The 113715-nt window shown below is 63.0% G+C and carries 103 protein-coding genes, 1 tRNA gene and 7 pseudogenes (2 of these 111 running past the window's edge); 48 read left to right on the forward strand and 63 right to left on the reverse strand.

Going from position 1 to position 113715, the window contains the following annotated elements; translation table 11 throughout:
• Both X728_RS144845 and X728_RS144840 read right to left on the reverse strand, forming a co-directional pair.
• Positions 1-60 carry the start of a lipopolysaccharide biosynthesis protein gene (locus tag X728_RS144845; protein ID WP_023832424.1) on the reverse strand. 1389 nt of this gene lie to the left of the window's left edge, so only the first 60 of its 1449 coding nucleotides appear in the window; the start codon lies at positions 58-60; its stop codon lies off the left edge, out of view.
• Positions 57-1514, reverse strand: coding sequence for a DUF4214 domain-containing protein (locus tag X728_RS144840; RefSeq protein ID WP_050589953.1), 1458 nt, complete (start codon positions 1512-1514; stop codon positions 57-59). The genes X728_RS144845 and X728_RS144840 overlap by 4 nt, the downstream gene beginning before the upstream one ends.
• 408 nt (positions 1515-1922) lie before the next feature.
• On the opposite strand from X728_RS144840, the gene X728_RS144835 reads away from it, so the two are divergent.
• Positions 1923-3080, forward strand: a complete 1158-nt coding sequence (locus X728_RS144835) for a glycosyltransferase family 1 protein (RefSeq protein ID WP_023832427.1) — start codon at positions 1923-1925, stop codon at positions 3078-3080.
• Here the strand turns inward: X728_RS144835 and X728_RS144830 are convergent.
• On the reverse strand, positions 3077-3331 hold the full coding sequence (locus tag X728_RS144830; protein WP_023832428.1) for a hypothetical protein: 255 nt from the start codon (positions 3329-3331) through the stop codon (positions 3077-3079). The genes X728_RS144835 and X728_RS144830 overlap by 4 nt on opposite strands.
• A gap of 366 nt (positions 3332-3697) precedes the next feature.
• On the opposite strand from X728_RS144830, the pseudogene X728_RS1000000167940 reads away from it, so the two are divergent.
• From X728_RS1000000167940 to X728_RS144825, 4 genes and pseudogenes are all read left to right on the forward strand, one after another.
• Positions 3698-4709 (forward strand): annotated as a pseudogene (locus X728_RS1000000167940) (hypothetical protein); the annotation flags it as partial.
• A 2-nt stretch (positions 4710-4711) separates the two neighbouring features.
• Positions 4712-5508: pseudogene (locus X728_RS0135840) on the forward strand (phosphomannomutase/phosphoglucomutase); the annotation flags it as partial.
• Between the two features lie 2 nt (positions 5509-5510).
• Positions 5511-6210 (forward strand): annotated as a pseudogene (locus X728_RS01000000167070) (phosphomannomutase/phosphoglucomutase); the annotation flags it as partial.
• An 11-nt stretch (positions 6211-6221) separates the two neighbouring features.
• Positions 6222-8459 carry a mannose-1-phosphate guanylyltransferase/mannose-6-phosphate isomerase gene (locus X728_RS144825; RefSeq protein ID WP_023832433.1) on the forward strand — a complete coding sequence of 746 codons (2238 nt, stop codon included), beginning with the start codon at positions 6222-6224 and terminating at the stop codon, positions 8457-8459.
• 73 nt (positions 8460-8532) lie between these two features.
• Here X728_RS144825 and betB read toward each other — a convergent pair whose 3' ends face one another.
• The 5 genes and pseudogenes from betB to betI all read right to left on the reverse strand — a co-directional run bounded on the left by betB (position 8533) and on the right by betI (position 14834).
• Positions 8533-9996: a betaine-aldehyde dehydrogenase gene (gene betB, locus X728_RS144820; RefSeq protein WP_023805737.1), complete on the reverse strand. Its 1464-nt coding sequence runs from the start codon at positions 9994-9996 to the stop codon at positions 8533-8535.
• A 51-nt stretch (positions 9997-10047) separates the two neighbouring features.
• The gene (gene betA, locus X728_RS144815; protein ID WP_023832434.1) at positions 10048-11700 is read right to left on the reverse strand and encodes a choline dehydrogenase; all 1653 of its coding nucleotides are present in this window, start codon (positions 11698-11700) and stop codon (positions 10048-10050) included.
• A 3-nt stretch (positions 11701-11703) separates the two neighbouring features.
• A pseudogene (locus X728_RS01000000167075) lies at positions 11704-12709 on the reverse strand (threonine/serine dehydratase).
• On the reverse strand, positions 12706-14232 hold the full coding sequence (betC, locus tag X728_RS144810; protein WP_081732467.1) for a choline-sulfatase: 1527 nt from the start codon (positions 14230-14232) through the stop codon (positions 12706-12708). Before betC ends, X728_RS01000000167075 begins: the two are co-directional and overlap by 4 nt.
• Before the next feature lie 11 nt (positions 14233-14243).
• Entirely contained in the window at positions 14244-14834 is a 591-nt protein-coding gene (gene betI, locus X728_RS144805; protein WP_023742680.1) for a transcriptional regulator BetI, read from the reverse strand.
• Between the two features lie 189 nt (positions 14835-15023).
• Between betI and X728_RS144800 the strand changes: the two genes are divergently transcribed.
• A complete protein-coding gene (locus X728_RS144800) occupies positions 15024-16190 on the forward strand; it encodes an acetyl-CoA acetyltransferase (RefSeq protein ID WP_023832436.1) in 1167 nt (388 codons plus the stop codon).
• 28 nt (positions 16191-16218) lie between these two features.
• Positions 16219-17223, forward strand: coding sequence for an asparaginase (locus X728_RS144795; RefSeq protein WP_023832437.1), 1005 nt, complete (start codon positions 16219-16221; stop codon positions 17221-17223).
• Here the strand turns inward: X728_RS144795 and X728_RS144790 are convergent.
• Positions 17216-18571 (reverse strand): TIGR03808 family TAT-translocated repetitive protein, encoded by a 1356-nt coding sequence (locus X728_RS144790; protein WP_023832438.1) that lies wholly within the window; start codon positions 18569-18571, stop codon positions 17216-17218. The genes X728_RS144795 and X728_RS144790 overlap by 8 nt on opposite strands.
• Positions 18572-18703: 132 nt before the next feature.
• Between X728_RS144790 and greA the strand changes: the two genes are divergently transcribed.
• Positions 18704-19177 (forward strand): transcription elongation factor GreA, encoded by a 474-nt coding sequence (greA, locus tag X728_RS144785; RefSeq protein WP_023731010.1) that lies wholly within the window; start codon positions 18704-18706, stop codon positions 19175-19177.
• Between the two features lie 7 nt (positions 19178-19184).
• On the opposite strand, the gene X728_RS144780 is transcribed toward greA, so the two are convergent.
• The 3 genes from X728_RS144780 to X728_RS144770 all read right to left on the reverse strand — a co-directional run bounded on the left by X728_RS144780 (position 19185) and on the right by X728_RS144770 (position 23045).
• Positions 19185-19421: an AbrB/MazE/SpoVT family DNA-binding domain-containing protein gene (locus X728_RS144780; RefSeq protein WP_023670750.1), complete on the reverse strand. Its 237-nt coding sequence runs from the start codon at positions 19419-19421 to the stop codon at positions 19185-19187.
• Between the two features lie 64 nt (positions 19422-19485).
• Positions 19486-21606 (reverse strand): methylmalonyl-CoA mutase, encoded by a 2121-nt coding sequence (gene scpA, locus X728_RS144775; protein WP_023832439.1) that lies wholly within the window; start codon positions 21604-21606, stop codon positions 19486-19488.
• A complete protein-coding gene (locus X728_RS144770; RefSeq protein ID WP_023832440.1) occupies positions 21603-23045 on the reverse strand; it encodes a methylmalonyl-CoA mutase subunit beta in 1443 nt (480 codons plus the stop codon). Before X728_RS144770 ends, scpA begins: the two co-directional genes overlap by 4 nt.
• Positions 23046-23394: 349 nt before the next feature.
• Here X728_RS144770 and X728_RS144765 point away from each other — a divergent pair, with 349 nt between their 5' ends.
• The gene (locus X728_RS144765) at positions 23395-24945 is read left to right on the forward strand and encodes a helicase HerA-like C-terminal domain-containing protein (RefSeq protein WP_023832441.1); all 1551 of its coding nucleotides are present in this window, start codon (positions 23395-23397) and stop codon (positions 24943-24945) included.
• Positions 24946-25016: 71 nt separating this feature from the next.
• The gene (locus X728_RS144760; RefSeq protein WP_023702211.1) at positions 25017-25886 is read left to right on the forward strand and encodes an aldose 1-epimerase; all 870 of its coding nucleotides are present in this window, start codon (positions 25017-25019) and stop codon (positions 25884-25886) included.
• A 4-nt stretch (positions 25887-25890) separates the two neighbouring features.
• Here the strand turns inward: X728_RS144760 and X728_RS144755 are convergent, their stop codons facing one another.
• The 9 genes from X728_RS144755 to X728_RS144720 form a co-directional block, all read right to left on the reverse strand.
• Complete coding sequence (locus tag X728_RS144755) at positions 25891-26367, reverse strand: DUF4189 domain-containing protein (protein ID WP_023687219.1); 477 nt, start codon at positions 26365-26367, stop codon at positions 25891-25893.
• The gene (locus X728_RS144750; RefSeq protein WP_023727661.1) at positions 26364-27059 is read right to left on the reverse strand and encodes a hypothetical protein; all 696 of its coding nucleotides are present in this window, start codon (positions 27057-27059) and stop codon (positions 26364-26366) included. Before X728_RS144750 ends, X728_RS144755 begins: the two co-directional genes overlap by 4 nt.
• Positions 27060-27072: 13 nt before the next feature.
• Complete coding sequence (locus X728_RS144745) at positions 27073-27648, reverse strand: invasion associated locus B family protein (RefSeq protein WP_023670757.1); 576 nt, start codon at positions 27646-27648, stop codon at positions 27073-27075.
• A gap of 9 nt (positions 27649-27657) precedes the next feature.
• The gene (locus X728_RS144740; RefSeq protein ID WP_023832442.1) at positions 27658-32235 is read right to left on the reverse strand and encodes a YadA-like family protein; all 4578 of its coding nucleotides are present in this window, start codon (positions 32233-32235) and stop codon (positions 27658-27660) included.
• Between the two features lies 1 nt (position 32236).
• Positions 32237-32656 (reverse strand): hypothetical protein, encoded by a 420-nt coding sequence (locus tag X728_RS144735; protein ID WP_023805726.1) that lies wholly within the window; start codon positions 32654-32656, stop codon positions 32237-32239.
• 233 nt (positions 32657-32889) lie between these two features.
• Positions 32890-33825 (reverse strand): AraC family transcriptional regulator, encoded by a 936-nt coding sequence (locus tag X728_RS01000000167080; protein WP_306413643.1) that lies wholly within the window; start codon positions 33823-33825, stop codon positions 32890-32892.
• Between the two features lie 809 nt (positions 33826-34634).
• Positions 34635-34835: a hypothetical protein gene (locus X728_RS144730; protein WP_023684556.1), complete on the reverse strand. Its 201-nt coding sequence runs from the start codon at positions 34833-34835 to the stop codon at positions 34635-34637.
• Between the two features lie 289 nt (positions 34836-35124).
• A complete protein-coding gene (locus X728_RS144725; protein WP_023832443.1) occupies positions 35125-35934 on the reverse strand; it encodes a L,D-transpeptidase in 810 nt (269 codons plus the stop codon).
• A 174-nt stretch (positions 35935-36108) separates the two neighbouring features.
• Positions 36109-36771, reverse strand: coding sequence for a haloacid dehalogenase type II (locus X728_RS144720; protein ID WP_023702205.1), 663 nt, complete (start codon positions 36769-36771; stop codon positions 36109-36111).
• 167 nt (positions 36772-36938) lie between these two features.
• Here X728_RS144720 and X728_RS144715 point away from each other — a divergent pair, with 167 nt between their 5' ends.
• From X728_RS144715 to X728_RS144700, 4 genes are all read left to right on the forward strand, one after another.
• A complete protein-coding gene (locus tag X728_RS144715) occupies positions 36939-37817 on the forward strand; it encodes a branched-chain amino acid aminotransferase (RefSeq protein ID WP_023709817.1) in 879 nt (292 codons plus the stop codon).
• 105 nt (positions 37818-37922) lie between these two features.
• Complete coding sequence (locus X728_RS144710; RefSeq protein WP_023673687.1) at positions 37923-38525, forward strand: superoxide dismutase; 603 nt, start codon at positions 37923-37925, stop codon at positions 38523-38525.
• Positions 38526-38684: 159 nt separating this feature from the next.
• On the forward strand, positions 38685-39122 hold the full coding sequence (locus tag X728_RS144705) for a cytochrome c (RefSeq protein WP_023684552.1): 438 nt from the start codon (positions 38685-38687) through the stop codon (positions 39120-39122).
• Between the two features lie 9 nt (positions 39123-39131).
• The gene (locus X728_RS144700; protein WP_023747500.1) at positions 39132-40082 is read left to right on the forward strand and encodes a cytochrome c; all 951 of its coding nucleotides are present in this window, start codon (positions 39132-39134) and stop codon (positions 40080-40082) included.
• A 20-nt stretch (positions 40083-40102) separates the two neighbouring features.
• Here the strand turns inward: X728_RS144700 and X728_RS144695 are convergent, their stop codons facing one another.
• The 3 genes from X728_RS144695 to X728_RS144685 all read right to left on the reverse strand — a co-directional run bounded on the left by X728_RS144695 (position 40103) and on the right by X728_RS144685 (position 43409).
• The gene (locus X728_RS144695) at positions 40103-40492 is read right to left on the reverse strand and encodes an SET domain-containing protein-lysine N-methyltransferase (protein ID WP_023673684.1); all 390 of its coding nucleotides are present in this window, start codon (positions 40490-40492) and stop codon (positions 40103-40105) included.
• 146 nt (positions 40493-40638) lie between these two features.
• On the reverse strand, positions 40639-41265 hold the full coding sequence (locus X728_RS144690; RefSeq protein WP_023692796.1) for a LysE family translocator: 627 nt from the start codon (positions 41263-41265) through the stop codon (positions 40639-40641).
• Positions 41262-43409, reverse strand: a complete 2148-nt coding sequence (locus X728_RS144685; RefSeq protein ID WP_023747499.1) for a S9 family peptidase — start codon at positions 43407-43409, stop codon at positions 41262-41264. The genes X728_RS144690 and X728_RS144685 overlap by 4 nt, the downstream gene beginning before the upstream one ends.
• Positions 43410-43523: 114 nt before the next feature.
• Here X728_RS144685 and X728_RS144680 point away from each other — a divergent pair, with 114 nt between their 5' ends.
• Entirely contained in the window at positions 43524-43898 is a 375-nt protein-coding gene (locus X728_RS144680; RefSeq protein ID WP_023747498.1) for a hypothetical protein, read from the forward strand.
• 412 nt (positions 43899-44310) lie between these two features.
• Positions 44311-44736, forward strand: coding sequence for a MucR family transcriptional regulator (locus tag X728_RS144675; protein WP_023673680.1), 426 nt, complete (start codon positions 44311-44313; stop codon positions 44734-44736).
• A gap of 127 nt (positions 44737-44863) precedes the next feature.
• Here the strand turns inward: X728_RS144675 and X728_RS144670 are convergent, their stop codons facing one another.
• Together X728_RS144670 and X728_RS144665 are read right to left on the reverse strand one after the other, a co-directional pair.
• A complete protein-coding gene (locus X728_RS144670) occupies positions 44864-45292 on the reverse strand; it encodes a SufE family protein (protein WP_023673679.1) in 429 nt (142 codons plus the stop codon).
• A 116-nt stretch (positions 45293-45408) separates the two neighbouring features.
• The gene (locus tag X728_RS144665; RefSeq protein ID WP_023684546.1) at positions 45409-45777 is read right to left on the reverse strand and encodes a DUF5330 domain-containing protein; all 369 of its coding nucleotides are present in this window, start codon (positions 45775-45777) and stop codon (positions 45409-45411) included.
• Between the two features lie 532 nt (positions 45778-46309).
• Here X728_RS144665 and X728_RS144660 point away from each other — a divergent pair.
• From X728_RS144660 to X728_RS144650, 3 genes are all read left to right on the forward strand, one after another.
• Positions 46310-48055, forward strand: coding sequence for a PAS domain-containing sensor histidine kinase (locus X728_RS144660; RefSeq protein ID WP_023832444.1), 1746 nt, complete (start codon positions 46310-46312; stop codon positions 48053-48055).
• Positions 48030-48818 (forward strand): peptidoglycan-binding protein, encoded by a 789-nt coding sequence (locus X728_RS144655; RefSeq protein ID WP_023727647.1) that lies wholly within the window; start codon positions 48030-48032, stop codon positions 48816-48818. The genes X728_RS144660 and X728_RS144655 overlap by 26 nt, the downstream gene beginning before the upstream one ends.
• A gap of 73 nt (positions 48819-48891) precedes the next feature.
• Positions 48892-49239, forward strand: coding sequence for a DUF1491 family protein (locus X728_RS144650; RefSeq protein ID WP_023698568.1), 348 nt, complete (start codon positions 48892-48894; stop codon positions 49237-49239).
• On the opposite strand, the gene X728_RS144645 is transcribed toward X728_RS144650, so the two are convergent.
• The 4 genes from X728_RS144645 to X728_RS144630 all read right to left on the reverse strand — a co-directional run bounded on the left by X728_RS144645 (position 49226) and on the right by X728_RS144630 (position 53991).
• Positions 49226-50236 carry a DUF2336 domain-containing protein gene (locus X728_RS144645; protein WP_023708427.1) on the reverse strand — a complete coding sequence of 337 codons (1011 nt, stop codon included), beginning with the start codon at positions 50234-50236 and terminating at the stop codon, positions 49226-49228. The two genes, X728_RS144650 and X728_RS144645, sit on opposite strands and share 14 nt — an antisense overlap.
• Positions 50237-50632: 396 nt before the next feature.
• On the reverse strand, positions 50633-51181 hold the full coding sequence (locus X728_RS144640) for a DUF1254 domain-containing protein (RefSeq protein WP_023743730.1): 549 nt from the start codon (positions 51179-51181) through the stop codon (positions 50633-50635).
• A complete protein-coding gene (locus X728_RS144635) occupies positions 51174-51758 on the reverse strand; it encodes a DUF1214 domain-containing protein (RefSeq protein WP_023732033.1) in 585 nt (194 codons plus the stop codon). Before X728_RS144635 ends, X728_RS144640 begins: the two co-directional genes overlap by 8 nt.
• Positions 51759-51831: 73 nt before the next feature.
• A complete protein-coding gene (locus X728_RS144630; RefSeq protein ID WP_023684539.1) occupies positions 51832-53991 on the reverse strand; it encodes a penicillin-binding protein 1A in 2160 nt (719 codons plus the stop codon).
• A 127-nt stretch (positions 53992-54118) separates the two neighbouring features.
• Here X728_RS144630 and X728_RS1000000171775 point away from each other — a divergent pair, with 127 nt between their 5' ends.
• Together X728_RS1000000171775 and X728_RS144625 are read left to right on the forward strand one after the other, a co-directional pair.
• A complete protein-coding gene (locus X728_RS1000000171775; protein WP_023727644.1) occupies positions 54119-54424 on the forward strand; it encodes a glycine cleavage T C-terminal barrel domain-containing protein in 306 nt (101 codons plus the stop codon).
• Positions 54406-55959 carry a trimethylamine methyltransferase family protein gene (locus X728_RS144625; protein ID WP_023732032.1) on the forward strand — a complete coding sequence of 518 codons (1554 nt, stop codon included), beginning with the start codon at positions 54406-54408 and terminating at the stop codon, positions 55957-55959. Before X728_RS1000000171775 ends, X728_RS144625 begins: the two co-directional genes overlap by 19 nt.
• 12 nt (positions 55960-55971) lie before the next feature.
• Here the strand turns inward: X728_RS144625 and X728_RS1000000171095 are convergent, their stop codons facing one another.
• The 3 genes from X728_RS1000000171095 to X728_RS144615 all read right to left on the reverse strand — a co-directional run bounded on the left by X728_RS1000000171095 (position 55972) and on the right by X728_RS144615 (position 58325).
• Positions 55972-56136: a hypothetical protein gene (locus tag X728_RS1000000171095; protein WP_023687237.1), complete on the reverse strand. Its 165-nt coding sequence runs from the start codon at positions 56134-56136 to the stop codon at positions 55972-55974.
• A gap of 133 nt (positions 56137-56269) precedes the next feature.
• Complete coding sequence (gene groL / locus X728_RS144620) at positions 56270-57898, reverse strand: chaperonin GroEL (protein ID WP_023687238.1); 1629 nt, start codon at positions 57896-57898, stop codon at positions 56270-56272.
• Positions 57899-57962: 64 nt separating this feature from the next.
• Complete coding sequence (locus X728_RS144615; protein WP_023698577.1) at positions 57963-58325, reverse strand: co-chaperone GroES; 363 nt, start codon at positions 58323-58325, stop codon at positions 57963-57965.
• A 248-nt stretch (positions 58326-58573) separates the two neighbouring features.
• Here X728_RS144615 and X728_RS144610 point away from each other — a divergent pair, with 248 nt between their 5' ends.
• Positions 58574-58846: a hypothetical protein gene (locus X728_RS144610; protein ID WP_023698578.1), complete on the forward strand. Its 273-nt coding sequence runs from the start codon at positions 58574-58576 to the stop codon at positions 58844-58846.
• Positions 58843-59109, forward strand: coding sequence for a DUF1488 domain-containing protein (locus X728_RS144605; RefSeq protein WP_023698579.1), 267 nt, complete (start codon positions 58843-58845; stop codon positions 59107-59109). The genes X728_RS144610 and X728_RS144605 overlap by 4 nt, the downstream gene beginning before the upstream one ends.
• 42 nt (positions 59110-59151) lie before the next feature.
• On the opposite strand, the gene X728_RS144600 is transcribed toward X728_RS144605, so the two are convergent.
• Entirely contained in the window at positions 59152-59343 is a 192-nt protein-coding gene (locus X728_RS144600) for a hypothetical protein (protein WP_023670171.1), read from the reverse strand.
• A 7-nt stretch (positions 59344-59350) separates the two neighbouring features.
• Positions 59351-59560: a hypothetical protein gene (locus X728_RS144595; protein WP_023698580.1), complete on the reverse strand. Its 210-nt coding sequence runs from the start codon at positions 59558-59560 to the stop codon at positions 59351-59353.
• A gap of 217 nt (positions 59561-59777) precedes the next feature.
• On the opposite strand from X728_RS144595, the gene X728_RS144590 reads away from it, so the two are divergent.
• On the forward strand, positions 59778-60185 hold the full coding sequence (locus X728_RS144590; RefSeq protein ID WP_023670173.1) for a DUF3168 domain-containing protein: 408 nt from the start codon (positions 59778-59780) through the stop codon (positions 60183-60185).
• A gap of 6 nt (positions 60186-60191) precedes the next feature.
• Here the strand turns inward: X728_RS144590 and X728_RS144585 are convergent, their stop codons facing one another.
• Complete coding sequence (locus X728_RS144585) at positions 60192-60578, reverse strand: ester cyclase (protein WP_023684533.1); 387 nt, start codon at positions 60576-60578, stop codon at positions 60192-60194.
• A gap of 279 nt (positions 60579-60857) precedes the next feature.
• On the opposite strand from X728_RS144585, the gene X728_RS144580 reads away from it, so the two are divergent.
• The 8 genes from X728_RS144580 to X728_RS144545 all read left to right on the forward strand — a co-directional run bounded on the left by X728_RS144580 (position 60858) and on the right by X728_RS144545 (position 68025).
• On the forward strand, positions 60858-61118 hold the full coding sequence (locus tag X728_RS144580; RefSeq protein WP_023670174.1) for a hypothetical protein: 261 nt from the start codon (positions 60858-60860) through the stop codon (positions 61116-61118).
• 82 nt (positions 61119-61200) lie between these two features.
• Complete coding sequence (locus X728_RS144575; RefSeq protein WP_023670175.1) at positions 61201-61866, forward strand: response regulator transcription factor; 666 nt, start codon at positions 61201-61203, stop codon at positions 61864-61866.
• Positions 61850-63268 (forward strand): ATP-binding protein, encoded by a 1419-nt coding sequence (locus X728_RS144570; RefSeq protein WP_023747490.1) that lies wholly within the window; start codon positions 61850-61852, stop codon positions 63266-63268. The genes X728_RS144575 and X728_RS144570 overlap by 17 nt, the downstream gene beginning before the upstream one ends.
• Positions 63269-63442: 174 nt before the next feature.
• Positions 63443-63886, forward strand: coding sequence for a hypothetical protein (locus X728_RS144565; RefSeq protein ID WP_023687241.1), 444 nt, complete (start codon positions 63443-63445; stop codon positions 63884-63886).
• Positions 63887-63971: 85 nt separating this feature from the next.
• The gene (gene ccmI, locus X728_RS144560) at positions 63972-65126 is read left to right on the forward strand and encodes a c-type cytochrome biogenesis protein CcmI (RefSeq protein ID WP_023754802.1); all 1155 of its coding nucleotides are present in this window, start codon (positions 63972-63974) and stop codon (positions 65124-65126) included.
• Positions 65127-65129: 3 nt separating this feature from the next.
• Positions 65130-65573: a cytochrome c maturation protein CcmE gene (ccmE, locus tag X728_RS144555; RefSeq protein WP_023705431.1), complete on the forward strand. Its 444-nt coding sequence runs from the start codon at positions 65130-65132 to the stop codon at positions 65571-65573.
• A complete protein-coding gene (locus X728_RS144550) occupies positions 65573-67564 on the forward strand; it encodes a heme lyase CcmF/NrfE family subunit (RefSeq protein ID WP_023752742.1) in 1992 nt (663 codons plus the stop codon). Before ccmE ends, X728_RS144550 begins: the two co-directional genes overlap by 1 nt.
• Positions 67561-68025, forward strand: a complete 465-nt coding sequence (locus tag X728_RS144545; protein WP_023832445.1) for a cytochrome c-type biogenesis protein — start codon at positions 67561-67563, stop codon at positions 68023-68025. The genes X728_RS144550 and X728_RS144545 overlap by 4 nt, the downstream gene beginning before the upstream one ends.
• Here X728_RS144545 and X728_RS01000000167085 read toward each other — a convergent pair.
• Positions 68022-68323, reverse strand: a pseudogene (locus tag X728_RS01000000167085) (type II toxin-antitoxin system RelE/ParE family toxin). The gene X728_RS144545 and the pseudogene X728_RS01000000167085 sit on opposite strands and share 4 nt — an antisense overlap.
• Positions 68320-68589 carry a CopG family ribbon-helix-helix protein gene (locus X728_RS144540; protein WP_023684527.1) on the reverse strand — a complete coding sequence of 90 codons (270 nt, stop codon included), beginning with the start codon at positions 68587-68589 and terminating at the stop codon, positions 68320-68322. The pseudogene X728_RS01000000167085 and the gene X728_RS144540 overlap by 4 nt, the downstream one beginning before the upstream one ends.
• Positions 68590-68780: 191 nt before the next feature.
• On the opposite strand from X728_RS144540, the gene X728_RS144535 reads away from it, so the two are divergent.
• From X728_RS144535 to X728_RS144515, 5 genes are all read left to right on the forward strand, one after another.
• Positions 68781-70334, forward strand: coding sequence for a Do family serine endopeptidase (locus tag X728_RS144535; RefSeq protein WP_023752740.1), 1554 nt, complete (start codon positions 68781-68783; stop codon positions 70332-70334).
• A 254-nt stretch (positions 70335-70588) separates the two neighbouring features.
• Positions 70589-71263, forward strand: coding sequence for a response regulator transcription factor (locus X728_RS144530; RefSeq protein ID WP_023670185.1), 675 nt, complete (start codon positions 70589-70591; stop codon positions 71261-71263).
• 107 nt (positions 71264-71370) lie between these two features.
• On the forward strand, positions 71371-72846 hold the full coding sequence (locus tag X728_RS144525) for a HAMP domain-containing sensor histidine kinase (RefSeq protein ID WP_023832446.1): 1476 nt from the start codon (positions 71371-71373) through the stop codon (positions 72844-72846).
• Positions 72846-75812, forward strand: a complete 2967-nt coding sequence (locus tag X728_RS144520) for a bifunctional [glutamine synthetase] adenylyltransferase/[glutamine synthetase]-adenylyl-L-tyrosine phosphorylase (protein ID WP_031195752.1) — start codon at positions 72846-72848, stop codon at positions 75810-75812. Before X728_RS144525 ends, X728_RS144520 begins: the two co-directional genes overlap by 1 nt.
• A 64-nt stretch (positions 75813-75876) precedes the next feature.
• A complete protein-coding gene (locus X728_RS144515) occupies positions 75877-76350 on the forward strand; it encodes a hypothetical protein (RefSeq protein WP_023702181.1) in 474 nt (157 codons plus the stop codon).
• A gap of 104 nt (positions 76351-76454) precedes the next feature.
• On the opposite strand, the gene X728_RS144510 is transcribed toward X728_RS144515, so the two are convergent.
• Positions 76455-78776: a PAS domain-containing sensor histidine kinase gene (locus tag X728_RS144510; protein WP_023702180.1), complete on the reverse strand. Its 2322-nt coding sequence runs from the start codon at positions 78774-78776 to the stop codon at positions 76455-76457.
• Between the two features lie 310 nt (positions 78777-79086).
• Positions 79087-81726, reverse strand: coding sequence for an aminopeptidase N (gene pepN / locus X728_RS144505; protein WP_023832448.1), 2640 nt, complete (start codon positions 81724-81726; stop codon positions 79087-79089).
• A gap of 421 nt (positions 81727-82147) precedes the next feature.
• On the opposite strand from pepN, the gene X728_RS144495 reads away from it, so the two are divergent.
• Complete coding sequence (locus X728_RS144495; RefSeq protein ID WP_245266205.1) at positions 82148-83050, forward strand: DMT family transporter; 903 nt, start codon at positions 82148-82150, stop codon at positions 83048-83050.
• A 19-nt stretch (positions 83051-83069) separates the two neighbouring features.
• Here X728_RS144495 and X728_RS144490 read toward each other — a convergent pair whose 3' ends face one another.
• From X728_RS144490 to X728_RS144480, 3 genes are all read right to left on the reverse strand, one after another.
• The gene (locus X728_RS144490; RefSeq protein WP_023747484.1) at positions 83070-83882 is read right to left on the reverse strand and encodes a helix-turn-helix transcriptional regulator; all 813 of its coding nucleotides are present in this window, start codon (positions 83880-83882) and stop codon (positions 83070-83072) included.
• Between the two features lie 224 nt (positions 83883-84106).
• Complete coding sequence (locus tag X728_RS144485; RefSeq protein ID WP_023832451.1) at positions 84107-84985, reverse strand: uracil-DNA glycosylase; 879 nt, start codon at positions 84983-84985, stop codon at positions 84107-84109.
• A gap of 141 nt (positions 84986-85126) precedes the next feature.
• On the reverse strand, positions 85127-85681 hold the full coding sequence (locus X728_RS144480) for a hypothetical protein (protein ID WP_023698594.1): 555 nt from the start codon (positions 85679-85681) through the stop codon (positions 85127-85129).
• Positions 85682-85983: 302 nt separating this feature from the next.
• Between X728_RS144480 and X728_RS144475 the strand changes: the two genes are divergently transcribed.
• A complete protein-coding gene (locus X728_RS144475; protein ID WP_023692823.1) occupies positions 85984-87663 on the forward strand; it encodes an electron transfer flavoprotein-ubiquinone oxidoreductase in 1680 nt (559 codons plus the stop codon).
• A gap of 142 nt (positions 87664-87805) precedes the next feature.
• Positions 87806-88405, forward strand: coding sequence for a DUF922 domain-containing protein (locus X728_RS144470; protein WP_023692824.1), 600 nt, complete (start codon positions 87806-87808; stop codon positions 88403-88405).
• 25 nt (positions 88406-88430) lie between these two features.
• On the opposite strand, the gene X728_RS144465 is transcribed toward X728_RS144470, so the two are convergent.
• The 3 genes from X728_RS144465 to X728_RS144455 form a co-directional block, all read right to left on the reverse strand.
• Entirely contained in the window at positions 88431-89444 is a 1014-nt protein-coding gene (locus X728_RS144465; RefSeq protein ID WP_032898061.1) for an endonuclease/exonuclease/phosphatase family protein, read from the reverse strand.
• A gap of 140 nt (positions 89445-89584) precedes the next feature.
• Positions 89585-91045, reverse strand: a complete 1461-nt coding sequence (locus tag X728_RS144460) for an AMP nucleosidase (protein WP_245266201.1) — start codon at positions 91043-91045, stop codon at positions 89585-89587.
• 277 nt (positions 91046-91322) lie between these two features.
• Positions 91323-91517 carry a hypothetical protein gene (locus tag X728_RS144455; RefSeq protein WP_023670200.1) on the reverse strand — a complete coding sequence of 65 codons (195 nt, stop codon included), beginning with the start codon at positions 91515-91517 and terminating at the stop codon, positions 91323-91325.
• A 51-nt stretch (positions 91518-91568) separates the two neighbouring features.
• Here X728_RS144455 and X728_RS1000000170495 point away from each other — a divergent pair, with 51 nt between their 5' ends.
• On the forward strand, positions 91569-91799 hold the full coding sequence (locus tag X728_RS1000000170495; protein ID WP_155924019.1) for a hypothetical protein: 231 nt from the start codon (positions 91569-91571) through the stop codon (positions 91797-91799).
• A gap of 136 nt (positions 91800-91935) precedes the next feature.
• On the opposite strand, the gene X728_RS144450 is transcribed toward X728_RS1000000170495, so the two are convergent.
• A complete protein-coding gene (locus X728_RS144450) occupies positions 91936-92277 on the reverse strand; it encodes a DUF2147 domain-containing protein (protein ID WP_023687258.1) in 342 nt (113 codons plus the stop codon).
• A 437-nt stretch (positions 92278-92714) separates the two neighbouring features.
• On the opposite strand from X728_RS144450, the gene X728_RS144445 reads away from it, so the two are divergent.
• Both X728_RS144445 and X728_RS144440 read left to right on the forward strand, forming a co-directional pair.
• Complete coding sequence (locus X728_RS144445; protein ID WP_006199745.1) at positions 92715-92981, forward strand: sel1 repeat family protein; 267 nt, start codon at positions 92715-92717, stop codon at positions 92979-92981.
• A gap of 372 nt (positions 92982-93353) precedes the next feature.
• Positions 93354-94475, forward strand: coding sequence for an ABC transporter substrate-binding protein (locus tag X728_RS144440; RefSeq protein ID WP_023832455.1), 1122 nt, complete (start codon positions 93354-93356; stop codon positions 94473-94475).
• 61 nt (positions 94476-94536) lie between these two features.
• On the opposite strand, the gene X728_RS144435 is transcribed toward X728_RS144440, so the two are convergent.
• The 10 genes from X728_RS144435 to X728_RS144390 form a co-directional block, all read right to left on the reverse strand.
• Positions 94537-96498, reverse strand: coding sequence for an acetyl/propionyl/methylcrotonyl-CoA carboxylase subunit alpha (locus tag X728_RS144435; protein WP_023832456.1), 1962 nt, complete (start codon positions 96496-96498; stop codon positions 94537-94539).
• A gap of 49 nt (positions 96499-96547) precedes the next feature.
• Entirely contained in the window at positions 96548-96925 is a 378-nt protein-coding gene (locus tag X728_RS144430; protein ID WP_023684512.1) for a hypothetical protein, read from the reverse strand.
• A 45-nt stretch (positions 96926-96970) separates the two neighbouring features.
• Positions 96971-97345 carry a hypothetical protein gene (locus tag X728_RS144425; RefSeq protein WP_023832457.1) on the reverse strand — a complete coding sequence of 125 codons (375 nt, stop codon included), beginning with the start codon at positions 97343-97345 and terminating at the stop codon, positions 96971-96973.
• A gap of 120 nt (positions 97346-97465) precedes the next feature.
• A complete protein-coding gene (locus X728_RS144420) occupies positions 97466-97996 on the reverse strand; it encodes an O-acetyl-ADP-ribose deacetylase (protein WP_023832458.1) in 531 nt (176 codons plus the stop codon).
• A 2-nt stretch (positions 97997-97998) separates the two neighbouring features.
• Positions 97999-99606 carry a carboxyl transferase domain-containing protein gene (locus X728_RS144415; RefSeq protein ID WP_023832459.1) on the reverse strand — a complete coding sequence of 536 codons (1608 nt, stop codon included), beginning with the start codon at positions 99604-99606 and terminating at the stop codon, positions 97999-98001.
• 8 nt (positions 99607-99614) lie between these two features.
• Positions 99615-100439 (reverse strand): DUF1444 family protein, encoded by an 825-nt coding sequence (locus tag X728_RS1000000169330; RefSeq protein WP_196815099.1) that lies wholly within the window; start codon positions 100437-100439, stop codon positions 99615-99617.
• 107 nt (positions 100440-100546) lie between these two features.
• Positions 100547-101710: an isovaleryl-CoA dehydrogenase gene (locus X728_RS144405; protein WP_023687268.1), complete on the reverse strand. Its 1164-nt coding sequence runs from the start codon at positions 101708-101710 to the stop codon at positions 100547-100549.
• Entirely contained in the window at positions 101679-102323 is a 645-nt protein-coding gene (locus X728_RS144400) for a TetR/AcrR family transcriptional regulator (protein ID WP_023692832.1), read from the reverse strand. The genes X728_RS144405 and X728_RS144400 overlap by 32 nt, the downstream gene beginning before the upstream one ends.
• A gap of 69 nt (positions 102324-102392) precedes the next feature.
• The gene (locus X728_RS144395; RefSeq protein ID WP_023832461.1) at positions 102393-102677 is read right to left on the reverse strand and encodes an acylphosphatase; all 285 of its coding nucleotides are present in this window, start codon (positions 102675-102677) and stop codon (positions 102393-102395) included.
• Positions 102678-102833: 156 nt separating this feature from the next.
• Positions 102834-103946 (reverse strand): pyridoxal phosphate-dependent aminotransferase, encoded by a 1113-nt coding sequence (locus X728_RS144390; protein WP_023832462.1) that lies wholly within the window; start codon positions 103944-103946, stop codon positions 102834-102836.
• On the opposite strand from X728_RS144390, the gene X728_RS144385 reads away from it, so the two are divergent.
• Positions 103945-104127 carry a hypothetical protein gene (locus X728_RS144385; protein WP_023832463.1) on the forward strand — a complete coding sequence of 61 codons (183 nt, stop codon included), beginning with the start codon at positions 103945-103947 and terminating at the stop codon, positions 104125-104127. The two genes, X728_RS144390 and X728_RS144385, sit on opposite strands and share 2 nt — an antisense overlap.
• A 76-nt stretch (positions 104128-104203) precedes the next feature.
• Here X728_RS144385 and X728_RS0135860 read toward each other — a convergent pair whose 3' ends face one another.
• The 4 genes and pseudogenes from X728_RS0135860 to X728_RS144375 all read right to left on the reverse strand — a co-directional run bounded on the left by X728_RS0135860 (position 104204) and on the right by X728_RS144375 (position 106269).
• Positions 104204-105337, reverse strand: coding sequence for a porin (locus X728_RS0135860; RefSeq protein WP_023832464.1), 1134 nt, complete (start codon positions 105335-105337; stop codon positions 104204-104206).
• A gap of 2 nt (positions 105338-105339) precedes the next feature.
• A pseudogene (locus X728_RS1000000169335) lies at positions 105340-105543 on the reverse strand (porin); the annotation flags it as partial.
• A 122-nt stretch (positions 105544-105665) separates the two neighbouring features.
• A complete protein-coding gene (locus X728_RS144380; RefSeq protein WP_023832465.1) occupies positions 105666-105908 on the reverse strand; it encodes a GIY-YIG nuclease family protein in 243 nt (80 codons plus the stop codon).
• Between the two features lie 270 nt (positions 105909-106178).
• Positions 106179-106269, reverse strand: a tRNA-Ser gene (locus tag X728_RS144375).
• Positions 106270-106757: 488 nt separating this feature from the next.
• Here X728_RS144375 and X728_RS0135875 point away from each other — a divergent pair.
• Together X728_RS0135875 and X728_RS144365 are read left to right on the forward strand one after the other, a co-directional pair.
• Positions 106758-107843: pseudogene (locus X728_RS0135875) on the forward strand (porin); the annotation flags it as partial.
• A 240-nt stretch (positions 107844-108083) separates the two neighbouring features.
• Positions 108084-109160 (forward strand): site-specific integrase, encoded by a 1077-nt coding sequence (locus X728_RS144365; RefSeq protein ID WP_023832468.1) that lies wholly within the window; start codon positions 108084-108086, stop codon positions 109158-109160.
• Positions 109161-109219: 59 nt separating this feature from the next.
• On the opposite strand, the gene X728_RS144360 is transcribed toward X728_RS144365, so the two are convergent.
• A complete protein-coding gene (locus tag X728_RS144360) occupies positions 109220-110122 on the reverse strand; it encodes an alpha/beta hydrolase (RefSeq protein ID WP_023832469.1) in 903 nt (300 codons plus the stop codon).
• Positions 110123-110397: 275 nt separating this feature from the next.
• Entirely contained in the window at positions 110398-112431 is a 2034-nt protein-coding gene (locus X728_RS144355; RefSeq protein ID WP_023832470.1) for a lytic transglycosylase domain-containing protein, read from the reverse strand.
• 278 nt (positions 112432-112709) lie between these two features.
• Between X728_RS144355 and dapA the strand changes: the two genes are divergently transcribed.
• Positions 112710-113591: a 4-hydroxy-tetrahydrodipicolinate synthase gene (dapA, locus tag X728_RS144350; protein ID WP_023832471.1), complete on the forward strand. Its 882-nt coding sequence runs from the start codon at positions 112710-112712 to the stop codon at positions 113589-113591.
• Between the two features lie 25 nt (positions 113592-113616).
• Positions 113617-113715, forward strand: the start of a protein-coding gene (gene smpB, locus X728_RS144345) for an SsrA-binding protein SmpB (RefSeq protein ID WP_023687280.1). It continues 381 nt past the right edge of the window; the window shows 99 of its 480 coding nt (coding positions 1-99); its start codon is at positions 113617-113619; its stop codon lies beyond the right edge, outside the window.

Genomic DNA, 113715 nt, shown 5'->3' on the forward strand with positions numbered 1-113715 from the left:
CCAAGTTTCCGCAGCCGCCCAGAACGCACCACTTGCGACCTGCCTGCCAAATACACTCACTTAACCGCCTGCTGATTGACGAATAAACATGGATGTTTGGAGCGAAACTCATAGGAATTTACCAATTCAGCTATAACGTCCTGGCGAGTTAATTTATTAATACTGAGCTTACCCAGATAAGAATCAAGACCGTTGCTGTCTGGCTCACGACCAAGGAGCACCCCGTATAGGAACGTTACATATTTCGCGTTTCCAAGGCCAGCCGGCAGCTTTGCTGTTCTGAATTCGGCCGAATTCAATATCAGCAGGAGTGTCGACGAGATGGACGGGTCCGTTTTCAAGGCGACGACCTGGTTCCACTGCTCGATCGGCGATGGCATGCGATGCAGAAGCAAGCAGTATGCATACGCAACCCGGTTTGCCGGGTCCGTGGAGGACTTATCGATCGTATCAATGGAACACGGGTGAATTGCGCGCAGAGGTCCGGGTGAAGGATCCGATGCCTGCTCACTAAGTACTGGGCGGGTTGCTGCCACTGTTTGCGAAACCAAATCCGACTTGCCGTCCGCAATGAACTTCTTTACCGCCTCGTATGCTGGTTTTTCTCCACTGGGTGTCCATAACCCGCCGCCACGTTTTTCCAGGCGGACGAGGCCCATAAAAGCCTCATAACTTGGCGCCCAATACGTCTCATCGATGAGTTCGTAAACGTGGGCAGCCTCCAGGTCATAGGAAGACTGATATTTGCGCAGGAGATTCATCGTTTCGAGCAGACCTTCGGCCTGCTGGCGTTCTCCACGTTGGCTGCCTCCGCTATAATTGAACTCGGTCAACCAGATTGGTTTGCCGAACGTCGCCAGGAATTTGAATGCCTCCTCGGGATCACCCTCATAGAGATGCCAAACCGCAATATCCCATCTTATGCCGTCTTGCCGCATGCGCGTGAATGCCGCGCGATGGCCCCAGCCTGCGCTCCCCATCGCTTTCCTTATGGTCGGGTCGACCGCGATGGTGGCGTCTGAAAGACCGCGCAGCACCGCGCTCACCTTCACCCAGCGTGGGCTGAAATAGTCTGAATTTTCCATGCCACTGGCCGGTCCCCAGGCACAGCTGTACTGCACCCCGTTGTCCTTTATCTCGCAGGGCAACAGGATGGCATAGTTCTCCATCTCGTTGCCGAGCTCCCAGACCCGAATGTCGTCCTTGAAGCGAGATACAAGTGTCGATGCAAGTCGATAGGCTTGTGCGTAAAGTTCATCGACAGTGCTGTGGTCGAGATCCAACTCGGGTGTGATCACTGGCAGTATCTCTACACCGCGCGCCCTCCCAGCTTTGATCAGTGCGGCAAGTCTGGCTGCGCTGTCGACGTTGGAAATGTTGACACGGTAGGACCTCATCCCGAGGTCGCGGACGTACTCGAGCTGCTTTTCGATGGATATACCGGGGTAAGCATTGAACGGATGACCGTTCACGCCCCAAAGGAAGTCCGCAGCGGACGCACTGGTGGTGATCATCAGGCACGATAGGCATATCCAAAGACATCTGGTCGCCGCGGCAATGTGGCCGACGGCTCCAGGTCCCGACGACTTGGTCGCGGCCCGCATTAGCCCAAACTTGCCTGGACGTCGCCAGATATCATGCCTTCACTCCATTGCCAGATCTGTCACTGATGCATCAAAGGGACCCTTTGACGCCGGTCGCGGGTCGGGCGGCATCTTAGCATTGGCGAGCCGGCGCGAACCCCACACATTGGGCGTAGCTGTCAGCCTTTGGACACGCCCTTTGGATGAGAACGGCCGGAAGCAGTCCTTTGCGCCAGTTAAGTCGCAAGGCCAGGATGACCTCGGCTTTTCCGTCATGCAAAGTCGGATAGACCGAGAGCTTATCCTGCGCCGCTATCCCGCGCCCGAACGTGACTGATGATGACGCGAAATTGGACGATAAACGGCCGTTTCCTGGCGCAACCGACGACAGGCGTTCAAAGGTATGCACGCGAGATCATTTCGGCGCTGGACAGCTTGCTCGCCGGTCGAGGTCCATTGGCAAGAGATCTGAAGGTTGAGTTGCTGGCCCCGCCCGGTGCACATGACCTCTTGGACCTTTCCGCGATCAACGTCCGGACACTCGGCAGCTTTGGGGGCCATGCCTGGGAACAAGCCGTCCTTCCGGCTCGTCTTGGTGGCGGCCTGCTTAGCCTATGCAACACAGGCCCTTTGAGTGTGCGCAGACACATACTGTGCATTCACGATGTCAACACGCGAATATGCCCACAGAGCTATTCGCTGCCGTTTCGACTGCTTTACCGCACACTGATACCTGCCTTGGGTAAGACTGCACTGAAGATAACCACGGTCTCGCAGTACTCTGCCGGCGAGTTGATGAGGCATGGCGTGTCTTCAGCGTCCAAGATCGAAGTCATCGGGAACGGGCACGAACATTCGCTTCGCTGGGTGCCTCGTCATTCAGATCGCACCCGGTCTGTCGCCGGACTAAGGACGATTGTTGTGCTCGGCAGTTCGATTCCGCACAAGAATATAGGTCTGATACTTGGCCTGCAGGATAGGCTTGGTTCGGCGGGGCTGCAGGTGGCGGTCGTCGGCGCCTCTGCCTCCCGTGTCTTCAGCAGGATCGACTACAAGAGCGCGCCAAACGTGGTCTGGCTGGGAAGAACGTCTGACGCGGAACTGGCTGCACTTTTGCAGGACTCTTTGTGCCTGGCGTTCCCGTCGCTTGTTGAGGGCTTTGGATTGCCGCCGCTCGAAGCCATGTCTCTTGGATGTCCGGTTGTCATGTCCGACCGTGCAAGCCTCCCGGAAATCGGAGGAGATGCCGTGCTTTACGCTGCCCCTGATAATGCCGATGCTTGGTTCGACTGTTTTATGCGGCTGCAACAGAACGAGGGTCTCAGACGCGATCTGTCTTCGCGCGGCCGGGCGAGAGCGGCTCGATTCAGCTGGACGGCATCGGCTCAACGGTATCTCGAACTGATGGCTTGTGCAGATGGGGTTCCAGAAGTGGCGGCGTGCCGCCTGAAGACATTCAACGCCTTGCATCTCGACAGTTCGGAATCGCGGATCTAATTGACGCGCAACGGACCGTCACAGACAGTTACGGCGCAATCGATCTTGGCTGCGACGACAGGTCTGCGCTTGTCGTCGTATACTTGGACAGCCAGCGCGCTCTTCACACCATGATGCCATTCGTCTTGCGCTATGGCCACGAGCATCCTGATGGCGTCGGCCTGCGCCTCGGCAATGCTGCGGTATTCGGTACCTTCTGTATCGGGTGAGCGTGTTTTGCCGTCCTGGATGTCGAAAAAAAACACGGGCATTGATTGTCCCAACGTATGAAACTGTGGCGTCAAAAAATGGTTGCTGGCGAAAGCCGTTGGGCTGTGCTGGTGTAGCTCTTAGGTCAATTTCCTGGCACGCGATAGCAACCGCAGGTGGGAACCAAAACGGAGCGGTGCACAACATGGCTAGAGTTCGATCACAAGTTATAGCCCAGCGCTACAATTCGTTATCTATCGTTCCAGAACACGGAAGCCGCTGTGGAATTCGCCCCAACGATGCCGGTTGGGCGATCCACACCACCCTTTTGGGAGGCCTGATCGTCAGACGCTCTGAGTAGCCGGGGCTTGTGTGATATTGTCGCCGCGTGACCGCTATCCGTTTCCAGCCATTTGGAGTTTCCAGTTTTGAGCCTCAGGATCATTGGCGACGCCCGGCCCAACAGTTTCGAATTCGAAACCGAAGCACTGATCAAGGCGTCCGGCTTTCGCGAATATGATGCGCGCTGGTGGTTCGGCCATCCCGGCTCCGCGCAACTGCCGGAACTCAACCTGATCGGTGTCCAGGCGCTGGGCATGGGGCTGGGCACCTTGATCCGCCGTCTTGGCGCCGGGCCCGACATCGTCACCGGGCATGATTTCCGTTCCTATTCGCNCTGGGCACCTTGATCCGCCGTCTTGGCGCCGGGCCCGACATCGTCACCGGGCATGATTTCCGTTCCTATTCGCTTGCCATCAAGCTGGCGCTGGTTTCCGGCCTGATGGCTGCGGGCGCAAAGGTGAAAGACATTGGCCTGGCGCTGTCGCCCATGGCCTATTTCGCCCAGTTCGCGCTCGACGCGCCTTCCGTCGCCATGGTCACGGCATCGCACAACGAGAATGGCTGGACCGGAGTCAAGATGGGTGCGGCGAGGCCGCTCACCTTCGGACCGGAGGAGATGAGCGCCCTGAAACAGATCGTGCTGTCGGGCGATTTCGATCTCGCCGGCGGCGGTTGCTACGAATTCGTCTCCGGTTTTCGCGAGACCTATCTCGACGACCTGACCCAGGACAAGCGCATCGCGCGCAAGATCAGGGTTGTGGCGGCTTGCGGCAACGGCACTGCCGGCGCCTTCGCGCCNCCTATCTCGACGACCTGACCCAGGACAAGCGCATCGCGCGCAAGATCAGGGTTGTGGCGGCTTGCGGCAACGGCACTGCCGGCGCCTTCGCGCCACAGGCGCTGGAGCGCATCGGTTGCGAGGTGATCCGGCTCGATGTCGAGCTCGACCACAGTTTTCCCCGCTATAACCCCAACCCCGAAGACATGCAGATGCTGCACGCCATCCGCGACAAGGTGCTGGAGACCGGCGCCGATGTCGGGCTGGGCTTCGACGGCGACGGCGACCGTTGCGGCGTGGTCGACAATGAGGGCAACGAGANGATTTCGATCTCGCCGGCGGCGGTTGCTACGAATTCGTCTCCGGTTTTCGCGAGACCTATCTCGACGATCTGGTGAGCGACAAGCGCATCGCGCGAAAGCTGAAAGTCGTGGCCGCTTGCGGCAACGGCACTGCCGGCGCCTTCGCGCCACAGGCGCTGGAGCGCATCGGCTGCGAGGTGATCCCGCTCGATGTCGAGCTCGACCACAGTTTTCCGCGCTATAACCCGAACCCGGAAGACATGCAGATGCTGCATGCCATCAGGGACAAAGTGCTGGAAACAGGTGCCGATGTCGGGCTGGGCTTCGACGGCGACGGCGACCGTTGCGGCGTGGTCGACAATGAGGGCAACGAGANTGCCGATGTCGGGCTGGGCTTCGACGGCGACGGCGACCGTTGCGGCGTGGTCGACAATGAGGGCAACGAGATTTTTGCCGACAAGGTCGGCGTCATGCTCGCGCGGGACATATCAACCCAATACCCCGGCTCGACCTTCGTCGTCGATGTCAAGTCGACCGGCCTGTTCAACACCGACAGCGTCTTGCGCGCCAACGGCGCGAAGACAGATTACTGGAAGACCGGCCATTCCTACATCAAGCGCCGGGTCGCCGAACTGGGCGCCGTTGCCGGCTTCGAGAAGTCGGGCCATTTCTTCTTCAATCCGCCGATCGGCCGCGGCTATGATGACGGTCTCATCACCGCGACCGCCATTTGTGAGATGCTCGACCGCAACCCCACAAGTTCGATGGCCGATCTCTATCGCGCGCTGCCGCTGACCTTCGGCACGCCGACCATGTCNCGGCGCCGATGTCGGGCTGGGCTTCGACGGCGACGGCGACCGTTGCGGCGTGGTCGACAATGAGGGCAACGAGATCTTCGCCGACAAGGTCGGCGTCATGCTGGCGCGTGACATCTCCAGCCAGCATTCCAGCTCGACTTTCGTCGTCGACGTCAAGTCGACCGGCCTGTTCCACACCGACAGCGTCCTGCGCGCCAATGGCGCGGTCACCGATTACTGGAAGACCGGCCATTCCTACATCAAGCGCCGCGTCGCCGAGCTTGGCGCCGTCGCCGGATTCGAGAAGTCGGGCCATTTTTTCTTCAATCCGCCGATCGGCCGCGGCTATGATGACGGNCCGATGACGTGAAATACGGCGTGGTCGATCGGGTGGTGGCGGACTTCCAGGCGATGCAGCGCGCCGGCAAGGCTTTTGCCGGCCAGAAGATCGCCGACCTGATCACCGTCAACGGCGTGCGCATCGTGGCCGAAGATGGCACCTGGGGCCTGGTACGGGCGTCGTCGAACAAGCCGGAGCTTGTCGTGGTTGTCGAAAGCCCGGTATCGTCCGACCGCCGCCGGCAGNGTCGTCGAACAAGCCGGAGCTTGTCGTGGTTGTCGAAAGCCCGGTATCGTCCGACCGCCGCCGGCAGATGTTCGAGGCGGTCGACGCCGTGCTGCGCCGCAGCCCCGAAGTCGGCGCTTACAACCAGACGTTCTGATTGGACCTTTCATGAGCGAGCGCATCGTCAGTTTTGTCATGAGCGGCGGTGTCGGTTCGCGGCTGTGGCCGCTGTCGCGCGAGGACAACCCGAAACAGTTCCACGATCTTTCCGGCGACGGCTCGATGCTGGCCAAGACACTGCGCCGGCTGACGGCGCGGCCGGAGGGCGAAACGCCGATCTTCCTGATCGCCGCCGAGCGCCATGCCGAGCGCGTGCATGCCGACCTTGCCGGCCTCGACCTCGCCGGCGGTGGCCCGCTGTTCGAGCCGACCGGGCGCAACACGGCTGCCGTCGTGGCGCTGGCCGCGCTGCGCACATTGTCGGAGTTCGGCGACAGCCTGGTGCTGGTGGTGCCGTCAGACCATGAAATCGCCACGCCCAAGCAGTTCTGGCAGAGCGTCGAGGCGGGCAGCCAGGCAGCGCTTGCCGGCCGTCTGGTGGTGTTCGGCATCAAGCCGACGCAGCCCGAGACCGGCTATGGCTATATCGAAGTCGCAGCCGAAAGCGCTGGCGTCTTCGACGTGTCGCGCTTCGTCGAAAAGCCCGACCTCGCCATCGCGCAGAGCTATCTCAGGGCGGGCACCTTCTACTGGAACACCGGCATTTTCCTGTTTCGCGCCGGCGCCATGCGCGATGCATTTGCGGCCTTCCAGCCCGACATCTGGCAGGCCACCGAAGCGGCCTACAAGGCAGCGACTTCGGATCTGTCCGGCCTCTATATGCCGCTCGACCTCTACGCCGCCATCCCGTCGAACTCGATCGACTACGCCATCATGGAGCGGGCCAAGGACATCGTCATGGTGCCGGCCGGCTTTCGCTGGAACGACCTCGGCTCCTGGCAGTCGCTGCTCGATGTCGGCCCTGCTGATGCCAATGGCAATGTCGTCGTCGGCGATGTTGTCGCCATCGATTGCGAGAACTCCTACATCAGAAGCGACGGCCGGCTTTTGTCGGCTATCGGCATGAAGGACGTCGCGATCGTCTCGACGGCGGACGCCACCTTCGTCGCACCGGTCAGCCACAGCCAGCACGTCAAGAAGATCGTCGAGCAGCTGGAGAAATCGGGACGGCTGGAAACCAGGTTTACGCCGGCACACGACCGCGTCATCGAGAGCGGCGCCTGGCGTCGGCGCGTGCATCACTGGCTGTTCGAGGAGACCTTGCCGCTGTGGTCAACTTCAGGCGTCGATGAGCGTCATGGCGGCTTCCACGAGGCGCTGGGTTTCGATGGCAATCCGCTGTTGAAGCCCAAGCGTATGCGCACGACGGCCAGACAGGTCTATGCCTTTGCGGTCGCCAGGGCGCGCGGCTGGGACGGTCCGGCGGACCGGTTGATTAGCCACGGCATCGCCTTCATGGCCGGCAAGGGCCGCACCGACAGAGGCGGCTGGGTGCGCACGCTCAATGTCGACGGCTCCGTCGCCGACCCAACCGAGGATGCCTACGACCATTCCTGCGTGCTGCTGGCGCTGGCGCATGCGCATATGTGCGGCAATCCGGATGCGCTGCGGCTGGGCCAGGAGACCTTCGTGTTCCTCGACGCGCATCTCGAGGACAGCCGCATGACCGGCTTCCTCGAGACGTCGGACGGCGAGGGCGAGCGGCGCTCCAACCCGCATATGCATCTGCTCGAGGCCTTCCTCGCCTGGTATGAGGCGACCGGCGACCGCACCTATCTGCGCCGCGCCGCGCGCATCATCGACCTTTTCCGTAGTCATTTCTTCGATGCCGAGAGCTGGACGCTGGGCGAATATTTCGACGCCGGGTGGAAGCCGACCGCCGGCGAGAAGGGCACATGGACCGAGCCCGGCCATCATTTCGAATGGGCCTCGCTGCTCACCGATTTCGTCGCCCGCAGCGGCCAGGGCGAGTTGAGCAATTTTGCCCGCAAGCTCTACGCCTCGGCCATCGCCAACGGCCTCAACCGCGCCACCGGCCTTGCCTACGGTGCGGTCTCCCGGCAGGGCCTGCCGCTCGACCTCGTATCGCGCAGCTGGCCGCAGGCGGAAGCGATCAAGGCGGCGATTGCGCTGGATGGCTCGGGCGGTCCCGACCTCAAGCCCGAAATCGAGGCGCGCGTCGGCCGGCTATTCCGCTGGCACATCGACCCGGCGCCGCTCGGCCTGTGGATCGACCGCATCGACGAACGCGGCCGCTCCTTGGCATCGGACGTGCCGGCCAGCATCTTCTATCATCTGGTCTGCGCGCTGACGCAGTATCTTGATGGGACAGCGCAGAAGGGGTGAGGTTGTTGAGAGGCCGGTGCGAGGCACCCCCCTCTGCCGTGCAGGGCAGAGGGGGGTGCCTCGCGCCAACCCCTCAATACGGGCTCGCTACATCCCCGGTCTCGACATACACCGCCTTCAGCTGCGAATAGAGCGCTAAAGCCGCCAGCGAGTTCTCGCGCCCAATGCCGGATTGCTTCACCCCGCCAAACGGAATTTCCACCGGCGTCAGATTATAGGCGTTTATCCAGCAGGTGCCGGCCTGCAGTTCGGCGATCACCCTATGAGCGCGCTGCAGGTCGCGGGTGAAGACGCCGGCGGCGAGGCCGAATTCGGTGTCGTTGGCGCGGTCGATCACCTCGTCCTCGCCGTCGAACTTCAGCACGCTCATCACCGGCCCGAAAATCTCCTCGCGCGCAATGCGCATCGTATCGGTGACACCGGTGAACACCGTCGGCTCGACAAAGAAGCCGCCATCGAAACCTTGCAGCGACGGCACGTTGCCACCGCAGGCGAGCGTTGCTCCATCCTGCCTGCCGGCCGCGATGTAGGAAACGACCTTCTCCTGCTGCGCCTTGTTGACCAGCGGCCCCATCTGCGTCTCAGGATCGAGCGGATCGCCGATGCGGATCTTTTTCGTCCGCTCGACCAGCCGGTCGACGAAGCGGTCATGGATGCCGCTCTGCACGAAGACGCGCGTGCCGTTGGAGCAGATCTGCCCGGTCGAATAGAAATTGCCGAGCATGGCGCCGCCGACGGCGTTTTCGAGATCGGCATCGTCGAACACGATCAGCGGCGACTTGCCGCCGAGCTCCATGGTAGCGTGCTTCATCTTCGAACCGGCGAGCGACAGCACCTTGCGGCCGGTCGGCACCGAGCCGGTCACCGAAACCTTGGCAACGACATCATGGCCGACGAGGCCGGCGCCGACTTCGCCATAGCCTTGCACGACGTTGAACAGCCCGTCGGGCAGGCCCGCCTCTGAGTAGATCTCGGCCAGCGCCAGCGCCGACAGCGGCGTGTTCTCCGAAGGCTTGAATACCATGGCGTTGCCCATGGCGAGCGCCGGGGCGGATTTCCAGCCGGCGATCTGGATCGGATAGTTCCAGGCGCCGATGCCGACGCACACACCGAGCGCCTCGCGGCGCGTATAGGCAAAAGGTCCACCAAGATCGATCGCCTCGCCGTTGAAGGCGGCAACCGCGCCGCCGAAATATTCGAGGCAGTCGGCGGCCGATAGTGCATCCGCCACCAGCGTCTCCTGGATCGCTTTGCCGGTGTCGAGCGTCTCGATCCGCGCCAGATCGGCGTTGCGCGCGCGCAAAATGTCGGCGGCGCGGCGCAGGATGCGGCCACGCTCAACCGGCTTCATCCGCGCCCAGGCCGGTTGTGCGGCCCGCGCGGCTTCGATGGCGAGCTCCAGCACGTTCGGAGTCGCCGAATGCAAAGTGGCGATGACCTCACCGGTCGCCGGATAGATCACCGGCAGCGGCGCGCCGCCTTCGTCCTCGATGTAGCGGCCGTTGACATAGTGCGATGCCGTTGGCTGGGCGCGCATGCTGTTCTCCAGATGTATTCGCTATTGCGGAGCAGTCCGCCGGACAGTGCCCTATCGATCCGCCACCTGCCAGCGCGGATTGATCCAGGGTTCCTGGTTGGACGGCGCCAGTGGCGTGCGGCCGAGAATGTGGTCGGAGGCCTTCTCGCCGGTCATGATCGACGGCGCGTTGAGGTTGCCGTTGGTCACCCGCGGGAAGATCGAGGAGTCGGCGACGCGCAGGCCGTCGACGCCGATTACCCGGCACTCCGGATCGACCACGCTCATGATGTCGTCGGCGCGGCCCATCTTGCAGGTGCCGCACGGGTGGTAGGCACTCTCGGCATGATCGCGGATGAAGGCGTCGAGATCCTCGTCCGACTGGACGTGCGAACCCGGCGAGATTTCCTTGCCGCGAAAGCCGTCAAAAGCCTTCTGGCGGAAGATCTCGCGGGTCAGCCGGATGCAGTGGCGGAACTCGGTCCAGTCGTCTGGATGCGACATGTAGTTGAAGCGGATGACCGGCGTCGCTTTCGGGTCGGGAGAGCGCAGCGTCACCGAACCGCGCGACTTCGACCGCATCGGCCCGACATGCGCCTGGAAGCCATGCGCCTTCGCCGCCGCCTTGCCGTCATAGCGCACCGCCGCCGGGATGAAGTGGTACTGGATATCGGGGTAGTCGACACCGGCCTGCGAGCGTACGAAGGCCGCGGCCTCGAAATGGTTGGTGGCGCCGAGGCCGGTCTTGAAGAACAGCCACTGCGCCCCGATCAGCGTCTTGGAGAATGGGTTGAGAACCGAATTCAGCGTGATCGGCTGGGTCGATTCCTGCTGGATGTAGAGCTCCATATGATCCTGCAGATTGCGGCCGACACCGGGCCGGTCGGCCACGACCTGGATGCCGTTCTCCTTGAGATGCGCGGCCGGGCCGATACCGGATAGCATCAGGATCTTGGGCGAATTGATCGATGATGCGGCAACGATCACCTCACGTCGCGCCTTAACGACCTGAATCTGTTTGTGAGCTTCGATCTCGACGCCGACAGCGCGCTGATTCTCGATGATCACACGACGGGCGAAGCCTTTGATCACGCTGACATTTTGCCGCTTGAGCGCCGGCTTCAGATAGGCTGATGCGGCCGACCAGCGGCGGCCGCCGCGTATGGTCTGCTCCATCGGCCCGAAGCCTTCCTGCTTCGAACCATTGTAGTCGTCGGTCAGTTCGAACCCGGCTTGGCGGCCGGCCTCGACAAAGGCGCCGTAGAGCGGATTCTTGCGCGGGCCACGCTGGACGTGCAGCGGGCCGCCGTGGCCGCGCCAGCCGTCCTCGCCCCCGTCACTGTCCTCCATGCGCTTGAAATAGGGCAGCACGTCGGCGAAGCCCCAGCCGGCCGCCCCCTGTTCGGCCCAGTGGTCGAAGTCGCGTGCGTGGCCCCTGACATAGACCATGCCGTTGATCGAGGACGAGCCGCCGATCACCTTGCCGCGTGGCGTCGCCAGCACGCGGCCGCCGAGATGCGGCTCTGGTTCGCTGGCAAAGCCCCAGTCGTAAAGGCTCATGTTGAGCGGGATCGACAGCGCCGACGGCATCTGGATCAGCGGCCCGATATCGGTGCCGCCGAACTCGATGACGATCACCGAATGCTTGCCGTCTTCCGACAGCCGGTAGGCCATGGCCGAGCCGGCCGAGCCGGAGCCGATGATGACGAAGTCTGCTTCAAGCATGGTTCACATGCGCCCATCGTTCATATGCGAAATAAAATCGGCGAGCGAGACATTGCCGCCGGTAGCCATGACCAGGACCGTTTTACCCGTCACATCCACCTTGCCGCCGAGCAGCGCCGCCAGAGAGGCGGCGCCTGACGGCTCGAGCACCAGCTTCATCCGCTCGAAGGCGATCTTCATCGCTCGCCTAACCGATTGGTCGTCGACGGTGATGCCGCGCACGCCAGCGGTCTTGACCGCCGCGAACGGCGCGTCGCCCGGCCGCCGCGACATCAGCCCGGTCGCAAATCGATTTCGGCGCGATCGGCATGGTCTCGATGGCGCCATGCGCTAGCGATGCACCCATGCCGTTGAAGCCTTCCGGCTCGACGCCGATGATCTCGGTTGCCGGCGACAGATAGTGGAAGGCGAGCGACATGCCGCCGATCAGTCCGCCGCCGCCGACCGAGCAGAACAGAAGGTCGGCACTGGCGTCCTTTGCCTCGAGTTGTTCGAGCGCTTCGAGCCCGGCGCCGGCCTGGCCGGCAACGATCTCCGGATCGTCGAATGGATGCAGCAACGCCAGCCCTTCGGTCTCGGCAATCTCGCGGGCCTTGGCGGCTGCGACCTCTTCACGGGCGCGCTCGCCATGATCGGTCAGCACGACGCGCGCGCCATAGCCTGCAGTGGCATCGCGCTTGGCGGCCGGCGCGTCGATCGGCATGACGATGGTGACGGGAATGCCGAGCGTCTGGCCGGCGGCTGCCAACCCTTGCGCGAAATTGCCGGAGGAGTAGGCGACGACGCCTTTTATGGCCTCATCCGGCGACAGCCGCTTCAACCGCCAATAGGCGCCGCGCACCTTGAACGATCCCGCCCATTGCAGCGATTCCGGTTTGATGAAGACGCGGGCCGCACCCGTCTCCTTGGCCAAGGCTGTCGATTCCAGCAAAGGCGTGATCTGCGTCGCCTTCGACGTCACGGCATAGGCCTGTCTGAGGTGCTCGAGGGAGGGGACAATTGTCATCATTCGCCTCGCGGAAAGCGTTTCTGTTCCTCGAGATTGTCGAGGTTCATGTGGTTGCGCATGTAGCGTTCCGACGCCTTCTGCAGTGGCTGGAACTCCCAGGGGTAATGCGTGCCGTTGCGCAGCGCGGGATAAACCACCCAGCGCCGCGCCTGGCTGACGCGCACCGCGGCATCGAATGCCGCCATGTCCCAGCGCGCTCGCACGGCTCCCGTGAAGGCCGCCACCAGATCGGCATGCGCCGGATCGGTGGCACGATTGGTGCGTTCTTGCGGATCGGCTTCGAGATCGAACAGAAGCGGCGGGTCGATCTCGCAATGGATGAATTTGTAGCGGCCGTCGCGGATCGCCACCAACGGCGCGTTGGAGCCCTCGGCGGCATATTCCATCAGCACCGGCGCGGTGCGCTGTCCGCCATCAAGCAACGGCAGCAGCGACTGGCCATCGGTCCACGGTGCGATCGCGGAGATGTCGATGCCGGCGAGATCGCACAGCGTCGGCGTCACGTCGAGGTTGGAGACCGGCGCCTCGATCAGCCCTGCAGGAATGCCTTTGCCGGCGATCATCAAAGGTACTCGCGCCGAGCCCTCGAAAAAATTCATCTTGAACCACAGGCCGCGCTCGCCAAGCATGTCGCCATGGTCGGAGCAGAACAGGATGATGGTGTCGTCCAGCATGCGCGTTCGCTCCAGCACTGACATCAACTCGCCGACCTTGTCGTCGAGATAGGAGATGTTGGCGTAGTAGCCGCGCCGCGAGCGGCGGATCTGCTCCGGCGTGATGTTGAAACTGTCGTAGTCGCTGGCCCGGTAAAGCCGTTGCGAATGCGGGTCCTGATGGGCATAGGGGATGAATCCCACCTCCGGCTCAAGCGCCGGACAGTCTTTATAGAATTCCCAATATTGCCGCCGTGCGACATAGGGGTCGTGCGGGTGGGTGAAGGAAACCGTCAGGCACCAGGGCCGGCTGGCCTCGTCCTCGGAGGTGCGGGCAAGATCGTAGAGTTTTTGCACCGCGTGGAAGGCGACCTCGTCGTCATACTCCATCTGGTTGGTGATCTCGGCAACGCCGGCGCCGGTGACCGAGCCCAGATTGTGATACCACCAGTCGATGCGCTCGCCGGGCTTGCGGTAATCCGGCGTCCAGCCGAAATCGGCGGGATAGATGTCGGTGGTCAGCCGCTCCTCGAAACCGTGCAACTGGTCCGGCCCGACGAAATGCATCTTGCCCGACAGGCAGGTGTAGTAGCCGGCGCTGCGCAGATGATGCGCATAGGTCGGGATCGAGGAAGCGAATTCGGCGGCGTTGTCATAGACCTGGGTGCGCGACGGCAATTGCCCGCTCATGAAAGCGGCGCGGCCCGGCGCGCAAAGCGGCGAGGCCGTGTAGTTGTTGCCGAAGCGCGCCGAGCGTGCGGCCAGCGCCTTGAGATGCGGCACATGCAGGAAGTCCGCCGGCCCGTCCGCAAACAGCGTGCCGTTGAGCTGATCGACCATGACGATCAGGATGTTGGGTCGCCTTGATATCTCTGAGGCTGTCACTGTGTCTGTCGCCCGCCGAGTTTGATTTCGAGATAATCTTCGACCAGCGCGATCGCGGTTTGAGCATCCGGCACGCCGTCCTTCAGCGCGCGCCTGATGTACAGCCCGTCGATCATCGCCGCGACCGCTTCCGCCGCGCGGTCGGCCTCGTTGCGCGGCAGTATGCCGGTCAGTCCGCTCATCAGGTTCGAGTGCAGCCGCCGCGCATAGACCCTGAGCAGCCGGCGCAGGGCCGATGATTTCTGTGCCTCGACATAAAAGGCGAGCCAGGCCGCGATGGTTTCCGGCCGGAACTGGATGTCGGAGAAGTTGACGGCGACCACCGCCGAGACGCGTTCGCGCGGCGAGCCGGCGGATTGCAGGGCGCGCCGCATGTCGATGGTCAGTTCGGCCAGTATGTGCCGCATCGTCGCCAGCAGCAGTTCGTCCTTGGCGCCGAAATAGTGGTGGGCAAGGGCCGACGACACGCCCGCCCGTCCGGCGATCTCCGACATGGTCACATCAAGCGAGCCGCGCTCGCCGATCGCCGAGATCGTCGCGTCGATGAGCGCCTTGCGGCGCAACGGTTCCATTCCGACTTTCGGCATTGGGGAGATCCAGATCAAAACCGAGATTATTTTTTATTGACGGATCAATCAATAAAAAACTCGCGCTCGGATCAACCGATCGTGTCGCTCTGGCCCATCCCTTGGACTGGAAAACGGTTCACTGTTGAACAATATTAGAGGCTGATGCCGCGCTATGACATGTTAGGCTTGCGGCGAACGGAGGTTGCCATGACCGCATGCATCGTCGGCTGGGCGCATTCGCGCTTCGGCAAGCTTGAAGCCGAGACGCTCGAGGGCCTGATCACAAAGGTCGCGGTCGACGCGCTCGACCATGCCGGCATTGGCCCGGACGAGGTCGACGAGATCGTGCTCGGCCATTTCAACGCCGGCTTCTCCCCTCAGGATTTTACCGCCAGCCTGGTGCTGCAGGCCGATGACCGGCTGCGCTTCAAGCCGGCGACGCGGGTCGAGAACGCCTGCGCCACGGGTTCGGCAGCGGTCCGCCAAGGCATCCGCGCCATCGACGCCAATGCCGCCCGCATCGTGCTGGTGGTCGGTGCCGAGCAGATGACGACGACCCCCGGCCCCGAGATCGGCAAGAACCTGCTCAAGGCTTCCTATCTGCCGGAGGAGGGCGACACGCCGGCCGGTTTTGCCGGCGTCTTCGGCAAGATCGCGCAGGCCTATTTCCAGCGTTATGGCGACCAGTCGGACGCGCTGGCGATGATCGCCGCCAAGAACCACAAGAACGGCGTCGACAATCCGTACGCGCAGATGCGCAAGGATTTCGGTTACGAATTCTGCCGCCAGGAAAGCGAGAAGAACCCCTTCGTCGCCGGTCCGCTGAAGCGCACCGATTGCTCCCTGGTTTCCGACGGTGCTGCCGCCCTTGTGCTGACCGACACCTCGACGGCGTTGAAGATGCGCCGCGCCGTCGCCTTCCGCGCCAACGAGCATGTCCAGGATTTCCTGCCGATGTCGAAGCGTGACATCCTGTCCTTCGAAGGCTGCGAGCAGGCCTGGAACCAGGCTTTGAAGAAGGCCGGCGTGACGCTCGACGACCTCTCCTTCGTCGAGACGCATGACTGCTTCACCATTGCCGAGCTGATCGAATATGAGGCGATGGGCCTAGCCAAGCCGGGCGAGGGCGGCAGGCTGGCGCTGGACGGCACGACTGCAAAAGACGGCAGGCTGCCGGTCAATCCTTCGGGCGGGCTGAAGGCCAAGGGCCATCCGATCGGCGCCACCGGTGTGTCGATGCATGTGCTGACCGCCATGCAGTTGACCGGCGAAGCAGGCGGCATCCAGGTGCCGGACGCAAAGCTTGGCGGCATCTTCAACATGGGTGGCGCTGCCGTCGCCAACTACGTTTCCATCCTCGACCGGATCAGGTAGAAGCGGCCCGTATTTTTGGGGCGTGGTGATGACAAATCCGGTTCTGGTCGAAGTCTTGCGCGGCGCGATCGTCGAGAGCGCCCATCGCGGCGCTGTCGCAATCTTTGACGGTGACGGCAAGCCTGTCCTGGAGATCGGCGATACGGCGCGGCCGGTGTTTCCGCGCTCGGCGGTCAAGGCGATCCAGGCGCTGCCGCTGGTCGAAACGGGTGCTGCCGATGCGTACGGCTTGGGCGACCGCGAACTGGCGCTGGCCTGCGCTTCGCATTCGGGCGAACCCGCGCATGTCGAACTGGCGCAGGCGATGCTGGCCAAGGCCGGGCTCGACAAGTCGGCGCTGGAATGCGGCGCCCATTGGCCGTCGAGCCACGACGCGACGATCGCACTGGCCCGCACAGGCGTCTCGCCGAACGCGCTGCACAACAATTGCTCCGGCAAGCATTCCGGCTTTCTCTGCACCTGCGTGCACTCTGGAATTGCCCATCAGGGCTACGTCAAGGCCAGCCATGGTTTGCAGGAGATGGTGCGCGACGCCATGCAGGCGGTGACCGGCGCTGCCCACGATGCGGATCACCGGGCAACCGATGGCTGCTCGATCCCCACCTATGCCGTGCCGCTGAAAAGTCTTGCCCTTGGCTTTGCCCGCATGGCTACGGGCAGGAGCTTTGGCTCTGAGCGTGCCAAGGCGGCCAAACGCCTGCTGTCGGCCTGCATGGCCGAGCCTTTCCTGGTCGCCGGCACCGGCAAGGCCGATGTGGCGCTGATGCAGGCCGCGCCCGGCCGCATCTTCGTCAAGACGGGCGCCGAGGGCGTCTATTGCGCCGCCGTCCCGGAGCTTGGCCTCGGGATCGCGCTAAAATGTGATGACGGCGCCGGCCGCGCCGCCGAGGTGATGATTGCTGCTGTGCTGGCAAAACTTCTCAGCGCCGACGGCGCACTGGCGGCGAACCTTCTGGAGCGGGCCAATCCGCCGATCGAAAGCCGCATCGGCGCCAAGGTTGGCTCGCTGCGGCCGACGACGGCGCTCAGCTGACCCTGTTTCGCTCGACCGTCAGATGCGCATAGCCGCTATCGCTTGACCGCGCGAGGTCGCCGGTCGCCGGTTCGGCCCAGCGCTGGCCGATGATGGCGCCGTTCCTGGCGCCGTCGATGACGTTGTCGGAAATGATGGCGTTTCCAGCGCCTTCGACCACAGTGACGGCGATGCCGGTTCCGGCCTGACGGATGATGTTTCCCGTCGCCACAACATTGCGCATATAGGCGCCCCAGCCGATCTGCATGCCGTAGAGCGGCGCGTTCTCGATGACATTGCCCGAGACGGTGGTGTCGGCCTCGACGCTGATACCGACGCCGAAGCCCGGCGCGTCGGCGGGGTAGGGGCCGGTGGTCGAGAGGTTGCGCACGATGTTGTTCGAGCAGACACCCATACGGCCGCCGTCGTTGAAATTGACGATCGAGATGCCGTTAGCGGCACCATCGACGATGTTGTTGCCGATGATGGCGCCTTCGAAGGAGAATTCGGAATAGAGCGCCGTTTCGCCCGACCGCGAGCAGGTGTTGCCGGTCATCTGCAGATTGCTGGAACTGTTGGCGCGGATCGCCGAGAAGGCGCAGTCCGAGACGATGTTGCCGGTGACCGAGACATTGCCGGCACGGAAGGCGTTGATGCCATTGCCGTTCTGCCCGGTGCCGCCGCCGCGCGCGCCGATCCGCTGCACGCGGTTGCCGCTGACGATCGTGCCGTCCTCGGCCTGCTGCCAGCGATGCACAAGAATGCCGCCATTGCCACAGTCGGATACGGTGTTGTCGGATATCGCCAGGCCAGCGGCCTCGACGGAGTAGATGCCGGCGTCCGCAGCCCCCGAAATCTCGGACCGCTCGATGCGGCCCGACGCATGCTCCAGCGCCAGCCCATGCTTGCCGCTGCCGGTGATCGTGCAATTGTCGATGACGAGATGGGCGACGCGGCGCAGGTCGAGCAGGCCTTGCGCATCGTCGGCCAACCCGCCGTTGGCGCCGTCGAAGACCAATGCGGTGAACTCTATATGCTCGGCCTGTTCGGCCGTCAGCAAATAGCCATTGCCGCCATAGAGGATGCGCGAGGCGCCCGGCACGCCCGAAAGCCTGACGCGGGCGGGCAGGGTCAGGTTGGACACGACATAGGTGCCCGGCGGCAGGAACACCGGCGCATTGCGCTGGCTTGCCTCGGCTAGCATCCTGGCGAAGGCCCTGCTCTGGTCGTCCGGTGCGTCCGGCTCCACGCCAAGCTCGGCGGCATTGATCGAGCCAAGCGCTGCCGTCTTCGCCAAGGCGTTGTCCAGCGAAACGCCGAGCACCGCAAAGCCGACAGTCCCCTTGAGAAGCGTTCGTCTGTTCAATATCGGCACAGATCCCTGCGATGAAATGGTTCTTCGCAGGAATTGGGCCAGCCGCATAGGTCTCCGCTCGGCGATAGTCCGACCGGGTCCGCCAAGTGGCTTGTACAGTCGCCGAAGCGGGCCTAAGTTTATCCGATGAGCAGGGCTTTCACCCGCGAGGAAGACAGCGAAAACGCCATTGCCGGCATCGGCGAGCGGCCGATCAGCCAACACCGCAATCTGGTGACGGAGCGCGGCCTGGCGATGATCGAGGACAATCTGGCCGATCTGCGCGACATCTTGGCGAAAGCCGAGCGAAAAGCCGATCGCGAGCGCATTGCCGTTGTCTCGCGCGACCTGCGCTACTGGACAGCGCGCCGCGAAAGCGCCGAGCTTTCCGTGCCGGAACCGGGCAGCGATCAGGTGCGCTTCGGCATGGGTGTCACGCTGGAAGGCGATGACGACAAGAAAGTGCACTGGAAGATAGTCGGCGAGGACGAGGCCGACCCCTCAAAGGGCAGCATCTCACATGTCTCGCCAATGGCCGTGGCGCTGTTCGGCAAGAAGGTCGGCGACGTCGCAAGCGTCAACGGCAAGGAATGGGAAATCGTCAAGCTGTCGGACGCCTGACGCCAGCTCACCCTATTTGCACAGCCAGCTTTCGCAACGCGGGCTCATACTTGTCCATGACATCGCGAGCAGCACGCATTTGCCGTTCGACGTCGTCACACGGCACCGGCCTTAGGATGATGCCGTCGTCGGTTTCGATGATCTGGAGTTCATCGCCCACTTGCAGGCCCAAGCTGTCGAGCGTTTCCCGCGGCAGGATTACAACGCCCGATCCGTCCTCAAGTCCGTGAATGATGGTGTTCATAGCTATACCATAGGTTGCGCCCGATATTGTAACGCAACTTTGATAGGCAGTGCAACTGTTTCAATCAGCTCGCCAGCAGCCGGTCCAGCAACCGATCCGCAGCCTCTGGAATAACCGTGCCTGGCGGGAAGATCTCCGCGGCGCCAGCTTCCAGCACCGCGTCATAGTCCTGCGGCGGGATGACGCCGCCGGCGACGATCAGCATGTCGGCGTGTCCGAGTTTCTTCAGCGCATCACGCAATTCGGGGATCAGTGTCAGGTGCCCCGCCGCCAGCGACGAGGCGCCGATGATATGGACGTCCTGCGCCACCGCCAGCCTGGCGATCTCCTCGGGTGTCTGGAACATCGCGCCGACCGTCACGTCGAAGCCGAGATCGGCGAAGGCCGTGGCGATCACCTTCTGGCCACGGTCGTGGCCGTCCTGTCCCATCTTTGCGACCAGGATGCGCGGCTTGCCGCCGGACTTCTTCTCGAAAGCTTCGAGCTTCTCCAGCAATCGGTTGACCGTCAGATTGTCGCCAAGCGCATTGCGATAAACGCCGGAGATCGTTTGCACCGAGGCGACGTGACGGCCAAACACCTTTTCGAGCGCCAGCGAGATCTCGCCGACCGTGGCATTGGCGCGCGCGGCGCGGATGGCAAATTCCAGCAGGTTTTCGTTACCCTGCGCAGCGCGGGTCAGCGCATCGAGCGCGCTCTCGACCGCGCCGACATTGCGCGTGCCTTTCAGGTTCTGCAGCTTCGACAATTGCCGGGCCTTGACCCCGGCATTGTCGATCTTCAGCACGTCGACGTCGATGTCGTTCTCGGGGCGATGCGCGTTTACGCCAACCAGTATCTGCTCGCCGGAATCGATACGCGCCTGCGTGCGCGCCGCCGCTTCCTCGATGCGCAGTTTTGGAATGCCCTGTTCCGTTGCCGCCGCCATGCCGCCAAGCGCCTCGACCTCTTCGATATGGGCGAGCGCACGCGCCGCCAGATCGTGCGTCAGCCGTTCGATATAGGCCGAGCCGCCCCACGGATCGATGATGCGGGTGGTGCCGGATTCCTTCTGCAGGATCAACTGCGTGTTGCGGGCGATGCGCGCCGAGTGGTCGGTCGGCAGCGCCATCGCCTCGTCGAAGGAGTTGGTGTGCAGCGACTGGGTATGTCCCTGCGTCGCCGCCATCGCCTCGATCATGGTGCGGGTGATGTTGTTGTAGGGGTCCTGCGCCGTCAGCGACCAGCCGGAGGTCTGGCAATGGGTGCGCAGCGACAGCGAGCGTTCGTCGTTCGGTGCAAAATTCTTCTGCATCAGGGTCGCCCACAACAGGCGCGCCGCGCGGAGCTTGGCGATCTCCATGAAGAAGTTCATGCCGATCGCCCAGAAGAAGGAAAGCCGCGGGGCGAAACGGTCGATGTCGAGCCCGGCGGCGACGCCGGCGCGGGCATATTCGATGCCGTCGGCGATGGTGTAGGCGAGCTCCAGGTCCGCGGTCGCGCCGGCCTCCTGCATGTGATAGCCGGAGATCGAGATCGAATTGAACTTCGGCATGTGCTGGGAGGTATAGGAGAAGATGTCAGACACGATCCGCATCGAGGGCTTCGGCGGATAGATGTAGGTGTTGCGGACCATGAACTCCTTCAGAATGTCGTTCTGAATGGTGCCGGCGAGATCCTTCTGAGCAACGCCCTGTTCTTCGGCCGCGACGATATAGAGCGCCATGATCGGCAGCACCGCGCCGTTCATGGTCATCGACACCGTCATCTCGCCCAGCGGAATGCCGTCGAACAATTGCCGCATGTCGAGGATGGAATCGATGGCCACGCCCGCCATGCCGACATCGCCTGATACGCGCGGATGGTCGCTGTCATAGCCGCGATGGGTGGGCAGATCGAAAGCGACCGAAAGGCCCTTTTGGCCGGCGGCGAGATTGCGCCGGTAGAAGGCGTTGGATTCCTCGGCCGTCGAGAAGCCGGCATATTGCCGGATCGTCCACGGCTGCTGGACATACATGGTCGGATAGGGACCGCGCACGAAGGGCGGCATTCCCGGATAGGTGTCGAGATGCGGCAGCCCCTTGAGATCGCCCTGGCTGTAGAGATGCTTGACGACGATGCCTTCCGGCGTCAGCCGCTGGCCCTTGACCTCGACCGGCGCTCGCCGTGGCGCCGACCAGCCAATATGGCTGAAATCCGGGATCACTGTGCGGCTCCGATTGCCTGGTCGATGCGGACGGGAAACAGCGCCTCGCACACCGCCACGCCCTCTGTGAAAGGCGGCCGCCGCTCAGCCGCCAGCCTCTCGACCGGGGCATCGTTTTTCAGCGGGTAAAGCGTGGTGCCGATGATTGCCCGTTCACCCGACCGGTAGGCCTCGGCGCGGCGCTCGGATGCTGCCTTCACGCGCTTCTGGATATGCCCTTGCTGCAGGCTTGCCAGAACGCTGCCTTCCGCTTCGATCCGCTGGAACTCTTCCCACGCCGCTTCGCACAGGCCCAGGGTCAGCGCCTCGACTGCGCCCGACCCAAATGCTGGGTCGGCGACATGGTCGATTTGGCTTTCATTGGCCATGATCAACTGCGCATTGCGGGCGATGCGGCGGGCAAAGCCGGCCGGCAGCCCGAGGGCGATGGTGTGTGGCAGGATGGAGATTGAGTCCGCGCCGCCTGCTGCCGCTGCAAAGCTTGCGATGGTGGTGCGCAGGATGTTGGTTTCGGCATCCGCCGCCGTCATCATGCGGAACGACGTCTCGGCATGGATGTTGGCTGTCGATGCCGGGATGGAACAGGTTTCCTGGATGCGCGCCCACAGCCTGCGCAACGCCCGGACCTTGGCCATCGACAGGAACTGGTCCTGGTCGACGCTCAGCGCAAAGCCGATATGGGGAGCGGCATAGACAAGCGGCTGGCGCGCATCCTCGAACATCCTGAGGTAGGAGACGGCGGAAGCGAGCATGGTGCCGAGTTCCTGCGCCTCCGTGGCGCCGGCATTGTGGAACACTCGCCCATCCGCCTCCAGCAGCACACCCGGCACGCCCAGCGAGAAGAAATGCGCCAGTGATTGCGGCATCGATGCCTGCAACGCCTCGATCGACATGCGCAGCCGGCCGGTTCCGGCAAAGATTGCCGCCGGGTCGATGCCGAAGGAGAGGTTCAGCTTTGCCGGGTCGGAGCGGCGCTTGCTCAGGAACGCCACCAGCCAGTCGGCAACGGCACGGCTCCAGGGATGGGCGTCGATGCGGATCTGCGTGCGGTTTAGCGGTACGCCGTCCAGCACCGTCTCCAGCGCCTGCGCCGTCCTCGGCAGGCCATAGCCGAACGCATTCGGAGCACCTTCGAAGACAAGCGACAATCCCGTCGCGCCTTGTGCCACATCGTCCAGGGCCTGCGCCTTGGCGCGGCCGATATCGGGATCGTCAATGCGCTGGCTGACAATCCAGGGCAATTTGGGGTTGGCGCGCACAAGCGGCTCGGCGCCGGCGGCGCGATCGTAGAGCGGTTCGATGCGAATCTGATCGTCGGTATGCGAGACCAGTTTTTCCTCGAAGGAGGCGCCGGCGAGCGCCTTTTCGGCCAAAGCCAGCCAACGCTGGCGCTCGACGTCAGCGGGTTCGACACTCCTGGTCAAGGCTCCGGCGCCCATCCATGCTCCTCGTTTTTATGCGGCCGCACCAAACTCAGCGGTCCAGTCTACGGTTCCCTGCCCGATATCGCAATGCAATGCGCCTGCGACGGCTGGATTCGATGTCCTGGATATAGGGCAGCCTGCGTGGACGAACCATGAACGATTGCCAAACAGCGGCAAAATCCGCAAGCTCCAAAAACCGATTTGGAGGATTGGTTCAATTCAGACGATTGGCCCAATCTGGATGAATAGCCAACTGGATGGATAGCCCAATTGGAGAATAGCATTGTCGCTGCGCAACGGCCTGACTATACCCTGCGGCACGGCCACAGGCTTTTAACACATCAGTTTGCGGAGACATGGCCATATGGCTGACGACACCAGCATTTTCCTCGGCGCCAGCCGCAAGCCCGACGACAGCTATCAGCGCGCCGAACAGCTCTTGCTGCAATATGGCAACCGCCATGGCCTGATCACCGGCGCCACCGGCACCGGCAAGACAGTCAGCCTTCAGATCTTGGCCGAGGGCTTTTCCAATGCCGGGGTGCCGGTGTTCTGCGCCGACATCAAGGGCGACCTGTCCGGCATCGCCATGATGGGCAAGGCGCAGGATTTCCTGGTCAAGCGGGCCGAGCAGGTCAAGCTCGATCCCTATGATTTCCAGGAATTCCCGGTCATCTTCTGGGATCTGTTCGGCGAGCAGGGTCACCCGATCCGCGCCACCGTCTCGGAAATGGGGCCGCTGCTTCTGTCGCGGCTGATGAACCTCTCCGAAGCGCAGGAAGGCATCATGAACATCGCCTTCCGCATCGCCGATGAGGATGGCCTGCTGCTGCTCGACATGAAGGATCTGCAGGCGCTGCTGGCCAACATCGCCGAGCGCGCCGACGAGATCAGCTCGCGCTACGGCAATGTCACCAAGCCGTCGGTCGGCGCAATCCAGCGCACGCTTCTGGTGCTGGAACAGCAGGGCGCGGCGCATTTCTTCGGCGAACCGGCCTTGCGCATCGCCGACATCATGCGCACCACCCGCGACGGCCGTGGCGCCATCAGCGTGCTTGCCGCCGACAGACTGATGATGAACCCCAGGCTCTACGCCACCTTCCTGCTCTGGCTGATGTCGGAGCTGTTTGAGGAATTGCCCGAGGTTGGCGATCCCGACAGGCCGAAGCTGGTGTTCTTCTTCGACGAGGCGCATCTGCTTTTCGACGAAGCGCCGAAGGTGCTGATCGACCGCGTCGAGCAGGTGGTTCGCTTGATCCGCTCGAAAGGCGTCGGCGTCTATTTCGTCACGCAGAACCCCTTGGATATCCCTGAAAAGGTTCTCGCCCAGCTCGGTAATCGTGTCCAGCACGCGCTGCGCGCCTATACGCCGCGTGAGCAGCAGGCGGTCAAGACCGCCGCCGACACCTTCCGGCCCAATCCCGATTTCGACTGCGCCACCGCCATCACCCAGCTCGGCACCGGCGAGGCGCTGGTCTCGACGCTGGAGGTCAAGGGCGTGCCGTCCATGGTGCAGCGGACATTGATCCGGCCGCCGTCGTCCAGGCTTGGCCCGATCACGGCGGACGAGCGCCGCAAGCTGATCGACCAGAGCCCGGTCGCGGGCCAGTACGACCAGACCATCGACCGCGAATCGGCCTTCGAGATGCTGCAGAAGAAAGCCATGGGCGCGCAGGAGGCGGAAGAACAGGCACAGCCGGCCGACAGCGGCCGCTCACGCTGGACCATCCCCGGCTTCGGCAATGACGGTTCGCCGCCACCGCAATCCGGTGGCCGGCGCGTGCCGGCGCCGCGCCCGTCCAACCGCCAGACGGTGGCCGAAGCCGCGATCAAAGCTGTCGTGCGCTCGGTCGGCTCGTCGGTCGGCCGCGCGATCGTGCGCGGGATTCTGGGCAGCCTGTCCAGGGGGCGGTGAAAAGTGTCAGCCAGCCCGCCTCGGACATGATCAGCGGCCAGAACATCGCCATCGACGGCGGTTGGTAAGGGATGGCCGGCCTCCTGGAACTGCGCGACGACCGCGCCCGTCTGGTCCTGGCGCCGCAAAAGGGCGCGGCGATCGCCCGCTTCGACGCACTGGTCGGCGGCGCAACGGTGCCGCTGCTCCGCCCCGACGATGGCACCGGCGCCTCCGGCTGCCAGCTTCTGGTTCCCTGGTCGAACCGCATCTCAGGCGGCGGTTTCGCCTTCGACGGCCGCTTCCATGCGATCGAGCCGAACGTGCCGGGGGAGGCCTTTCCAATCCATGGCGACGGCTTCCAGAGGGAGTGGCGGATTGCCAGCCACAGCGCCACCGAGGCAGAACTGGTCCTCGACGCCGGTGAAATCGGCCCCTACCGATATACGGCGCGGGTCGCCTATGCGCTGCATGACGGGGCCTTGGATGCCACGCTCACGGTGGAGAATCGCACCGGCATTCGCCTGCCTTACGGGCTCGGCTTTCATCCGTGGTTCCCGCGCAGCGCCGGAACGACGCTCGAGGCGAAGGCGGCGCGGGTCTGGCTGGAGGACAAGCATCATCTGCCGGTCGGCGTGGCGCCGGTGGCCGATTACCCCGCGTGGAATTTCTCGAACGCCTCCCTGTTGCCGCGAAGCTGGGTCAACAACGCCTTCGACGGCTGGGACCGCCGCGCCAGGATCACCCGGCCCGAGGACAGGATCGCCATCTCGCTCACCGCCTCGCCATTGCTCGACGTCTTCATCCTCTATTCGCCGTCGCAGGATGCCGATTTCTTCTGCTTCGAGCCGGTGTCGCATACCGTCGATGCGCATCACGGCAAAGGGCTGACCCCGCTTGAGCACGGCGCTACGCTGAGTGCAAACATGCGCCTCGATTGGCGTTCCGCTGCTTCGCTCTGATGCGTCATGTGCACACCCACTCGCGGATCTTGCATTTTTGTCCGTTCCGCTCGCACGCCTGCAGTGTCAGGTCTTCGGCATCCCGGCGTGTTTGCGCCGTCTCGGCGCCCCAACTGGTCAGCCGCCCTTCCGGCTTCTCGCCTACGGCGAGGGCGCCGCAATGCTTGTAGGGAAAGCCGGTATTGTCGTCATCGTCCCAATGGCGATGATTGCGGAATACGCTGACCACGGCGCAGCTGCCGCCGCCGGCGTTCTGGCAATGCTTCAGCGCGATGTCCATCGCCTCCTGCCGCTTGTCGGCGCCCCAAAAGAAGCCGTGCTTCTCGTCGGGGCTCGAATAGGCGATCGCCGCCCAGATGCCTCTCTCCTCCTGGGCCGGCGGCTCGGGCACGTCCGCCGCCGGGGCTAGGTCCGCCGCGCCCAGCCGCCCGGCGCAAAGCAACAGCATGCCGATCGCCGCAATGGCGGAATTCACCCTCATTGTACGCCTCCTTGTTTACCTGCTGCCGAGGCCACGGAAATGACGACGCAGCTGTTGCCGGTTGGCAGCAGCATCGCGTTGCCCCCTCCATTGGCCAGTTCATAGACGCTGATTTGTCCAAGATTGTTGGCGAGCTTGCTGTCTTTCGGAAGCAGGGCCGGAACATCGGCGCAATTGGCCGCGAATGGCGCCACCCTGACCATCGTACCTTCGCAAACGGATGCGGTGGGTGCCGCGAACACCAGACCTGCCGCCGGGCCGCTGTAGCCCTGTGTAGCGTAGTTCATGCCGACCAAGGCTTCCACGAGGTGTTTGTCGGGGGCCTCGTTGTTCCAGATCGACTGGACGCTGTACGTCGTGCCGGTCGTCAGCATCTGCCCAAGGGCTGGGAAAATGTTGGAACAAGACTGCAAGCCTGCCTCTTTGGCGTGTTGCAGAAATGGCGTCTCGGCCAGGGCCGGATTGGGCTGGTTGGTCTCCGCGACCGCCGGCTGCGGCAGTAAATTGTGGAGCAGGTCGTAGCGCATGGCCGCGAAGCCGGCCGTGGCGACGACGGCAATGGCGAGCAACGAGAAGACAGCGGTCCTCGCGCGGTTTCGTTGCGGTCTGCTCCGGTCTTCGATGCCGACCCGGACAGCATCCTTTCCCTGGTTGCGGGACATTATCCGGTCATGGATCGATTGCTGGTTCATCGCGATTGCCTCGTCAATTGATCGCCGCAACGGCCGCGGCCAAGCCCTTGAGGGTCGCGGTTACGTTGATCGTCCTGCCATCCGTGGTCGGGAAGGAGATGACGGATGCCGCGGCCTTCGAAATCTGTTCGCGCATGATCGGACCAACCGGCAGCATGCCGACGCAGACGGCCTGATTGCATCCGTCGAGTTGAATTTTTATCGGCTCCTTGCGCCCCTCGAATGTCAGCGAGACAGGAGCGTCGCTCTTGGCGATCGGCGGGGCGCGCAAGATCATGTAGGGGTTGCCTTCCTTGGTGGCGGCAAGCGACCAGCTGAACGCAACCTGTCCTGCCTGGTCCTCGATGATCTGGGTGACATTGCAGACCTTTTGGCGCGCCTTCAGGTTCTCGTCGCAGATCAGCGTCCAGTTCTCGAACGGACGGGTGGTCCGTTGATATTCGCCAAGCTTCGCATCCGCAGGGATCGCTACGTCGGAAGGTTTTACCCTGTAGCCGGAAGGGATTGCTTCCTGCCCGGCCGCTAACGGGCCGGACAGGAGCATTGACGTCATGGATATCGCGACAGCAAGGACTGCCTGCCTGATCATGGCCGGGCTCTAGTTCAGCGTAAGGCTGACGCCCGCGCCGACACCCCAGTGTCCGCCTGCCGTCGTACCGGACAGGTTCGCTCGAACACGTCCTTCCTCGCTGGTGTAGCCGGCGCCGAAGGCCAGGGCGCCTTCACCGCGCCAATAGCCTCCGCCGGCGGCCACGCTCAGCTTGCCGGGACGATCGTCGTAGCGCAGCGAGCCGGCCGCCAAGCCGATTGCCGCAGCCTGGCGCGCCTCGCCCCTGACCTCTCCCATGTCCATGTTGAGCTGGCTGAGTTTGGAGTCCGCATACGCATTGGCTTGCTGCAGCGTGGTGGCCGCCACCTGGTTGGTGTAGTTCTTCGAATTGTCTAGGTTGAGTGCTAACCCGCTGTTGAACTGCTGAACATTGACCGCATCGGTGTTGGCAACGCCCGGCCCGACATTGTGGATGACCACCGGCGTGTTCGGGTCGCCGCCGGCAAGGGTAATCGAGTTGGACTTGTTGCCGTTCCCGTCCTTGTCGTACTGGACGGCGAACTGATTCAGGTCGCCGAAGCTACCCTGCATGGCTTCGACCGCCTGGTTGGTGGCGAAGAGCTGGCTGCCGTTGATGGCGTCGGTGGAGGTGCCGCTGATCCGGCCCGCCGCGACATTGGTGACGGTGCGCTCGTTGCCGACGGTGCCGACGCTGACCGTGCTGGTCGGAGCTGTTCCGGCGAAGGTATAGGCAACGCCGTTGATCGTGGTGCCGGTGGTGGCGACCGCCGCCGCCGTCGTCGAGCCCGCGCCGAGCGCGACGCTGCCCGGCTCGTTGGCCTTTGCGCCGGCGCCGAGCGCCACCGCCTGCGCTCCGTTGGTGGTCGCGTTGGTGCCGAGGGCGATGCTGTCGGCCTGGTTGACCGTCGAATTCTGGCCGATCGCGATGCCTCCCGGCGCCGTCTGCTGCACGATGGCGCCGTTGCCGATGCCGATGCCATTGTCGCCATTGACGGTGGTGCGCGGACCGACCGCAACCGAATCGACGCCGACCGCGAGCGAATCCGCTGCCGTCGAATTGGCATGGAAGTACAGGCTCCCCGTCACCGCGAACGAGCTCAGCGCGCCCTTCAACTGGCGAAGCGTGACCGCGTCCTGGTCCTGCGTGCCGTCGGCCACGTTGATGATCTGGCGATAGGAGGTGGAGGTGCCGACCGAGACGGCGCCGAGCAGGCTCATGTCCGCGGTGTTGTAGGGAATGAGGCCGGTGCCGGAGAGGATCGACCCCGATACGGGCGCGACCGCCCGATCCGAAACCGAGCCGGCGCCAAGCGCCACGCCGCCGATGACGCTGGCCTGGGTGTCGCGGCCGAGCGCCAGCGCATTGTCGGCGCTCGCGGTCGCCTGGTAGCCCAGGGCGGAAGAGCCGATCCCTTGCGCGAAGGAGTCCGCGACGGCAAGCGTCCTGTCGTTGGTGCGCACATAGCGGATGCCGTCGCCATTGGCGTCGGTGTAGGCCAGCGAGGTGTCGCCGGCAATATTGCTGATCGAATTGCCGAGATTGGTGATGTCAGCAGTATTGGCGGCGATATCGGTGGTGTTCTGCGTCACCTGCTGGTTGGTCGCAAACAGCTGCGAACCATTGACCGCATCGGTCGAGGAGCCGCTCAACTGCCCGGCCGCGACGTTCTGGATTTGGCGTTCGGCGCCCACCGAGCCGACCGAGAATGCACCCGCGGGCGTTGCGCCGGCGAAGGTGTAGGCAACGCCGCCGATCGTGGTGCCGCCGACAGCCGTCGTCACGGTCGACACCGCATTCGCGCCGATCGCCACGTCGCCGGCATTGTTGGCAACAGCATTCGGGCCGATGGCAACGGAATCCGTCCCCAGCGCCTGCGAATCCGCCAGCGTCGAATTGGCGTGGAAATACTTGATGCCGCCGCCCGTGCTGATGCTGTTGATCGTGTTACCGAGATTGGTGATGTCGGCGGTGTTGGCGGCGATGTCGGTCGTATTCTGCGTCACCTGCTGGTTGGTGGCGAAGAGCTGCGAGCCGTTGATCGCGTCGGTCGACGAATTGCTGAGCCGGCCCGCCGCGACATTGGTGATGGTGCGTTCCGCGCCGACCGCGCCGACGCTGACGGTGCTTGCCGGCGTCGTGCCGGCGAAGTTGTAGGCGACGCCGCCGATCGTCGTGCCGGCGGTGCCGACCGCCGCGGCGGTTACCGAGCCCGAGCCGAGCGCCACGTCGCCGGCGTTGCTGGCGTTGGCGAGGGCGCCCAGCGCGATTGCATTCTGGGCGCCGGCATTCGCTCCTACCCCGAGAGCGGTCGCTTGAAAGGCGGTTGCAAACGCGTTCTGGCCGATCGCGGTGCTGGACGTGGCTGTGGCATTGGCGTTGGCGCCGACGGCGGTGCTGTATTGGCCCGAGGCCTTGGAGATGTATCCCATCGCCGTTGCGTCAAGCGCCGATGCGACGGCGCCGCTGCCGAAGGCCGAGGCGTTGGCGTCGGAGGCGCTCGAATTGGTGCCGGCCGCGATGGCGTTTGTCCCCGTCGCGGTCGCGACTGGTCCGATAGCAACGGAGTCCGTGCCCGTTGCGGACGAGTCCGCCGCCGTCGAATTGGCATGGAAATACTTGATGCCGTCGCCGGTGCTGATGCTGTTGATCGTGTTGCCGAGATTGGTGATGTCGGCGGTGTTGGCGGCGATCGCCGCCGTGTTCTGCGTCACCTGCTGGTTGGTCGCAAACAGCTGCGAGCCGTTGATCGCGTCGGTCGACGAGTTGCTGAGCCGGCCCGCCGCGACATTGGTGATGGTCCGCTCCGCGCCGAGCGCGCCGACGCTGACAGTGCTCGTCGGCGTCGTGCCGGCGAAGCTGTAGGCCGTGCCGCCGATCGTCGCGCCGCTGGTGCCGACCGCCGTCGCGGTCACCGAGCCCGAACCGAGCGCTACGTCGCCGGAGCTTGCCGTCGCCGTCGCGCCGTTGCCCAGCGCGACATTGCCGGCAAGGCCGGCTGCACCCGCCGTCGAGCCATTGCCCAGCGCCACGGAGCCTTGCCCGACGGCCTTGTTGTTGTTGCCGATGGCAACCGCGCCTGCGGCCTGGTTTGCGGCTGTGGCGGTTGCCGTGCCGTCGCTATTGGCGATGTTGTTGGCGCCGCCGGTGAAGGCGCCGGTGCCGCTGGCATAGCTCGGATCGCCGATGGAGACCGCGCCGTTGCCGTAAGCCGTGTTGCCGGCGCCAATGGCGACAGCCTTGCCGCCCGTGGCCGTCGCGGCCGTGCCGATGGCAACCGCGTCGGCGGAATTGGCGACCGCAGCATTACCGATCGCCACGGCGTTGGTGGCACTGGCCTTGGAGCCGATGCCGAGCGCGGTGCTGGCAATCCCGCTAGCGGCGGCGCTGACACCGGCGGCAAGAGAATTGTCTCCCGTCGCATTCGCGCCGGACCCGAATGAGGAGGCGTTCGCGCCGCTGGCGACAGCCGTGTTGCCGATCGCTGTGCTGGCGGAGCCACTCGCAACCGAGGTAGCACCCATCGCCGTGGCGAAAGCGCCCGAAGAGAGCGAATTGGTACCGATCGCGATGCTGTTGGGCACAGCCGTGTTGGCCTGAACGCCCGCCTGCGCGCCCGTGCCGAATGCGATGGACTGGTTGCCCCATGCACTGGCTCCTCTACCCACCGCTGCGGCGTTCGTTCCCGTTGCTTTGGTCAGGACGCCAATGGCAAGGGCGTTTTGCTGATTTGCTGTGACATCCGTGCCAAGGGCGATGGCGCCTTGGGCCAAGGCCCCTGACCCCGCAACGGTGCGCGCGCCGATATTGATAGAGTTGATATCGGACGCGACCGACTGGAAGCCTATCGCGATGGCGTTTTGACTGCCTGCATTGGCGTTGGTACCTTGGGCAAGGGAATCGATTCCGCTCTGGGTTGCTTGATATCCAAGCGCCATACCGCGCAGGCCATTAGCACTGGACTGATAGCCCATGGCGTATGCGTATTGGGCGCTGGCTACCGACCCGTAGCCAGTGGCGAACGCATAATTGTTGCTGGCCGTGGCGCCGACACCGACCGCGGTGGAGTTCGATCCCGAAGCGTGGGAGTTTGTGCCCAGTGCGCTGGCCCCGGCCGCAGTGGCGTCGGACTGAACGCCAATGGCTACCGTATTGATGTTGTTTGAAATCGCGCCGCCGCCGATCGCCACCGCGCCGCCGGTGCCTGTGGCCTGCGCATCCTGGCCGATTGCCACTGCGTATTGCGTTGACCCGACAGACCGGGTCCCGATCGCAACAGCATTGAGCTGAGAGGCCGTCGCGGCCGGGCCGATAGCGACTGAGCCACTGGCCGTCGCGGTGCCGCCGCCGGCGGCATACTGCGCGGACGCCGGGGTGGCGATGCTCCCGAATGCGATTGCACCCAGCGCCGCTGCCGCAATTCTGCCGCTGCCCAGCGTGCCAAGCCCCAGACATTTGCGTCGCATGCCGAGCACGCGGCACGCGTTGCGCAGCACCGCCATCAGGCGGCGCCGCACCGAGCGGCTGTCGGCCGCGCCCGCGATCCAGTTTCCGACAAAGCTTGAAGAAAGTTCGATCCTTCTCCGCCCCTCGACGCGTTTGGTCATGCTAGTTTTTCCTCGCAATTGCCGAGGCGCTCTGATGTGCCGCACCATTCGCCTCGGTGGCCAAAAAATCTTCGAAATTGCGCGTCTTCTCCCGCAACGAGAGAGCGACCTTCGCGCCTTGTTTTTCAATCAGCTGATAGGCGCTCGCGACCCATGGCTGCGTCGGTTCTGGAACCGCATGCAGTGCAGCCTCCGTCCGTTCCGGCGGCAGGTTTACCGCCACCAGCGCGCGGCAGAGATCGAAATGAAATCCCGGATCGCCTTCACCACAAGCCGGAGAGGTCAGTCCAAGCACGAAACAGGCCAGGAGATGGTCGAGTTCCGCAGCGCTGATCCGGCTGGCGTATTGGCGTTGCAGTGCAGCCCAGGCCGCTTCGGCCTTAGGCGCGAAGACCTCGATTTCCGCGAATTGAATGTCCATGGGACAATCCGACATGCTGTATCATCTGGTTGCTCCCCCGCCCCAAATGACTTCAATCGCGACCATGAGCACATTCGCGGTGCAGGTATTTTGGAATAATCCGGAATCTTTGTAGGAAAATCCGGTATTTGGTCCCTGCGCGACAACTGTGACTGCTCTGCCACACAACCTTCGACTATACTGAAGATCAATCGAGGTATCGCCGCGGACAATCATGCGCGCCGCAACAGTCGTTAACGTTGCAGCTTCACCTGCCTGGGGGTTCTGTTCCGGTATCTGGACATGGTGACTGTCAAGTGGCTCTGGTCCGAGAATCCACTGAGATGAGCGACTTCCGCAATCGACAGGTCGCTCTCGATGAGAAGTTTTTCGGCGAAATCGAGACGCAGCCGCAGCAGGTATTTGTGCGGCGGCTCGCCAAAGGTCTTGGTGAATGCCAGGATGAAATGGCTCGGCGAAAGGCCACAGAGTGCGGCCAACTCGGCCACCGCGATTTTGCTGGAAAAATTTACCTCCAGGAATTCGCGCACCCGCCGGGCGCTGCGGTTCGACAGACCGCCCTTTGGGGCTTGTGGCAACTTTCGCGCTCCTGCGTAGTTCCGAAGCAAATGGACGCCGAACATGGTGACCAACGAATCGATATAGAACTCGTTTGGAGTTTCCCGATCCGTCAGTTCCGCCTTCAGCAACTGCGCGAGTTGCAGCGCTTGGAAGTCGACGGTCCCGTACGGCGGCGGCTGAAGCTCGGCATGGCCGGTGTCGAATTCACGCGTTGCCAGCTCGAAGAGACTCTCGGGGGTGAGCGCCACGATTACGCTTTCCGTGGTGGATGACCGGGTCACCTTGCCGCCGAGGTCGGCTGGGACGATCATGATCATGCCGACGTCGCCGTCGTATTCGTGGACTTTGTCGCTGCCCAGCGATGCCGCAATCCCTGGTGAGGGTGTAAGCAGAACCGAAGCGAAATGTTCCGCCGCTTTGAATGTGTGTGATCCCGGCCCATGAACGACATGAGCCGCGCCGCCTCGAAACGTGACCAGGTAGCGCCCCGCGCTTTCCGGAATTCCGTCGAAGATGCGACGATCCGCGCGCCGCCGCTCTGTCCCGGCGCTTTCCTGGACGTTGCCTCTATGTTGCATCTTCGTCTCTGCCACTGCTGCGCCGATCAATCCAATCCTGTGCTGTATCGAGGCGCCCAGAATTCACGTTTGCTCCTGGGCGTTCCTTCGAATCCTACAGATGCTGCTTTATATTGCAAAGAAGAATTTGAGCTCAAATGAAAATTTTACCAGGATTTTGACTATAAATTTACAGGTTTGAATTTTTAGCCAAGGCTACCTGACTATTTTCCGATCTTATCTTACCATTTTGCCTAGTTATTGTGCATAGTGTGCCGTCGCAATCCAGCGTTGTATTCCGAATATAGATCGCGCGGCCATTGACAGAGCTGGTCGACTATCTGTCATTGCCACGGACGATCCGGCAGCAGTTATCGCCCGAATCATGGCTTCTTTTCCCTTGTGCTTCTTCAGGGCGGTGGCCAAATGGCCTTGATCCGAAAATCCCGCGAGGTAGGCGACTTCGGCGATGGCGACCCTCCGGGAGCGATCCAGGGCTGCGGACAGAGCATATCCCGCTCCCCCGCATGGTTGCTCTTCTGGGATTGGCATTTTCGGGGATTATGTCCGAGGGCGTGCCGATCGACCCGATCGGCGCCTGCGCTGCGTTCCTGAACCTCGCCCGCATTTTTCATTCAGCCTTGCCTCAGCCGCTTTGCCAGCCCATCGAAATTCCGTGCCGTGCAAACAGCCAACCCGGAAATCCGGACGGTAATTTGTATCCCCCATAGTCCTGCCCAAAGGCAGCGTAGCGCATCCCGCGGATAGAAAAACATTGTAAGTGAAGAAAAAAGTTCGCGCGAGAAAAACATGGCCTGGCTTGGCCGGCGCTACCGAATTATCCAGCTCACGCAGGCCTGCTAAAGATCGCCTCGGCGTTTCTCGTACAGATCCCAGGACAGCTCGACCATGGCCAGAAGAACGTCTTCCTGGCTCCACCCGGCGGCAACCGCCGCCTCGACAATTCCGCGGACGAGCGGCAGCAATTGGCGCTCGCATTCGGCCGACAGGTTGGCCTCGGCGCCGTCGGCAGGCGGACTATCGAAATCAAATCCCACCATCGGCGTTCCCCCGCCATCAATGATCTAATGAAATGTATGTCTCTGCAATCATACTCCCGTCTAATATACATCAATCGGTAACGAAACACAGCAGCGTCGAGATTGACAGGGCATGGCCGCCCCGATTGCAGCGGCTCCGTGGTTTGTCTGGACGTCTTTTTTGGCCTCCTGTTGCCGGCATTGCATATCTTGGATGCGAACCCCAGGCATTCGCGTGAAGCTATCGGGATCCTGACGAGCTTTGCCGCATGGAGCGGAACCTGCCGCTTCATGGCATAGATGAAGTCGATCAGGTCACCGGGCCGAGCAGGACCGAGCCATCCGGCACCCCGCCATCGATCGGGATGGCTCTGCGGTTTGCGCTCGCCGCCATCGGCTGGCCGATGTCGGACGTCACGATGACCGGGCTCTTCGACGGCACGCGGTCGTAGAGGTCGATGATGTCCTGATTTATCAGGCGCACGCAGCCTGACGAGACGGATTTGCCGATCGAGTTCCATTCCGGCGAGCCATGCAGGCGGTAGAGCGTGTCGACGTTGTCGTGGAACAGGTAGAGCGCGCGGGCGCCGAGCGGGTTCTTGAGGCCGCCGGGCATGCCGCCGTTCTTGGCGCTGTATTCTTCCAGTTCAGGCTGGCGGGCGACCATCTCATCGGGCGGCGTCCATTTCGGCCATTTCTGCTTCCACTGGACGACGGCGTCTCCCGACCATTCGAAGCCGGCGCGACCGAGGCCGACGCCGTAACGGATCGCTTGGCCGCCTTCGCGCACCAGATAGAGGAAATGGTTGGTCGTATCGACGATGATGGTGCCTGGCCGCTGGCCGGTCGGATCGGGAACAATCTGGCGTAGGAACTGCGGGTCCATCTTCTTGATCGGGATCGCTGGGAGCTCGAACCCGCTGTCGGAAATCGAGCCGTACATCGTCGCATAGTCGCCGAGCGGCGGCTCGTCATAGGTCGGCGGTGGCGGTTCGACCGGCGCCGGTGCCGGTCCGGTGGTGGTGCAGGCGGAGACCGCAATCGAGGCGGCACCAAGGGCTGCGGCATTCAGAAAGCCGCGACGGCTCAGGCGATAGGGGTCGATTTCGGTCTTCAACATGGTTGCCTTTTTTAAGTCTCGAATCGCAAGAAAGCGTGAATGCCTTCAAGCGCGCAGTGGTCGGCCTCTCCCAATGCCTGACGCGATAGGCGGTTCCGATTCTGGCCTGAGGGTGGACAAACAAAGGCGAAGCTGTGACCGCTCTGCCACTGTTGCTCGAAGGCAACAGAGTGATCAGCCGCCGGTCAGCAGGCCGTCAAGCGACGGCAGGATCAGCGCCGGCGGGAAATCCCGGTATTCCTCGGGCTGGTTGGCGCGGTTGATCCACACGGTGCGAAAGCCGAATTTGGTGGCGCCGGCGATGTCCCAGCGGTTGGACGACTGGAACGAGACGGCGCCCGGATAGAGCCGCCAGCCCGTCGCCACCATGTCGTAGGTCGACGGGTCGGTCTTGAAGCGCCTGACGGCGTCGACCGAAAAGATATCGTCCAGCACCTGGTCGAGGGCGGCCGACTTGACCGCCGCTTCCAGCATCTCGGGCGAGCCGTTGGACAGGATTGCGAGCTTGGCGCCGGATGCTTTCAGCGCCTTGAGCACGGCCGGCACTTCCGGATAGCAGTCGAGCCGCCAATAGGCTTCGAGCAGCTTGGCCTTCAGTCCCTTGTCGGCGGAGGGAACCTTGAGCAGGGCGAAATCGAGCGCCTGTTCGGTGAGCTGCCAGAAATCGGCATAGCCGCCCATCAGCGTGCGCACCCAGGAATATTCCAGCTGCTTGGCGCGCCAGATTTCCGAAAGCAGCGGGCCGTCGGGGCCGATCTCGCCGTCATGACGGCGCACGGCTGCGTGCACGTCGAACAACGTGCCATAGGCGTCGAAAACGTAAGCCGCGTAATGCATGGCGACAGTTTTGAGGGCAGGCGGCGCAAGGTGCAAGCATCGATTGTAGTCTTGATCGCTTTGTTGGGCGCTCTGGCCTCAACAAAAACCGCTCCATGCCGGTTGACGGCGCCGGTCAAAGCATCTTCCAATGCTTGGCACAGGCAGCTTTGAAGCGGAACCGAACAATGACACTGGCGACTGCGGCGCTATCGGCGACATGGACCTTCGTCGACGGCGACTGGTACGAAGGCAACGTCGCCATTCTGGGTCCGCGCAGCCACGCCATGTGGCTCGGCACCAGCGTCTTCGACGGCGCCCGCTGGTTCGAAGGCGTCGCCCCCGATCTCGAACTGCATGCCGCCAGAGTGAACGCCTCGGCGATCGCGCTCGGCCTCGCGCCATCGATGAACGTCGACCAGATCGTCGGCCTGACCTGGGACGGGCTGAAGAAGTTCGAGGGCAAGACAGCGGTCTACATCAGGCCGATGTACTGGGCCGAGCATGGCGGCTATATGGGCGTGCCGGCCGATCCGGCCTCGACCCGTTTCTGCCTCTGCCTTTACGAATCGCCGATGATCTCGCCGACCGGCTTTTCGATCACCGTGTCGCCGTTCCGGCGGCCGACCATCGAGACCATGCCGACCAATGCCAAGGCCGGCTGCCTCTATCCCAACAATGGCCGCGCCATTCTCGAAGCCAAGGGACGCGGCTTCGACAATGCGCTGGTGCTGGACATGCTGGGCAATGTCGCCGAGACCGGAACCTCGAACATCTTCCTGGTCAAGGACAGCCACGTGTTGACGCCGGCGCCCAACGGCACCTTCCTGTCCGGCATCACCCGCTCGCGCACCATGACGCTGCTTGGCGATTACGGCTTCAACACCACGGAGAAGATGCTGTCGGTGCGCGACTTTCTTGAAGCCGACGAGATATTTTCGACCGGAAATCATTCCAAGGTCGTGCCGATCACCCGCATCGAGGACCGCGATCTGCAGCCCGGGCCGGTGGCCAAGAAAGCGCGCGACCTTTATTGGGAATGGGCGCATTCGACTTCCGCCGGTTGAGCCGCTAAAAGGCAATTGGCGCTTCATTCCGGAGTTGTTCCAGATCAATGCAGCCCTATCTTAATCCGGTATCCGCACCGGATTTTTCCATGAGGAGTATGACCGATGGCTTTTGAATTGCCCGCCTTGCCCTACGACTACGAGGCCTTGCAGCCTTACATGTCGAAGGAGACGCTGGAGTATCACCACGACAAGCACCACAAGGCTTATGTCGACAACGGCAACAAGCTGGCCGCCGAAGCGGGCCTTGGCGATCTGTCGGTCGAAGAGGTGGTCAAACAGTCGTTCGGCAAGAATGCCGGCCTCTTCAACAACGCAGCCCAGCACTACAACCACATCCATTTCTGGAAGTGGATGAAGAAGGGCGGCGGCGGCAACAAGCTTCCGGGCGCCCTGCAGAAGGCTTTCGACGCCGACCTCGGCGGCTACGACAAGTTCAAGGCCGACTTCATCGCCGCCGGCACCACGCAGTTCGGTTCGGGCTGGGCCTGGGTCTCGGTCAAGGACGGCAAGCTGGCGATCTCCAAGACGCCGAACGGCGAGAACCCGCTCGTCCATGGCGCATCGCCGATCCTCGGCGTCGATGTCTGGGAACATTCCTATTACATCGACTACCGCAACGCGCGGCCGAAATATCTCGAGGCCTTCGTCGACAGCCTCATCAACTGGGACCATGTCCTTGAAATGTACGAAGAGGCGAAAGCCTGATCGACCCAGAGAAGCCCCGGTACTCCGGGGCTTTTCTTTCTCAGCTGAAGCAGCAGGCACACAAAATTCGGCAGAATCTGGCCGGCGGACAGGGAATAATCCCGGCCCGCCCCCCGTTAACGTTAGGTCGCGACCCCTCATCATCCTGGAGCCAATTGAATGAGAAAGCTTGTTATCGCCATCTCTATGCTCAGCCTCGCCGCCTCGGCGGCTTTTGCCGACCCGATCCTCGACCGACAGGGACTGATGAAGGAACGAGGCAAGATCGTCGGCGGCCTGTCAAAAATCGCCAAGGGCGAGGCAGACTTCGATGCCGCCGCCGTGCTGACGGCGCTGCAGGCGCTGCAAGTCAATGCCGAGAAGTTCGATGTCGACACGCTGTTCCCGGCCGGCAGCGACAGCGGTGATACCACCGCCTCGCCCAAAATCTGGAAAGACATGGCGGGCTTCAAATCGACCGAAGACAAGTACCTCGCCGACGTCAAGGCCGCAGTCGCCGCCGCACCCGCCGATGTCGATGCGCTGAAGGCGCAGATCGATACGCTCGGCAGTGATTGCGGCACCTGCCACAAGACCTATCGGGTGAAGAAGAGCTGATCCCGGGCAATGCCCTTGTGGAAAAAATTTGTCGGCGCCGCCCTTGTCCTGGGCGTCGTCGGTGCCGGCGCCGGCTGGCTGTTGTCGGCGCCGGTCAAGCTCGACACTGACACCCTGGCGCAGCTCGGCCCCGGCGACGCCGCCAGGGGCAAGCGCATTTTCAATGCCGGCGGCTGCACCTCCTGTCACGCCAAGCCGGGCTCGCAAGGCGACGGCCGTTTGCAACTGGTCGGCGGCCTCGAGCTCAAGACGCCGTTCGGCACCTTCGTGCCGCCCAACATCTCACAGGATCCCAAGGACGGCATCGGCGCCTGGACGGTCGAGGACCTTGCCAACGCCATGCTGAAGGGCGTGTCGCCGTCGGGCGAGCATTTCTATCCGGCCTTTCCCTACGCGTCCTACGCCCGGATGAAGCCGGCTGATATTGCCGATCTCTATGCGTTCCTGAAGACGCTGCCGGCGGTCGCCGGCAAGGCGCCCGACAATTCCCTGACTTTCCCCTTCAACATCCGCCGCGGCCTCGGCCTGTGGAAGCGGCTCCATCTCAGCAAAGAGCCGGTGATTGCCTTTGCCGATGGCACGCCTGATCTGGTACTCGCCGGCCGCTATCTGGTCGAGGGGCCCGGCCATTGCGGCGAATGCCACACGCCGCGCGACATCACCGGCGGCACCAGGAGGAGCCAGTGGCTGGCTGGCGCGGCGGCCGCCGAAGGCAGCGGCATCGTGCCGAACATCACATCGGGCGAAGGCGGGCTCGGTGACTGGTCGGAAGCCGACATCGCCAACTATCTCGAAACCGGTTTTACCCCTGATTTCGATTCGGTCGGCGGCGCCATGGTCGACGTGCAGCGCAACATGGCCGAACTGCCGCCGGAAGATCGCGCGGCAATAGCCGCCTATCTCAAGGCGGTGCCGCCGCATCCCAACGGCTACCCGGTGCGCAGCAAGCCGGCCAAGTGATCCCGGCCACAGGTGGCGATCTACAGGTGGCGATCGCCGAGGAAGTCGAAGCCCGTCTCGAAGAAATGGCTGTAATTGCAGGTCAGTTCCTCGCCGGGTGCGATGTCGCGCAAGGCATAGGTTTCCTCGGGCGAGGAGACGTCGCAATTCGGTTCGTCGTCATGGTTCATGTAGCGGGCGTCGTCGGCTTCGAAGACGATGTAGTTCGGATCCCGGCGGTCTGGATAGGAATAACGGTCGAGATAGTTCTTCACCGGGCCGCTCTCGCCTTCATAGGTCTCGACGTCGATGATCCGGTCGAATCTGGGGTCGAGCTTCCAGACCAGCGTGCCCTTGGCAATGTGGTTCCTGGCGAAAACCCCGATGCCCTGGATCGGTGATTTCTCGAGATAGGTGTCGACGAGCAACATAGTGGCCCCTTTGCGTATGTCATGGTCTGGAAGGTGGCGCGCATTGGGTAGCGCGCAGCCATTGCAAATGCGAGTGAAAATGAGCAGCCTGGAATTCAAAAAGTGACGATCGGCGCGCCTCGACGGGCGCGCCTTTCGCATCGACATCAGCGCTGCTGCAAGGCCAGACGGACGCCTAACGCGCAGTAGATGCCGCCAACCACCTTGCCTTGCCATTTCACCACCGACGGATTGCGGCGCAGGAACGTGCCGAGCCGGCCCGCACTCACGGCAAAGACGACTGTGCTGAAAAGGCCGAGCAGAACAAAGATTATGCCCAGCGTCATCAGCTGGAGCATCACCGATCCGTTTTCAGGCCGCACGAACTGGGGCAGGAAGGCGAGGAAGAAAAGCGCCGTCTTTGGATTAAGCACTTCGGTCAGGACAGCTTGACGAAACGCCTTGCTGGCGGAGATCGCGAGTGCGCCGGCAGTAGGGTCGGCCGGTATTCTCTCGATGATTGCGCGGATGCCGAGGTAAACGAGATACGCCGCGCCGATGTATTTTACGACGCTGAACAGCGTTGCCGAAGTGGCGATGATCGCCGAAATGCCGACCATCGCCATGATGGTATGGAACACATCGCCAGCCGCGACGCCCGCGCCCGTCGCGACGCCAACCCTGGTTCCGGAACTCGTCGCTCGCGCGACCGTCAAAAGCGTGGCTGGGCCTGGAATAAACACAAAGCCAAGCACAACCGCTATGTAAGCCGTCAAGGTGGATAGATCGATCATTGCGACGCCTCCGTTGCATTCTCAGCCTTGCCCGTAACCTCGGGTTCGGGCTTGGCCGTAACCTTGAGCGCGAAGGAGTAGGTATAGGCGATCTCCTCCAGCCTTGAAAAGCGGCCGGAGGCGCCGGCATGGCCGGAATCCATGTTGATCTTGAACAGCACCGGATTGTCGCCGCTCTTGCGCTCGCGCAGCCGCGCCACCCATTTGGCCGGCTCCCAATAGGTGACGCGCGGATCGGTGAGGCCGGCCAGCGCCAGTATCGGCGGGTAGTCGTGATCGGCGACATTGTCATAGGGTGAGTAGGCGGCGATCGTTTGGTAATCTTCCGCCGACGCGATCGGGTTGCCCCATTCCGGCCACTCCGGCGGCGTCAGCGGCAAGCTTGCGTCGAGCATCGTGGTCAGCACGTCGACAAAGGGGACCTCGGCAACGATGGCGCCGAAATTTTGCGGCGCCATGTTGGCGATCGCACCCATCAGCATGCCGCCGGCCGAGCCGCCTTGCGCGACGATGCGGTCGTGTTGGGTGTAACGCTCGGCGACGAGATGCTGCGCGACGGCGATGAAATCGGTGAACGTGTTCATCTTGTGCGCCCGCTTGCCGTCGTCATACCAGCCATAGCCCTTGTCCTTGCCGCCGCGGACATGGGCGATGGCAAAGACAAAGCCACGGTCGACCAGCGAGAACCAGTTGGTGTTGAACGCCGCCGGGATGGCAATGCCGTAAGAGCCGTAGCCGTAAAGCAGGCACGGCGCGGAGCCATCGAGCGGCGTGTCGCGGTGATGCAGGAGCGAGACCGGCACCAGTTCGCCATCGGCGGCCGGCGCCATCAGCCGGCGCGTGACATAATGATCCGGATTGTGACCGGACGGCACTTCCTGGGTCTTCAGCAGCACACGCTCGCGGCTGCGCATATTGTAGTCGAAGACCTGCGCCGGGGTCGTCATCGACGAATAGGTGAAGCGCATGATCTCGGTGTCGTATTCATAGGACCCCGACAGGCCGAGCGAGAACGCCTCTTCGTCGAACGAGATCAGATGCTCCTCGCCGCTGCGGCGATCGCGCACGACGATGCGCGGCAGTCCTTCCTTGCGTTCGAGCCTGACCATATGATCCCTGAAGCCGACCACCGACAGGATCAGCCGGCCTGGCTCGTGCGCCACCAGCTCTTCCCAGTTGGCGCGAACCGGGTCATCAGCCGGCGCCGTCATGATCTTGAAGTCCTTGGCGCCGTCGGCATTGGTGAGGATGAAGAAGATGTCGCCGCCTTCTTCCAGATCATATTGCAGGCCGGTCTCGCGCTTTGCCACCAGCTTTGGCTCGGCGAAAGGCTCATCGGCGCGCATCAGGTGATATTCCGAGGTTTCGTGATCGTTGATCCCGATCATGATCCATTCGTTGGAGCGCGTGCCGCCGACATCCATGAAGAAGCCGGGATCGGTTTCCTCATAGATCAGCCGGTCATTAAGGGGGCTGCCGCCGAGCGCGTGGAACAGCACCTTGGACGGACGATGATTGTCGTCGAGCCTTGTGTAGAAGAAACCGTCATCGGCGGCATTCCAGACGCCGCCACCACTGGTGGCCTCGATCTGGTCGCTCAGTTCCTTGCCGCTGGTGAGATCGCGCACGCGAAGTGTGAAGAATTCAGAGCCCTTGTCGTCGAACGCCCACAACAGCTTGCGGTGATCGGCCGAATGGTCGACGCCGCCGAGGCGGAAATAGGGCTTGCCCTCGGCTTCCGCGTCGCCATCGAGCAGGATCTGCTCATCGCCGCCATCGCGCGGCATGCGGAAATAGCGGGGCTGTTCGCCGCCAAGCTTGAAGGATGAGCCGTAAGCATAGGGGCCATCCTTCATCGGCACCGTCGAATCATCTTCCTTGATGCGCCCCTTCATCTCGCCGAACAGCTGCTTCCGAAGCTCTAGCGTATCGGCCATAAGCACTGCTTGATGGGCGTTTTCGGCTTCGAGATGGGCGCGGATGCGGCCCTCAAGCAGGGAAGGGTCCCTGAACATCGCCTGCCAGTTCTCGGCCCTCAGCCAGGCATAGTCATCTGTGCGGGTAATGCCGTGATGCGTGTCGAAGACGGGGTGTTTCTCGGGGCTCGGCGGGCTCGCGGTCGGAAAAGCTGAGGTTTTGGTCATTGCGTCTCACTGAAGAAATTACTTGAATGGCAAATGAACACGCCGATCAGCGCGGGTTCAAGGGCCGGGATGTATTGGTTGCGGCGGGCTCGGGAGATGAGCCAAAAGGAGAGGATGATGAATTTCCATATCAACATCGCTGCGGCTCTCGCCGTCGTCGCTTCGACCGTTCTGGCTTTCACCGGCCAGTCTCATGCAACCGCGTTCGCCGCTTGGCAAGTGGCTGGCGTGCCGTTCGGCGACACGCTCAACGTTCGCAAATATCCGTCCGGCACCTCGCAGAAGCAGGCCGCCTATCCCAACGGGACGATCCTGCAGATGACCGGCAAGTGCACCAGCGGCTTGAATCTTCTGGAGATCGCCGGCCAGCCGCACTGGAAACAGAAACAGGCAATTCGCTATCAATGGTGTCAAGTTTGGCACGACCCGGCGCAAAATGGTGCTTTTGTTAGTGGCTGGGTCTATGGAAAATACCTCACGCCGTATTGAATCCGGTCAGACCGAAGATCTTCTTCGGCGGGTTTCGCCAACGCTTTGCAACTTGCGGTTTGGTACGAATCCGACAATCAGCTGCCCAAACCTTGAAGCATAGACCAAGCATCGCTGCCCATTTTATGAGTCCCTGCTGATTTAGCGATGGCGTGACCTTACGTCATGCTAGTCCTGGTCCGACCAGAAAATATCGCGAAGTTACAGAGTGCACGAAAGATTGAAGCTGAAGAGCGACTATTCGATGAATATCGTTGAATATAGCGCAAGATGCGAATTGACTTACTTTGTCTGTGGGCTCATTAAGATGCCCGGACGCGAATCCATGAAGCTCTTCCCGCGTGAAATTCGCGCCATGCCCGATCTTCCAAAAAGGGCGCAAACAGAAACATCCTTCGTTGGGGCCTAAACCATGGATATCGTCGAAACACCTTCCAGAAATAGCGATGCGCTGATCGAGCTGACCGCCGATGTGGTGGCAGCCTATGTCAGCAACAATCCCGTGCCGGTCGGCGAATTGCCGAACCTTATCGCTGATGTCCATGCCGCTCTCGGGCGCGTGGGCGGAGCAAGCGAACAGCCTCCGGCCGACAAGCAGAAGCCTGCGGTAAACCCGAAGCGCTCTGTTCATGACGATTACATCGTCTGCCTTGAAGATGGCAAGAAGTTCAAGTCGCTGAAGCGCCACCTGATGACCCATTACGGTCTGACGCCCGATGAATACCGCGAGAAGTGGAATCTCGACGCCAGCTATCCGATGGTTGCCCCCAACTATGCCGCTGCCCGTTCGCAGCTGGCCAAGAAGATGGGCCTCGGCCGCAAGCGCAAGGGGCGGTAACACCGGCTCCAATGGACAAGATCAACGGCGCCCCTTACGGCGCCGTTTTTGTTTCTAGAACAATTCCAGGAAAACTGCCGAGCGCTTTCTCTTGGGAATTGCGTCGAAAGAAGAGAAGATAGAGCAATCAAGCAGTCTGCTTGAGAGCCATCTCGGCGTCGCGCTTGACGCGCTTGACCATCGAGCGCAGGCCATTGGCCCGCTGCGGCGACAGATGTTCGTCGAGGCCAAGCGACCTCAGCGTCGCCTCTGCGTCCGTTTCAAGGATCTGGCTGGCAGTCCGTCCCGAAAACAGCGCCAGCATGATGGCGACCAGACCGCGCACGATATGAGCGTCTGAATCGCCTGTGAAGGTGATGACCGGATCGGCGCCCGGCGCTCGGCTCGTGGTCAGCCAGACCTGGCTGACGCAGCCCGGCACCTTGTTGGCGGCGTTGCGTTCGGCGTCGGGAAATGGCGGCAGCGCTTCGCCGAGCTCGATGACATAGCGATAGCGGTCTTCCCACTCGTCGAGCAGGGAGAAGTCGTCGCGGATCGTCTGGATCGTCGTGGCCATTGCTCGGGATATAGTCATCCGCGGCTGCGGCGTCACGGAAAAATAAGAAAAGCACCGCAGGCATCGAGAGGTCCGACCGGCCTGCGGTGTCGCTGTAGATACAGCTGAAACGGTGTTTAGTTCTTCGCCACCAGCTTGGCAGGTATGTTGACTGTCGCCGGCAGCACGATGTCCTTGGCGACGCTGCCGGTGGCCAGCGATGTATCGGGCGAGGTCTCGGCGCTCTTGTCGTCCAGCATGGCGGCGGCGATCTTGGCGGTTTCCTTGGCCCGGGCGCTGATCGTATGCATCGCCGACTTGCCGGTTTCGCAGACGTCCGGCTTACGCTCGCAAATGCCGGCGATGTCGCCGACCGCTTCGCGCGCCGCAAAAAGCGCCTGGAACGGCCCGACGCTCTCGCGGCCATCCTCGTCGGGGCCGACGGTCAGCGGCAGCGCCAGCAACACCAGCGAAAACCAGAACGCCATTCTTATCAAAAAGCCCATCGATCTGCCCTCTCGTCCAATGACCGGATCATGCGTCCATGCGCAATGACCTCTTTATATCAGCGACAATGGCACATGAGGCGCAAAGGACGGCTTTCCTGCTCAGTGAAAATTTTCCTCAAATTTTAGGCAAATTCGAAGCGAGGCGTTTTGCAGTGCATTAGCCTCAAATGCCGACAATTTTCTTAACCTTGCAGTAACCATCTAAGCGATTGTTGCGCATGGATATCTTCAGAAGAGCAGGCATGCCGGCTCAGGGTTTCGCAGCCACGGGCACGCCCTTTGCACATAACGCTCCGTTTACTATGGCTACAAATGGCGGTGCATTCCGGTGCCGGCGCTCCAATTTTTGCCGCAGCGCGCTCGTTGTTCCGGTCAGCCTTATTCATTCCTTAAACGCTGGATGCGAGTTTCAAACAAGCAAAAGCGACCTGCAAAGCAGGGGCAGTCACGACCGGGTGCGAGTGCGTTGAGTTTGACAACTGCCAGATATATTGAACTGCCTGGCGCGCTGGCGGCCGGTTGCGAACGCATGGTCCATCCGGCCATCATCGGCCAGGGCGATCGCCTGCGCCAGCGCCGGTTCATCGGCATCATGCTTGCCGCTCCGTTCTTCGCCGCCGGTGCGGCGGTGACACTGGTCACCTCGGGCATGGGCGCCGCCGTCACCGTCGCAACCATTTTCGCCGCCTTCGGTCTTTGCTGGTTCGCCGCCTTGCTGGTGGCGGCGTCGGGCAAGATGACGCTGGCAGCCCAGGTTGCCCTTGCCGCCGGCGGTCTTGCCCTTGCCGGCGCCGTCGCGGCAGCAGGCGGCCTGGCGTCGCCGGTTGCGCTGCTGGCCCTGGCACTGCCATTCGAGGCCTGGTGGATCGGCGGTTCAAAGCGCGCGGCACTTTGGGGCGGCCTCTCAACCTTGGCCGCAATGCTGCTGCAGCCCTTTGTCGGCTCTGTCGTCCCGCTCGGAGGGGCGCAAGTCGCGGCGTGGCACTGGCTGCTGCCGCTCGCCTGGGGCCTGACGCTGGTTCCCCGGCTCGCGGCCCTCGGCGATGCCGCACGCGCGCAGCCCGCGCTCCTTCCAAACGACCGCCTTGAAGACATGATCGACGCCGTTGTCCTGCATGTCGCCCGGCATGGCGAGGTCCTGGATGCCTCGGCCAAGGCGCGCACCATCCTGAAGCTGCCGCCGGAACTGCTTTCCGGCGCCGGGCTGTTCGACCGCATCCACCTGTCCGATCGCGTCGCTTATCTCAGCGCGCTTGCCGACATGCGCGATGGCGCCCTGGCGCGCCGGCTCGATCTTCGGGTAAGGCTGCCGCAGGACGGCAGCGCCTCGACGGCCGACAATTACCGGCCATTTCAGCTCGAACTGATGCGCGCCGAAGAGCAGCAGGAGACCTTCACTCTGCTGCTGCGCGAGAACGACGAAACTGCCGAATTGCGCGACGAGCTTGCTGCCGCCAATGAGGCCGCAGCGTCGGCCGAGGTGGCAAAGGGCCGCTTCCTGGCGGTCGTCAGCCATGAGCTTCGGACGCCGCTCAACGCCATCATCGGTTTTTCCGACATGCTGCTGCATGAGATGTTCGGCGGCTTCAAGGACCCGCGCCAGAAGGAGTATGTCAGCCTGGTGAAGGAGTCGGGCCAGCATCTGCTTGCCGTCGTCACCTCCATCCTTGATGTCTCGAGGATCGAGGCCGGCGCCTACGCGACCGAGCCCGAACCGTTCCGATTCATCGAAGCGGTCGAGATGTGCCAGTCGATGATGCAGCTGCAGGCGAATGCCAAGAACATCGGTCTCCAGGCGCAGATTGCGCCGGACGCCGGGGAGATCAATGCCGACCGTCGTGCCGTGCAGCAGATCCTGATCAACCTCGTCTCCAATGCGGTCAAGTTCACGCCCGATGGCGGCAATGTCGTCGTCGGCGCCAAGCGGATCGGCTCGCGGCTGCATTTCTGGGTCAGGGACACCGGCATCGGCATCGCCGAGGAAGATTTTGTCAATCTCGGCAAGCCGTTCATGCAGATCCAGAACGACTATACGCGCCGCTTCGAGGGCACCGGGCTCGGCCTGTCGCTGGTCAAGGGCCTGGTGGCGCTGCACGACGGCACGATGTCGATCGAAAGCATGCCGGGCGAGGGGACGACGGTCACGATCAGCCTGCCGGTGAACGGGCCGAAGAGGAGCGCGACCGACAGGAACGGCGTGCTGCCGATGCCTGCGACCAGGACGAAAGGCGACGCGAAAGGGGACAGGAATGGCTCGCTCCGCAAAACAGCCTAAGGCGGTCAAGCGCCGCAGCGGCGCGTTCGAGGCCGGCGCGATTGCGCTCGGCGGCGCGATCTCGCGCAATCCGGTCCTGGTCGGCGGGTCGACCGCCTTCCTGGTGACGCTGTTCTACGTTTCCGCCAACGCGCTGTGGTACCAGCCGTTTCCGCATGCCGGCGCCTTCTTCGCCACCCGCAGCATCGAGGGTTTTCCGCACCCCGGCGCGGACGAACCCGAAACCACCATCAACATCCTGCGGCCCGGCCCGGCACCGGTCAAAAGCGACCCGACCGTCGAGCAGGTCCAGGGCATCCTGAAGGATCTCGATTTCTACACGGGAACGGTCGACGGCATTTCCGGGCCGAATACCCAAAAGGCGATCCAGGCCTACCAGCAGAAAGTTGGCCTGCCGGCCTCCGGTGAGATCGACGCCGTGCTGCTCGACCAGCTCGGCGCCAAGCAGACCACGGCTGGCATCCCGCATCCGCTGCCGCGGCCCGTGGATATGGCCGCCGCTCGAGTTGCCGCGCCCGAGGCCGCGCCTGCGCCCATCCCGGTTTCCGCGCCGGTATCCGCCCAGGCGCCCGATGCCCGCATCGTCAAGATCCAGGCCGGCCTGAAGGCATTCGGCAATGACGACATGCAACTCGACGGCGTCGTCGGCGCCCGCACCAAGGCGGCGATCAAGGAATTCCAGTCGCTGTTCGGCCTGCCGGAAACGGGCGAGCCCGACGAGGTCGTCTACGTCAAGATGCGCGAGATCGGCCTGACCAATTGAGTGGTCAAGACGACCGCTCGCGGATAGCCGAAAATCCGGCTAAGACGCCGCGCATGTCCTCCGGAGCCTCGTCATGCGCGTAACCACCGAGTTTTGGGTGTCGGCCCTGCTGCGCCGTGTTTTCGGCGCCGGCGGCTTTGCGGCCGTCGTCAAGCGCGGCGCGACCGAGGCCGGCGCTGTCTTCGTGCTCTCCCGCGGCAGGCTGGGCGACGTCTCCCTGTTCGGCCCGGCGCCGCAGACGAGCTACGATTCGGACAAACCGGATGATCGCTTTTTCACGCTGCTCGGCGCCGGCGACGATGCCGCCGCGCTTGACGCCAGGCTTGAGCGGGAGAAAAAATTCGATCCCGACATCTGGGTGGTCGAGATCGAGGCCGGAACGGTTTCCGTCGAGGAGCTTCTCTCCGTCAAGACGCCTTGAGGCTGGCCCCTAGGCTGGCTTTGTCGACGTCCGGCGCTTGGTCGCCATTCGCGGCGACAGGGGTGTTGCCGCGCACCGCTCGCGACAATGTTTCGGCCTTCCAGCCGCGCACCTTGTCGAGCGCCGCCTCGTGGTGCAGCAGCCGGTAGCGGTCGAGGAAGATGCGGATCGCCTGCGGGTGCGGAAACTCCCGGGGGTAAACCGCGACCACGATCAGGAATGCCCTGTCCTCACTGAGGTCGAGCGCCCGCAGCGCGGCGAGCAGCGAGACATAGCTCGAATGCTCGGTCAGCGACCGCGCCGTCGAGAAGTCGATATCGAGCGCGTCGGCAAGCGCGGTCTGGAAGAAGGCGGCGTTGCCGGTCAGCGCCGTCTCGCGCAGCTTGCTGTAAGTTGCTGAGCCGACGAAGGGATTGACCGATGTCGCCTCGCCCTCGGCGAGCATCATCGAGCGCAGGCGGCGCCTGGCGGTTTCGGCGGCGCTGCCGGGCAGTTTTGGTGCGCTGGGAGCGGCGGCAGCGGCTTCGGCGTCGGCGCCCGCCACGTCGGCGATCGGCTCGGGCTGCCGCACGCGCACCAGGGTCGGCTTTTCCAGCGCCTTGATCAACTGCGCGATGGTCGGGTTCAAATCCTTGCGGCGGGCAATGGCGCGCGCATGCGGCAGGCCGTGGCGGCCGATCAACGCGATCAGGTCGATGTCGCCCAGCGCCCGCGAACGGACGAGCAAGGGCGCGCAGACATCGACCGGCTCCTCGCAAAGCCGCCGCACCAGGGCGGCCGGCGCATATTCGCATTCGGACAGGGCGGCGGCGACATAGCGGCGCGATTCGACCGGCACGCTGTCGAACAGCGGCAGCGTCAGATCCTCGAGCTGGGCGATCTCGCGGCGCGACGGGCGGGTCAGCGAGCAGAACGCCGACACGGCGGCGCGAAACAGCCTTTCGGCTTTTCCCGATTCCGTCCGTATGGCGATTTGCCTGAAATCCGAAGCTGACACGGAAGATACGCCCGACACTCGACACAACCCGGACCATGCTCAACCGCAACTGTGTCGGTTTCGCGCAAGGCCTGGAACAAACATCAAATTAGCCGCGATCCGTTAGCGCTCCGTTAACCCTCTGCCGGCCTTAATCACATTTGGAGGCGTTGCGTTGTGCTCCGGGGCAACCGAGAGGAATACGCGAACCATGGGCATGGTACTGTCTTTCGTGCCGCGATCGGCACCAGTCAATCGAGCAGTTCAGGACACCGGTACGCCGGCGGCGGTGATCATTTTTCCCGGCGTCCGCTACGAGCATCCGCCATTGGCAGGCCAAGCGCGGCCGGCGGACAAGCCGGGCACACCACGGACGCCTGTTCCGCACCACTGAGTTTGCTGGTCGTCGGGCTGAGGTCAGTAGTCCTGCAGTTCGCAGGAGCTCTGGTCCAGGAACTGCGACACTATCGGCTTCCAGCTGTCGTCAGGCACGAAGGCGCGGATGACGAAGATGCCTTCCTCGATCGGCGCCTCGACGAAGATCGCCCCTTGCAGGTCTTCGGGAAGCTCCCTGCGCACGTCGATCATCTGTGCCGGCGTCAGCACCACGGTGTCCAGCTTGTTGCCGGTCGCCGTGCGGTCGTTGAATGAATAGAAATTGTGGCCGTTGCGGTCATAGACCGACACCGACCAGAACGGCACGCTGCCCGGCGCCTTGATCCGCACCATGCCTTCGGCAAGGTCGAAGCGGCAGGCGGCGGCGTAAAACAGCGGATCCACCGACTTCACCACCGGCGCGCCGCCCGCCTCGGCATCCAGCCTGGTCATCTTGTAGAGGTCGGACGCCATCGCCAGCCGTGACCAGGCATCGCGCTCGGTAAATTCCGGCACCAGCAAAAGCACCACGATGTGGACGATGCCGGCGCCGAGCAGGCCGAGCAGGATGGCGTGCAGCAACCTACGCATTGCAGCCAGCCTTGACGATCCGGGGCAGCGACACGTCGGAAAGGCCGGTGCTTGAGGCAATCGGCGTGTCGTAGAAGGTGAGCACGAAATACATCCGGCCAAAACCTTCGGTCAGAAGCCAGTTGCCGGGGGCCGGACGGTTGCCGACGGCGATGATCACCGAATTGTCGGGCTGACGCAGCACCTGGTAGGATTGCAGCGCCGCCAGCCTCGGCTTGCCGGTGTCGACCACGCCGAGCGATTGATCCGCGGCATAGAGCGTCCAGAACCGGGCTGTGGGGAAACTGCCCTCGATCCTGTAGTCGCATTGCCGCTGAAGCTCATTGCCGGCCGCATCGCGCTCGGCGATGAAGGACAAGCCCTCGGCCTTGCCGAGCGCCAGCACGCCTTCACGCGCCACGCGCGCCTTCGAATAGGGGTCGGCATCTTGCGTGCCGATCTCGGGAAAGGCGGTCCATTCGCCGATGCTGATCGCGCCGACGCCGCTCTGCGCCTGCAGCGCATACCAGACGCTGCCGCCGCCGAGGCCGATGGCTATGGCAAGCGAAAGCAGCGTGAAAAAGGCGGTCTTGAGCATGAAGAACCGGGACGAGTGAATTATCGTTGGGGGATATAGCGGGGCAGGCCGCAGAGCAAGCAGCGCTGTGGAATCAAAGCGCCGACAGGGTCTCCGGTGTCTGCGGCGAGCCGAGCACGGGCGCGGCCTGGAACACCTTGGTCATCTCGCGCAGCGTCTGTGTCGTGCGGCTGGACAGCACCGCCGGGCGCTCGGCCGCGGCATCCGCTGCTGCCTGATCGGCATTTTTCTTCTCCGCTTCCTCGGCCTTGGCCGCGATCTCTTCGTCGACGAAGGGTTTGTCTAGGCCGGGGATCGGCTTCAGGTCGATATTCTGGTGCGCGTAGACCATCAGCCGCTGCCACACCATCGCCGGCAGCGTGCCGCCGGTCATGTTGCGGGTCGGGGTGAAGTCGTCATTGCCGAGCCAGACGGCAGCCGTGTAGTTGCCGGTGAAGCCGACGAACCAGGCGTCGCGGTAGGATTGCGTCGTCCCCGTCTTGCCAGCGACGACGATGTTGGGCAGCTGCGCGCGCCGCGCGGTGCCGATCGCCGGCACCGCAGCCAGCATGGTGTTCATGTATTTCAAAGCCTGTTCCGACAGAACCCGATGCGGCGCCGGCGCATCCTTGGCAAAGTCGTAGACGACATCGCCGGTGCGGGTGACGAGCTGGGTGATGCCGTGCCGCGAGCCGGCGAAGCCGTTCTGCGCGAACACGCTGTAGCCCGTCGCCTGGTCCATGACCGTCATGCCCGATGTGCCGAGCACCATGGTCTTGTGCGACTCCAGCGGCGATTCCACGCCGAATGATTCGGCCATCGCCTTGATCGGGCCGATGCCGAGATAGTCCTTGGCCAGCCGTACCGGCACGGTGTTGATCGATTTGGCGATCGCCGTGATCAGCGTCACATTGCCGGCCGAGCCGCCATTGTAATTGTGCGGTGACCAGCCGCCCCAGCTGATCGGCCCGCCTGAGACGACGGAGTCCGGGGTGAACCCGTGCTCCATGGCGGTGGCGTAGACGTAAGGTTTGAACGAGGAGCCGGTCTGGCGCAGCGCCTTGGTGGCGCGGTTGAACTGGCTTGCGCCATAGTCGCGGCCGCCGACAATGGCGCGTACCGCGCCATTGGTCTCGATCACTACAACGGCGCCCTCGGTGACGTTGTATTCCTTGCCGAACTGGCGGAGATGGAATTCGACGGATTCCTCCGCCGCTTTCTGGATGTTGGCGTCGAAAGTGGTGTGGGCGACCAGCGAATGCTGGCCGGGCTTGGCGATTTTCTTGACCTCATCGAAGGCCCAGTCGAGGTAATAATCCGGGCTCTTCTGCTCGCCGCGGTCGACGATCTCGGCTGGATGCAGCCTTGCCTGCAGCACCTGGCCTTCGGTCATGAAACCGGAATCGACGAGGTTCGACAGCACCACATTGGCGCGAGCACGGGCGGCGGGCAGGTTGATGTGCGGGGCGTATTTGGTCGGCGCCTTGAACAGGCCGGCCAGCATCGCCGCCTCGGCGAGGTTCAGATCCTTGACGCTCTTGCCGAAATAGAAATCCGCCGCCGCCTCGATGCCGAACGTGCCGCCGCCCATATAGGCGCGGTCGAGATAAAGCTGCAGGATCTCCTTCTTCGACAGATTGGCCTCCAGCCACAGCGACAGGAAGGCTTCCTTGATCTTGCGTTGGAAGGTCCGCTCATTCGACAGGAACAGGTTCTTGGCCAGCTGCTGGGTGATGCTGGAGCCGCCCTGGACGACGGAATTGGCCCGCACATTCTCGAAGATGGCGCGCGACAGGCCGAGCACGTCGATGCCGTAGTGCTCGAAGAAGCGCCGGTCCTCGGTCGCCAGCACTGCTTTGATGACATGGTCCGGCATCTCGTCGACAGGCACGGAATCGCGCTGGATGATGCCGCGCTGGCCAATCTCGTTGCCGTAGCGGTCGAGGAAGGTGACGGCGAAATCGCCCTGACTGCGCCAGTCGCCGGTGGTGATCTGGAAGGCCGGCATCGCGAGTGCGAGCAGCACGACGACGCCGCCGGCGCCCATCGTAAAACCTTCGCTCAGCACCTCGATGATGCCGCGTCGCCAGCCGGTGACTCGGAAGCGCCGCGAAAAAATGGTCGCCGATTCCCAGAACTGGCCGGCCTTGAAGCCGATTTCGTAGAGCGAGGAATCGATCCACGCGTCCACCGCCAGCAGTGCGGCGGCGATCGGACCTCTTCGTCTTGGACGTCGTTCTAAAGGACTGGCCATTCCCGAAACTCACCCCACCCACCTGAGAACCGCAAGCGGGCAATTTCAGGGCGGGCATACCCGGCGAAGACTATTCTTCCATTTCAGCCCGGCTCACAAGGGCAGCCAGGCCACACCGCACGGTTTGTTGAGCGCCGCCCGGATCGTGACGCTGGAGGTCGACGCCGTCGATGCCGACGCCAGTGGCTTCGAGCCAGTCTGGCACAAGGGCCGGCGCGTCGGCTTCGTCGCCTCAGCCGGCTATGGCTACACAATAGGCAAAAGCGTCGCGCTGACGTTGCTGGGCGACGAATTCGCCGGGGAGGGGACCGCGCTTTGGGTGCACATTGTCGGCGTCGAGCGGCCGGCGCGAATTATTCCGGCCTCGCCATACGACCCCGAGGGCAGGCGATGCGGCAATGAGGAGTTTTGGCCATGGTCGATGACATTATAAGGGAGACCAGGCGCGAGCGCCGGCGCGGGCACACCGGTGAGGCCGGCAGCGGGTCAAGCCGCCACCCGAACTATCGCTCGCTCAAGAACCCGTTCCTGCCGCAGCCGGTGTTTTCGGACGACCAGGTCGCGGCCATCCACGACACGGCGTTGCGCGTGCTGGAAGAGCTCGGCATCAAGGTGCTGCTGCCGGAGGCACGGGCGATCTACGCCAAAGCCGGTGCGCTGGTCGACGAGGACAGCCAGATGGTGCGCATCGGCCGCGATATTGTCACTGCGGCACTGGCCTCGGCGCCGAAATCCATCCGGGCGCTGGCGGGCAACCGTAGCCGCGATCTCATGCTGGAGCTCGGCTCGATGACGTTCCTGGCCGGAGCCGGGGCGCCCAACGTCACCGATCTCGAACGCGGACGGCGTCCGGGCACGCTCGCCGCTTTCGAAGAACTGACCAAGCTTGTTCAGAATTTCGACGTGCTGCATATGCTCGGCCCCTGGATCGAGCCGCAGGATGTCGACAACCATTTGCGCCACTATGCCGTCAACCGTGCGCAGCTGACCCTGTCGGACAAGTTCCCCTTCGTCTTCGCCCGCGGCACGCCGCAGGTCGAGGATGGGTTCGAGATGATCAGGCTGGCGCGCGGGCTCTCGCAGGACGAGTTCCTGGCCGGCGTCCATTGCTACACCGTGATCAACACCAATTCGCCGCGCCAGCTCGATATCCCGATGGCGCAAGGCATCATCGACTTCGCCAGCGCCGGCCAGGTCTCTGTCATCACGCCCTTCTGCCTGGCCGGCGCCATGGCGCCGATCACCGTCGCCGGCGCATTGACGCTGCAGCATGCCGAGGCGCTGGCTGGTCTCGCGCTGGCGCAGATGGTGCGGCCGGGCGCACCGGTGGTCTACGGATCCTTCTCCTCCAATGTCGACATGAAGTCCGGCGCACCGGCCTTCGGCACGCCCGAGCACGTCAAGGCGACGCTGGGCGCCGGCCAGCTGGCGCGCTTCACCGGCCTGCCTTGGCGGTCCGGCGGCGGCAGTGCGGCCAACATTTCCGATGTGCAGGCGGCGCACGAGACGCAGTTCGCGCTGTGGGGCTCGGTGCTTGCCGGCGCCACCGTCTGCATCCATGCCGCGGGCTGGCTGGAGGGTGGCCTCAGCGTCTCCTACGAGAAGCTGATCACCGATATCGAGGCATTGCAGACGGTTGCCGAACTCTGCGCTACGACCCCCGGCGACGAGGATTCGATCGGCTTCGAGGCGATCGCTGAAGTCCAGCCGGGCGGGCATTTCTTCTCCGCCGGCCACACCATGACGCGCTACCGCACCGCCTTCTACGAGCCGCTGGTCGCCGATTGGTCGAATTTCGGCAGCTGGACGCAGTCCGGTTCGAAGTCGGCCACCGAGCGCGCCACCGGCATCTGGAAGCGGACGCTGGCCGACTTCCAGCCGCCGGCGTCGGCCGTTGCCACATCCGATGTGCTCGACGAGTTCATTGCCCGCCGCACCGAAGAGGGCGGAGCGTTGCCGGTGTCGTGAGGTTGGCAGCCGTCACGTCGGCCGCTTGTCGCCGGTCTTCGACGGCTCGCGGCGAATCGGCCCGGCATCGGCCTGCCTGTGCTTGTCGGCGGCAATCCGGCGGATGCGATCGAAGCGGCTCTCCTCCGCCGGCTTGGTCGCGGATACAGCGTTTGGCTTCGGGGCGAATGTGATCATCTGTCGATCTCCCTGTCGTTGATGACAGTCTTGACTGACTGACGGAAATTCCTGGCTCGCCGGGGAAATGTCCCCGGCAGCCTGTTCTGATTTATGCCCGCCCAGATTCCAGCGGGCAATTTTCGGGCGATGGTCAGTAGCCGCCCATGCCGCCACCGCCGCCCGCAGGCGCCGCATCCTTGGCCGGAACGTCGGTGATCATCGCTTCGGCGGTGATCAGAAGGGCGGCGATCGAGCCGGCGTCCTGCAACGCGGTGCGCACCACTTTCGCCGGGTCGACGATGCCGGCCTTGATCATGTCGACATAGACCTCGTTCTGGGCGTCAAAGCCCTGATTCTGGTCCTTGCTGTCGGACAGCTTGCCGACGACGATCGAGCCTTCGACGCCGGAATTCTCGGCGATCTGGCGGATCGGCGCTTCAAGCGCCCTGAGCACGATCGAAATGCCGGCGGTCACATCGTCATTGGCGCCGGTCAGGCCGGCCAGAGCCGATCTTGCGCGCAGAAGCGCCACGCCACCGCCGGGCACGATGCCTTCTTCCACCGCCGCGCGCGTCGCATTCAGCGCGTCGTCGATGCGGTCCTTCTTTTCCTTCACTTCAGACTCGGTGACGCCGCCGACGCGGATCACGGCGACGCCGCCGGCGAGCTTGGCCAGCCGCTCCTGCAACTTCTCCTTATCGTAGTCGGACGTGGTCTCCTCGATCTGGCCCTTGATCTGCGCGATGCGCGCCTGGATGGTCGCCTTGGTGCCGGCGCCGTCGATGATCGTGGTGGTGTCCTTCTCGATCAGTACGCGCTTGGCGCGGCCAAGCATCTCGATGGTGACGTTTTCGAGCTTGATGCCGAGATCCTCGGAAATCATCTGGCCCGATGTCAGCACGGCGATGTCTTCCAGCATCGCCTTGCGGCGATCGCCGAAGCCCGGCGCCTTGACGGCCGCGACCTTGAGGCCGCCGCGCAGCTTGTTGACGACCAGCGTCGCCAGTGCTTCGCCTTCGACGTCTTCCGAGATGATCAGCAGCGGCCTGCCGCTCTGCACCACCGCCTCGAGGATCGGCAGCATCGCCTGCAGATTGCCGAGCTTCTTCTCGTGGATGAGCACGTAAGGCTCTTCCAGCTCGACGCGCATCTTGTCGGCATTGGTGACGAAATAGGGGCTGAGATAGCCGCGGTCGAACTGCATGCCTTCGACGACGTCGAGTTCGGTGTCGGCGGTCTTGGCCTCCTCGACGGTGATGACGCCGTCATTGCCGACCTTGTCCATCGCCTTGGCGATCATGGCGCCGACGCTGGCATCGCCATTGGCGGCGATGGTGCCGACCTGCGCGATCTCGGCCGACGACTTGACCTTCTTGGCCTTCGCCTTGATGTCCTTGACCACGGCGGCGACAGCCTGGTCGATGCCACGCTTGAGGTCCATCGGGTTCATGCCGGCGGCAACCAGCTTGGCGCCTTCGCGCAGGATCGATGCGGCCAGCACCGTGGCGGTGGTGGTGCCGTCACCGGCGAGGTCGTTGGTCTTCGAAGCCACTTCGCGCACCATCTGCGCGCCCATGTTCTCGAACTTGTCGGCAAGCTCGATTTCCTTGGCCACCGTCACACCGTCCTTGGTGATGCGCGGCGCGCCATAGGCCTTGTCGATGATGACGTTGCGGCCCTTGGGGCCGAGCGTGACCTTCACCGCATTGGTGAGGATCTCGACGCCGCGCAGCATGCGGTCGCGCGCGTCGGTGGCGAATTTGATTTCCTTGGCAGACATTTTTTTCAATCCCGTTGGTGTGGTGAAGCAAGCGGCTCGCCGGAGCCTGGCAAAGCCAGGCCGGTCAGGCGGCCTTCTTGGCTTTGACGCTTTTCTCGGTGACGACCGTCCCGCTCTTGCCGATAGCGGCCGTCTCGCTCTTGTCGATGACGCCCATAATGTCGGCTTCCTTCATGATCAGCAGGTCCTCGCCGTCGATCTTGACCTCGGTGCCCGACCATTTGCCGAACAGGATGAAGTCGCCGGCCTTGACGTCGAGCGGGACAAGCGCGCCGTTTTCGTCGCGTGCGCCCGGCCCAACGGCGATGACTTCGCCTTCCTGCGGCTTTTCCTTGGCATTGTCGGGAATGATGATGCCGCCCTTGGATTTGACATCGCCTTCGGCGCGCCGGATGACGACGCGGTCGTGGAGTGGCCGAAACTTCATGAGAACTTCTTTCTGGGGCCGGCATAGGCGACCGCGCCGTTCTTATAGGCGTGTTGGCACTCGATAGATAGGAGTGCCAAAAATTATTCGTGGCCAAAATTAAATATTAAAAAGTATTATGATGTCTGCAGGGTTCGAAACGTCGCGAGGCGCCTAGATATTTCGAAAAATTGAATTTCGAGGCCAAAGCGACTATTTATATCGTAAGTTCGATTTCACAATTTCAGGCACGAGGAGAGATTTAGGCGATGGCCGAAGGCAATCAGAGCATCATGGAAAAAGCTGAAGCCCGCTTCATGGACAAGCAGAAGAAGACGGCCGAGCGCAACAAGGCAACCTCCGACTACATGTCCGAAGCGAGGGCCAGGGAGATCAAGACGGCAAGGCTCAGGGAATTGCGCCTGGCCAAGGAAGAGGCCGACCGCGTCGCGGAAGCCTTGAACCCCACACCGAAGAAGAAGCGGGCGACAGTGGCGACAGTCAAGAAAGCCGCCGCCGCGCCGAAGGGGGGCACGTCATGAGCCTGACATTCCCCAATCCAAGTCGCTTCTATGACGAGGCCGGCAAGCGCATCCGCTTTGTCGGCCATGACGGCATGTTCCAGATTTCCTTCTCCGTCGCAGCCGATGCCCTCTCGAAGGTGCCATCAGGGACGGCGACCGCGGAAGCCACCTATCTGGCGGCCTTCGACACCGCGTCCAGCTCCATCCATGACATTGCCAGCAAGGCCTACGCCCGCACCCGCAAGAGCATATATGTGCTCACAGCCGCGGATTTCGGCTAGCGCGCGTTCGTCTTGCATCAGGGCGGCTGAGATCAGCGTGCGTCAGGACTTGCGGTCGGCTTTTGCCCGCCGCTTGACGTCCCGGCTGTTCAGGCGGTCGGCCATCGCTTCCGCATCCCGCAAATTCATGGCCACCATTACCTGTTGCTTAAGCTCGACAGGCTGGCCGGTGAAGATGTCGAAGATAGTCCAGCTCTCGGGCTCGTCCATGCGCAACGCGTAGCGGTTTGCCATATCGGCATCAGGCCCTTGACATGAAAAATGCCGCCGCCATGATCAGGATTGTCCAGGCCACCACCGACAGCTTCAAGGCCAGGCCGCCATGCATTGAAAGTATCTCGCGCATGCGCAGGGCCACGGTGCTCTTCGACAGGGCGGGTGCTGCCGCAATCGCGACCGGGGGCTTGACGCCGAGCTTTCCAAAAGCCGGCAGCAGCGGTGGCGTTCGCATGAAATGACCTCGAATTGCCGGAGAAAACAGGGCTCCTCATAACACCCTTCTTGAAACTCCCCGCATGCCAAATAGAACCCGGTCCGTGAAAGGGCCATGCCGCCCGATTCGCCGCCTTCCATCAGGCGGATCGTCATCTGGCGAAATCCGTGCAACGCGGTTAGGTTGCGCGCGAAACTGAGGTTGTTCAAAGCGTGACAGGCGAACGGAGACGACGATGACGGCGCCCGGCGATTTGCTGCAAGCCTTGTTCATGAGATTGAAGAGCGATGCCTCGCTGACGGCGCTGCTCGGCGGCGCCGGGTTGCGCGAGCAGGCGGCCGACAGTGCCGCCTTCCCTTATGTGACCTATGGCAGGACCAGCGCATTCGATCTGGACACCGGCGCCGACAATGATGACGACCAGCTCATCACGCTGCATGTCTGGTCGAAGGCGCAAGGCGAGGCCGAGACGCGTCTGATCATGGACAGCATCCGGGCGCGCCTTGACGGCGCCGCTTTCGCCACCGGCTCGCGCGACCAGACCCGCCTGTCCCTGGAGTTCGCCGAGGCCCGCTACGACGAGGACCTGGCGCTCTACCACGGGGTGCTGCGGATACGCGCTCTCACCGAGCAAAGTGATTGAAGCAACCTAGATTTGCGCCTGAATCTCGGCCTTGTCGATGACTGACCACACCTCGCGGATGCGACCCTCTCCGAATTCGTAGAAAACATTCTCAGCGAACGACACGCGCTTGCCGTTCACCGGCAGGCCGAACAGCACGCCCTTGGGATGACAGTCGAAATGCAGGCGCGCCGCCACGCGCGGCGGCTGGCAGACCAGCAGTTCGATGTTGAAGCGGAGGTCGGGAATCGCCTCGAAATCGCCTTCGAGCATACGGCGATAACCCGACAGGCCGAGCATTTCGCCATTGTGCTGCACCTCGTCGCCGACAAAGTCTCCAAGTTTCGCCCAGTCCTGGGCATTCAGGCAAGCGATATAGCCCCGGTAAAGGTCGGCAAGGTCTTTATCCGTCATGGCGCCCTCCGATGATTTGGCGTTTCCCGCGCTATTTAGGGCGGCCTTCAGAATGGTCTCGCCTTGACCTGTTCCCAATCTGGCTGCGAATTGAGAACCTGCGCGCAAAAACCATAGCCGCGCAGCCGGTTTTCCGGTTATGAATCCATTGCCCGGTCTGAGGGACTGGGCGGTAGGATCGCATTCATTCGTTGCGCGCGCAGGGGGTATTGCGGGGATGGATTTTCACCCGTTCACCGTTCATTTCACGTTCAGCACAGTTGCGTTACAACGCCGACCATGAAAACGCTTCGCTCTCATGTCAGAACCGCGATACTGGCGCTCACAGCGGCCGGCCTGTTGGCGTCGCAAGCGACGCCGGCAGCCGCGGCGGATTGCTACGCGATCGGCCAGCAGGTTGCCGAGCAGAATGGCGGCACGCTGGCCAAGGCTTCGCAGACGACGCGTGGCGGCCAGGAGGTCTGCGTCATCGTCGTGCTTGTGCCGGGCAAGGACGGCCAGCGTCCGCGCCGTTCCGAGATCGTCGTCCCGGCGAACTGATCCAATCTTCCCTCTTGCAGGGCTCGTTTCCCAGACCACCGGAATCGGCCTATAGCTGACACATCAACAGGCCTGACCGATCATGCGCGTACTCGTCGTAGAAGATGACAAGGATCTCAACCGGCAGCTGGCCGACGCGCTGGTCGATGCCGGCTATGTCGTCGACCGCTCCTATGACGGCGAGGAGGGGCATTTCCTCGGCGACACGGAGCCCTACGATGCCGTCGTGCTCGACATCGGCCTGCCGCAGATGGACGGCATCAGCGTCGTCGAGCGCTGGCGCCGCAACGGCCGCAAGATGCCGGTGCTGATCCTGACAGCGCGCGACCGCTGGAGCGACAAGGTGTCGGGCATCGATGCCGGCGCCGACGACTATGTCACCAAGCCGTTCCACATCGAGGAGGTGCTGGCCAGGGTGAGGGCGCTGATCCGCCGCGCCGCCGGCCATGCCTCGTCCGAGCTCACTTGCGGGCCGCTGCGCCTCGACACCAAGGCCTCCAAGGCCGATGTCAACGGCGTGCCGCTGAAGCTGACCTCGCATGAGTTCCGCCTGCTGGCCTATCTGATGCACCATATGGGCGAGGTGGTGTCGCGCACCGAGCTGGTCGAGCATCTTTACGACCAGGATTTCGACCGCGATTCCAACACCATCGAGGTCTTTGTCGGCCGGCTGCGCAAGAAGATGGGCATCGACATGATCGAAACCGTGCGCGGCATGGGCTATCGCATGCGTGAGCCGGAGGCGTAAGGCGGAACCGCTCCCCATACCAGCAAGGAAGCCTTTTTCGGCGCGGCTCTGGCCGCGCTCGCTGGCCTTCCGCGTCATCGGCTTTTCCACGATCTGGGCGATCCTCACCCTGATCGTCATCTTCACTCTGATCACCACGCTCTACCGCCAGGCCAGCGAGCGCGGCTTCGACAGCCTGCTGTCGGCGCATCTGTTCAATCTGATCGGCTCGGTCGGCGTTTCCGAATCCGGCCAGCTCACCGGTGCTCCCGACCTTGGCGACCTGCGCTTCTCGGAGCCGAATTCGGGCTGGTACTGGTCGGTGGAGCCGGCTTCCGAAGGTGTGCACGGCAACCTTCATTCGTCCTCGATGACCACGACGATCCCGTCGCCGACCGTCGCCGAGGTGCCGTTCAATTCGAGCTTCCAGCGCAGCTACTCCACCGACGGTATCGGCGACGAGCAGCTCGAAGTGTTCGAGAGCGAATTCGTGCTCGATGCCAAGAACCGCGCCGCGCGCTTCCGCGTGATGGGCAACAAGACCGAGCTCGAACAGGAGATCGCCACCTTCCAGGGCCGATTGCTGACCTATCTCAGCCTGTTCGGCGTCGGCATGATCGCCATCAATGCGATTGCTATCCTGCTCGGCCTCCAGCCCTTGCGCCGGGTTCGCAACGCGCTTGCCCAGGTGCGCGAAGGCACGGCGCAGCGGCTCGATGGCCGGTTTCCCGCCGAGATCGAGCCGCTCGCCAACGAGACCAATGCGCTGATCGAAAACAACAAGCGCATCGTCGAGCGCTCGCGTACGCAGGTCGGCAACCTTGCCCATTCGCTGAAGACGCCGCTCGCCGTGCTGATCAATGAGGGCCGGGCTCTCGGCGGCGCCAAGGGCCAGCTCATCGCCGACCAGGCGGCGTCGATGCAGAAACAGGTCGACCACTACCTGCAGCGGGCACGGGTCGCGGCGCAGCGCGACAGCGTCGTCTACCGCACGCCGGTGACGCCGCTGGTGCAGCGCATGGTGCGCGTGCTGCAAAAACTCAAGCCTGATGTCAGCCTGTCGCTTGTGTTGCCGGCGGCCGACATCGTCTTCGCCGGCGAGCGCGAGGATCTGGAGGAACTGCTCGGCAACCTTCTCGACAATGCGATGAAATGGGCGAAGAGCACTGTTGCCGTATCCGTCACGCCGGCCGCAGCCGGCCTGTTCGAGCTATCGATCGAGGATGACGGTCCCGGCATCCCCGAGGACAAGGCCCGCGATGTCTTGAAACGCGGCCGGCGCCTCGACGAGACAAAGCCGGGAACCGGGCTCGGACTTGCCATCGTTGCCGACCTCGTCAACGAGTATGGCGGGGCGCTGGCGCTGGAACGCTCCACGATGGGCGGGCTGAAGGCGGTTGTGCGCTTGCGGAGCTTGCAATGATGTACTGCCCAGGGCCAATCGACACGGCCGAATGCCTGTGTTATGGCGGCCCCTCGATTGCGCAAAAGCCGTTAAGAACGGCCAAATTTCCGACAAATATCAATAGTATGACGTCCTGACGCCCCCGATGACGCGGCCCCCAGCGCATCCCGTTCAAGAAAACCGGTTGTTGGCATGAAGATTCGCGTTGCGCTCGTTTCCGCACTGCTCGCTCTTTCCGGCTGCGGAACGCTGGGCAAGGGCAGTGGCCCGGATATCTCCATCACCAACCCGCCCGCGTCGCCTCCTTCAGGGGCCAAAGTCGCGACGACGATCATCTCGGCCATGGCCGGCGGGCTCGTCGGCGGATCGATCGGCAGCGGCCTGAACAGCACCGAGAAGCGCAAGGCGCTCGAGGCGGAATACAAGGCGCTCGAATATACGGCGAGCGGCCAGAAGGTGACGTGGAAGAGCGACAGTTCGGCTCATTCCGGCGAAGTCGTCGCGGCCCAGCCCTACCGCGTCGGCTCGCAGGATTGCCGCCAGTACACCCATACGGTGTTTACCGGCACGGCCGGCCAGACCGCGCGGGGCACCGCATGCCGCAACGCCGACGGCAGCTGGACGCCGCTGACCTGAACATTGGGCCGGGGCCGGAATCCCGTCAAAGCGTCGCAGCACCCTCATGTTGTGAGAGCAGGGCTCTCGCTCTATTGGAAGAACCATGCTGTTCTGGGTCATAGCCGCACTCCTCACGCTGGGCGCAAGCCTGGCGGTGCTGCTGCCGCTGACCAGCGGCGGCAAGGGCGCTCCGACCAGCAGCGACCATGATCTCGAAGTCTATCGCGACCAATTGGCCGAGCTTGAGCGTGACGCCGCGCGCGGCCTGATTCAGCCGGCCGAAGCCGAGGAGGCGCGCACTGAGATCGCCCGCCGCATCCTTCGCCTGGGAGATGTTGGTCAAGCCAATGTCGGTCAAGCCGATGCACCTGGCGCGCGGCAGCCGTCGAGGGCGGCCAGGTTGATGGCAACATCAGCGGTGCTGGTGGTCCCGCTGCTCAGCTGGGGCCTGTACAGCCAGCTCGGCTCGCCGGATCTGCCGTCGCAGCCGCTCGCCGAACGGCTGGCCAAGAATCCGGCCGATAGTTCGGTCGACGAGTTGGTGGCGCGCGCCGAGGCCCATCTTGCCGCCAACCCTGGCGATGGACGCGGCTGGGACGTGCTCGCCCCGATCTATCTGCGCCTGCAGCGCTTTCCCGATGCCGTGACCGCCTATCGCAATGCCATCCGCCTCGATGGCGACACGGCCGCCCGCGAGGCCGGCCTCGGCGAAGCGATTGCCAATGCGGCCGGCGGCATCGTTTCGGCCGATGCGCAATCCGCTTTCGAACAGGCGCTAAAACTCGACCCGGCAAACGCGAAAGCCTCGTTCTATTTGGCGATGGCGCTGGCCCAGGAAGGCCGCATACCCGAGGCAACCGCGGCGTGGCAGAAAATGCTCGATTCCCTGCCGCAGGATTCACCATGGCGCGGAGCTGTCCAACAGGCGTTAGCCGAGGCTGCCAACCGCAGCGTCGCCTCAGGAGAGCCGGCGAAAGGCCCCGATGCCGCGGCCGTCGACGCCGCCTCGTCGATGGCGCCGCAGGACAGGCAGGCCATGATCGAAACCATGGTCGCCGGCCTCGACGAAAAATTGCGGCAAAAACCGCGCGACACGGAAGGATGGATGCGGCTCATTCGTTCCTATGTTGTGCTGGGCAAGGCCGACCAGGCGCGCGACGCGCTGCATCGCGGTATCGCCGTGTTTGGCGCCGACAGTGAGGAAGCGAAGAAATTCACCGCCTTTGCCGCCTCGCTCGGCCTGACGGCGACGGAGTAGGACATGACGCGCAAGCAGAAGCGATTGTCGGTGATTGTGGGAGGTCTTGCCTTCCTCGGCGCCGCCACCGGGCTGACCTTCTATGCGTTGGGCCAGAAGGCCTCCTATTTCTATATGCCCGCCGATCTGACCACCGCCAGCTTGCAGCCGGGACAGCGCATCAGGCTCGGCGGCCTCGTCGAAAAGGGCACAGTCGTGCGCGGGCAGGGCGCGACGGTTGCGTTCTCGGTCACCGACGCGCACAAATCGGTCAAGGTCAGCTATACCGGCATCCTGCCCGATCTGTTCCGCGAGGAGCAGGGCGTCATCACCGAAGGCAGCTTTGGCGCCGACGGCGTTTTCGTCGCCGACAGCGTGCTGGCCAAGCATGACGAGCGCTACATGCCCAAGGAAGTCGCTGACGGGCTGAAGGCCAAGGGCGTGTGGCAAGAGAGCAAGAGCCAGTAATGGTTGAGACCGGACACTTCGCGCTCGTCCTCGCCTTTGTGCTGTCGCTGGTGCAGACGCTGGTGCCGCTGATCGGCGCCCGTACCGGCAACCAGAGGCTGATGGCTGTCGGCGGTCCCGTCACGGTCACAGGCTTCGCGCTCACGGCGCTATCGTTCGCAGCACTCGCCGGCGCCTATGCAAGTTCCGATTTCTCGGTGGCGAGCGTGTGGGAAAACTCGCATTCGCTGCAGCCGCTGATCTACAAGATCACCGGAACCTGGGGCAATCACGAAGGCTCGATGCTGCTCTGGGTGCTGATCCTGACCTTCTTCGGTGCGCTGGTCGCTGTCTTCGGCTCCAACCTTCCGGCGACGCTGCGCGCCAATGTGCTGGCCGTGCAGGGGGCTATCGGCGCCACCTTCTTCCTGTTCATCCTGACGACATCCAATCCGTTCACCCGGCTCAATCCGGCACCGATCGAGGGCCGCGATCTCAACCCGGTCCTGCAGGATCTCGGCCTCGCCATCCATCCGCCGCTGCTCTATCTCGGCTATGTCGGGTTTTCTATCTGCTTTTCCTTCTCGGTCGCCGCCCTCATCGAAGGCCGCATCGATGCCTCCTGGGCGCGCTGGGTGCGGCCGTGGACGCTGGTCGCCTGGATGTTCCTCACCGGCGGCATCGCGATGGGCTCCTACTGGGCCTATTACGAGCTCGGCTGGGGCGGCTTCTGGTTCTGGGATCCGGTCGAAAACGCCTCCTTTATGCCGTGGCTGGCCGGCACGGCTCTTCTGCATTCGGCGATCGTCATGGAGAAGCGTTCGGCGCTCAAGATCTGGACGCTGCTGCTTGCCATCCTCACCTTCTCGCTGTCGCTGCTCGGCACCTTCCTGGTGCGCTCCGGCGTGCTGACCTCGGTGCATGCTTTCGCCACCGATCCGACCCGCGGCATCTTCATCCTGTGCATTTTGACGCTGTTCATCGGCGGCTCGCTGGCCCTGTTTGCGCTGCGCGCCTCGCGGCTGACGGCCGGCGGCCTGTTCCACCCGATCTCGCGCGAAGGCGCACTCGTCCTCAACAATCTGTTCCTGACCACAGCCACGGCCACCGTGCTGGTCGGCACACTTTATCCGCTCGCGGTCGAGGCGCTTTCGGCCGGCAAGATCTCGGTCGGCGCCCCCTTCTTCAACCTGACATTCGGCCCACTGATGGTGCCGCTGCTGGTCGTGGTTCCTTTCGGACCATTGCTCGCCTGGAAGCGCGGTGACCTCTATGCCGTCGCCCAGCGCCTGATGGCGGCTTTCGGCGCCGCTCTCCTGGCGATGCTGGTCACCGGGCTGTTCATCGACGGCGCGTCGGTGTTCGCCGCCCTTGGTGTCGGCCTCGCCTGCTGGCTGGTCTGCGGCGCGCTCACCGACCTCGCCGTCAAGTCCGGCTTTGGCAATGTGTCGCCCGCCATCATGCTGCGCCGTTTCGCCGGCCTGCCGCGTTCGGTGTTCGGCACTGCACTTGCCCATCTCGGCCTCGGGCTGACGACGCTCGGCATTGTCGGCACGCTGTGCTTCGGCACCGAAAGGATACTGTCGATGCATGCCGGCGAGAGCGTCGAACTCTCCGGCCACACGCTGCGTTTCGACGGCCTCTTCCCGGCGCAGGGTCCGAACTACAGCGAGCAGCGCGGCCGCTTTTCCCTGATCGGCGCCGATGGCGGCGTTTCAGCCGAAATCACCTCGGCAAAGCGCTTCTTTCCGGTGCGGCAGACGACGACGACCGAATCCGGCATCGAGACGATCGGCTTCAGCCAGCTCTATCTGTCGCTGGGCGATGAAGGCACCGATGGATCCGTCGTGGTGCGCCTGTGGTGGAAGCCGCTGGTGACGCTGATCTGGGGCGGAGCTCTGGTGATGATGGCGGGAGCCGCAATGTCGCTGCTCGACCGTCGCCTGCGGGTTGGCGCACCCTCGCGCCGCCGCAAGCAGGCAGCCTCCATGCCGTCGGCAGGCGCGCCGTGAGCACCAGGTTCTCGTTGGCCTCGCTCACCCTGCTTCTGGCGCTGCTGTTTGCCGGCGCGGCGCAAGCGGTGAAACCGGACGAGGTTCTCACCGATCCGGCGCTCGAGGCGAGGGCGCGGCTACTGTCGGAAGGCCTGCGCTGCATGGTCTGCCAGAACCAGTCCATCGACGAATCCGATGCAGACCTCGCCCGCGACCTGCGCATCCTGGTGCGCCAGCGCCTGGTTGCCGGCGATACCGACCAGCAGGTGATGGACTATATCGTGTCGCGCTACGGCGAGTTCGTGCTGTTGAAGCCGCGCTTCAGCCCGCGCAACGCCTTGCTTTGGGGCACGCCGGTGCTTCTGCTTCTAGTCGGCGGCATTTTCATTGTGCTGACCACACGCTCCTGCCGCTCGTTGGCAACCAAGGCGCTGAGCGCCGAGGAACAGGCGGCGCTGGACAAGATGCTGAGCGACTAGCTCGGCCATTCCTCCAAAGGCCAGTCCCGCGACGTGTGGATGGCGCGCAGGATAACAATGCTCTGACGGCCGGCGATCAGGCGCAATTCATAGGCAATGATGTAGGGCAGGCGGCCGATGGGCTTCTCATAAGTGCCTGTTACCCGGCCAGGTCGGCCCGTCGCCATATCACCAAGGCCCCGGCCCGGATACGGTCCGCGAGGCGTCGGGCGGCGGCAGGATTGTCCTGAGCGATAAAGGCAACTTGCTGCGTGAGATCGTCCAGCGCTTCTCGCGACCAGGTGACGAACAGCTTCACGCCTTGCCTGCGCGCCTGGCTTTCGCTGCTTCGATCACCGCGTCGAGCTCCGCCATGGCGTCGTCGTGGGGCACGACACGGCCAGCCTCTGCGTCGGCCATGCCACGTTTTATGCCTTCGATGATATCCAGCTCGCGATCGACATAGGCTGAGACCGCCTCGGCGGCGAGGAACGATTTACTACGCCTGGTATCGGTAGCGATCTGCTCCAGCTTCAGCTTGGTCTCGGACGAGACTCGAATGGTCATGGTGGTGCTTGCTGTCATTGTGAAAGCCTTGTGCTGAGTTGTGTACGCCATAGGGCAGCAGGCGAGCGCAACCAAGCGATTTGTGCGACCGCCCAACATTACAAAACTTTCATGCACCGGAAATGGCGCCGTAATGTGCGCCTCTCTATTTCTCTTGTCCGAGGATGCTCTGCCTGAGCCGCATCCAGTGAAAAGAGGATACGAGACCCATGACTATCGCCCCCAACCCATATTCCCGCACCCGCAAGCGCCTGTTGGCCGCCGCCGCTTCGCTGGCCATTGCCGGCGGCATCGGTTTCGGCGCCGTTGCCACTGGTACAGCTCCCGTTCTGGCCGACGCCGTGCGGGTCGAAGCGCCCCAGGTGCCGGGCTTTGCCGATGTCGTCGAGCGCGTTTCGCCGGCCGTGGTCAGCGTCAAGGTCAAGGCCAAGATCGAGCCTGCCGCCGATGACGGCTCCGACCAGTCCGACGATCCGGACGGCATGAACAACCTGCCCGACAATCCGCAGCTGCGCCAGTTCTTCAAGCAATTCCGCGGCTTTGGTGATCAGAACGGCCATGACGGCGGCAATCGTCGCTTCAGCCACCGCGACCATAACAACGACCAGCCGCGTCCGGTGGCGCAGGGTTCTGGCTTCTTCATCTCCGATGACGGCTATCTCGTCACCAACAACCATGTCGTCGAGGAAGGCTCCGCCTTCACAGTGGTGATGAATGACGGCAAGGAGCTTGACGCCAAGCTGATCGGCACCGATCCGCGCACCGATCTGGCGGTGCTCAAGGTCGATGGCGTCGGCAAGTTCACCTATGTCGATTTCGCCGACGATTCCAAGGTTCGCGTCGGCGACTGGGTGGTGGCCGTCGGCAATCCGTTCGGCCTCGGCGGCACCGTCACCGCCGGCATCGTCTCGGCCCGTGGCCGTGATATCGGCGCCGGTCCCTATGATGACTTCATCCAGATCGACGCTTCGGTCAACCGCGGCAATTCGGGCGGACCGACCTTCAACCTTAACGGCCAGGTCGTCGGCATCAACACCGCGATCTTCTCGCCGTCGGGCGGAAGCGTCGGCATCGCCTTCGACATTCCGGCCTCGACCGCCAAGCAGGTGGTGCAGGATCTGATGAAGAGCGGCTCGGTGCAGCGTGGCTGGCTCGGCGTCGAAATCCAGCCGGTTACATCGGACATCGCCGAATCGCTGGGCCTGAAGTCGCAGAACGGGGCTCTGGTTTCGGGCGCCCAGGACGGTGGCCCCGGCAAGAAGGCCGGCATCACCGCCGGTGACGTGATCACCCAGGTCGAAGGCAAGGACGTCGCATCGCCGAAGGAACTGGCTCGTCTGATCGGCGCCTACCCACCCGGCAAGTCGGTCGACGTCACGGTGTGGCGCGACGGCAAGAGCCAGACCATCAAGGTCGATCTCGGCACGCTGCCGTCCACCGACAAGCAGGCCTCGGCCGACCCGCAGCAGCCCGCGGCACCGGCAAAGCCCGCCGCGCTGGCCGATCTCGGCCTCACCGTCACCAAGTCGGAAAACGGCAAGGGCCTGGTGGTGACCGATGTCGATCCAGACAGCGATGCCGCCGACCGCGGCATCCAGCCCGGCGATGTCATCACCTCGGTCAATTCGACGGAGGTGAACGGCACCGAAGACGTCGCCAAGGCGATGGCCGATGCGGTCAAGTCCGGCCGCAAGGCGGTGCTGATGCAGATCACCCGCGACGATTCAAACCGCTTCGTCGCGCTGCCAGTCGCCAAAGGCTGACATCACACAGTTTCCAGTGCGGCGGTTTCAACACCCCCGAGCCGCCGCACGGGAAGCAAGGGGCCGAACGCGTTAGTCAGTCATTGTGTTCTGCCCCGGGCGGCAGCGGGCCCCCATCGCCCGCTGCCGCTCTAACATCGAAGCATGTCGCCCAAAAGTGCACGGCGGTTTTGGCAAAACGACATGCTTGAACGAAAGCTTTTGCGCTCATGGCGGCCCCTCAATCTTCCGGCGAAATCGCGTATAACGGCTCTATGAAGATTCTCGTCATAGAAGACGATCGCGAGGCGGCCGACTATATGCAGAAGGCCTTTGCCGAGGCTGGGCACACCGCCCATGTCGCCGGCGACGGCGAAACCGGCTTTGCGCTGGCCGATGCCGGCGACTATGACGTGATGGTCGTCGACCGCATGATGCCACGCCGCGACGGGCTCTCCGTCATTGCCGGCCTGCGCTCGCGCGGCAACACCACGCCGGTGCTGATCCTGTCGGCGCTGGGCGAAGTCGATGACCGCGTCACCGGTCTGCGCGCCGGCGGGGACGACTATCTGACCAAGCCCTATGCCTTTTCCGAATTGCTCGCCCGCGTCGAGGTGCTGAACCGCCGCGCCAGCGCCAGGGAAGCCGAAACCGTCTACCGGGTCGGCGATCTCGAGCTTGACCGGCTGTCCCATTCGGTCAAGCGCGCGGCGCGCGAGATCACGCTGCAGCCGCGCGAATTCCGCCTGCTCGAATATCTGATGCGCCATGCCGGCCAGGTGGTGACGCGCACCATGCTGCTCGAAAATGTCTGGGACTATCATTTCGATCCGCAGACCAACGTGATCGACGTTCACGTCTCGCGCCTGCGTGGCAAGATCGAGAAGGGTTTCGACAAGCCGATCCTGCATACGGTTCGCGGCGCCGGCTATATGCTGAAGAGCGGCTAGAGCATGATCCCAAAAAGTAGGTACCGGTTTTTGGAGAAGATCATGCTCCAACAAAGGGGTAGGTCATGATGAGATTTCAGCCAAATCTCATCATGAGCTAGAACTCGATGGCCCTTTCCCTGCCGGCCATCATGAGGACGACGGCGGCGCGGCTTTCAGCGCTTTATTTCCTGCTTTTCGCGCTATGTGCCGTGTTGCTGGTCTTCTACATGACGTCGTTGTCGGCCCGCATGCTGACCGGCCAGACCCAGCAGACCATCAATGACGAGGTGCTCGGCCTCGCCCGTGCCTATCAGAGCGGCGGCCTGCCGCGGCTGGTGCGCGTCGTCGAGCAGCGCTCGCGCCAGCCCGGCGCCAACCTCTATCTCATTGCCGACGTCAACGGCCAGATCCTCACCGGCAACGTGCAGAGCCTGGCACCGGGGGTGCTCGAGAGCGATGGCTGGACGACCGAACCCTTCTCCTATCGCCGTTTCGGCGAAGGTGAGCTCGAACGGCAGCGCAACCAGGCTGCCGACCCGAACGGCGCGCAGCCCGGCGAGACCGAAATTCAGTCCGAGGGCGAGAAGGGCCACAACGCCATCGCACTGGTGCTGCGGCTGCCCAACCAGATGATCATGCTGGTAGGCCGCGATCTCGGCGAGCCCGAGCGCTTCCGCGCCGTCGTCCGCCGCGCCCTGATGCTGGCGCTGGGCATGATGGGCCTGGGCGGGCTGCTGATCTGGTTCTTTGTCGGCCGCGCCGCGCTGAAGCGCATCGACAGCGTCTCGGAGGCAAGCCGCCGCATCATGGGCGGCGATCTCACGGGACGGCTGCCGGTGACCGGCGCCGGCGATGAGTTCGACCGCCTGTCGGAAAACCTCAACACCATGCTGGCCAGGATCGCGACGCTGAACGAAGGGCTGAAGCAGGTCTCCGATAACATCGCCCATGATTTGAAGACGCCGCTGACCAGACTGCGCAACCGCGCCGAGGCGACACTTTCGGGCAAGCACAAGACCACCGACTACCGGCAGGCGCTGGAAGGCACCATCGCCGAATCCGACCAGCTGATAAAAACCTTCAACGCCATCCTGATGATCTCCAGGCTGGAGGCCGGCTATTCCTCGGAGAGCACCAGCAAGGTCGATCTCGCCGCCGCGGTGCATGACGTTGTCGAGCTTTATGAGCCGGTGGCGGAGGAGGCTGGCGTGGTGCTCGAAACTGCCGCGGACGGGAATTTTTCCGTCAATGGCAACCGCGAGCTGATCGGCCAGGCGCTGTCGAACATCGTCGACAACGCCATCAAATACTCGACCGATGCGACGGAAAAGCCTGCCGTGCGCGTAGCCCTGCAGCGCGTCGGTCACGAAATCCGCCTCTCCGTTTCCGACAATGGCCATGGCATCCCCGACGATGCCGACCGCGCCAGGGCGACCGAGCGCTTCGTGCGGCTGGAAAAGAGCCGCTCGCAGCCGGGATCCGGTCTTGGCCTCAGCCTCGCCAAGGCGATCATGACTTTTCACAATGGCCGGCTTGAACTTCTGCCTGCCAATCCCGGATTGTCCGTTATCATGAGCTTCCCGGGGCGGGAGGACCATTGATGGCGGTGCGGATGGCGCAGAAACGGATCGAGACCGAATGGCGCCTGCAACTGGCGGCGCAACTCGCGCCGCTGGATGAGGCCCGCGCCCTGCGTGAACTGTCGGAGATCGCTGGCGATGCCAAGGACGAGAACCTGCCGCGGCTGGCGAAATTCCTAGGAGGCAAGGGCGCGGCCCAGGAGTTTCTCGCTGCCGTCTTCGATCTCTCGCCTTTCCTCCGCGATGTCGCGCGCCGCCGGCCGCAAATCCTCGACGCGCTGTTCGATGGCAGTGTCGAGGCTCGGCTGCTCGCCATCGCCGAAGCGATCGGCAAGGCCGCCTTTTCCGAGACCGTTTCCGAATCCAGCCTGATGATGGAACTCAGGCAGTGGAAGGGTGAAGCTCACTTCCTGATCGCACTTGCAGACCTCTCCGGCGAGGCCGATACCGCGCTGACGGTAAGGCGCCTCAGCAATCTCGCCGATGCCTGCACCTGCGCGGCGGTCGACTTCCTGCTGCGCGAGGCGCACAGCCAAGGCAAGCTCAAATTGCCCGATCCCGAAAATCCGTCACGGCAATCCGGCTGGATCGTGCTCGGCATGGGCAAGCTTGGCGCGCATGAACTGAATTTCTCCTCCGACATCGACCTCGTCGTCTTCTTCGATCCGGATGCGCCGGCGATCGTCGATCCGCTCGAGGCCACAGAGCTGTTTGCGCGCCTGACCCGCAGGCTGGTCCGCATCCTGCAGGACCGCACCGGGCACGGCTATGTCTTCCGCACCGATTTGAGGCTTCGTCCCGATCCAGGCTCGACGCCGCTGGCGATCCCGGTCGAGGCAGCACTTCGCTACTATGAGGCGCGCGGCCAGAACTGGGAGCGCGCCGCCATGATCAAGGCGCGTCCCGTGGCCGGCGATCTCGATGCCGGGGATGCGTTCCTGCGGGAATTGCAGCCCTATGTCTGGCGCAAATACATGGACTATGCGGCGATCGCCGACGTTCATTCGATCAAGCGCCAGATCCATGCCCACAAGGGTCATGGCGAGATCGCGGTCAAAGGACACAACGTCAAGCTCGGCCGCGGCGGGATTCGCGAAATCGAATTCTTCGTCCAGACCCAGCAACTGATCGCCGGCGGCCGTTTTCCGGAGCTGCGCGGCCGCGAGACGGTGCCGATGCTGGGTGCGCTGGCGGCGCGCAACTGGATCACCGCCGATGCACGCGACGCGCTCACGCAGCAATATTGGTTTCTGCGCCGCGTCGAACACGCCATCCAGATGGTCGCCGACGAGCAGACGCATATTCTGCCCGACGATGATGAAGGGCTGGAACGCATCGCCCATATGCTGGGCTTTGCCGATGCCGCCAGATTTGCCGAAACCTTTCGCGCGGCTTTGCATGAGGTCGAGCGCCATTACGCCGCGCTGTTCGAGACCGCGCCTGAATTGTCGGCCGGCGTCGGCAATCTGGTCTTCACCGGCGATGTCGACGATCCCGACACGCTGCAGACCTTGCACGGCCTTGGCTTCCAGCGGCCAAGCGACATCTGCCGCGTGATTCGAGGCTGGCATTTCGGCCGCTACCGCGTCACCCAGTCTGCGGAAGCGCGCGAGCGGCTGACCGAACTGACGCCGGCGCTGCTCAAAGCCTTCGGCCAGACGCGCCGGGCCGACGAGGCGCTGGTTCGCTTCGACGAATTCCTCGCCGGCCTGCCCGCCGGCATCCAGCTGTTTTCGCTGCTGCAGTCGAATCCCGCTCTGCTGAAGCTTATGGCGACGATCATGGGCGCCGCGCCTCGGCTGGCGGCAATCATCACAAGGCGCCCGCATGTCTTCGACGGTCTGCTCGACCCGGCGCTGCTCACCGAACTGCCCAACCGCGCCTATCTCTCAGCGCGGTTGGCCGCTTTCATCGATGGCGACAGGCCCTACGAGGATGTGCTTGACCGGCTGCGCATCTTTGCCTCCGAGCAGAAATTCCTGATCGGTGTCAGGCTGCTCGCCGGCTCGATCGACCCGGCGCGCGCCGGCCGCGCCTTTTCCGATCTCGCCGACCTCACCATCGACGCCGCATTGCAGGCGGTGACCACCGAATTCGCGCTGCGCCACGGCGGTATCGCCGGCGGCACGGTTTCGCTGCTCGGCATGGGTAAGCTCGGCAGCCGCGAATTGACGGCGGGTTCGGACGTCGACCTTATCCTGCTTTACGATCACGACCCGGATGCCGACGAGTCCGACGGCGACAAGCCGCTCGCACCGTCGCACTACTACACCAGGATGACGCAGCGGCTGATCGCGGCTGTCTCGGCGCCGACCGCCGAGGGCGTTCTCTACGAACTCGATTTGCGCTTGCGGCCATCCGGCAACAAGGGGCCGGTGGCGACCCATATCGACGCCTTCAAGAAATACCAGCGCCAGGAGGCCTGGACCTGGGAGCACATGGCTTTGGCAAGGGCTCGCGCCATCGGCGGTGACGCTGCCCTTTGCGCCGAGGTCGAGGCCGAGGTGGCGGCACTTCTGGCCTTGCCGCGCGACGCCGCCAAGGTGAGGGCGGAGGCATCCGAGATGCGCGCGCTGATCGAGAAGGAAAAATCGCCGCGCGATCTCTGGGACATCAAGCTCATCTCCGGCGGCCTCATCGACCTCGAATTCATCGCGCAGGTGGCGGTTATAACCGGGCAGGTCGAAGCCGGCCGCAGGGTGACCGCGACCGGCGAAATCCTGGCGCATCTGTCGCCGGATTTCGCCGAGGCTGACGTCAGGCAGCAGCTTTGCGAAGCCTACCAACTCTATCTGGCGCTGACCCAGATGACGCGGCTTTGCCTCACCGGTGCATTCGAACGCGATGACGTTCCGCCGGGATTGTCGGATCTGCTTCTGGCGGTGACTGACCTGCCGGATTTCGGTGTGCTGGAAGCACATCTCAAGGAAACGTCGCAAAAGGTCAGAAAGGATTTCAACCTTTTGCTTCGTACGAAACGGTCGTGAGGGCGTGAAGCGTTGGCGGCTGTTTCGGATCGCATCGGGGGTGACGATGCAACAGGAGATACCCATGAGAAAGACAACCGGACTTGCCCTTGCCTTTGTCGCGCTTGCCGGCGCCGTTGGCACCACCGCCTATGCCGAGAACAATGCCAGCGCCAGAATGCGCGAGGGCGCGATGATGCGCCTCGACAAGGCGATGAAGGATTCCAACGGCACCATCAGCTTCGACCAGTTTTCCGACGCCATGAACGCGCGGCTGAAGAAGCTGGTCGCCGATAATGGCGGCAAGCTGACAGTCGCCCAGCTCGCTGACGCGCTGGAGAAGGCGCGGTTCGAGGAAATGGCCAAGCGCATAGTTGCCCGCTACGACAGCAAGGGCGACGGCACGCTGACCACGGACGACATCACCGGGCGCGAGAAGAAGGTGTTCGCCATGCTCGACCGCAACAATGACGGCAAGATCGAGCGCAACGAACTGCCAAAGAAAGGCCGCATGGGCCGCCACCACCAATGGGACGGCGGCGACGACAGCATGGAGTGAAATGGCGATATGTCTCCGGCGGCGAAAGCCGCCGGAGCCCTTACATGACCGGGGCTACTCAGTCCTTGAACGCGGCGGAGAGCACCGCTCGCATTGGCGGGCCGTCAGGCCGCCGCCTTCACCGCCAGCGCCGGCTTCTTCACCGGAATGCGCACCGACACGATCGTGCCGACGCCTTCGGTCGAGCGGATTTTCAGCGCGCCGCCCTGCAGCTCGGCCAGCGAGCGCGAGATGGCAAGGCCGAGGCCGGAGCCGGCGTGGTTCTTCGAAAACTGGTTCTGCACCTGTTCGAAGGGGCGGCCAAGCTTGCTCAGTGCCTCCTTCGGAATGCCGCAGCCATTGTCCTCGATGGTCAGCACCAGCGCGCCTGACGTGTTGCGGGCGCGCACCGAGATATGGCCGCCCTGACCGGTGAACTTCACCGCATTCGACAGCAGATTGATGGCGATCTGCTTGATCGCCCGGCGGTCGGCGAACAGCGTCATCGTATCGGCGATGCGGGTTTCGACCGTGATCGATTTCTCCGCCGCCTGCAGCGAGATCACCCGCACCGTCTCGCGGATCAGCGGGCAGAGATCGATTTCCTCGCGGTCCACCGAGAATTGGCCGGCTTCGATCTTCGACATATCGAGTATGTCGTTGATGACGCCGAGCAGATATTTGCCGCTGCCGTTGATGTCGTTGGCATATTCCTCGTAGCGCGGCGAACCGAGCGGCCCGAACAGGCCTTGTTCCATCAGTTCGGAGAACCCGATGATGGCGTTGAGCGGCGTGCGCAGCTCGTGCGACATGTTGGCTAGGAATTCGGATTTGGCCCGATTGGCGGCCTCGGCGCGCTCGGTTTCCTTCATATATTCGCGGTTGAGCTCGACCAGTTCCTTGGCGCGCTCTTCCTCGGCCCGGCGGGCGAGGCTGAGGTCGTGGATGGTCGCCATCAGCCGGCGCTCGCTGTCGACCAGCTTTTCCTGGTGCAGCTTGATCTGGGTGATGTCGGAGCCGACGGAGACCGTGCCGCCGTCCCGGGTCCTCAGTTCGTTGACCTGCAGCCAGCGGCCGTCGGAGAGCTGCCGCTCGAAGGTTGCGCCCCCTTGCGGCCCGTTGGTGTTGGCCAGCCGCCGTTCAGAGGCGAAGGCCAGCATGCGCTCTTCAAGCACGGCGCGCGCAGCGCCCGGCATGACGTCGCGGTCCGACAGGCCGTTGTCCTTCTGGTATTTGGAATTGCACATGATCAGGCGCTGGGCGGCATCCCACAGCACGAAGGATTCGTTGATGTTTTCGATCGCGGTCCGCAGGCGCAGGTCGGCCGCCTCCGAGCGCAGCGCCAGATGCCGCTGCTCGGTGACGTCGACGGCAATGCCGATCAGCTGGATCTCAGGCGCTTCCGGGTCGATCACCTGGGCCCTGGCGCGCATCCACACCCACTGGCCGTCGGCGTGACGCATCCGGAACACCTGGTCGATATGGTCGATCTCGCGCTCGACGATTTTGTTGGCCAGCTCGAACAGGTCGCCGTCCTCGGGGTGGATGATGTCGTCGACCTCGCCGAACGACAGCATCGAGTTGCAGGGCTCGTAGCCCAGCATGTCGTACATCGAGCGCGACCAGTACATCTTGCCGCGCACCATGTCCCAGTCCCACAGGCCGCAGCGACCGCGAACCAGCGCCATGTCGATGCGCTGATGGGCTTCGAGATAGATGCGGTCGGCTGTCTGGGCGCGCGATGCCTGGCCGAAATAGGCGTAGAGGATGATGATCAGCACGCCGGCTGTCAGCACAAACAGCGTGACGTTGAGCGAGACGGTCTTGCGCCAGTTGTCGAACGCCGCTTCCTGCGGCACCAGCACGGCGGCGGCGTACTTGCGGTCCCGGGTCAGGCTCACCGCCGCGTACCAGTCCTGGCCGCCGATGCTGACATCCATGACCCCGGCGCGGTCGCCGAACATGAACAGCGGCTGGCCGTCCAGCACCAGGCTGTCCAGCGATCGCCCTTGCCAGCCGGTCGACAGCGGCGACACGGCAATGATCTTGAAGGCGCTGTCGGTGATCACAAGCACATGGCTTCTGCCCATGGCGCCCTGGCGGCTCGTGCTTTCCAGAAGATCAATTGCACCGCTGGATGCCGCGGTCGGGTCGGCCGAGATTGCGTTCGCCATCTGGCCGGCGGCGAGACCTAGCACCGCCTTGCCGTCGCGCTCGGCCTCGTCGCGCTCGTTCATCAGCGACAGCACGCGCAGTGCGGCGATGACGATCAGGAAGATGATGATGAGAGCCGGTATCGAACGGCGCAGAAGGGGTTCGGCAGCCAGGAGCCGCCGGTAGGCTGGTTCAGCGATGAGCCGCGTATTGCCGGCGAGGCCGTCGCCTCGCGCCTTGCGCCGCTCAAAAGCCGTCCCTTCGGGCGCGCCCCACGCGTCCGCCTTGGCCATAAATGGCACTCCCCGAATTTCCGTACGCTTGACGATTCGGCAACACCGCACATCCGAATCGTCTGTAAAGAATCAAAGGTGATTCGCCTTGTCCAGAGGCGCGGCCGAAAAACATTAAAAATTGATTGAAATAACGCTGAAATCCCTCCCCTTGAGGGGAGGGTGGCCCGAAGGGCCGGGTGGGGTCCTCGGCGAAGCGCTCGACTCTCTCAATCACGGTCGAAGTTGGTCGAGGTCGCGCACTGCCGCAACGACCCCACCCGTCCATCCGCCTTCGGCGGCTGTCCACCGTCCCCTCAAGGGGGAGGGATCAGGCCAGCGTTCGCTCCACAATGTCCCGCAAATCCGCCGACAGGTTCTCGGCACCGGCGATGGCCAGCAGCGCTTCCCTGGCCTTGGCTTGCCTGCCCGGCTCCAGCGAGCGCCACGAGCGCAGCGCTGTCGCCAGCCTGGCCGCCACTTGCGGATTGCGTTTTTCAACCTCGAGTACGGTCTGGGTAAAAAACCGGTAGCCTTCGCCATCGGCGCGGTGGAAGCCGGTCTGGTTGGCGCTGGCGAATGTGCCGACCAGCGAGCGCACCCGGTTCGGATTGGCCATCGAGAAAGCTGCGTGACCAGTCAGCTCGCGTACCGTGTCGACTGTCCGGGGTCCCGGCACGCTGGCCTGGATCTGGAACCATTTGTCCATGACCAGCGGATCGGCGCCATAACGGGCCTCGAAATCGGCCAGCGCCTTGATCGCCTCCGGCGAACCGTCATGGCGGTGCGCAAGGACGGTCAGCGCTGCGGCGCGGTCGGTCATGTTCGTCGCGACCTCGAAATGCCGGGCGGCGAGCGCAGCCCCTTTCGGCAGCAGCGAGAGGTAGTCGAGCAGGATGTTGCGCAGCGCGCGGCGTCCCGCACTTGCCGCGTCGGGGCTGAACGGCCCGTCGTCGGCGAGGCGGCCGTATAGGTCGGTGAACGTTTGCTGATTGGCGCGCGCGATTGCCAGCGCCAGCGCCTCGCGGGCGGCGAAGATGGCGTCGGGGTCGATATTCCTGCCGATGTCGCGAGCAATGTCGGCCTCGCCCGGAAGCGAAAGCGCCAGTGCCCGGTAAGCGGGTTCCAGCGTCTCGTCGCCGGCGATCTTGCCGGCAAGTCCGGTCAGCCTGGCGGTGAAGGCCGGCTTTGCGCCGCCGAGGATCTGGCGGAAGGCCGCTATCAGCGCATCGGTCAAAAGCGTGTTGAACGCCTGCCAGCGCGCAAAGGCATCGCTGTCATGGCCGGCGAGGAAGAACTGGTCGTCGGCCTTCTGCTCGACCGAAAGCGTGATCGGCGCCGAAAAGCCGCGATTGAGCGACACCGCCGGCCGCTCGGCAACGCCTGAGAAGCGCACCATGTGACGGCGCTTGCGAATATGGATGACACCGTCCTCGACGGTGGCTCCCTCGACGCCATCATAGGCGACCGGCTCACCGCCCGCGCCGACCAGCCCGAAGGCGAGCGGAATGTGCATCAGGCGCTTGCGGCTCTCCGACGGTGTCGGCGGCACCGACTGCTCGATCTCGAGCGTAAACTCGCGCGTCGCCGGATTGTGCGTCGAACTGACGGTCAGGTTCGGCGTGCCCGCCTGGTGATACCAGAGCGCGAACTGAGACAGGTCGCGCCCGGAGACGTCCTCGAACACCTTCAGGAAGTCCTCGATCGTCGCGGCCTCGCCATCATGGCGCTCGAAATAGAGGTCCATGCCGGCGCGGAAAGCCTCGGCCCCGAGAATCGTGCGGATCATGCGCACGACTTCCGAGCCTTTTTCGTAGACCGTCGCCGTGTAGAAATTGTTTATCTCGCGGTAGCGGCGCGGCCGCACCGGATGCGCCAGCGGTCCCTGGTCCTCGGGGAACTGGTGCGCCCTCAGCGTGCGCACTTCGGCGATGCGCTTGACCGCGCGCGAGCGCTGGTCGGCTGAGAATTCATGGTCGCGAAAAACCGTCAGCCCTTCCTTAAGGCAGAGCTGGAACCAGTCGCGGCAGGTGATCCTGTTGCCGGTCCAGTTGTGGAAATACTCATGCGCGATGATCGCCTCGATATTGGCGAAATCGGCATCGGTGGCGGTTTCCCGGTCGGCCAGCACATACTTGTCGTTGAAGATATTGAGGCCCTTGTTCTCCATGGCCCCCATGTTGAAGTCGGAAACGGCGACGATGTTGAAGACGTCGAGGTCGTATTCGCGGCCGAACGCTTTCTCGTCCCATTGCATCGAGCGCTTGAGCGCGTCCATGGCGTAGCCGGCGAGCCCCTCCTTGCCTGGCTCGACATAGATGCCGAGTTCGACCTTGCGGCCGGACATGGTGACGAAACTGTCGGCGACCTGGCCAAGATTGCCGGCCACGAGCGCAAACAGATAGGACGGCTTGGGGAAGGGGTCGTCCCAGACTGCAAAGTGCCAGCCGTCGGCAAGCGCGCCGCTTTCGACCGGATTGCCGTTGGAAAGCAACAGCGGCGCTTCGTCCAGCCTCGCCTCGATACGCACGGTATAGACCGACAGGATGTCGGGGCGGTCGAGGAAATAGGTGATGCGGCGAAAGCCCTCGGCCTCGCATTGCGTGCAATAGACATTGCTGGAGCGGTAGAGGCCCATCAGCGCCTCATTGCTGGCCGGCGCGATCTCGGTCTCGAGCAGCAGCTGGAAACGGGCCGGCGGCCTCAAAATGGTCAGCTGGTCCGGCGTGGCGAGATACTCGGCCGGGGCAAGCTCGCGACCGTCGATGGCAATGCGCTTGAGCACCAGCCCGTCGCCGTCCAGCACCAGCGACGTCGAGGCGGCGGCGCCATCGCGGCGTTCGATCGTCAGCACTGCGGTGACACGCGTTGCGTCTGGCGAAAGGCGGAAGGTGAGGCCGGTTTGCGGGATGGAAAAGTCGTTGGGGCGGTAGTCTTCGAGCTTGAAGACCTGGCCGGTATCGGTTCGCATTCCCTTGGGTTTCCCTGTCGCTATCGGAGCCGCTGACGTGTCCTGGCCCATTAAATCTAAAGTTGCGCGCTCTTTACACGAAACGGTCACTCGACAAAACTGCGCCAATGCCTATTTCGGGGCGTTCCCCTTCCGCCATCATCGTGAGGCCTTGATGACCGTCGTCACATCGAAGTTCGGCATGGGCGCCCTGTGTACCGCGTTGTTCGACGCGCATCTCAGCGGAGATCCGGGAAGCAACAGAACAGTGAAAGCCGGGCCTGGAGACGAAGCGGGTGGGAAACTGTCCGATCATCCCGGCGCGCATCGGCCCAAAAATCGATGTCGATTTTTGGAAAGCACGATGCGCAGATTTAAAGTGTCAGAGCGTCCTTTGCGCGTCGAAGACGAGGCGCGGCGCTCTAATGTTCTCACCGGGATCATGCTCAAGGTCATGTCGATGGCAGTCTTTGTCGGCATGCAAACCTGCATCAAGGCCGCCGGCACTTTGCCGGCCGGCCAGATCGTCTTCTTCCGCTCCTTCTTCGCCATCTTCCCGATCATCGTCTTCCTGGCCTTCAAGAGAAAACTCGGTACGGCGTTCGCCACCAAACGCCCGCTGAACCACATTGCGCGCGGTGTCGTCGGCGTTTGCGCCATGGGGCTCGGCTTCTTCGCGCTGACCCGGCTGCCGCTGCCGGAAGCGATCACGCTGAACTATGCCCAGCCTTTGCTGGTGGTGGTGTTCTCTTCGCTGTTCCTCGGCGAAGCTATCCGCGTCTATCGCTGGAGCGCGGTTGCGGTCGGTCTGGTCGGCGTGCTGATCATCTCGTGGCCGGAGCTGACGCTGCTCACGTCGGGCGCCGCGCTCGGCGACCAGGAGGTGCTGGGCGTCATCGCTGCTCTTGTTTCTGCGGCAATCTCCGCCAATGCCATCCTGCTCGTGCGCAATCTTGTCCAGACTGAACGAACAGCGACCATCGTGTTGTGGTTCTCGGCGACGGCGAGTGTCATGGCGCTGCTTACGCTGCCCTTCGGCTGGCAGGCGCTGACACCGCCGCAGGCCGGTCTGCTGGTCGCAGCGGGGTTCTGTGGCGGGCTGGCGCAGATTTTGATGACGGCGGCGTACCGCCATGCCGAAGCTTCGGTGGTGGCGCCGTTCGAATACACCTCGATGATCCTCGGCGTCGTCGTCGGCTATTTCGCCTTTGGCGATATCGCCACCATCAACACGCTCGTCGGCGGTGTGATCGTCGTTGCCGCCGGCATCTTCATCATCTGGCGCGAGCGCCAACTCGGCCTGGAACGCACCCGAACGCGGAAGGCAGCGCCACCACAGGGGTGAGGAGGTCCGCGGGGTTGGCTCAGTTAGCTTCCGCACGTTCCTTCGCCAGCCGCACCAGCACCGCTCGCGTCTGCTCGTCGGCCGGGAAGAAAGACTCGATCGCCAGTTCCGACAGCGTCACGTCAAGCGGCGTGCCGAAGACGGTGATGGTGCTGATGAAGGACAGCACCTGGTCGCCATGCGCCAGCCGCAGCGGATGGACGATGCCGTTGGGCTCGACCGGCACCGGCCGCGCGCCCTTGAGCCCGGAGGGATAGGTTCGCAATTCGCGCTCCAGCTCGACCAGGACGGGATCGCCGGCGGCATCGTTCTGGTGTTTAAGCCGCTCCAGCAGATGCGCTCGCCACTCCGCCAGATTAACGATACGCGGCGCAATGCCGTTCGGGTGCAGGCTGAGGCGCAGCACATTGACCGGCGGCTGGAGCAGCGACGGCTCGGCAACATCGGCCAGAAACGGGCCGATGGCGGCATTGGCGGAACTCAGGTTCCAGTGCCGGTCGACGGCGAGCGCGGGGAACGGTTCATGCCCCTTGAGCACGGTCTCGACCGCGGCAAGCGCCGGCGCCAGCGTCTTGTCTGTGAGTGGCCGCTCGCTGAAGCTCGGCGCAAAGCCGGCAGCCAGCAACAGCTGATTACGCTGCCGCAGCGGAATCTCAAGCTGCTCGGCCAGATGCAGCACCATCTCGCGCGAGGGCGCGGCGCGGCCGCTTTCGACGAAGGAGAGATGACGCTGGGAAATCTCAGCCTCCATTGCGAGATCAAGCTGGCTCATGCGCCGGCGCGTGCGCCATTCGCGGATCAGGCTGCCGGCGGAGGTTTGGACTGTTGTCATCGGGGATGAGTAGGCCGGGGAGAGGCGTATTTCAATTACCTGGGAGGTCATTGGCGCGGTTCTCCCTTCTCCCCCTGTGGGAGAAGGTGGCCGAGCGAAGCTCGGTCGGATGAGGGGTGTTCCAGGGAACGCCAACATCTCACTCCGCTGGAACACCCCTCATCCGTCTCGGCGCTGCGCGCCGATCCACCTTCCCCCACAAGGGTGGAAGGAAGAGGCGCGCTTCACCCCAGCTCCCGCAACTTCGCCTTCACCTCGAGAAAATCCCGCCACGCCAGTTTCTTGTGCGCCGGCGTCCGCAAGAGATAGGCCGGGTGCAGCGTCGGCATGGCCGGAATGGCGGTGCCCGACGCCGTCTTGTGCACCTGCCAATTGCCGCGCAGGCGCAGGATGCCCTCGGTCGTCTTGAGCAGGGTTTTGGCCGAAGGGCCGCCGAGATTGACCAGCACCTTCGGATTGACCAGCTCGATCTGCCGCTCGATGAAGGGGCGGCAGATTTCGGTCTCGTGCGGCGTCGGCGTGCGGTTGCCGGGCGGCCGCCAGGGAATGACGTTGGCGATATAGACCGAAGTCCGGTCAAGCCCGATCGCCGCCAGCATGCGGTCGAGCAGCCGGCCGGAGCGGCCGACGAAGGGCAGGCCCTCAATATCCTCGTCGCGGCCGGGCGCCTCGCCGACCAGCATCACCGAACCCTCCGGATTGCCGTCGGCGAAGACCAGGTTCTTGGCGGTGAATTTGAGGTTGCAGCCATCGAAGGACGCCATGTGCTGGCGCAGTTCGTCGAGCGTCGAGGCACTTGCCGCCATTTGCCGGGCCAGGACCGCCTGTGCCTCGTCGGGCACCGTCGCCATGGCCGGAACGGAACGCGCCGGCGCGTCCGGCACTCGGCTTGCGTCCAGCCCGGGGCTGGCGGCGGCTTGTTCCGGAAACTTGTTTTCGCGAGGCGGCGCGGCAGGCGCCGTTGTGCGCTCGGGGCGCTTCGGTGCTGCCCCGGCAAACCGGTTCACCGGCGCGTCCTCCAACGCTTCGTCGACACCGGCAGAGGCGTAGAAGGCGAGCAACTCGGCCAGGTCGGATCGGTTGTTGGGGGAGGCGGCAGTCATACCGGGCACATTCGTCCGCCGAGAGACGATTTGCAAGGTTGGGCGGTTAGTAATCTCCCCCTCAAGGAGGGAGATTACGCGCTCGTCGGCTTTCGCCAATCACGAAGGGCATTTCGTGGCGATTTTCACGGCGTCTGCCGCTTACCCCGTCGGTATCCGCGGATCCTGCACCAGATAAAACGTCCAGCGCGGCGTGTAGTCGGTGATAAGAAACTCGAAGCGTCCCCTCTTCAGCGGGTCGATCTGTCCACTCTTGAACAAGAGCCGGTCATAGGGTTCGAAATCGCGGTCGAAATCGGCGTACGCGCTCGACAGGATGTTGTCGGGCGTCTTGTTGCGCTGGTCGAAGGACAGGCCGTCGCCGAACACGCTCGGCTGGTTGAGTATCTCCTGCAGCTCGAACTGGAATTCGACCCAGGCCTGGCCGCTGTTGTTGAGCACCTCGATACGCATGTACAGGATGCCGTTGGCGAATTCGCCGTTGGTGCTGAACGGCTGGATCGGTTTGGTGGTGCGGATGGTGAGCGTCACCGGCGTCGACGAATTCAGCTCCTCGGAGATGACCAACGGATCTTCCTTGGTGCCGGTGCCCGAGGCGCCGGTGATGTGGAAACCGCCAAGCTCGTCGGAAAAGGAATAGGCGCCGGTCGCCCATACCTTCACCGGCTCGGCCTGAGCGCGAACCGGCGTAAGCATTGAAAGGGCGAGAAGGATCGCTCGGCACGTCCGGCCGGGCGGAAGGGGGAAGCGCGTCAATGAATAGCCGGACGGCGTGCGCATGGAAATAAGTATGGCCGATAAGAGAGCCGTCGAACAATTAAAATATGGGACGCTGAGCGCGGCCGCGCGCAAAACGCTTGCGGCAGAGTTGTTATCCGCGACTTTTTGTCGAAATCGGCATTGTCACGTCAGCGCCGGTTTCCTGTCGCGGATTGATGCGCTATGCAGCGCAGGAGCCAGCAAAATGCCGGAAACGGTTGGCCAGTGCGGAGGGGTTGATGAGCGAGATCGAACGCGAGAGCATGGAATTCGACGTGGTCATCGTCGGGGCCGGCCCGGCGGGCCTTGCCGCAGCGATCCGTCTCAAGCAGGTCAATCCCGAGCTTTCCGTCGTGGTGTTGGAAAAGGGCGGCGAGGTTGGTGCACACATTCTGTCAGGCGCCGTCGTCGATCCCATAGGCATCGACCGCCTGTTGCCGGGCTGGCGCGAGGAAGATGGCCATCCCTTCAAGACGCCGGTTACGGCCGACGATTTCCTGGTGCTCGGCCCCGCCGGCTCGTTCCGTCTGCCCAATATCCTGATGCCGCCGCTGATGAACAATCACGGCAACTACATCGTCTCGCTCGGCAATGTCTGCCGCTGGCTGGCAACCAAGGCTGAAGCGCTAGGCGTCGAAATCTATCCGGGCTTTGCTGCCGCCAGCCTCGTCTACAACGATGCCGGCGCGGTCACGGGCGTCGTCACCGGCGACATGGGCGTCGAAAAAGACGGCACACATGGCCCGGGCTTTGCGCCGGGCATGGCGCTGATGGGCAAATACGTGCTGATCGGCGAGGGCGCGCGCGGTTCGCTGTCCAAGCAGCTGATCGCAAAATACAAACTGTCCGACGGCCGTGAGCCCGGCAAGTACGGCATCGGCCTCAAGGAGCTGTGGCAGGTCAAGCCCGAGAACCACCGGCCGGGCCTGGTGCAGCACTCCTTCGGCTGGCCGCTCGACCTGAAGACAGGCGGCGGCTCCTTCCTCTACCACCTCGAGGATAACCAGGTCGCGGTCGGCTTCGTCCTGCATCTCAACTACAAGAATCCCTGGCTGTCGCCCTTCGAGGAATTCCAGCGCTTCAAGACGCATCCGGCGATATCGCGCACCTTCGAGGGCGCCAAGCGCATCGGCTACGGCGCGCGCGCCATTACCGAAGGCGGCTGGCAGTCGGTGCCGAAACTCTCCTTCCCCGGCGGCGTGCTGATGGGGTGTGCGGCGGGCTTCGTCAACGTGCCGCGCATCAAGGGTTCGCACAATGCGGTGCTGTCCGGCATGCTGGCGGCCGAGCATGTCGCGCAAGCGATCGGCTCCGGCCGCGCCAATGACGAGCTGTCGTCTTATGAGGACGCCTGGCGCGCGACCGATATCGGCAAGGATTTGAAGAAGGTCCGCAACGTCAAGCCGCTCTGGTCGCGCTTCGGCACCATTATCGGCGTCGGCCTCGGTGGTCTCGACATGTGGCTGAACACGCTGTTCGGCTTCTCGCCCTTCGGCACGCTGAAACATGGCAAGGCCGATTATGCCACGCTTGAGCCCGCGGCCAAGCACAAGAAGATCGCCTATCCCAAAGCGGACGGCGTGCTGACCTTCGACCGCCTGTCCTCGGTGTTCCTGTCCAACACCAATCACGAGGAAAACGAGCCGGTGCATCTCATCGTCGGCGACATGGAGTTGCAGAAGCGTTCCGAGCATGATGTCTTTGCCGGGCCTTCGACCCGCTATTGCCCGGCCGGTGTTTACGAATGGGTCGACAAGGACGGCAACGCCGCCGCCGATCCGTCTGCCAAAGATGTGCGCTTCGTCATCAACGCGCAGAACTGCGTGCACTGCAAGACCTGCGACATCAAGGATCCCAACCAGAACATCAACTGGGTGCCGCCACAAGGCGGCGAAGGCCCGGTCTATCAGGGCATGTGAGCCTCACCGACCGGGGCCGTCTCAACCAGCAAAAATGGCGGCGATGGCCGGGTTTACCAAGGCATGTAAGCGCTCGGCGCCAAAGATTGTTGAAACCGTCGTCTGCTTGTGGTCTCATTGCCGCGTCCATGGGGAAAATGGCATGCGCGTGTTGGTCTTGTTTTGCGTCGCCGTCATAAGCGCGGCCTGCGGCGTCGTCGGGACGGCGTCGGCGGGGGTGAAAACCGTCGTCAAGACGCGAACCTATGACATCACCGGCACGACAGGTGCCGGTCTGGTTATCGCCATGAACCGCAGGGGCCCCAAGCACGGTTTCATGACCCACGCCATCGCGCAGACAAGCTACACCGCCGACTGGAGCCTGGACGTGGGTCAGGTCAACGGCGTCTGCCGCCTGCGCCAGGCCAATGGAACGCTCAACATCGCCTACACCTACCCGCGCGTCGCCTCGGCCGTCACGCCGGCGCTGCGCAAACGCTGGAACCGGTTTTTCACAGGCGTTCTCGCTCATGAAGGAACCCATGGCCGTATCGCCGGGCAGATGATGCAGGCTGCCGAGCGGTCGGTTCGCGGCCTGAAATTTGCCAACGATCCGCAATGCAACAAAACGCGCGTCGAAGCCACGCGGCGCTTGCAAGCCACTTCCAAGCTCTATGAGGCAAAACAGATCGCGTTCGACGCGCGCGAGCACAGTGAAGGCGGCCATGTCGAGCGCATCATCGAGGCCTTGGTAGGCTTGTGAAACCGTAAGCCCCGTGGCGTACGATCTAGCCGCCCATGCTGGGCTGGATCAGCGACACAGTCGCGGTAGAATCCTCGTCGACCGGCTTGGTCTCGCTGCGCATCAACGAAAATTCCACCATCACCGGCAGATGGTCGGAGCCGGTCTCTTCCATCTGCGTCGACGACAGGATGGTCACCCCGCCCTTCGAAAACACCTGGTCGATCGGCAGGCCCGCATAGCGCCGCAGGAAATCGGGCAGGGTCCGGTGGATCCAGGTCGGTCCGGCCGACGGCATCACGGTCAGTCCGCCGAGCGAGGCAACGCGCCGTACCGCGGCGCTCCACGGCACGGCGTTGCAGTCGCCGGCCATGATCGCCGTCTCGCCGAGCGAGGTGAGCGTCTCGGTCAACTCGCCGATCTGCCAGTATTGTTCCTTCGGCCACGGCCAGCTCAAATGGATCGCCGCGACATCGACCGGAGTGCCGCCGAAATCGACGGTGGCGGCCGCCATCGCGCCGCGCGGTTCGCAATGCGGCTCGGTGCCGGCCGCAAAAGGTCGCCGGGACAAAAGCGCCACGCCCCACACGCCGTCGGGATGGGCGCACAGGATGCGATAGGGATAGGCGTTCTGGATATAGCCGAGTTCGGTCGCCCACATGGCCGATACTTCGTCGAGCGTGATCACGTCTGGGTTGGTCCTGGCGATCAGCGAAAGAACCTTCTTGGGTGTCGGATTGTTGAAACGCAGGTTCATCTGCAGCAGCCGGTAGACCGGTTCGTTGCCGGGCGCGGCGTCATTGGCGGCCTGCACCGGCCACAGGCGCGGCAAGGTGCTCAACGTGCTGGCGAAGGCGGCCACGGCCAGCAGCAGGCCCACGCCCGCCTGCAGGCGAAACGAGGTGGCGAGCAGCGGCAGCGCAATCAGCCCCATCAGCACGGCAAAATGGATGCGGAAATGGGCAAAGGAATCGAAGGCCGGATGCAGTGCGCCAAAGAACCCGGCTACAAGCGCGGCCGAGAGGCCGAGCATTGCCAGGAACGCCATTGAAGCCATCATCTTTCGCACGCGTGCCATCAGACCGGGTTTTGCCCATAGACCGGGTAATACATTGCCGAGGTATCAGGCCTTTATCGGCTGAAATGCGGCCCAATCAAGATGACGAAACGCCTCGCGGCAAACATTTACGGCAAGCCGGTCTACTGAAAGGCCGTCTCCGAAAAGCTTCTCAGCTTGCGCGAATGCAACCGTTCCATCGGCATTTCCGCCAGCTTCTCCATCGCCTTGATGCCGATGGTCAGATGCTGCGCCACTTGCCGCTTGTAGAATTCGGTCGCCATGCCGGGCAGCTTCAACTCGCCATGCAGCGGCTTGTCGGAGACGCAAAGCAGCGTGCCGTAGGGCACGCGGAAGCGGAAGCCATTGGCGGCGATCGTGGCCGATTCCATATCGAGCGCGATGGCGCGCGACTGCGACAGCCGCTGCACCGGTCCGCGCTGGTCGCGCAGTTCCCAGTTGCGGTTGTCGATGGTGGCGACGGTGCCGGTGCGCATGATGCGCTTGAGATCGTAGCCGGAAAGTCCGGTGACTTCGGCGACCGCCTCCTGCAGCGCCACCTGGATCTCGGCCAGCGGCGGTATCGGCACCCACACCGGCAGGTCATCGTCCAGCACATGGTCTGCCCGGACATAGGCATGCGCCAGCACATAGTCGCCCAGCGCCTGAGTGTTGCGCAGGCCGGCGCAATGGCCGAGCATCAGCCATGCATGTGGCCGCAGCACCGCGACATGGTCGGTGATCGTCTTGGCGTTGGACGGGCCGACGCCGATGTTGACCATGGTGATGCCGCCATGGTTCGGCTTCTTCAGATGATAGGCTGGCATCTGAGGCAGGCGCGGCGCCGCCACGCCTTCGCTGGGTGCGTTTTGCCCTGCCTTGGTGATGACATTGCCCGGTTCGACGAATTCGGTATAGCCGTGGCCGCCTTCAGCCATCTGGGCCCGCGCGCGGGCGACGAACTCGTCGATGTAGAACTGGTAGTTGGTGAACAGCACGAAGTTCTGGAAATGCTGCGGGCTCGTCGCCGTGTAGTGCGTCATGCGGTGCAGCGAATAGTCGATGCGCTGCGCCGTGAACGGCGCCAGCGGCCTTGGTTCGCCGAACGCGACCTCGAAGGTGCCGTTGGCGATCTGGTCGTCGGTGCCGTCGAGATCCGGCACGTCGAACAGGTCGCGGATCGGCCGTTTGATGCGGTCGGCGGCGGCGCCATCGACATGGGTTCCTTCAAGGAACGCGAAATGCAGCGGGATCGGCGTGGTCGATTCCGAAACCGTTACCGGCACACCGTGATTGCGCATGATCAGGCGAAGCTGCTCTACGAGATAGCGTTCGAACAGCACCGGCTGGGTGATGGTGGTCGAGAAATGCCCGGGGGTCGGCATGTGGCCGTAAGCCTGGCGCGAGTCGATCTGGGTGAACGAATTGGTGGTGACGCCGATCTCTGGGTAGAAGGCGCGGTAGCGCTTGCTTTCGTCGCCGCCGGCGGCAAGCGTGGCAAAGGAGTCGCGCAGAAACTTGGTGTTGCGGTCGTAGAGCACCTGCAAGGCGGCCACGGCCTTTTTGGCGTCGTCGAAGCTCTGCTTGCCGAAAGGCTCCGGCATGACGACCGATTCGATAGCTCGTGGGTAGATTCGCTTTTCCATGGCTCAATATAGAGACTTGAGGCCGCACTTGGGAGGGGAGGGTGGCCGCCAAGTGGTCGATTTATTCCTCCACGCCCAAGGTGTGCTGAGATTCAGGTAAGGCTGAGCCGGAGTCGAGGACGGGCGCGAAGCGACCAAACTGGTTGGCTTCGAGAACCGGAGCGGAGCGTACTCGAAGCATGTGGGCACCAAGGCCGCCACTTGCAGGCCGGCATCACCTTAATACCGGCACACCTTAGCCGCGCTGCAGACTGACCAGCAAGACAAAGCCGACGCCATGCTTCTTCGTCGCCGGCGCGTCGATCGTCGTGTCGGCATTGGCCCGCATCATCGGCATGGCCAGGACCGGCGCCGACAGCACGACCAGAACGAGCGCCGCCCGCGGCAGGAGCCGAAGGGTCTGGAGGGCGTTGATGGCGATGCGGTTCATGGCTTTTGCTTTTCTGTTTGGATCTATGTCTTTGTCGTCTCAGGGGCGAAAATGGTTCATGCAATCGAATTGGCAGGAACTGGCTGCATCCCAGGAACGGGCCGGACGGCCGGATTCGGCCACGAGGATGGCGAAGAGCATCCCGAACAGGCTCATCAACAGGCAGACGATGGTGAAGCGGCGAGCGAGCATTTGCGTAGTGTCTCCTTGAACACGCCATCAAAATGCCCTGATGCGACTGAACCGGCGCTGATGCCGACGTTCATCTGCGGTTCAAAGTGATTGACGAGGTCTTAGAGAGAGCGTCGGTTCGGGTTTGCGCCGCCGCAAACGGCACGGTCGTCGCTATGGCGCGGACCGTCCTGCAAAAGAAAACGGGGCCTGTGAAGGCCCCGTTGGTCAACTCAAAGCAGCAAGATCAGAGCTTGTGCCAGGTCTGGCTCTTGCAGATCAGCCCGCCGAGCACGCAGCCGCTCATTTTGAGCGAGGTGCCCGACAGTGTTGCCTTGCCCGAATAGGTCTTGTCGTTTGCCGGATCGGTGATGTTGCCGGCATATTTGTTGGCCCCGGCCGCCTTGAGCGAACCGATGGTCTTCCCGGCATATTTGCCGGTCTTCAGGGTGATGGAGAATGAACCGCTGCCGCCGATAACTGCTGTGTCGCCGGCTTGTGTCTTCCAATTGCCTTCGATCGGATCGGCCCAAGCCGCACCAGCCATCATCACGGCGGCCGCCAGGGCCAAGCTCACTTTGCGAAACATATCTGTCCTCCCTGGTTTAGATGGGCAGCCGCCTCTCTGCCCCTTACGCAAACGTAAGCTAATCCAGCTCCCGGCAAAACAAAAGCGTGCCGCGACGGAAGGTTTCGCAATTTTCATGCAGGGTCGGGAGAGTGCAGCCCGTGGAAATGAAACGATCGAGGCGTTGGCTTTGGTTCGCGTGGTTAGCAGAGTGTTGATCGGCGCCTTGCAAATTTTCGTCAAATCGGTCGAGAAACGGCGGGATTGCTGACTTTGTATCCTTAACGAATTTCCGCGTTTACCTCTTGTTTTAGCTTTGTTTTCTCCAAATTAAGCACGCCATTTAACGACGGATTCAAGGCTCGGCCTCATTCTCGGAAGCATCGAACGAGCGGCTCCCCAGGGAACACCGGGGGGACAGAAGAGGCCCGCTCTCGGGAGCCAGACAGGGGACTAAAATGGCACGTTTTGAAATGCTTGAAGCCGGCTTCGGCGCCATGGGGGCAACTGCCCAGGCCGACATTCTTTTCGAACTGGGCATGATGTATGCGACCGGCCGCGATTGCGAGACCGATGTCGTTGCCGCCCACAAATGGTTCAACATCGCCGCCATCAAGGGCTCGGTCCGCGCCGCGGAACTGCGCTCGGAACTGTCGGCCGCAATGTCCAAGGTCGAGATCGCCAAGGCGCTGCGCGAAGCCCGCGAATGGATGACGATGCACTGAGATCGCGAGCAGATTATCGAAAACAGGGAAGCCCCGGGATCAAGACCGCAAAGACGGTCGGAACCGGTGAAACGACAAGGCCGCGACAAGACGGCCGACCATGAAAGAACAAGAACGCGGCAGGCCGGCACGGTCCAATCGTGCACAATGGGGACGGCGGGCAGGTTTTCGTGGCGCGGGGGCGCATGGGGACTGCTACGAGCTAAAAGCCACGACCGGCCGGAACAGGCTGGCGTGGCTTTTTGCGTTGATGAGGCCCAATCGAGCGGCGCCGATGCGCCTAGACAGGCCCAATGAAGGATGAAATTGTCCCGCCTTCGGAAAGAAGCGCGGCCAGAGCGGCTGCGCGAGTGTGGGAGGAGTTCTATCACCATGAAAAAAACGGGTATTTTGAGCGCGGCCGTATTTGGCCTGATGATGAGCGCGCCGGTTGCCTTTGCCGATGACATCACCATTTCGGTGGTCGGCCCGATGACCGGACAGCTCGCCACGATCGGCGATCAGTTCAAGCAGGGCGCAACGGCAGCCGCCGATGCGATCAACGCCGCCGGCGGTGTCAACGGCTCCATGATCAAGCTCGACATCGAGGACGACCAGTGCGATCCCAAGCAGGCGGTTTCTGTGGCCAACCGGATCGTTGCCAACAGCGTCAAGTTTATTGACGGCCATGCCTGTTCAGGTTCGAGCATCCCGGCTTCCGCCGTCTACGCCGAGGCCGGCGCGCTGATGATGAGCCCGGCCTCTTCAAATCCCGAGCTGACCGATGCCGCCGCCAAGGCCGGCTGGCCGACGATCATGCGTCTCTATACGCGTGACGACGCGCAGGGCGCCTTCATTGGCCCCTGGATCGCCAAGAAATATGCCGGCAAGAATGTCGTTATCCTGCATGACAAGAGCGCCTACGGTCAGGGCGTTGCCGATGCCGTGAAGGCGACGATGAATGCCGGTGGCCTCAAGGAGATCGACTATGAAGGCATCAATGCCGGCGAGAAGGATTATTCGGCTCTCGTCACCAAGCTGAAGGACCTCAAGGCCGACGTTGTCTATTTCGGCGGCTATCACCCGGAAGCCGGGCTTATCCTGCGTCAGTCGGCCGAGCAGAGCGTCAAGTTCCAGCTGATCATGCCGGACTCGATCGCCTCGCCGGAATTCTGGCAGGTCGCCGGCCCCGCCGGTGAAGGCACCCTGTTCGTCTTCCCGTCGGACCCGCAGGCCAAGCCGGAAGCCAAGGAGGCCATCGCCAAGATCAAGGCGGGCGGCTTCGTGCCGGAAGGCTTTACGCTGTTCTCCTACGCCGTCGTTCAGGCGTTTGCAGAGGGCGTCAAGCGCGCCGGAACGGACGATCCGGTCAAGGTAGCCGAAGCGCTGAAGAACGGCACGCCTTTCAGCACCGTGGTCGGCGACGTGACCTTTGATGAGAAGGGCGATCTGAAGAACGCCAGCTACGACATCAACCAGTGGCATGACGGCAAATACGCGCCAATCCCGCAGTAATCGTCCGCGTACTCAAGGAAATGGCCGGGCTTGTCCCGGCCATTTTTCGTTCAAGCCTCGGCTATGCAGCCTCGTCAACGAAGCGCACCAGCACCGTTCCGTCGGTGACCTGCGCGCCCTCGGTGGCGATTTCCGCGATCACGCCGTCATGGCTGGCGGCGATCGTGTGCTCCATCTTCATCGCTTCCAGTATCAACAGCGGCTGGCCCTTGATCACCCTTTCGCCCTTTGCCGCGCGCACCAGCTTGACCACGCCTGGCATCGGCGCGCGCAGGCTGCCGGAAGCGGCGGCCGCCTCGTCGGTGCGCGCCAGCGGATCCGGGACGAGGAAACTGTAGCCGACCGCGCCTTCGAACACGGTGACGTGGCCTGGCCAGCGGGCAACGCGAGGGGCGGCGCGAAGATCATGCGAATTGACGCTGTCATAGGGCGCGTCCAGCGCCACCTCGAAGCGCCCGTCCGGCCGCACTGAAACACGCGCCAGTATATCGTCCTCGCCATGGCGCAGGCGCGTGCGGCGCGCAACGCTGTGGAAATGCGCATAGCCGGCAAGCGACGACCACGGATCGTTCGACGGCGGCAAGGCACCGGCGCCCGCCGCGGCAAGGGCCGCCGCGGCAACGATCTCGCTGCGCGGCGGGGCGACCGCGGTCAGCGCTTCCTGATGCCTGCCGATCAGGCCGGTATCGACATCACCGGCCGAAAAATCGGCGTCCGCGGCAAGTGCCGCGAGAAACGCGGTGTTGACGGTCGACCCGGCAATCTCGGTCTGCGACAACGCAGTGCCGAGCGCATCGAGTGCCGCCTGCCTGTCCTTGGCGTGGACGACCAGCTTGGCGATCATCGGATCGTAGAAGGGCGAGATCGCATCGCCGGCCCGCACGCCGGTCTCGATGCGCATGCTGGCGCCTTCGGGCGCGTTGTCGGGAAACGCCAGGTGATGCAGCGTGCCGGTCGCCGGCAGAAACCCTTTCGCCGCGTCCTCGGCATAGATGCGCGCCTCGAAGGCGTGGCCGGAAAGCGTGATTTCGCTCTGCGTCTTCGGCAGCTTTTCGCCGGCGGCTACCCGCAACTGCCACTCGACCAGGTCGGTGCCGGTGACCATTTCGGTGACGGGATGCTCGACCTGCAGGCGGGTGTTCATTTCCATGAACCAGAAGCGGTCGGCCTTCAGCCCTTGCGAGGCATCGACGATGAATTCGATGGTGCCGGCGCCGGAATAGCTGATCGCCTTGGCGGCCTTGACCGCCGCTTCCGTCATCGCCTCGCGCAGCGCCAGCGTCATGCCGGGCGCCGGCGCTTCCTCGATCACCTTTTGGTGGCGGCGCTGCGCCGAGCAGTCGCGCTCGTAGAGATGCACGGCATTGCCAAAATTGTCGCCGAACACCTGGACCTCGATGTGGCGCGGCTTGTCGACGTATTTTTCGACCAGCACGCGATCGTCGCCGAACGCGGCCTTGGCCTCGCGCCGTGCGCCTGACAGCGCTTCCGAAAAATCTTCGGGATGTTCGACGCGGCGCATGCCCTTGCCGCCGCCGCCGGCGCGCGCCTTGATCAGCACGGGATAGCCGATCTCACGCGCCTTGGACGCCAGCAGCACGATCTCCTGCGCCTCGCCATGATAGCCCGGCACCACCGGCACGCCGGCCTTTTCCATCAGCCGCTTGGCCGCATCCTTCAGCCCCATGGCGCGGATCGAGGCGGCCGACGGGCCGATGAATGTGAGCCCCGCCGCCACCACCAGGTCGACGAAATCGGGGTTTTCCGAGAGGAAGCCGTACCCGGGGTGAATTGCTTCGGCGCCGGTCGCCAGCGCCGCCGCAACAATCTTGTCGCCGCGCAGATAGCTTTCGCCGACCGGCGAGGCACCGATACTCACTGCCTCGTCGGCCATTTTGACATGCAGGGCCTTGGCGTCCGCGTCGGAATAGACGGCAACGGTGCGCACTCCCATCTTCCTGGCCGTGCGTATCACCCGGCAGGCGATCTCGCCGCGATTGGCGATCAGGATCTTGGCGAACATGGAGCCTCCCGGGTTTGTCTCGGGCGGCGCCGGTCTGGCAGGAATGAGCCTATTTCGAAGCCGCGATTTTGCAGCCGCCGCTCGCGGTCTGAACCTTCCACTTTTTCAGGCCAACCTGACAGCTTCGCAACGCCAACTCTTCCGCGGCCTTCTGAGATGGCGCGTTCAGCCGCGCACCGCAGATGATGTAAAGATCGTCGACGCGCGAGTAGAATGTGGTCGCGTAGGCCGAGTGGCCACTCGCCGCGACATAGGCGTTGTACGACTTCGTGCAGGGCTCCTTTGGATTCAGTGACAACGGAGGCCAGAATCGGGTGTCTCCCTTGCTGCCCGCCAGCGATCCAGCCGCCCCGATACCGGGTGCCGTAAATACGAGCAGGCCGGCAAGCATCGATACAGTAATTCGTTTGATGCGTGTCGATTTCATCTTGCGCCGCCCATTTGAAAAATGCCCAAGCCGATGCTTGTCGGCCTACTTCGATGCCGCAACTTCGCAGCCAGCCCCTGTAATGACCTTGTAATGGCTGCGGGCGGACTTGCAGGATTTCATCGCCCGTTCTTCGGCAGCCTTCTGTGACGGTGCATTCAAGCCCGAGCCGCAGATGATGTACAACGAACGGATCCGGGCATAGGGCGTGGTCGCATAGGCCGAATGGCCGCCGGCGGCCACATAGGCGTTGTAAGCCATGGTGCACTGGTCTTTCGGGCTTTTCGGCAAATACGGATAGAAATGGATGTCGCCTTTGCTTCCCGCCAGCGATGCCGCGGCGCCAACGCCGGGTACCGCAAATATAAGCAAGACTGCAAGTACCCACGCAGTCGTTTTTCCCGAATATTTCGGCCTCATCTTTACCCCATCCCCGTTGCCCAATGCGGGATGAACAATAGCGTCTATTCTCCAGTGCCGCCAGCCTGCTCACCGAAAATTGCTTTTGCGTAGGTGGATGAACCATCTTATCCATGCAGACTAGCATCCTTCAATGGCAGCAACGGCTTGTCGGTATAGTTGAGCTGTTGGCTCGTCGAAGCAGCAGAAAATAACTGTTTCGGGCGTTGAGTTCTGTCCGACGAAGGTAGCTGCGATGCCAACGGCAATCTGCGTCGCCTCATTTTTCGGATAACGGTAGATGCCGGTGGAGATCGCCGGAAATGCCACGGTCCGGCAATCCCTGGCGGCGGCGATTTCGAGCGACCTGATATAGCAGGAGGCGAGCAGCCCGGCTTCGCCTTTTCCGCCGCCTTGCCAGACAGGTCCGACCGTGTGGATGATGTAACGTGCCGGCAGGTGATAGCCCTTGGTAAGCTTTGCTTCGCCGACCTTGCAGCCGTTCAGCATCCGGCATTCGAATTCGAGCTCCGGGCCTGCGGCGCGGTGAATGGCGCCGTCGACGCCGCCGCCGCCCAGCAGCGAGGAATTGGCGGCGTTGACGATGGCATCGACCGCAAGCCTGGTGATGTCGCCGGTGTGGACATGTATCCGTTGGCCGAGCTTGCTCATCACTACATCCTGAACACGCCGAACTTCGTTTCCTCGATGTCGGCGTTGAGCGCGGCCGACAGGCTGAGCGCCAGCACCTCGCGCGTTTTCGCCGGGTCGATGATGCCGTCGTCCCATAGCCGCGCCGAGGAGTAGAGCGGATGGCCCTCATGCTCGTATTTCATCAGGATCGGCTTTTTGAATTTCGCTTCCTCGTCCGCGCTCCATTCACCACCCTTGCGCTCGATTCCCTCGCGCTTGACCACCGCCAGCACGGTCGCCGCCTGTTCGCCGCCCATCACCGAAATGCGCGCATTCGGCCACATCCACAGGAACCGCGGCGAGTAGGCGCGTCCGCACATGCCGTAATTGCCGGCGCCGAACGACCCGCCGATGATCATCGTCACCTTCGGCACCTTGGCGGTGGCAACCGCCATCACCAGCTTGGCGCCGTCCTTGGCGATGCCGCCGGCCTCGTACTTTCGCCCGACCATGAAGCCGGTGATGTTCTGCAGGAAGATCAGCGGGATCTTGCGCTGGCAGCACAGCTCGATGAAATGCGCGCCCTTCACAGCACTTTCGGAAAACAGCACGCCATTGTTGGCGATGATGCCGACCGGCATGCCCTGAAGATGGGCAAAGCCGGTGACCAGCGTGGTGCCGTAATTCTGCTTGAACTCGTCGAACTCGGAGCCGTCGAAGACGCGCGCGATCACCTCGCGCACATCATAGGGCTGGCGCAAATCCGTCGGCACGATGCCATAGAGTTCACGCGGATCGTGAAGCGGCGGCGCGGGTTCCTGTAAGCTCAGGCTTACGGTCTTGCGCCGGTTGAGGTTCTTGACGATGCGCCGGCAGACGGCCAGCGCATGTTCGTCGTCCAGCGCATAGTGGTCGGCGACACCGGACAGCCTGGTGTGCACGTCGGCGCCGCCAAGCTCCTCGGCGCTGACATCTTCACCCGTAGCCGCCTTCACCAGAGGCGGGCCGCCGAGAAAAATGGTCGCCTGGTTGCGCACCATGATCGTCTCGTCCGACATTGCCGGCACATAGGCGCCGCCCGCAGTACATGAGCCCATGACGCAGGCGATCTGCGGAATGCCGGCCGCCGACATGTTGGCCTGGTTGTAGAAGATGCGGCCGAAATGCTCGCGATCGGGAAACACCTCGTCCTGATTAGGCAGGTTGGCGCCGCCGCTGTCGACCAGATAGACGCAAGGTAGATTGTTTTGCAGCGCGATCTCCTGTGCGCGCAAGTGCTTCTTCACCGTGAGCGGATAATAGGTGCCGCCCTTCACCGTGGCGTCGTTGACCACGACCATCACCTCGGTGCCTTCGACACGGCCGACGCCGGCGACGAGGCCGGCCGAGGAAATCTCCTCGCCATACATGGACCATGCCGCGAACTGGCCGATCTCGAGGAAAGGCGAGCCGGTGTCGAGCAACTGCGCCAGCCGCTCGCGCGGCAACAGCTTGCCGCGCGAAACATGACGCTCGCGCGCCTCCTCCGAGCCACCGCGCTCGACGCTTGCCGCCTTGTCCGCAATGTCGGAAACCAGAGCCCGCATGCGCTCGGTGTTGGCGCGAAAGGCTTCGGAGGAAGGGGAGATCTGGGTTTGAAGTACGGCCATATCGATCTCTACACCTGCGCTAGGAGTTTGCCGTTGCGGCGTTCGAAAATTTTATCGGATAGCAGATTGAAGCCATCCTTGAACGTGACGTCGATCATCTGTCTGGCCGCGCTTTGGGCCTTCGGATTGCTCGCATCGAAGATGAACAATTGATCCCGGCGCGGCAGCGCAAATAAAACATCGCCGGGAAACTGTGCTTTGATCGACAGCCAGAACTCGTCGAGCAGCACAAGGCTCGTGGAGAGCATCGTATTGCCGTCGACGTAATAGAGATAAAATGTGCCAATCTGGCCGTCGGAGACAATTTTCGGCAGCCATTTCTTCACATTGTCTAGTGCGACATCGCGCAAATCCGAAAGCGCCCGGCCGGGGAAGTCCTTCGGAGCAACAGGTGAGACTGAATCGGGAAGGTCGGCCATGTATACGACCGCAATTTCACCAACCAGCGGTTCGCACAATAAATCCAAACCCATCGATCTGAGGTGCTCGACATACTGCTGGGTCCGTATCACCGCGATCAGACTTTCTTCACTCGCCCTAGATCGTATTTCGGCGAGGCCTCGGACTAGCCTGCGTATGGCCGCATCGGCGTCTTCGTCGGGGTATGAGTTCAAGTGCCCGAACACGTTTGTGACGTCTGCCGTCACTTCTGCGCCATCGAGTTTTGCACCGATTTTTGCAGGATCCGATGGGTCTGCGACAGCGCTATCGACACCCGGCTGCCGCTTGAATTCGGCAATTACGAGCTCTCTGAATTCCGCCATATTAGAAAAGCGACGCTTCTGAGCCTTCGCGCGCCCGAGAAAGCCAGCGATTGTGGAAAACAAAGCCATTGCAAATATCCCCCGCCTTGTGACTGGATGCCCCGATGACGTAACCATCTATCGCCCTACTTGTCTCTCGATACCCGCAAAACTACAGCCTGCCATCTTGGCAGGCACTAAACCCCTTCCGCCATGATCTCGCGCCCGATCAGCCAGCGGCGGATTTCGCTGGTCCCGGCGCCGATCTCGTAGAGCTTGGCGTCGCGCAACAGCCGGCCGGTCGGATACTCGTTGGTATAGCCGTTGCCGCCAAGCAGCTGGATGGCGTCGAGCGCCATCAGCGTCGCTTTTTCGGCGGCAAACAGCACGCAGCCAGCGGCATCCTTGCGTGTCGTCAGGCCGCGATCGCAGGCAGCCGCGACAGCATAAACGTAAGCGCGCGCGGCGTTCATCGTCGAATACATGTCGGCAAGTTTGCCCTGCACGAGCTGGAACTCGCCGATCGGCTGGCCGAACTGCTTGCGCTCATGCACATAGGGGATCGCCACGTCGAGACAGGCCGCCATGAGCCCGAGCGGTCCGCCGGCGAGCACGGTGCGCTCGTAGTCGAGGCCCGACATCAGGACCTCGACGCCGCGGCCCTCCTCATGCAGCACATTGTCATAGGGCACCTCGACATTGTCGAACACCAGTTCGCCGGTGTTGGAGCCGCGCATGCCGAGCTTGTCGAGCTTTGGCGATGCCGAGAAGCCGGCCATCGTCTTTTCGACGATGAAGGCGGTGATGCCGTGCGATTTCCGCTCCGGATCGGTTTTGGCGTAGACCACCAGCGTTTCGGCGTCGGGGCCGTTGGTGATCCACATTTTCGAGCCGTTGAGCACATAGCGGTCGTTGCGCTTTTCGGCGCGCAGTTTGAGCGAGACGACGTCGGAGCCGGCGCCCGATTCCGACATGGCCAGCGCACCTGCCCTTTCGCCCGAGCACAATGCCGGCAGGAATTTCTCCTTCTGCGCCGGCGTCGCCCAGCGGTTGATTTGGTTGACGCAGAGGTTCGAATGGGCGCCGTAGGAGAGACCAACCGAGGCCGAGGCGCGCGAAATCTCTTCCACCGCAATGACGTGGGCAAGATAGCCCATGCCGCTGCCGCCGAAATCGGGATCGGCGGTGATGCCGAGAAGGCCGAGCGCGCCGAGCTCTTTCCACAGATGCGTGGGGAATTGATTGCTGCGGTCGATCTCGGCAGCGATCGGCGCTATTTTCTCCTGGGCAAAGCGGCGCACCAGATCGCGCAGCGCCTCGATGTCCTCGTCATGCCCGAAGCTGAGTGTGTTCGTGTACATGCCGTTCCTCCCCGATTTCGATCTTCGCGCCAACCAGGCGCATTGTCATTGAAAGATATGTCGCCGTGACTTCAGCCATCGACAGCCGCTCGCCCGGCCGGAACCAGACGATGACGCCGGTCATCATCTGGATCAGGGCCATGGCAGTGAGCCCGGTGTCATCGACACTGAAGGCGCCGGCCTCCGCGCCGTCGCGCAGGATGGCGCGCAACTCCTTCTCATAGGCGGTGCGCATGCGCAGTATCTGCGTCAGCCGGTCATGCGACAGGCTGCGCAATTCCATGTTCGAGACATGGGTGGAGTGGCGGCGCTCGATGTGGAAAGCGATGTGGTTTTCGACATAGGCGGCAAGCCGCGTTGCCGGATCGGCAGCGTCGGGGCGTGCGGCGTCCCACGCTTCGATCAGCCCTTCCATATGTTCGCGCATCAGCGTGAACAGCAGGTCTTCCTTGGTCGGAAAATAGCGGTAGAGCGCGGCGGCCTGGACGCCGACCTCGGCGGCAAGCTGCCGCATCGACATTGCCTCGTAGCCGAAGCGGGCGATCAGGCTGACCGCAGCCTCCCGGACGGCCGCTTCAGTTTTTTCGCCGTCGGATCCCGTTGTGCGTGCCATGAACGTCTCCCGATACCTAGTAATAAAACGAACGTTCAATTAATTCAAGCGGCAATAAAGTGGTTCCGTCTAGACGATGATCCGAAAGTCGATGGGCGCGTCGAGGAGTTCGAATTCCTCGGTCTCGACCTTCGAAACCGAAGCTCCCCTTGGCCCTTGCCGGAGCTGTTCGATCATTGTGGAAACCGCAGCATCGGCACCGGCAATCGAGGCCGTCACGGTGCCGTCTCGTTCATTGCGTACCCAACCTACGAGGCCAAGCCCTGTCGCTTCGCCTCGCGCCCACATCCGGTAGCCGACGCCTTGCACCTTACCATGCACGCTCGCCTGCACCGCCTTTTGCCGGTCATCCATCGTTGCCTCCCATGCACAGAAACTGGCGCGGAATCGGACGAAAGCAACAGGCTTGAGTGTCGGATTGCTGCTGGATCGACGGAGTCGGGGTCGCGGCTGATTCTGTTTTGGCCTTGGCGGCCTCGGCAGGCTCTGTTGCGATGGCAATCGGCGGGGCTAGTTTCCCCGCGCCGCGGCGAGTGCGCCGGGCAGTTCCTCGGCAAAGATGTCGAGTTCATGATCGAGGCCGACGCTGACCCGGATGCAACGTTCGAGCCTTGGCGCCATCGGCTTGCGGATGAAAACGTCGCGCGACAAAAGGTTTTGCAGCACTTTCAGCGCGAAGGCGCCGTCCTGGCCGCAGTCGATGGTGACGAAATTGGTCGCCGATGGCAGCGGCTTCAGCCCGTTCGTCTCCGCAATCCCGGCTATACGTGTGCGGCCGGCAGCAACTCGCGCCACCACGCTGTGCAGCCAGTCCTGGTCGGCCAGCGCCTCGACGCCGGCGATCTGCGCCATGCGGCTGACGCCGTAATGGTTGCGGATCTTCTCGAAATCGCGGATCACCTCGGCTTCCGCCACCGCATAGCCGCAGCGAATGCCGGCCAGCCCGTATGCCTTGGAGAAGGTGCGCATGCGGATGACGTTGGGCCGCGCGACATCGATCGGCGGCAGCGCCGAGGCCGGCCCCAATTCGCCATAGGCCTCGTCGAGCACCAGCATGGTGGTTTCCGGCAACGCTTCGACGAAGCGGGTGATATCTCCTGCTTCCCACCAGCTGCCCATCGGATTGTCCGGATTGGAGAGATAGACCAGCGGCGCCTTCTCCTTGATGACTGCCTTGAGCAGGCCGTCCAGGCTTTCCTTGTCGTTCTCGTAAGGCACCGTGACCAGCCGGCCGCCGACGCCGGCAATGTGGAAGTTGAAGGTCGGATAGGCGCCGAGCGAGGTGACCACTGCGTCGCCGGGCGCGACATACATGCGCGCCACCAGGCTGAGCAGCCCGTCTATGCCTTCGCCGACGACGACGTTTTCGGCGCCGACGCCGAGATGGCGGGCCGCAGCCTGCTTCAGATCGTAATTGTCGGGATCGCAATACATCCACTGGTCACGCGCGACGCGCTCCATACGGGCGATAACGCGCGGCGAAGGCCCGAAGCTGCTTTCATTGGCGCCGATGCGGGCGCGAAAAGCACGTCCGCGCTCGCGCTCCTGCGCTTCCGGTCCGACAAACGGCACCGTCGAGGGAAGCGCGCCGACAAGCGGCGTGAGGGCAGGGCGCTGGCGCATGGCAAAGGCTCACGAGAAGATGGGCCTTCTTGCTAGCGTGCCCAATAGGACGGCGCAAGTTCTGGCGCGGCTGGAAATAGTGGCCATGACGCCCGTGATGAAATCGGCGCGGGTGGCCACGCTCTACGACCTGACCGCCGGTAGGCGGCAGCCTTTTGAAGGCCAGCACTGCAGCCAATGACTATGGCGACGGATGCTTCAAAAAGAAAAACCCGGCGGTTGCCCGCCGGGTTCGATTTTCAGCCAGGCTCTGCCGGTTAGAACGAGCGCTGGAAGCGGAGGAGACCGCCAATGCTGCTCTTCTTGTCGGCGTTGGTGAAGTTGGAGAAGTTGGCGTCGTCGAACTTGCCTGCGTTGAGGTAGTCGACTTCGGCCGTGACCGTGAAGCCGGGAACAACGTCGTAGGCGATGTTCGCAGCGACGCCGAGGTTCTTCCATTCGTCATAGGAGACCTGAGCATTGAACGAGGTCTTCTCGTTGATGGTGTAGGTGCCACCACCCCAGAAAGCCCAGTTGCCGCCCCACTGCTTGTAGAAGCCGCGGCCGCCAGCGTCGATCGCATAGCTCGAGTCCGTCAAATTGTCGTCGGTGCCGTAGCCGCCCATGATGAACAGCGACAGGTTCTGCATCGGGGTGATGTCCAACCGAACCTTGCCGGCGACTTCTTCATAGTTGCTGTCATAAGCGACGACGCCGGTGATGGCGCCCCAGCCCTGCGTGTACTTCACGCCGCCGACGACATGCGGAACGTAGCTGTCGATGGTGTCGAAGCCCGAGCCTTCTTCGAGAGAGACCACGGCCGAGAAGCCGTTGCCCGCATCGAAGTAGTACTGGACGACGTTGGTGTCGAAGTCGCCGTAGGGAACGAGCGTATCCTGAAGGACGTTGCCGGCGTAGCCAATGAACGTGTCGAAGGCCGATTCGTCTTTACCGACGCGCAGACCACCGAGCTGGATCCAGGCGAAGTTCAGCGAAACGTTCTTGTTGCCGGCAGGGTTGGAGTTGAACTCGTCTGCTTCGGTAGTCGGATCGTCTGCCGAGGGGTAGCCGTTGCGGTTGCCGAAGTTGAAGCGGGTCTCGGTGTAGGTCTTCAAGGTGCCGAGTTCGGTTTCCTGGCCGGTCCAGGTCTTCAGCGTGAAGCGGGCGTTCTTGTAGAAGGTGTCCTGCTCGTCGCCATCCTTATGGTCGAAGGACCTCGCACCGTCGAACGAGCCGACGTCGCCGGCGCCGATGTCGTAGCGGACATAGCCGCCGATGCGCAGGCAGGTTTCGGTGCCGGGAATGTAGAAGTAGCCCGAGCCGTAAACGTCGCAAATCTTGACGTATTCAGCCGGTTCCGGCTCGGCGACGACGACGGCGTCGGCGGCGCGCGCACCGGAAACTGCGATCAGNCGCCGATGTCGTAGCGGACATAGCCGCCGATGCGCAGGCAGGTTTCGGTGCCGGGGATGTAGAAGTAGCCCGAGCCATAAACGTCGCAAATCTTGACGTATTCAGCCGGTTCCGGCTCGGCGACGACGACGGCGTCGGCGGCGCGCGCACCGGAAACTGCGATCAAGGCCGCAGCGGAGCCGAGGAGAAGGCTCTTAATGTTCATTTTCTGACCTCCAGTCAGAATCGAACAAGACAGTGAAGCCAGCGACAGGCGTTTTCGCTGTAATCAATTGTTATTGTTGAAGTTTATTGAAAAAATGGACTTTGCGGCAGGTGATGCGGCCATCACCACAGGCGCTTGTTGGCGAAAGTATGCTCTGAACCGGATTTGAGATAGCGCTCGAATGAAGCTGCCTTGGCCTGGTTCGAAAAGGCCATATAGGTGACGATCCGCCACGGCAGAAACTTGGATGTATGGCTGGATTTCCCCGCATTGTGCTCGACAAGCCGTCGTTTCAGGTCCGTCGTTATGCCGATATAGCGTTCGCCTTCCGCAGCCGTACTCTCCAGAAGATACACATACCACATGAGCTGCTCTCCTACGCCAAGGCTTCGGAGGGCATCCTCTCCGCCATCCTGCTTCGAGCTGAGGGTTGGGCTTGTCCTGCGAAGCTCGAAGAGCGAAGCAGGACTCCATCGAATTTTGCAGAGGGATTCTCTGGGCTTACGCTGTGCGGCACGTAGCACACCACACGGTCCGGCCCTCCTACGCCAAGGCTTCGGAGGGCATCCTCTCCGCCATCCTGCTTCGCGCTGAGGGTTGGGCTTGTCCTGCGAAGCTCGAAGAGCGAAGCAGGATGGCGGAGAGGATGGGATTCGAACCCACGAGAAGCTTTTGACCTCTACTCCCTTAGCAGGGGAGCGCCTTCGACCACTCGGCCACCTCTCCNTCGAACCCACGAGAAGCTTTTGACCTCTACTCCCTTAGCAGGGGAGCGCCTTCGACCACTCGGCCACCTCTCCGTTGCGCCGCTGGATAAAGAAAAGCGCGGGCACAATCAACAAGCCGGCGACATTATCTCTGAAAATTCCGGATTCGGTCGCAGCGCCGCCTTTTGCATGCGGCGATTCTGCGGCGGTTCCCTGGCTGGCGAGTCGGCGACATGGCCGCAATCTCGGCCGTTCATCGCCGGATTCGGCCGCATTCCGGCGCTGCGGCAAAGACTTCCGGGCCCTCGATAGTTAATGAGAGCTTTCTGACTGAGGCCAAATCGTGTCATTTGTGCAACAACGCCGGGGGATAGCACCCGCACAGCCCTTTTTCCGGTACGATCGTGGTTGAACGTCGCCGCCTCATGGGTAATGTCGATTTCGAAGGAGCGGCGCGGTGCGCATCTTTTTCGGTAGTGGGGATGGGGCAGGGAACGCTGTCCTNCCGAGCCGGAACCGGCTGAATACGTCAAGATTTGCGACGTTTACGGCTCGGGCTACTTCTACATCCCCGGCACCGAAACCTGCCTGCGCATCGGCGGCTATGTCCGCTACGACATCGGCGCTGGCGACGTCGGCGCATTCACGGGTGCGGAGTCGCTCGACCACGAAGATGGTGACGCGCAGGACACCTGGTACAAGAATGCCCGCGCCACCTTCAAGACCTGGACCAACCAGGAAACCGAACTCGGCACCTTGAAGACCTACACCGAGACCCGCTTCAACTTCGGCAACAACAATCGGTACGCCACCAACATCGCTGATGATCCGGCCACCACCGACATCGATGAAACCGCTTTCGATAGCAATCCGGCCGGCATGAAGAGCGTTTCGCTGAACTTCGCCTGGATCCAGCTCGGTGGTCTCCGCGTCGGTAAAGACGAATCGGCCTTCAATACGTTCATCGGCTACGCCGGCAACGTCATCCAGGATACGCTGGTTCCTTACGGCGGCTTCGACACCAACGTCATCCAGTACTACTTCGATGCGGGCAACGGCTTCTCCGCCGTCCTCTCGCTCGAAGAAGGCGCCGGCGTCGTCGGCACCATCGACAGCTATGTTCCGCATGTCGTCGGCGGTCTGAAGTACACGCAGGGCTGGGGCGCCATCACCGGCGTCATTGCTTACGACAGCAACTACGAAGAAGTCGCTGGCAAGGTTCGTTTGGACATCACCCCGATGCAGAACCTGTCGCTGTTTATCATTGGCGGCTATGGCACCGACGACAATCTGTCGGATCCGACCTGGGCAATCCCGGCCGGCGGCCGCGGCTTCTACAAGCAGTGGGGCGGCAACTGGGCAGTCTGGGGTGGTGGCACCTACACCATCAACGAGAAGACCTCGTTCAACGTCCAGCTTTCGTATGACGAAGACAAGAACTTCGGCGCCGCGGCGAACATCGCCTATGACGTCGTCCCCGGCCTCACGGTCACGGCCGAAGTCGACTACATCAACGTTGGCGACTCCGATTGGACCGATGCACGGGACGACGACGCCATCGGCGGCATGCTCCGCTTCCAGCGCTCGTTCTAAGGGCTGGTTCTATACAGGTGAATACCAGCCCGGGCGCTTCGACGCCCGGGCTGTTTTTGTTTCGTGACTGGACAAGACAAGCAGAAGGAACAGGGGGAATCGGCAGCTGAACAGTCCGTAGGGTGAGTTCGTGGGATCCGCTGATGGGCGGATGAATTCACAACTGCGTGATTAAATCTCTTGAAAGGACGCTTCCAAGCGGGTAGGTCTGACTCTATCCACTCGGGGGTGTGGCAATTTATGACCATCGAAGCGATACAAGAGGGCGACCCCTCCGAGCATTTCTCAATGTTCTCTTCTCAAACTGCGAAGATAAAATACAGCTACAACAAGATCAGAGAAGTAAAGTCGCACCGGGTCGGAGAGCTTTTTTCAGCGTACCGAGACATACTCTGGGATGATGGGCGACATAAATACAATGTCAGCTCCTTCATCGGCGAAATAGACGAGATTCTCCTCGGAGAACGGTTCAGCGCCTTTGACCAGAGCACCCTTGATAATCTTATCGGCACCTTGCGCCAGCGCGGCAACAGCAATGCAACCATCAATCGAAAGATGGCTGCCCTCAGCAAACTGCTGCGCAAGGCTTACAAGATGGGGGATATCCACAGCCTGCCCGAGTTCCGCCGCCAGAAGGAGCGGGCGGGACGGATTCGTTTCCTCGAAAGGGACGAAGAAGCAAGGCTGTTCGCTGCCATCAGGACCCGCAGCGAGGATGCTTATCGTCTTTCGTGCTTTCTCGTGGACACCGGATGCCGTCTCGGCGAGGCGCTCGGACTGATCTGGAACGACATTCAGGAACACCGCGTCTCGTTCTGGATCACCAAATCCGGCCGCAGCCGCACCATCCCGATGACCGAGCGGGTCAAAGAGGTGATCAAACTGCCCCCGTCAGAGGGCCGCCGGCCCAAGGGTCCGTTCACCAAACTCAGCCAGGCACAATTTCGCGCCATCTGGAACGATGCCAAGGCCGAAGTCGGTCTCGGCGCCGACGACCAGGTGGTGCCGCACATCTTGCGTCACACCTGTGCCTCGCGTCTGGTCCAGGGCGGCATCGACATCCGCCGCGTGCAGATGTGGCTCGGCCACCAGACGCTTTCGATGACCATGCGCTATGCGCATCTGGCCACCAACGATCTCGACGGTTGCGTCGTCGTGCTGGAAACGCCCCGCGGCGAGGGGTTATCCGGCGATGGAAAAAGCTCGGCCTTCGCATCGCCGCTGACCACGGCCTCAGTGCCAGCGCCTGCTCAAAAAAGTAAAGCGGCAGCGGCGAAGGCACCCAAGGCGCCCCGGAAAAGCTCGAAAGCCAAATAGTTACCCAAGGCTTTCATATACTGCCACGACAGCCCCAGGATCAGAGTTGATCTTGGGGTTTACTTTATCCGATCCAAACATTCCGCTTCATCCAGGAAAGCCGCGATAGCGCCCGGCAGATTGCCTGTCTCCAGGAAGGGGGCATGACCCTGGCCCTCGACGGTGATCGCTTCCATGCCGGGATGACGCTTTTGCATCTCGTCGAGTGTGTCGGCCGACAAGAGTTTCGAGTTGGCGCCGCGAATGGCAAGCAAAGGTATCGCCGCCAGCGCCTCGAACCGCGGCCACAGATCCGGCAACGGCTTGCTGAGGTCGAGGCCCGCCACCGTCTCGACCAGCCGCGGGTCGAAATCCGGCAGCAGGAGACCTTCGCCCGTCTCGCGGTAGAGGGCCGACACCATCCGCTCCCAATCCGCTGCGGTCAGAGCGGGAAAATCCGCGCCGTGAGCGACGCGTTGGGCATCGACCGCCTCAGCGCGGCTCTTCGGTTTCGGTGCCGGGTCGAGATAGGTTTGGATATAGGCGAGCCCCGCGGCCTCGATCACCGGTCCGATGTCGTTCAGCACGATGGCTTTCAGCGCGGCCGGCCGCAGCGCGCCGAGCACGTGGATGATCAGCCCGCCGCGCGAGGTGCCGATAAAGGCCGCTTCCTCGACGTTCAGAGCGGCCAGTCCGGCGAGGACATCGCCGGCTTCGATGCCGACATTGTAGTGGCCGATATCAGGATCGTAAGCGGACTGGCCGCGGCCACGGTAGTCGAAGGCGATGACCTTGCGCGGATTGTCGGTTCGCTGCGACAGATAAAGCGCCAGCTCATGGAAATCGCGCGCGTTGCGGGTCAGGCCGGGCAGGCAAACGACCTGCCAGTCTGCCGAATTGGTCTCGCCATAGACGCGGGCGTGAAGCTTGAGCCCGTCCGGCGCGGTGTAGAAAAAGTCGGAGAAGCCGTCGGTGCTCGACATATTAAAAGGACTCCCTGTCCGGATTGTCTCCGTCTGCTACAGGCGAGGGTGGGAGCGGTCAAATCGAGGGTTGTCAGCAAGCTGACACTCTTGGAAATGCCAGACATCTCCCCCACGAGGGGGGAGATTGGCGGTTCAGGCGCTACGCCCTTCCTTCGACGTTGGAGATCGGCGAAATCGGCAATGACAGCTGATCTCCCCACTCGTGGGGGAGATGGCCGGCAAGGGTGCGCGAAGGATCGCCAACGTCTGCCCGTGGCGACAGCTCTGCGGCCTCAGCCTCTTCCGTTCACCAAATCCCCAACGATATCGTACTTCCCCGAAATGCGCATCTTGTAGACCTCGTAATTCTCCATCACGCGCTGCACGTAACTTCTTGTTTCGGTGTAGGGAATTCGCTCGATCCAGTCGACGACGGCGTCGATGCCCTTGCCGCGCGGGTCGCCGTACTTGGCTACCCATTGGCTGGCGCGGTTAGGGCCGGCATTGTAGCCGGCGAAGGTCAGCACATAGGAGCCGCCGAAGCGGTCGAGCTGCTCGCCAAGGAAGGCAGCCCCCAGCGTCGCATTGTAACCGGCATCGCTGGTCAGCCGATCCTGGGAAAAGCTCAGTCCTGCCTTCTTCGCCAATTGCTTGGCGGTGCCCGGCATCAGCTGCAGCAGGCCGCGCGCGCCGGCGCTGGAGACGGCGCCGACATTGAATTCGCTTTCCTGGCGGGCGATCGCATAGGCCAGCGCCTTGCCCGAGCCGGATATGTCGGCGGTGTCGGGAATGACGCCCAGCGGATGCGACAGCGCGCCGACATCGATGCCGCGCGCGCCGGCGATCTTGCCGATCTTCAGCGCCATGAAATGATTACCTTGCTTTTCCGCCAGCACCGCAAGCAGCGCCAGCTCGCCGGGGCTGGTCAACTGCCCGGCGAGGTCGCGGTAAAGCGTCTCGGCATAGCGGTCGTAGCCCGCCTCCTGCAGCCGCTTGATGGCGCTGACGGCTTCGCGGCCGTCAAAGCTTTGGCGGTCGGCAGTGCTTGGCTCGGGATAGACGATGTTCAGCGTGCGCAAGCCAACCCGTTCCGCCGCCAACTGGCCGTAGAAAGTGGTGCCATAGGCCGCCGCCTTGGTGAAATAATCCTTCGCATTGCCGGGACCGCCGGCTTCCGCCGCGCGGCCAAGCCAGTAATAGGCGCGTGACAGCGACATCGGTCCCTGCGCGAGATCGGCGATGCGGGCAAAATGGGTCGAGGCCATCGCAGGATCGTTGAGGCCGCGCAGCGCATACCAGCCGGCGTGGAATTCCGCCTCGGCGGCACTCGCGGGACTTTCGGCGGCGTGCGCGGCAACGATCTTGTAAGCGGTCTTCCAGTCGCCCTGATCGACCAGCGCGCGCGACAGCACGCGGCGCTCGACCCACCAGGCATCGGGATCGACCAGCGCGTCGCGGTTCGTTGGCGCTTTCATTACCACCGCGGCGGCGTCCGCAAACTTCCGCTGCTTGCGCAGATATTCGGCTTGCGCGAAGAAATAGCCGGCCGATTGCTGTGCGGCAGGCACTGCTTTCAACAGCTTGGCCGCGTTCTTGTCGCCACGCGAGGCGGCGGCCCAGGCATCGGCCAGCGGTTGCGCGCCGGCAAGGGCTGCGACCCGCAGCGCCGAATTCTCCCGGTCGGCATAAAACATCCGTTCCATGCGGAAACGATGGTCGGCAGCCGGAATGATGGCGCCAAACTCCTTGCTGACGGCCGCCTCGTCCCTGGCTTCCAGCTTCTCGGTGCGCCAGAATGGCGACAGCACGGAAAGCGCAGCCTTGGTGTTGCCAAGAGCTAAATAAGAACGGGCAAGGATGACCACGCCTTGAAAGGTCAGCGGCTGGCTGCCGTCAAAGGCTTTCACCACGGTCTGCGGCGAGGGGTTTTCGCGATAAAGCGCGCGCTCGCTGTTCTTGCGCAGAGCGATGGTGCCCGGCCAATTCGGCAACATCTTTGCGGTATCGGCAATCTCGCTGCTCGGCACACGGTCGCCGCCATAGAGCGCGATCGCCCAGGCCAGGATATGGCGGTCCAGCGAACTGGCCGGCAATGTTTCGCGCACCGCTCGTGCCGCGGCGATATCGCCGGTCGCCAACGCGTCGAGACTGCCTTTCAACACGGCGATATTGGCGGAGGGCGCATCGGTCTGCGCTCCATCTTGCATGTCAGGCATCGGGATCGATGAGGTCGTCTGCTCGTCGACGCTCTCGTTTGCCGCCGTCCCCACTATCAGCAGGGCAACGGCGCCAAGCAATATGAAGCGGAGTGGCCGACTGGCCGGCATGATCCTGATCTTTCCCTGTTGCGGCACTTTAGATGGCAAGCCCAGGTGCCCGAGAGCCTAGACTTAGGTCGTGAAGAGCTCGTAAACAAAGGGTTATCGAGGCCGTTCGAATTGCGCTTGCTGGCACCATCGGCATGCTTGCCGCGCAACAGTGTCGAGACTATGGTGCGCGGCTTCGCTTTCGGCTAGAAGGCGCCCGATGCATGTCGCCCAAAAGCGGGAACCGGTTTTGGGACGATGATACGCATAAACAAACAAGTTCCAAGGAGTTGGACGACATGCTGAGAGGCTCGCTTACTGCGCTCGTGACGCCGTTCGAAAAGAGCGGACGTTTCGACGAGAAAGCCTTTCGCGCTTTCGTCGAATGGCAACTTGGCGAGGGCACGACGGGCCTCGTCCCGGTCGGCACCACCGGTGAGTCGCCGACGCTGTCGCATGACGAGCATCGCCATGTCGTCAAGGTCTGCATCGATGTGGCCAAGGGCCGCGCTCCGGTCGTCGCCGGCGCCGGCTCCAACAACACCGCTGAAGCGGTCGGTCTGGTGCAGTACGCCGAGCAGGCGGGCGCCGACGCCGCTCTGGTCGTCACGCCTTATTACAACAAGCCAACACAGCGCGGCTTGTACGAGCATTTCGCTGCCGTCGCCAGGGCGACCAAGCTGCCGATCATCATTTACAACATCCCGCCGCGCTCGGTGATCGACATGATGCCGGAGACGATGGGCAGGCTGGCGCACGACTTCAAGAACATCGTCGGCGTCAAGGATGCCACCGGCAAGGTCGAGCGCGTGTCCGAACAGCGCGCCACCTGCGGCAAGGATTTCATCCAGCTTTCAGGGGAGGATGCCTCGGCGCTCGGCTTCAACGCCCATGGCGGCGTCGGCTGCATCTCGGTGACGTCGAATGTCGCGCCGCGGCTGTGCGCCGAATTCCAGGAAGCCACACTGTCCGGTGACAGCGCCAAGGCGCTGGAATTGCAGGACCGTCTGCTGCCGCTGCACAAGGCCATCTTCCTTGAGCCCGGCCTGTGCGGCGTCAAATACGCGCTGTCGAAAATTGGCAAGGTCGAGAACGTGGTGCGCTCGCCGCTGGTGACCATCGAGGCGTCGACCGCCGAGAAGATCGATGCGGCGATGAAACACGCCGGCTTGATAAATTAAGGATGAGGCGCCACCTCTCCGCATCATGAACCAGGTCAGAAAAGCCGATCCCAACAACAAGACCGTTGCGGAAAACCGCAAGGCGCGGTTTTCCTATGAGGTGCTCGACACCGTCGAGGCCGGC

It is taken from the genome of Mesorhizobium sp. L103C119B0, from assembly GCF_000502235.1.
In the GTDB taxonomy this organism is placed as follows: domain Bacteria; phylum Pseudomonadota; class Alphaproteobacteria; order Rhizobiales; family Rhizobiaceae; genus Mesorhizobium.

Coding starts and splice junctions, on each gene's coding strand:
- X728_RS144840 (WP_050589953.1), bottom strand. CDS start 1,514: ATGATCACCACCAGTGCGTCCGCTGCGGACTTCCTTTGGGGCGTGAAC.
- X728_RS144835 (WP_023832427.1), top strand. CDS start 1,923: ATGACGCGAAATTGGACGATAAACGGCCGTTTCCTGGCGCAACCGACG.
- X728_RS144830 (WP_023832428.1), bottom strand. CDS start 3,331: ATGCCCGTGTTTTTTTTCGACATCCAGGACGGCAAAACACGCTCACCC.
- X728_RS144825 (WP_023832433.1), top strand. CDS start 6,222: ATGAGCGAGCGCATCGTCAGTTTTGTCATGAGCGGCGGTGTCGGTTCG.
- betB (WP_023805737.1), bottom strand. CDS start 9,996: ATGCGCGCCCAGCCAACGGCATCGCACTATGTCAACGGCCGCTACATC.
- betA (WP_023832434.1), bottom strand. CDS start 11,700: ATGCTTGAAGCAGACTTCGTCATCATCGGCTCCGGCTCGGCCGGCTCG.
- betI (WP_023742680.1), bottom strand. CDS start 14,834: ATGCCGAAAGTCGGAATGGAACCGTTGCGCCGCAAGGCGCTCATCGAC.
- X728_RS144800 (WP_023832436.1), top strand. CDS start 15,024: ATGACCGCATGCATCGTCGGCTGGGCGCATTCGCGCTTCGGCAAGCTT.
- X728_RS144795 (WP_023832437.1), top strand. CDS start 16,219: ATGACAAATCCGGTTCTGGTCGAAGTCTTGCGCGGCGCGATCGTCGAG.
- greA (WP_023731010.1), top strand. CDS start 18,704: ATGAGCAGGGCTTTCACCCGCGAGGAAGACAGCGAAAACGCCATTGCC.
- X728_RS144780 (WP_023670750.1), bottom strand. CDS start 19,421: ATGAACACCATCATTCACGGACTTGAGGACGGATCGGGCGTTGTAATC.
- X728_RS144770 (WP_023832440.1), bottom strand. CDS start 23,045: ATGGGCGCCGGAGCCTTGACCAGGAGTGTCGAACCCGCTGACGTCGAG.
- X728_RS144765 (WP_023832441.1), top strand. CDS start 23,395: ATGGCTGACGACACCAGCATTTTCCTCGGCGCCAGCCGCAAGCCCGAC.
- X728_RS144760 (WP_023702211.1), top strand. CDS start 25,017: ATGGCCGGCCTCCTGGAACTGCGCGACGACCGCGCCCGTCTGGTCCTG.
- X728_RS144755 (WP_023687219.1), bottom strand. CDS start 26,367: ATGAGGGTGAATTCCGCCATTGCGGCGATCGGCATGCTGTTGCTTTGC.
- X728_RS144750 (WP_023727661.1), bottom strand. CDS start 27,059: ATGAACCAGCAATCGATCCATGACCGGATAATGTCCCGCAACCAGGGA.
- X728_RS144745 (WP_023670757.1), bottom strand. CDS start 27,648: ATGATCAGGCAGGCAGTCCTTGCTGTCGCGATATCCATGACGTCAATG.
- X728_RS144740 (WP_023832442.1), bottom strand. CDS start 32,235: ATGACCAAACGCGTCGAGGGGCGGAGAAGGATCGAACTTTCTTCAAGC.
- X728_RS144735 (WP_023805726.1), bottom strand. CDS start 32,656: ATGGACATTCAATTCGCGGAAATCGAGGTCTTCGCGCCTAAGGCCGAA.
- X728_RS144730 (WP_023684556.1), bottom strand. CDS start 34,835: ATGGTGGGATTTGATTTCGATAGTCCGCCTGCCGACGGCGCCGAGGCC.
- X728_RS144725 (WP_023832443.1), bottom strand. CDS start 35,934: ATGTTGAAGACCGAAATCGACCCCTATCGCCTGAGCCGTCGCGGCTTT.
- X728_RS144720 (WP_023702205.1), bottom strand. CDS start 36,771: ATGCATTACGCGGCTTACGTTTTCGACGCCTATGGCACGTTGTTCGAC.
- X728_RS144715 (WP_023709817.1), top strand. CDS start 36,939: ATGACACTGGCGACTGCGGCGCTATCGGCGACATGGACCTTCGTCGAC.
- X728_RS144710 (WP_023673687.1), top strand. CDS start 37,923: ATGGCTTTTGAATTGCCCGCCTTGCCCTACGACTACGAGGCCTTGCAG.
- X728_RS144705 (WP_023684552.1), top strand. CDS start 38,685: ATGAGAAAGCTTGTTATCGCCATCTCTATGCTCAGCCTCGCCGCCTCG.
- X728_RS144700 (WP_023747500.1), top strand. CDS start 39,132: ATGCCCTTGTGGAAAAAATTTGTCGGCGCCGCCCTTGTCCTGGGCGTC.
- X728_RS144695 (WP_023673684.1), bottom strand. CDS start 40,492: ATGTTGCTCGTCGACACCTATCTCGAGAAATCACCGATCCAGGGCATC.
- X728_RS144690 (WP_023692796.1), bottom strand. CDS start 41,265: ATGATCGATCTATCCACCTTGACGGCTTACATAGCGGTTGTGCTTGGC.
- X728_RS144685 (WP_023747499.1), bottom strand. CDS start 43,409: ATGACCAAAACCTCAGCTTTTCCGACCGCGAGCCCGCCGAGCCCCGAG.
- X728_RS144680 (WP_023747498.1), top strand. CDS start 43,524: ATGATGAATTTCCATATCAACATCGCTGCGGCTCTCGCCGTCGTCGCT.
- X728_RS144675 (WP_023673680.1), top strand. CDS start 44,311: ATGGATATCGTCGAAACACCTTCCAGAAATAGCGATGCGCTGATCGAG.
- X728_RS144670 (WP_023673679.1), bottom strand. CDS start 45,292: ATGGCCACGACGATCCAGACGATCCGCGACGACTTCTCCCTGCTCGAC.
- X728_RS144665 (WP_023684546.1), bottom strand. CDS start 45,777: ATGGGCTTTTTGATAAGAATGGCGTTCTGGTTTTCGCTGGTGTTGCTG.
- X728_RS144660 (WP_023832444.1), top strand. CDS start 46,310: ATGGTCCATCCGGCCATCATCGGCCAGGGCGATCGCCTGCGCCAGCGC.
- X728_RS144655 (WP_023727647.1), top strand. CDS start 48,030: ATGGCTCGCTCCGCAAAACAGCCTAAGGCGGTCAAGCGCCGCAGCGGC.
- X728_RS144650 (WP_023698568.1), top strand. CDS start 48,892: ATGCGCGTAACCACCGAGTTTTGGGTGTCGGCCCTGCTGCGCCGTGTT.
- X728_RS144640 (WP_023743730.1), bottom strand. CDS start 51,181: ATGCGTAGGTTGCTGCACGCCATCCTGCTCGGCCTGCTCGGCGCCGGC.
- X728_RS144635 (WP_023732033.1), bottom strand. CDS start 51,758: ATGCTCAAGACCGCCTTTTTCACGCTGCTTTCGCTTGCCATAGCCATC.
- X728_RS144630 (WP_023684539.1), bottom strand. CDS start 53,991: ATGGCCAGTCCTTTAGAACGACGTCCAAGACGAAGAGGTCCGATCGCC.
- X728_RS144625 (WP_023732032.1), top strand. CDS start 54,406: ATGGTCGATGACATTATAAGGGAGACCAGGCGCGAGCGCCGGCGCGGG.
- X728_RS1000000171095 (WP_023687237.1), bottom strand. CDS start 56,136: ATGATCACATTCGCCCCGAAGCCAAACGCTGTATCCGCGACCAAGCCG.
- groL (WP_023687238.1), bottom strand. CDS start 57,898: ATGTCTGCCAAGGAAATCAAATTCGCCACCGACGCGCGCGACCGCATG.
- X728_RS144615 (WP_023698577.1), bottom strand. CDS start 58,325: ATGAAGTTTCGGCCACTCCACGACCGCGTCGTCATCCGGCGCGCCGAA.
- X728_RS144610 (WP_023698578.1), top strand. CDS start 58,574: ATGGCCGAAGGCAATCAGAGCATCATGGAAAAAGCTGAAGCCCGCTTC.
- X728_RS144605 (WP_023698579.1), top strand. CDS start 58,843: ATGAGCCTGACATTCCCCAATCCAAGTCGCTTCTATGACGAGGCCGGC.
- X728_RS144600 (WP_023670171.1), bottom strand. CDS start 59,343: ATGGCAAACCGCTACGCGTTGCGCATGGACGAGCCCGAGAGCTGGACT.
- X728_RS144595 (WP_023698580.1), bottom strand. CDS start 59,560: ATGCGAACGCCACCGCTGCTGCCGGCTTTTGGAAAGCTCGGCGTCAAG.
- X728_RS144590 (WP_023670173.1), top strand. CDS start 59,778: ATGACGGCGCCCGGCGATTTGCTGCAAGCCTTGTTCATGAGATTGAAG.
- X728_RS144585 (WP_023684533.1), bottom strand. CDS start 60,578: ATGACGGATAAAGACCTTGCCGACCTTTACCGGGGCTATATCGCTTGC.
- X728_RS144580 (WP_023670174.1), top strand. CDS start 60,858: ATGAAAACGCTTCGCTCTCATGTCAGAACCGCGATACTGGCGCTCACA.
- X728_RS144575 (WP_023670175.1), top strand. CDS start 61,201: ATGCGCGTACTCGTCGTAGAAGATGACAAGGATCTCAACCGGCAGCTG.
- X728_RS144565 (WP_023687241.1), top strand. CDS start 63,443: ATGAAGATTCGCGTTGCGCTCGTTTCCGCACTGCTCGCTCTTTCCGGC.
- ccmI (WP_023754802.1), top strand. CDS start 63,972: ATGCTGTTCTGGGTCATAGCCGCACTCCTCACGCTGGGCGCAAGCCTG.
- ccmE (WP_023705431.1), top strand. CDS start 65,130: ATGACGCGCAAGCAGAAGCGATTGTCGGTGATTGTGGGAGGTCTTGCC.
- X728_RS144550 (WP_023752742.1), top strand. CDS start 65,573: ATGGTTGAGACCGGACACTTCGCGCTCGTCCTCGCCTTTGTGCTGTCG.
- X728_RS144540 (WP_023684527.1), bottom strand. CDS start 68,589: ATGACAGCAAGCACCACCATGACCATTCGAGTCTCGTCCGAGACCAAG.
- X728_RS144535 (WP_023752740.1), top strand. CDS start 68,781: ATGACTATCGCCCCCAACCCATATTCCCGCACCCGCAAGCGCCTGTTG.
- X728_RS144530 (WP_023670185.1), top strand. CDS start 70,589: ATGAAGATTCTCGTCATAGAAGACGATCGCGAGGCGGCCGACTATATG.
- X728_RS144525 (WP_023832446.1), top strand. CDS start 71,371: ATGGCCCTTTCCCTGCCGGCCATCATGAGGACGACGGCGGCGCGGCTT.
- X728_RS144520 (WP_031195752.1), top strand. CDS start 72,846: ATGGCGGTGCGGATGGCGCAGAAACGGATCGAGACCGAATGGCGCCTG.
- X728_RS144515 (WP_023702181.1), top strand. CDS start 75,877: ATGAGAAAGACAACCGGACTTGCCCTTGCCTTTGTCGCGCTTGCCGGC.
- X728_RS144510 (WP_023702180.1), bottom strand. CDS start 78,776: ATGGCCAAGGCGGACGCGTGGGGCGCGCCCGAAGGGACGGCTTTTGAG.
- pepN (WP_023832448.1), bottom strand. CDS start 81,726: ATGCGAACCGATACCGGCCAGGTCTTCAAGCTCGAAGACTACCGCCCC.
- X728_RS144495 (WP_245266205.1), top strand. CDS start 82,148: ATGCTCAAGGTCATGTCGATGGCAGTCTTTGTCGGCATGCAAACCTGC.
- X728_RS144490 (WP_023747484.1), bottom strand. CDS start 83,882: ATGACAACAGTCCAAACCTCCGCCGGCAGCCTGATCCGCGAATGGCGC.
- X728_RS144485 (WP_023832451.1), bottom strand. CDS start 84,985: ATGACTGCCGCCTCCCCCAACAACCGATCCGACCTGGCCGAGTTGCTC.
- X728_RS144480 (WP_023698594.1), bottom strand. CDS start 85,681: ATGCTTACGCCGGTTCGCGCTCAGGCCGAGCCGGTGAAGGTATGGGCG.
- X728_RS144475 (WP_023692823.1), top strand. CDS start 85,984: ATGAGCGAGATCGAACGCGAGAGCATGGAATTCGACGTGGTCATCGTC.
- X728_RS144470 (WP_023692824.1), top strand. CDS start 87,806: ATGCGCGTGTTGGTCTTGTTTTGCGTCGCCGTCATAAGCGCGGCCTGC.
- X728_RS144465 (WP_032898061.1), bottom strand. CDS start 89,444: ATGATGGCTTCAATGGCGTTCCTGGCAATGCTCGGCCTCTCGGCCGCG.
- X728_RS144460 (WP_245266201.1), bottom strand. CDS start 91,045: ATGCCGGAGCCTTTCGGCAAGCAGAGCTTCGACGACGCCAAAAAGGCC.
- X728_RS144455 (WP_023670200.1), bottom strand. CDS start 91,517: ATGAACCGCATCGCCATCAACGCCCTCCAGACCCTTCGGCTCCTGCCG.
- X728_RS1000000170495 (WP_155924019.1), top strand. CDS start 91,569: ATGGTTCATGCAATCGAATTGGCAGGAACTGGCTGCATCCCAGGAACG.
- X728_RS144450 (WP_023687258.1), bottom strand. CDS start 92,277: ATGTTTCGCAAAGTGAGCTTGGCCCTGGCGGCCGCCGTGATGATGGCT.
- X728_RS144445 (WP_006199745.1), top strand. CDS start 92,715: ATGGCACGTTTTGAAATGCTTGAAGCCGGCTTCGGCGCCATGGGGGCA.
- X728_RS144440 (WP_023832455.1), top strand. CDS start 93,354: ATGAAAAAAACGGGTATTTTGAGCGCGGCCGTATTTGGCCTGATGATG.
- X728_RS144435 (WP_023832456.1), bottom strand. CDS start 96,498: ATGTTCGCCAAGATCCTGATCGCCAATCGCGGCGAGATCGCCTGCCGG.
- X728_RS144430 (WP_023684512.1), bottom strand. CDS start 96,925: ATGAAATCGACACGCATCAAACGAATTACTGTATCGATGCTTGCCGGC.
- X728_RS144425 (WP_023832457.1), bottom strand. CDS start 97,345: ATGAGGCCGAAATATTCGGGAAAAACGACTGCGTGGGTACTTGCAGTC.
- X728_RS144420 (WP_023832458.1), bottom strand. CDS start 97,996: ATGAGCAAGCTCGGCCAACGGATACATGTCCACACCGGCGACATCACC.
- X728_RS144415 (WP_023832459.1), bottom strand. CDS start 99,606: ATGGCCGTACTTCAAACCCAGATCTCCCCTTCCTCCGAAGCCTTTCGC.
- X728_RS1000000169330 (WP_196815099.1), bottom strand. CDS start 100,439: ATGGCTTTGTTTTCCACAATCGCTGGCTTTCTCGGGCGCGCGAAGGCT.
- X728_RS144405 (WP_023687268.1), bottom strand. CDS start 101,710: ATGTACACGAACACACTCAGCTTCGGGCATGACGAGGACATCGAGGCG.
- X728_RS144400 (WP_023692832.1), bottom strand. CDS start 102,323: ATGGCACGCACAACGGGATCCGACGGCGAAAAAACTGAAGCGGCCGTC.
- X728_RS144395 (WP_023832461.1), bottom strand. CDS start 102,677: ATGGATGACCGGCAAAAGGCGGTGCAGGCGAGCGTGCATGGTAAGGTG.
- X728_RS144385 (WP_023832463.1), top strand. CDS start 103,945: ATGGCAAAGGCTCACGAGAAGATGGGCCTTCTTGCTAGCGTGCCCAAT.
- X728_RS144390 (WP_023832462.1), bottom strand. CDS start 103,946: ATGCGCCAGCGCCCTGCCCTCACGCCGCTTGTCGGCGCGCTTCCCTCG.
- X728_RS144380 (WP_023832465.1), bottom strand. CDS start 105,908: ATGTGGTATGTGTATCTTCTGGAGAGTACGGCTGCGGAAGGCGAACGC.
- X728_RS144365 (WP_023832468.1), top strand. CDS start 108,084: ATGACCATCGAAGCGATACAAGAGGGCGACCCCTCCGAGCATTTCTCA.
- X728_RS144360 (WP_023832469.1), bottom strand. CDS start 110,122: ATGTCGAGCACCGACGGCTTCTCCGACTTTTTCTACACCGCGCCGGAC.
- X728_RS144355 (WP_023832470.1), bottom strand. CDS start 112,431: ATGCCGGCCAGTCGGCCACTCCGCTTCATATTGCTTGGCGCCGTTGCC.
- dapA (WP_023832471.1), top strand. CDS start 112,710: ATGCTGAGAGGCTCGCTTACTGCGCTCGTGACGCCGTTCGAAAAGAGC.